The sequence below is a fragment of the Mesorhizobium hunchu genome, assembly GCF_040081975.1.
GTDB lineage: Bacteria > Pseudomonadota > Alphaproteobacteria > Rhizobiales > Rhizobiaceae > Mesorhizobium > Mesorhizobium hunchu.
Genome location: NZ_JBEBMG010000006.1, coordinates 53,627 through 167,018 on the forward strand (window position 1 = coordinate 53,627; position 113,392 = coordinate 167,018).

Here is a 113,392-nt window from a genome sequence, read left to right on the forward strand (position 1 = left end):
AGGCGGGTGTTCATCTCGATGAAATAGAACTCGCCGTCCTCGTAGAGGAACTCGATGGTGCCGGCGCCCGAATAGCCGAGATCGGCCACCGCCTTGGCACAGATGCCGCCGATCCTGGCGCGCTGGTCGGCATTGAGCGCCGGCGAGGTGGCCTCTTCCCACACTTTCTGGTGGCGGCGTTGCAGGGAGCAGTCGCGCTCGCCGAAATGCACGCCCTGGCCCATGCCGTCGCCGAACACCTGAAGCTCGATATGGCGCGGCTTCTCCAGATATTTTTCGATGTAGACGGCGTCGTCGCCGAAGGCCGCGCCCGCTTCCGAGCGCGCGGTGGCGAGCGCCACTTCGAGGTCGGCTTCCGAATGCGCCACTTTCATGCCGCGCCCGCCGCCGCCGGCGGAGGCCTTGATGATGACGGGATAACCGATGTCGGCGGCGATACGCTTGGCCTCGCTCTCTTCCGTCACTGCGCCGTCCGATCCCGGCACAACCGGGATGCCGAGGCGCTTGGCGGTGCGCTTGGCCTCGATCTTGTCACCCATGATGCGGATATGGTCGCCGGTCGGCCCGATGAAGGTGATGTTGTGCGCCGCGAGGATATCGGCGAACTTGGCGTTCTCCGACAGAAAGCCGTAGCCGGGATGCACGGCGTCTGCGCCGGTGATCTCGCAGGCGGCGACGATCTGGTGGATGTTGAGATAGCTGTCGCGCGACGGCGGCGGGCCGATGCACACGCTTTCGTCGGCGAGGCGCACATGCATGGCGTCGGCATCGGCGGTCGAATGCACCACGACGGTCTGGATGCCGAGTTCCTTGCAGGCGCGAAGCACCCTGAGCGCGATCTCGCCGCGATTGGCGATGAGGATCTTCTGGAACATTCTATTCGATTACCACCAGCGGCATGCCGTACTCGACCGGCTGCGCGTCCTCGATGAGAATGGCCGTCACGGTGCCGGAGCGCGGCGACGGAATCTGGTTCATGGTCTTCATGGCTTCGATGATGAGCAGCGTCTGGCCTTCCTTCACCGACTGGCCGACCTCGATGAAAGGCTTGGCGTCCGGCGACGGCGCCAGATAGGCGGTGCCGACCATCGGCGAGGGAACGGCGTTCTTGCCGGGATCGGCTGCGGCGGCCGGCTGGGCGGCGGGCGCTGCCGACGGCGCGGGCGCGGCGGCCGGTGCTGGAGCATAGGCAGGCGCGGCGGCAACCGCGTGAACGGCCGGTGCATGGCGCGAGACGCGCACCTTGAGATCGCCGAACTCGACCTCGATGTCGGTCAGGTTGGTGTCGTTCAGGATGCCCGCCAGGTCGCGGATCAGTTTCTGGTCTATGCCGTTCGTCGTCTTGGTCATCGATAAGCCTTTCTCCTGTCCCGGCCGTTTACCGGCGCGCCGCGAGGGCGCGCAAGGCCAGCACGTAGCCGAGCGGGCCGAAGCCGCAGATCATGCCCAGTGCATGAGGAGCGACCTTGGATATGTGGCGGAATGGTTCCCGCGCGTGAATGTTCGACAGATGCACCTCCACGACCGGCACCGGCGCGGCGGCGCGGATGGCGTCGTGGATGGCGATCGAGGTGTGGGTATAGGCGCCCGCGTTCAGCACGATACCGAGCGCCTGTTCCTCCGCTTCCTGGATCCAGGTGACGAGGTCGCCCTCATGGTTGGATTGCCGGAAGTCGATCTCGAGCCCGAGTTCTCCGGCAGCCTTGCGGCAGTCTGCGGCGATGTCGTCCAGCGTCTGGGTACCGTAGATAGACGGCTCACGCTTGCCGAGCATGTTGAGGTTGGGGCCGTTGAGAACGAATACCGGTTTCAAGAATGACGACCTTTTCCGGCGCTGATGCTGTTGTTCACGCGCCGAGTTCCAGGAGACAAGCGGGCTCTATAATGGGCTTAGTCCACCGGGAAAAGAGCGCAAGTGCCTTATTTGCCTGTCCACAACGGCAAAAGCCCGGTCTGCCCGGGCTTTTGCATATCGATCGGCATCAAAGCTGCGCCTTGGCGGCGGCGATCTTCTCGGCGAGCACGTCCTGGCCCAGCGCGCCGAAGATGACCTCGTTGCCGACCACGTAGGATGGCGTTCCGCTTATGGCGAGCTTGGTGGCCAGCTCGTAGGTCTTGGAAATGGCCTCGGGGATGTCGGGGTCCTTCATGTGCTCGCGCAGCTTGGCCTCATTGGCGCCCAGCGACAGGGCGATCTTGATCGCCTTGGCTTCCGTGGCGCGGCCTTCGCCACCGAGCAGAGCCGTGTGGAATTCGCCGTATTTCTGCGGCATCATCTTGTGGAAGGCCATGGAAACGATCGACGCCTTCTGGGAATCCGGCCCGAGGATGGGGAATTCCTTGAGCACGAAGCGCAGGTCGGAATCGCTCTTGGTCAGCGCCTGCATGTCCTCGATGGCCCGTTTGCAGAAGCCGCAATTGTAGTCGTAGAACTCGACGATGGTGACCTTGCCGTCGGGATTGCCGACGACGCCGTCGAAGGTCGAGTTGAAGATCTCGTTCTTCTGGCCCTTTATCACCCCTTCATGGGCGATCTTCTGTTCCTCGGCCTGCTTAGCCTCGAGCGCGCTCTGCACTTCGAGGAGGATTTCGGGATTCTTGAGCAGATAGTCGCGCACGATGCCTTCGACTTCCGCGCGATCGAGCTTGCCGCTCGTGGTGGCCGCCGTATCGGCCTGGGCGACCTGCACGGCGCTGTCCGCCCTTGCTGGCAGGGCGGTGCCCGCGGCAAAGCCGACAGCCAGCATGGCAAGGCCGGCGACGGCGCCGCTCGTGCCCAGAAGAAGTGCCTTGTTCATGAACCCGTTCCTCTTGCTTGTTGGGGCCGAGAGGCCGCCTATTTCTTCTTGCCCGATGGGCTGGAGCTAATGATGTCCTGCGCCTTGAGCCAATCGGGAGTGCCGCGCTTCAGTGTCTGCTGGGCCCGCATGGCGAAAATCTTGGCGTTTCGGTAGTCGCCGGAATAGTAGTAGCCGTCGGCGCTCGCCAGTTCCGCCTTGGCGACTTCGCCGAGCTGACCGTAGGCCTGCGCCAGGTAGCGATAGGCGATGCCGTTCTCCTTGTCGCGCGCCAGGCCGATCTGGATCTGCGCGATGGCCTTCTTCGCCGAATCCGGAGTACCCACCGCCAGCAGCGCCTGGCCATACGAGACGGGCAGGATTCCCGATTTCGCCGGATCGAGCGCGACCGCCTTGGCATAAGCCGACGCAGCATCCTTGGGATGGTTCGACTTCATCAGCACGTCGCCGCGCAGTTCATGGAAATAGGGGTTCTTCGGCTGCGTCCGGATCAGGGCGTCGGCTTTGCTCAGCGCCGAGTTCAGGTTGCCGAACAGATAGGCGGCCTGCGCTTCGCCGTATTTTTTCGCCAGCGTGTCCGAACTCTTGCGCAACAGACGCGCCATCGCCGCCTGGCCCTGCGTATAGACCGCGATCTTGACGCGCATCATGTCGTGGCGCTGCTGCAGCGAAGCCGAATCCTTGTTCTCGCGATAGGGGCTCTTCTCGACCAGCGACTGCAGGTTGGCGATGCGTTCCTGCGGCATCGGATGGCTGATGCGGTAAGGATCGACCTGCGCGCCCGACAGCGAAAGCGCCGTCTGGAAGCGCTGGAAGGTCTTCAGCATGCCCTCGCCGGACTGATGCGTGGCGTTGAGATAGGTGATGGCCGAGCGGTCGGCGGTGATTTCTTCGCCACGCTGGTATTGGAGCAGCACGCGCTGGGCGAATTCGCCGCCGCCCGCGGCAAGCCCCATGCCCGCCGTGGCGAGGCCGCGGCTGTTGCCGGTCGCGCCCGCCACCATCGCGCCGGCGCCGAGCAGGCCGGCGACGATGGCCATGGTCTTGACGTGCTCGAGCTGCTCGCGGAGCTTCTGTTCGTGGCCGCCGGCGATATGGCCGCATTCGTGCGCGATGACGCCGATGATCTCGTTCGGCGTCTCGGCCTGCATCAGCGCGCCGGTGTTGATGAACAGGCGTCGTCCCGCGACGAAGGCGTTGAAGGACGGATCGTTGACCAGCACGATGCGGATGCCGGCGCTGGAGAGGCCCGCCGCCTTGAAGATCGGCCGCGCGTAGTCGCGCACCAGCGCCTCGATCTCGGCGTCGCGCACCACCGGCACGCCCTGCGCAAGCACGGGGAGCGACTGCGTCAGGGTGACGGCGACGGCGACAAATGCGACCGTCGCGGCACGGGCCAGCCTGGTCAGCGTCGAAAAAGGTCTCGTCAGGGTCAGCATGGCCCTCACTGGTAGCCGAGGTGGCGGACGAAGAAAAGTCGCGGCCGGAATCTTCCCGCGCTTGTGATACCCAGACCAATCGGGCATTTGTGCGGCGCGGCGGCCGATCGGCCATAGAGACGGCGACGCTACGGAGACGAAGAATGGGTGTTTCGCTGTCGCGGCGCGGCGCTATCGAGCCGTTCCACGCCATGGATGTGCTGGCCGAGGCCAACCGGCTGATCGCCGGCGGCACCGACGTGGTGTCGATGGCGGTGGGCCAGCCCTCCGACCCCGCACCCGAGACCGTGCGCCGGGCGGCGAAGACGGCGCTGGAGCGCGGCAGGATCGGCTATACTGACGCGCTCGGCCTCGACGGCCTGCGCAGAGCGATCGCGACGCATTACGGCGAGCACTACGGCATCGAGGTCGCGCCTGCGCGCATCGCCGTCACTACCGGATCGTCCGCGGCCTTCAACCTGGCGTTCCTTGCCATGTTCGACGCCGGTGACCGGGTCGCGATCGCTGCTCCCGGATATCCCGCCTACCGCAACATCATGGCGGCGCTGGGCATCGAGGTGGTCGAGATCGAACTGGAGGGCGCGCCCTATCTCTCTGCCGACCATCTGACCGCCGCACATGAAGAAAAGCCGCTGAATGGCGTCCTCTTTGCCAGCCCGGCGAACCCGACAGGGGCCGTGATCCCTTACGCCGAACTGAAGCGTCTCGTAGAGACCGCCGAAGCGCTCGGCGTCAGCGTCATTTCGGACGAGATCTATCACCGGCTTGCCTATGACGCGCCCGACACCACCGCGCTCGCCCATGGCGCCAACGTCACCGTCATCAACTCCTTCTCGAAATACTATTGCATGACCGGCTGGCGCATAGGCTGGATGGTGCTGCCGGAGGAACTGGTGCGGCCGATCGAGCGCCTCGCCCAAAGCCTCTACATCTCCGCGCCCGAACTGTCGCAGGTGGCGGCCATCGAAGCGTTCAACGCGACGGCAGAACTGGAAGCGGTCAAGGCACGCTATGCCGCCAATCGAAAGCTGCTGGCGCGCCGCTTGCCGGAACTCGGCTTTCCGCTAGCGGCGCCGCTGGACGGTGCCTTCTATGCGTTCTGCGACGTCTCGCGCCTGACCAACGACAGCATGGAATTCGCACGCCGGATGTTGGCCGAGGCACATGTCGCGGCCACGCCCGGTCGTGACTTCGACCCGTTGCAGGGGCACAGGTATATGCGCTTTTCCTATGCCGGCAGCCATGCGGACATGGAAGAGGCGCTGTCGCGCATCGAACGCTGGCTGAACCCGCGGGGCGCATGATGGCGGACCTGGAGCAGGCGCTGGCCGAAGTCGCCGCCGAAATGGCCGTCAGCGAGGACCGTGGCGAGGTCGCGACCTATATTCCCCAGCTCGGCCGCGTCGATGCCAAAAAGTTCGGCATCGCGGTCGCCACCAATGACGGGCGGGTTCTGACCGCAGGCGACGCCGACGAGCCGTTTTCCATCCAGAGCATCTCCAAGGTGTTCACGCTGACGCTGGCGCTCGGCGAAAAGGGCGACGCGCTGTGGAAGCGGGTGGGGCGCGAGCCGTCCGGCAATCCGTTCAACTCGATCGTCCAGCTCGAGCACGAGAGCGGTATTCCGCGCAATCCGTTCATCAATGCGGGCGCGATCGTGGTGTCCGACATATTGCTCGCCGGGCACCAGCCACGCGAGACGATAGGCGAGATCGTGCATTTCCTGCGCTTTCTCGCCAATGACGAGGCGATCGTCGTCGATCGCGAGGTTGCCGCATCCGAGCAGGCTACCGGCTACCGCAATTTCGCGCTGGCCAACTACATGCGCTCCTTCGGCAACCTGACCCACGCGCCGGAACTGGCGCTCGGTGTCTATTTCCACCACTGCGCCATCGCCATGAGCTGCCGGCAGCTTGCGCTCGCCGGGCGCTTCCTCGCCAATGGCGGGCGCAATCCCGACACCGGACACTCGGTCGTGTCGCCCGAGCGGGCGCGGCGCATCAACGCGCTGATGCTGACCTGCGGCCATTACGACGGATCGGGCGACTTCGCATTCCGCGTCGGCATACCGGGAAAGAGCGGCGTCGGCGGCGGTATCCTCGCCAGCGTGCCGGGCGTCGCCTCACTGGCGGTCTGGTCGCCGGGCCTCAACGCCAACGGCAACTCCAAGCTCGGTTCGCTGGCACTGGAGAAGCTGGCGCGGATGATGAACTGGTCGGTCTTCGCGCCGCGCGGCTGACCGGGTCAATCGTGCGGGTCGGCGGGTGCCGTTACCCAAGGGTGCCTGTGGCGACCGTAGACCGCCTTGTCGGGGGCGGGAAAGCTCGGGTCGGCGAAGGCGCCGACCGCGACTGCAACATATTCGGGCTTGCGCTGCGGCTCCCAGAAAACCGTGCTGCCGCAATTCGGGCAGAAATGATGGTCGACTGCGAACCCGCTGTCGCTCGTCCTGCTGTAGAGCGAGGCGGCGCCGGACACGGCAACCGCCTCGCGCGGGAAGAACGCCGCGATACCGTAGGTGCTGCCGGTGCGGCGCTGGCATTCCAGACAATGGCACAGCGATACGAGAGCGGGATCGCCTTCGCAGGCGACCTGCAATCGTCCGCAGGCGCATTGGGCTTTTCGCGGCATCATGGGCCAGATCATATCAGCCGGACTATCCGATGGAACCGACAAGCTGCGCCAACATCTCGCCAGCCTGTCCAACTTGACCTATGTACGCCCCTGAACGGCCGTTGGCGCGGTTGACTTGCCAAACGCCTTTCGATTTACACCGTCCCCGATACCGCCTTCACGAAATCCCGAGATCCGGACCGCTCCCATGCTGGAAAAGACCTATGACGCGAAAAGCGTCGAGCCGAAGATCGCAAAGACCTGGGAGGAGGCCGACGCCTTCCGCGCCGGCGCAGGCTCGGAAGAGGCGGCGGAAGCGTTCACGATCGTCATTCCGCCGCCGAACGTCACCGGATCGCTGCATATGGGCCACGCGCTCAATAACACCCTGCAGGACGTCCTGGTCCGCTTTGAGCGGATGCGCGGCAAGAATGTCCTGTGGCAGCCGGGCATGGACCACGCGGGCATCGCCACGCAGATGGTTGTCGAGCGCCAGCTGATGGAAAAGCAAGTCCACCGCCGCGACCTCAGCCGCGAGCAGTTCGTCGAGAAGGTGTGGGAGTGGAAGGCCGAGTCCGGCGGCACGATCGTCAACCAGTTGAAGCGCCTCGGCGCTTCCTGCGACTGGAGCCGCGAGCGCTTCACCATGGACGAGGGGCTTTCGAAAGCCGTCATCGAGGTCTTCGTTACGCTCTACAAGCAGGGCCTGATCTACCGCGGCAAGCGGCTGGTCAACTGGGACCCGAAATTCGAGACCGCGATTTCCGACCTCGAGGTCGAGTCGAAGGAAGTCGACGGCCATATGTGGCACTTCAAGTACAGGCTGGCCGGCGGCGAGACCTACACCTATGTCGAGAAGGACAAGGACGGCAACGTCGTCTTCCAGGAGGAGCGCGACTACATCTCCATCGCCACGACCCGGCCCGAAACCATGCTGGGCGACGGCGCGGTGGCCGTTCATCCGTCCGACGAGCGCTATGCGCCGATCGTCGGCAAGCTCTGTGAAATTCCGGTCGGGCCGAAGGCGCATCGCCGCCTCATCCCCATCATCACCGACGAATATCCCGATCCGGAGTTCGGCTCGGGCGCGGTCAAGATCACCGGTGCGCACGATTTCAACGACTATCAGGTCGCGCGCCGTAACAGAATCCCGCTCTATCGCCTGATGAACACCGTCGCTGCCATGCGCGATGACGGCGAGCCCTATGCCGTCTGCGCGGCGCGCGCGGCCGAGATCGTCCGGTCCGGCGAATTGCCGGACGAGGCGGACGTGGACGCCATCAACCTCGTGCCGGACGAGTATCGCGGCCTCGACCGCTACGAGGCGCGCAAGCGTATCGTCGAGGCGATCAATGCCGAGGAACTTGCCGTCACCGTGAAGGACGGCGAGGGCAACGACATCCCCTATGTCGAGGCAAAGAAGATCATGCAGCCGTTCGGCGACCGCTCCGGCGTGGTCATCGAGCCGATGCTGACCGACCAGTGGTTCGCCGACGCCGAGACGCTGGCGAAGCCCGCCATCGCCTCCGTGCGCGAGGGCCGAACGAACTTCGTGCCGAAGAACTGGGAAAAGACCTATTTCGACTGGATGGAAAACATCGAGCCGTGGTGCATCTCGCGCCAGCTCTGGTGGGGCCATCAGATTCCCGCCTGGTACGGGCCGGACGGCTCGATCTTCGTCGAAAAGGACGAGGAGGCGGCGCTGGAGGCCGCGATCCAGCACTACATCGCGCATGAAGGGCCGTGGAAGGCTTGGGTCGAGGAGAAACTGGAAAATTTCCAGCCCGGCGAGATCCTGACCCGCGACGAGGACGTGCTCGATACATGGTTTTCGTCGGCGCTGTGGCCGTTCTCGACGCTCGGCTGGCCCGAGCAGACGGCGGAACTGAAGACCTACTACCCGACCTCGGTGTTGGTTACGGGCTTCGACATCATCTTCTTCTGGGTCGCTCGCATGATGATGATGGGCCTGCACTTCACCGAGGAGGAACCGTTCCACACCGTCTACGTGCACGCGCTGGTGCGCGACAAGAACGGCGCCAAGATGTCGAAGTCGAAGGGCAACGTCATCGACCCGCTGGACCTTATCGACGAATACGGCGCCGACGCGCTGCGCTTCACGCTGGCGATCATGGCCGCGCAGGGCAGGGACGTGAAGCTCGATCCGGCCCGCATCGCCGGCTATCGCAACTTTGGCACCAAGCTGTGGAACGCCACGCGCTTCGCCGAGATGAACGGTGTCGAGCGCAACGACGATGTCTGGCTGAACGACGCGAAGCTTCCCGTCAATCGCTGGATCCTCACCGAATTGACGCGCGCGGCGCGCGCCGTCACCGAGGGGATCACCTCCTATCGCTTCAACGAGGCGGCGGGCGCCGCATACCGCTTCGTCTGGAACCAGTTCTGCGACTGGTATCTCGAACTGCTCAAGCCCGTCTTCATAGGCGAGGACGAGGCGGCCAAGGCCGAGAGCCGCGCCACCGTCGCCTTCGTGCTGGACGAGATCTACAAGCTGCTGCACCCCTTCATGCCCTTCATGACGGAGGAACTGTGGGCCGAGACGGCGGGCGAGGGCAGGCAGCGTCCATCGCTTCTTTGTCATGCGTCCTGGCCGTCGCCGGATTTCGAGGATGACGAGGCCGCCGCCGACATCAACTGGCTGATCGACCTGGTCTCGGGCATCCGCTCGGTCCGTTCGGAGATGAACGTGCCGCCAGCCGCGATTGCGCCGCTGGTCGTGATCGGGGCGGGCGAAGAGACCCGTGCGCGGCTCGAGCGCCATGACAGCGCCATCAGGCGCCTGGCGCGCGTCGGCGAGGTCTCGCTAGCCGATGCAGCTCCGAGGGGCGCTGCCCAAATCGTCGCCGGGGAAGCGACTGTCTGCCTGCCCCTCGGCAGCCTCATCGACCTCAAGGCCGAGGCGGCGCGGTTGCAGAAGGAACTCGCCAAGGTCACCGAGGAGATCGCACGGCTGCACAAGAAGCTGTCGAACGAAAAGTTCGTCGCCAATGCGCCGGAGGAGGTCGTCGCGGCAGAGCGGGAGAAACTCGCGGAATACACCGAATCGCAATCGCGCCTGTCAACGGCGCTGGATCGGGTTCGTGATGCGGGGTGACGGAGGCAACTGCCCATCCGGGCGGCTTTGTGCCCGTTCGAGCAGCGTTCCGCAACGTCACAATTGACGTAAACGGAAGTTTTTGCCCCATTGTGGCCATAATGTAACAACCGGCGAGGGCGTTCCTTCTTTCGCCGACGCAAGCCTCTTTTGTTGTTGATTTTGTTTGATTATTTTCAACGGCCCGATTGATGGACCGGTCCTCTGAGGTTTAGTGCGAAGCCAGACTTCGAAGTACAGGCGGCTGCGGGTCGATATGTACTTGTACGGCCAAAAAATGGTTATTGCGCCGTTAACCCGTGTCCGCTCTAGCTTGGAGTTGTTGATTTCGGGGAGAGTATTTCATGAACAGTTTGCTGAAGGGGACGGTGGCGGCGGCCTGCCTTCTGGCTACGCTCGGAGGCGTGGCGCATGCCGGCGGTTTCTCGCGCGGATCAGCTGATACCGACATCCTGTTCGAAGACGGCAACTTCAACATGCGTGCCGGCGTGACCTATGTTTCACCGACGCGCAAGTTCAGCAGCGGCCTGCCGGGGGCCGAAGGGTTGGTCGGAACGTCCTACACCGACGACTATGCGATCCCATCGATGGCGATCAAATTGAACGTGTCCGATAATTTCCGCTGCGCCGGCACTATGGTCGACAACAACGGCGGTTCGGCCACTTATGCCGTGCCGAAGCCGAGCGGCAAGCTGGAAGAAGATTTCACCACCAACGAGAAGGCTCTTACCTGCGGCGTGAAGTTCGATGTCGGCAAGGGCAGCATCTGGCTTCTTGGCGGCGGCTACGTAGAGGATTTCGACTACAATCGTGTCAATGCGACGACCACTCCCGGAGTGATGGCGTATTTGAGGCTGAGCGGAGAGGAGTACGGTTATCGGATCGGCGCGGCCTATACGATCCCAGAGATCGCTTTCAGGGCGCAGGTCATGTATCGTTCGGGAACCTCTTACGGCGCGACCGGTACACTGTCGATCCCTGCAATAAGCACGACGGTTCCCGCCACTGGCACCGGTAATCTTCCCCAATCCGTCGAGGCAAAGGTGCAGTCGGGCATAGCTCCGGGCTGGCTTGCTTTTGGATCCGTCAAGTGGATGGACTGGAGCGTACAGAAGAATCTTCTTGTCGAGTCGCCGATCAAGGACAGCGACGATGTCTACAACTGGAAAGACGGCTGGACTGTCACGGGCGGTATCGGTCACGCTTTTACGGACCGTATTTCCGGCCTCGTCAGCTTGACCTGGGACAGCGGCGTCAACACTGGCTATGACCTCTCCAGCGATACTTATACACTGGGGGTGGGCGCTTCGCTGAAGGATAATCTCGGCGGTGAACTGCGAGCCGGCGTCGGGTACAGCTATCTCACGTCAGCCGAGGTGACGAAGGGTGATGACACGGGACTTGCGGTGAAGGCAGGTCATGCCTTCGCCTTTAACGTCGGTTACAATATCAAGTGGTAAACCACTGAATTAAAACCACATTTAAGGCTGGGATCAATCCCGGCCTTTTGCTTTTTATCCCGCCGCTTAACGTCTTCATGCCCCAATCCGCTTGTGCTGCATGCCGGCAACATCTGTGGCCGCGCGGCAACAGTTCCTTTGCCATCGCGTCATCTCGATCCTGCCGTTAAGGCGATCGCCCATTTCCCGCCATAAACCGGGGGCACCTCGATAACGTCCCGGGACAATCGCCATGAAGGCTGCGCGAAGGGACTGACCGCGCCTCGCGGTAAGGACGAGTATGGACGCCAGAGTAGTCTCCACTGTCAGGCTGCAGGAGCGCCGGGAGCGCAGTCCCTTCGGATTCGCCGCCATATCGTCGCGGGAACTCCCCACTTTGGCCGGAAACGGCCGCTACCGTCCCCTTGATCGAAAAACGACACTTCACGGCATTGTCGCGTACGCAAGGCGATCCTTCGGGTTTGCTGCGGTTGCCGTCGAGGAGGATGCCGCAAAAGTGGTTGCGAAAGGCACGGCAGCGCTGTTCAGGTCTTCGCTGATGGCGGCGCTCGTCGCCATTGTCTGTGTCGGTGCGTGCAGCCGCGCGCTGGCCTTCGACGACAAGGTGTTCGACGACAAGACCGGGGTGAAACCGCAATCGAGTCCCTGGGCGGTGTTCCAGTTCGGCTTCTCGGCCTACAAGAGCGGCCACAAGGACCAGGCCGTCGAGGCCTACAAATATGCGGCCGAAAATGGTCAGATCGGCGCCACCTGGAAGCTTGCGCGCATGTATGCCGAGGGCGACGGCGTGGCGCGGGACGATTATGAGGCCTACAAGTTCTTTTCCGAAATCGCCGATCAGGACGTCGAGCCCGGTTCTCCCGAAGAAAGCTATGTTTCGGATGCGCTGGTGGCGCTCGGCGATTATCTGAAGACCGGCATCCCGGGCACTCCGGTCGTGGCCGATGAGGTGCGGGCGCAGGAATATTTCATGCGCGCCGCCGCCAACTACCGCAACCCGACCGCTCAGTACGAGATGGGCAAGATGTTCCTCAAGGGCGAGGGCGGGGTGAAAAAGAGCATCAAGCAGGCCGGGCGCTGGCTGCAATTGGCTGCCGAGAAGGGCCATGCCGGCGCGCAGGCGACGCTCGGCAATCTCCTGTTCCAGAGCGGCAAGGTCGTGCGCGGCCTGACCATGATGACGGTGGCGCTGGCGCGGGCCACGCCTGTCGATCAGAGCTGGATTCGCGGGATGCAGGAAGAGGCCTTCGCCGTCGCCGGCGAGGCCGACCGCCGCACCGCGATCTCGCTGGCCGACGACATCATCGCCAAGGGGGCCAACGAATAGGCCCGATCCCTGCCGCCGGCGTTTACGCGGGCAGGCAAAATCGGTGGAGCGCCGGGCGGAACGACATCGATCAGGCGTACCGGTTCACAGCCGGTCCAGCAACGTGTTGAACAGCCGCTTCGGAACATCCAGCGTATTCCTCAGCCAATGCTCTTTTTCGGGCTTGGTGGCGATCCTGGGCAGGGGGCCGCCGGGGCAGCCGTCCTGCACGGTCGTCCAGGATGGGGTGTTGAGCACTTCGTCGCATCGCGCCAGGTGTTTCTGGCCGGATATGGTCAGGCAGGCGAAACCACCGGCCGGCACCTCGCGATAATTGGCGCGACAGCTAAAGCTATCGGCCGTTTCCTGCGGCTTGCCGCCTGGACAGTGGTCGAGCCGTGTTGTCCATGTCGGGGTATTGAGGTTCGTCTCGCAGCGGGCGAGGCGGTCCTGCTCGCCGGTCAGCAGGCAGGCATACTGGCCGATCTCGAAGCGCTTGCCGTTTCCCACGCATTGAAGATCCGCAGGCGACGCATGCGCGGGAGCTGCTACCATCAAGACTATGGGAAGAAACGCGGACTTCACGGCCGAGTCCTGAAACCTGTTGCCTGCCTGATCCGGCAGGTGGCCGATCCGACAATTCCAATGTGGCGATATGATGCCGGGCATCACGCCGCGGCCAGGTCGAGTTCTATCGCGACCGGCACATGGTCTGAAGGCTTTTCCCAGGCACGCACATGCTTTTCGATCGCGGCGGAGGAGAAGCGGTTCGCGGCCTCCGGCGAAAGCAGCAGATGGTCGATGCGGATGCCGTTGTTCTTCTGCCAGGCGCCGCCCTGGTAATCCCAGAAGGTGAAGGTGTCCGGCGCATCCGTCACCGCGCGCACCGCTTCGGTGAAGCCGAGGTTCTTCAGCCGCCGGAAGGCCTGTCGTGTCTCGGGCTGGAACAGCGCGTCGCCCAGCCAATTCTCCGGATGTCTTGCGTCGATCGGTTCGGGGATGACGTTGTAGTCGCCGGCGATGACCAGCGCCTCCTCCAGAAGCAGCCGCCCGGCCGCCCACTGCTCAAGCCGCGCCATCCAGGAAAGCTTATAGGGGAATTTTATTCCGTCATCGATCGGATTTCCGTTGGGCAGGTAGATCGATGCGACCCTGAGCGCGCCTTGGTCGGTCGAGAACACGCCCTCGATGAAGCGGGCCTGTTCGTCGCTCTCGTCGCCAGGCAGGCCGCGATTGACCTCGTCGAACGGGAGTTTCGACAGGATGGCGACGCCGTTGAAGCCTTTCTGGCCATGCGTCTCGACATTGTAGCCCAACGCCTCGATCTCGGCGCGCGGGAACTGCTCGTCGACCGTCTTGATCTCCTGCAGGCACACGATGTCCGGCTTCGATTCGCCCAGCCAATGCGTGAGGTTGCCGATGCGGGCGCGCACGCCGTTGATGTTCCACGTTACGATCTTCATGAAAATCTCGCGATGATTTCAAAATGTTCTTGATGGCGCCCGAGGCGATTACAGACGATCCTGCACCATCCTTCGGAGGAAGGGAACCGGCCCTCTTGGGCATTCTTCGGGCCGGTTCTGGGAGAGAGGAAAAAATGCCATGACATCAACCACGCATTCCGTGGACGAGGTGCTGCCTGCGCCGCGTCTGTTCGCGCTAGGCCTGCAGCATGTGCTGGTCATGTATGCCGGCGCCATTGCGGTGCCGCTCATCATTGGCCGTGCGCTGAAGCTGCCGCCGCAGGACGTCGCCTTCCTGATCTCGGCCGACCTGTTCGTCTGCGGCATCGCCTCGATCCTGCAGTCCTTCGGTGCGAGCCAATGGTTCGGCATCAAGCTGCCGGTGATGATGGGCGTCACCTTCGCCGCTGTCGGGCCGATGGTGTCGATGGCGATCGCCAATCCCGGCATAGACGGCGCGCGCACCATCTTCGGCGCCATCATCGGGGCGGGCGTCATCACGGTGCTCATTGCGTCCTTCGTTTCGAGGATGCTGCGCTTTTTTCCGCCCGTCGTCACCGGCACCATCATCCTCGTCATCGGCGTATCGCTGATGAAGATCGGCATTTCATGGATATTCGGTCTGCCGGTCGGTCCGACCGCGCCGAAGCTGGTCGACCCGGTGCATGCGGACTGGCTGAAGGAGGCGATCGGCGCGGTGAACGCCGGCGGCTCGGCTCTGCCGCCCGTGCCGCCCGGCATCGCGCTGGCGCCCAGCGTGCCGAACCCGGCCTATGCACCGGTCTCCAACATCGTGCTGTCGCTGGTGGTGCTGGCCATCGTCGTTGGCGTGGCACGCTTCACCAAGGGCTTCCTGTCCAACATCGCCGTGCTGATCGGCATCGTCGCCGGTGGCGTCATCGCGGCCGGATTGGGCCTGATGCATTTCGACAAGGTCGCGAGTGCCGCCTGGTTCGCGCCGATCATGCCCTTCCATTTCGGCATGCCGATCTTCTCGCCCGTCCTCATCCTGACGATGGTTCTGGTGATGATCGTCGTCATGATCGAATCGACCGGCATGTTCCTGGCGCTGGGCGAGATGACCGGCAAGCCGGTCACGCAGCCGATGCTGTCGTCGGGTCTCAGGATGGACGGCCTCGGCACCGTTCTCGGCGGCGTCTTCAACACCTTTCCCTATACGTCCTTCTCACAGAATGTCGGGCTGGTGGGTGTGACCGGCATCCGCAGCCGCTTCGTCTGCGTCGCCGGCGGCGTCATCATGGTGGTGCTCGGTCTGATCCCGAAGATGGGCGCGCTGGTCGAGGCGCTGCCGACGGTGGTGCTGGGCGGGGCAGGACTGGTCATGTTCGGCATGGTCGCCGCCACCGGCATCCGCATCCTCAGCGCCGTGGATTTCAAGACCAGCCGCAATAATCTCTTCGTCGTCGGCATCTCGGTCGGCTTCGGCATGATCCCGGTGGTCGCCCCCGACTTCCATATGTGGTTGCCCAAGGCGATCGGTCCGCTGGTCGATTCCGGCATCCTGCTAGCCTCCATTTCTTCGGTGGTACTGAACCTCGTCTTCAACGGCGCGACCGGCGATGCCGAAGGCCTGCGCGAGGCGGCTCTGGCGGCAGAGGCGTGAGATAGCTCGCCGTCCTCCCCTTGCGGAGGGCGGCAGATATCAGCCGGAGGGAGGGGACTTCGGATATGCCGGCATGGAAATGCCGGCGCTCTGCGGCTGGTCATCACGGCTTCTGCGCCGGGATCGTCGCGGGAAATGAAGGAACTGGCTTTGCGCCGCGATCGAAGGTGTTCAGCCGTCCTTCAGCACATCGGCGATGCGCCGCATCTGTTCGCCGATCAGGTCGCATTCCTGCGGCGTCGACTGGCTCATCGCCAGTTCGATCAGTGCCGTATGAACCCGCAGCGCCTTTGTCAGCAGGGTTTCGCCGGCGTCGGTCAGCGACAGGCGCAGGATGCGCTTGTCCTTCTCGTCGCCCTCGCGCCGCAACAGGCCGCGCGTCTCCAACTGCGGCAGCAGCATGGTGACGCTGGAGCGCCCGACCAGCAGCTTGCGGGCCAGGTCGTGCTGCGACATGCCGGGATGGCGGTGCAGGTTCATGAGCACGTCGAGTTGGGCCGGCTTCAGGTCGAGCGGCGCCAGCCTGGCGGCCAGCGTCCGTTCAAGCACATGGCAGGCGCGCGCCACCGCCACCCAGTTGCGGAAGCGCGGATTGTCCCAGGGCGGCTCGGATAGGGGCGGTTCGGCTGGCGGCGGCTCGGATGGAGACGGCTCCGCCGGCGGCGTCTTCGCCTGATTCGATCCGACCCGCAGCGGTTCGGTGCGGGCTTGGCCCTCGACCTGGTCTTGTAGTTTGTTCATGCTTGAACTACTATGTTCATGTTTGAACGAATTCGACGGATCCTCACTATGGCATCGTTCGGCCTCAAGGTCATCCGCGGCCTGTTCGGTCTCGGGGAAAGGCTCGCGCCGGGCGTTAGCGGGCGCATCGCCTTCGAACTGTTCTGCCGGACGCCGGACGCCAATCGCCCCACCGACGGCGAGCGGCGTGCGATAGAACGGGCGCGTGATTTCATGGCTGAAGCGCGCCATCATCGGCTCAAGACGCAAACGGGATGCGTTGCCGTACACGAATTCCGGCCGGAACCGGGCAGGGCGCGTGCCGGCACGGTTCTGGTCGTGCATGGCTGGCGCTCCCGTACGGAGTTCATGCGGGTATTGATCGAGGGCTTCCGCGAGGCCGGCTACAGGGTCGTGTCGCTCGACCTACCCGGCCACGGTCAGTCCACCGGCCGGCGGTTGCATCTTGTGCGTGCCGTGGAGGCGGTGCGGCTGACCGCCGACTGGTTCGGCCCGTTTGCCGCGGTCGTGGGACATTCCTTCGGCGGCGCGGTCGCTGCCAACGCGATCGCAGGATCGGTAAGGGCGACTGCGCCGGTTGCGGCCGACAGGCTCGTGCTCATCGCCGCACCCAGTTCGCTACAAATGGTTTTCGACGGCTTCAGCCGCGCGCTGAATGTCGGTCCGAGGTCCAGCCGGGAGATGGCGCGCAAGGTCGAGCGCATCGCGGGGCGGCCGCTCGGCGACTTCGTCGGCAGCCGCCAATTGCGGGAAGCGAAGGTCGCAACCCTGGTGATCCATGCCCGCGACGACAAGGAGGTGCCGACCGATCATGCCGAGGATTACGCCTCAGCCGGCGACCATGTGCATCTGCACTGGGCCGACGGATTGGGTCATCGCCGTATCCTGACCGATCGAGCTGTTGCCCGGCGCGCCGTCGCTTTCGTATCGGATGTTGCGTCGCCCTCGGCCGGGCTGCTTCGAGCCGCAGGCTGAAGGCGCCGGGCTCTATTTGGGATCGACGGGCTCCACCGGAAGGCCCGCCGCCTTCCAGGCGCCGAAGCCGCCGGTGATGTGCTTGACGGGCATGAGTCCCATGTCCTGTGCCGTCTTGGTCGCCAGCGCGGACCGCCAGCCACCGGCGCAGAAGAACACGAAGGTCTTGCCCGAGGCGAAATAGGATTTGTGATAGGGGCTTTCGGGATCGATCCAGAATTCCAGCATCCCCCGCGTGCAATGCCGTGCGCCGGGCATGTTGCCTTCGCGCTCGATCTCGCGCGGATCGCGCAGGTCCACGAAAATCGTGGCGTCGTCGCCGAGCAGTTCCGCGGCCTCAAGCGGCGAAAGTGCCTCGATTTCCGCGTTGGCTTCGTCCAGCAGCGCCCGGTAGCCTTTTTTCATGATCTCTCCTCGCTTCGGGGTGCAGTCTACACAGCGTCGGGAAGGGCGTCATCGACCTCTTTCGTCTGTCGAGTGTCGCGCGCTGTGAATCGTCACTCCTCCGTAATCCTGCCGTCATCCAGCCGTCATCGGCCTGGGTGAGAAGCGGTCATGTCCATTTTACATCTTTTCGAAACAGGCGAAGGACAATGATCATGACCATTCAATCGCGACACATGCTGATGGCGACCGTTGCTGCGGCCACCCTTATTGCCTGCGGTCCCGTCCTCGCGCAGGACGCCACGGCGGACGCCTATCTCAAGCGCGCCGCACAGGGCGATCTCAGCGCGCCCGGCGGCGCCCGCCGCCTCGCCGGCGACGCGACGGCTGCTTTCCAGGCTCAGCTTACCGACGGCCCGGTGAAGAACGTGATCCTGTTCATCGGCGACGGCATGGGGGATTCCGAGATCACCGTCGCGCGCAACTACGCCGAGGGCGCGGGCGGCTCCTTCAAGGGTATCGACGCCCTGCCGGTAACCGGCCAGTACACCCACTATTCGCTCGACAAGGAAACGGGCAAGCCTGACTACGTCACCGATTCGGCGGCGTCCGGAACAGCTTGGGCGACCGGCGTGAAGAGTTATAACGGCGCCATCGGCGTCGACGTCCACGGCAAGCCTCACAGCACGCTGATCGAGCTCGCCAAGGCCGCCGGTCTCGCCACGGGCGATGTCTCGACCGCCGAATTGCAGGATGCGACGCCCGCCGTGCTGCTTGCCCATGTGGCGCAGCGCAAGTGCTATGGTCCGGAAGCGACGACAGAGAAGTGCCCCGCTGATGCGCTGGAGAAGGGCGGACTCGGCTCAATCACCGAACAGCTTCTCAACACGCGTCCCGACGTGACGCTGGGCGGCGGCGCCAAGACCTTCGGGGAAGTGGCTAAGGCCGGCGACTGGAAGGACAAGACGTTGATGGACCAGGCCACGGAGCGCGGCTTCGTCGTCGTCAAGACGTTGGACGAGATGAACGCGGTGGGCGAGGCCAATGACGGCAAGCCGCTGCTCGGCCTTTTCGCCGAAGGCAACATGCCGGTGCGCTGGAAGGGGCCGAAAGCCGTCCACCACGGCAATATCGACCAGGCAGCCGTTACCTGCGAGCCCAACGCTGAACGGACGGCTTCCGTGCCGACGCTCGCCGACATGACCAAGAAGGCGATCGATCTCCTGAAGGGCAACGAGAAGGGCTTCTTCCTGCAGGTGGAAGGCGCTTCGATCGACAAGCAGGACCATGCCGCCAATCCCTGCGGCCAGATCGGCGAGACTGTCGATCTTGACGAGGCCGTGCAGGTAGGCCTCGAATTCGCCAAGGCCAACGGCAACACGCTGGTGATCGTCACCGCCGACCATGCCCATTCGAGCCAGATCATCCCGAATGAGACTAAGGCGCCGGGGCTGACGCAGGCCCTCAACACCAAGGACGGTTCGGTGATGACGGTCAGCTACGGCAATTCGGAAGAGGACGACCAGGAGCATACCGGCGCGCAACTGCGCGTCGCCGCCTTCGGCCCGCGCGCGGCGAATTTCGCCGGCCTGACCGACCAGACGGATATGTTCTACACGATCCGCGATGCACTCAATCTCGGACCCGACCAGCGCGCCGACGCACAGTAAGATACGCTTTCACGGAAGAAGGCCCCGGCCGCTGCGGCGCCGGGGCTTTTCTTTTGAAGGACGAAAAAGCGGCCGTCAGCCTTTCATTTTGCACAATCGTCGCGACAATGGCCGAAAATTCTGCGGAAGGATTCGCCATATGCGCGCCCGGGGGCTGCCACTTCTTCTGATTTCGACGATTCTGCTGGCTTTCGCGGCGATGACCGCCGGTCGTGCGGTGGCCGAGGAGAAAAAAGACGATCCCGGCCTCAGCGACGTGCTGACCGATCTTCTGCACGGTGTCGAAGGCGAGAACGCCACATCCGGTTCCGACCGGCGCGTGCCGTTCGGGCGCGAGGAGATCCAGCTTTCCTACGCACCTCTGGTGAAACAGACGGCGCCGGCTGTGGTCAACGTCTATGCCTCGCAGACGGCCCGCGTGATCTCGCCCTTCGACGGCGACCCGTTCTTCGAGCAGTTTTTCGGCCGCTCGCAGCCGCGCGCGCAGTCCTCGCTGGGTTCCGGCGTGCTGGTCGATCCGTCCGGTATCGTCGTCACCAATTTCCACGTCATCAAGGATGCCGACGAGGTGAAGGTCGCGACCTCGGACGGGCGGGAGTTCACGTCGAAGATCCTGCTCAAGGACGAGACGCTCGATCTGGCGGTGCTGAAGATCTCCTCCGACAAGCCGTTCCCGACCATCCCGATCGGCGATTCGGACGCGCTGGAGGTCGGCGATCTGGTGCTCGCGATAGGCAATCCGTTCGGTGTCGGCCAGACGACCACCAGCGGTATCGTCTCGGCGTTGGCGCGCAGCCATATCGGCATCTCGGATTCCGGCTATTTCATCCAGACGGACGCCGCCATCAACCCCGGCAATTCCGGCGGCGCGCTGATCAACATGGCCGGGCAGCTCATCGGCATCAACACGGCGATCTTCAGCCGCAGCGGCGGTTCGATCGGCATCGGCTTCGCCATTCCTTCCAACATGGTGCATGCCTTCGCGGATGCGGCGAAGTCCGGGTCCGACTTCTTCGAGCGGCCCTATATCGGCGCCGAGTTCGAGGCGGTCACGCCGCAGATCGCGGAATCGCTCGGGATGGATGCGCCGACGGGCGCGCTGGTCTCCTCCGTCGCGCCCGGCGGCCCCGCCGACAACGCCGGCCTCAAACCGGGCGACGTGGTGCTGAGCCTCAACGGCACGGCGGTCGAAAGCATCGAGGCGCTCGACTATCGCATGGCGACGCTGTCGATCGGTTCGACCGCGACGTTCGGTACGCTGAGCAAGGGCCAGCAGCAGACAGTCGACATCGCCCTCGAGCGTCCGCCAGAAGGCGCAACGACATCGCAGGTGTTGCTGCGCGGGCGCAGTCCCTTCGCCGGCGCGAAGGTCGCCGAGCTTTCGCCGCGGCTGGCGCAGCGGCTCGGCATGCGCACCGACGCCAGGGGCGTGGCCGTGGTGGATGTCAGCCGCGATTCACCCGCCGCCGATTTCGGCTTCCAGCCGGGCGACGTCGTGCGCGAGGTCAACGGGACGACGATCGACAGCGCCGAGAAACTGGCCCAGGTCTCGTTGCAGAACACGCGTTGGTGGCGCTTTACGGTCGTGCGCAACGGGCAGACCATGCGTCAGGTGCTGCGGTATTGAGCTTGAGCGATCGGCAGTCGGAAAATCCATTGGCAACTGCCTACTGCCAACCGCCGATTAGCTTATATACTTCACGTATGGCCGACCTCTTCAACATCGACGACAAGCCGAAGCCGGCGCCGCCCGGCCAGCCGCTCGCGGACCGGCTGCGGCCGAGGACGCTTGCCGAAGTGGTCGGACAGGAACACCTGACCGGTCCGGACGGAGCGCTCACGCGCCTCATCCAGTCCGGCTCGCTCGGCTCCATGATCTTCTGGGGGCCACCCGGCACCGGCAAGACAACGGTGGCGCGGCTGCTGGCCGGCGAGACCAGCCTCGCCTTCGAGCAGATATCGGCGATCTTCTCCGGAGTGGCTGACCTCAAGAAGGTTTTCGAGGCGGCACGGCTGCGGCGCGCGAACGGCCGCCAGACGCTGCTGTTCGTCGACGAGATCCATCGCTTCAACCGCGCGCAGCAGGATTCCTTCCTGCCGGTGATGGAAGACGGGACGGTCGTGCTGGTCGGCGCGACCACCGAAAATCCTTCGTTTGAATTGAACGCCGCGTTGCTGTCGCGGGCGCGGGTACTCGTGTTCCAGTCTCTCGGCGAGGAAAGCATAGAAAAGCTCCTGGAGCGTGCCGAGGCATTGCAGGGTAGTGCGCTGCCGCTCGACGGGGAGGCGAGGGTGGTTCTCAAGCGCATGGCTGACGGCGATGGACGCGCCTCGCTGACGCTGGCCGAGGAGGTGTGGCGCGCCGCCAAGCCCGGCGAGGTGTTCGACGCGGAAGGCCTGCAACGTATCGTCCAGCGCCGCGTGCCGATCTACGACAAGGGCCAGGACGGCCACTACAATCTGATCTCGGCGCTGCACAAATCGGTGCGCGGTTCCGATCCGGACGCGGCGCTCTACTACCTGTCGCGTATGTTCGACGCCGGCGAAGACCCGCTCTATCTCGGCCGCCGCCTCGTGCGCATGGCCGTCGAGGACATCGGCCTGGCCGATCCGCAGGCGTTGGTCGTCGCCAACGCGGCCAAGGACGCCTATGATTTCCTCGGCTCGCCGGAGGGCGAACTCGCCTTCGCGCAGGCCTGCGTCTATCTGGCCACCGCGCCGAAATCCAACGCCGTCTACACGGCCTTCAAGAGCGCCCGGCGGGCCGCGAAGGAAAACGGCTCGCTGCTGCCGCCCAAGCACATCCTCAACGCGCCGACCAAGCTGATGAAGGAAGAGGACTACGGCGCCGGCTATCGCTACGACCATGACGAGCCGGATGCCTTTTCCGGTCAGGATTACTTTCCGGAGAAGATGGGCCGCCAGACGTTCTACGATCCGCCGGACCGGGGCTTCGAACGGGATATCCGCAAGCGGCTGGACTACTGGGCCAAGCTGCGCCGCGAACGGGGCGGATAAGCCGGCCGCCGCGTATCAGTGTGCGGCCTGTCGGGCGTTTGCACTGCTGGGTTCATGGAAATCTTCATCCTGATCACTGGACGCCGCGCGAAATGGGCGTCATTAGCCAGTCATGGCAGGTGTTGAACAGATAAAGGTGGAAGCCGGCGAGGCGGGGATGCGGCTCGATCGCTGGTTCAAGAGCCACTATCCGGGGCTGGGCTTCGGCCATTTGCAGAAACTCCTGCGCTCCGGACAGGTGCGCGTCGACGGCGGCCGCGCCAAGACGGACACGCGCATCGAGCCGGGGCAGGTGATCCGCATTCCGCCGCTCGAGGTCGACAAGAAGGGCGATGCGAACCTGACCGGCCATTCCATCCGCAACCAGGGCGATGCGGATGTGCTGGCCAAGATGCTGCTGCATGAAGACGATAGGGTATTTGTCTTCAACAAGCCTGCGGGGCTGGCCGTGCAGGGCGGCTCGGGCGTCACCCGCAATGTCGACGACATGCTGGAAGCCTGGCGCAACAAGAAGGGCGAAAAGCCGCGCCTCGTCCACCGGCTCGACCGCGACACTTCCGGCGTGCTGGTGGTGGCGCGAACGCGGCTGGCGGCGATGAAGCTGTCGGAAGCGTTTCGCGCGCGGGAGACGAAGAAGACCTACTGGGCGCTGGTCAAGGGCGTGCCCGGCAAGCGCGAGGACAAGATCTCGACCTGGCTCGCCAAGGAGCAGACGCCGGACGGCGACCGTATGCGCGTGGTCAGGCATGGCGAGAAAGGGGCCGACCACGCCGTCTCCTATTATCGCGTTGTCGAACAGGCCGCGCAGTCGCTGGCATGGCTGGAAATGGAGCCCTATACCGGCCGCACCCACCAGCTCCGCGTCCATGCCGCCTATATCGGTCACCCGATCATCGGCGATCCGAAATATTTCGAGGCCGACACCAACTGGGATTTTCCCGGAGGGATGCAGAACCGCCTCCATCTCCATGCCCGGCGCATCGTCATTCCGCATCCCGCGCAAGGGTTGCTGGACGTGACGGCGCCGATGCCGCCGCATATGCGCCAGAGCTGGAACCTGCTCGGCTTCGAGGAAGACAGCGCGAGGGATACGGAGTGACCAACGCCGCCGTTCCTCTCGTGCGGCGCGATACGGTGGACGCGACGGCCGCGGGCCTGATGGTCCTGCTGACTTTCTCCTGGGGGCTGAACTACGTCGCCGCCAAGATTTCCTATGCGGGTTTCGATCCGGTCTTCCTGTCGGTGATCCGCTCGGTCATCGGCGGCTTCTTCGTATGGCTGTGGTGCCGCTGGCGCGGGATAAGGCTGTTCTCGCGCGACGGCACCCTTGGCGCGGGCGTTGCCGTCGGCATCCTGTTCGGGCTGGAGTTCCTGTGCCTCTACGTAGGGCTGGAGCACACGACCGTCGCGCGCAATACGCTGCTCGTCAATGCCATGCCGTTCTGGATGCTGATCGGCGCCCATTTCCTGCTCGGCGAGGCGATCAGCTCCCGCAAGTTCCTCGGGCTGGTTCTGGCGTTCGGCGGGTTGGTCCTCGTATTTTCCGATGGCCTGGGCGTCGCAAGGAAGGGCATGCTGGCGGGCGACCTGCTGAGCCTGGCCGCAGGCATCCTCTGGGCTTCGACGAACATCGTCATCAAGCGCTCGCGGCTGACGGAGGTCGCTGCCGAGAAACTGCTTCTCTATCAGCTCGCCGGTTCGGCCGTGGTTGGCCTTCTGGTGATGCCGTTCGCCGGGCCGCCCGTGCGCGAACTGGCGGTAGCGCCGACATTGGCGCTGCTTTTCCAAGCGGTCTACGTCGTCGCCTTCACCTATGTGCTGTGGTTCTGGATGCTCGGCCGCTACCCGGCCTCCGGGTTGTCGAGCTTCGCCTTCCTGACCCCGGTATTCGGCGTCCTGTGCGGCGGCCTGCTGCTTGGCGAGCCCGTTTCGCCGGCCGCATATGCGGCGCTGGTGTTGATTGTCGCGGGGCTGATCATTGTCAACCGGCCTGTAAAACGCCAGATAGTTCCCTGATGCGTGACCTCCTGAACGACCTCGAAGCCGGCAAGATGCTTTCCGACCCCGATCCAGTGCGCCGGGCGCAGGCGCTTGCCAGGACACCCTTGCCGAAGCGGTTCTACAAAGCGGTATCGGTCGAGCCGTTGGACGACGGATTTGCCGTGAAGCTCGACGGCCGGCCGGTGCGAACACCCGGCAAGGCGCTGCTGACGCTGCCCGCAGAGGCAGCGGCCCGGCTTGTTGCTGCCGAGTTCGACGCGCAGACCGAGACGATCGACCCTGTGAAAATGCCGGTGCTGCGGCTGGTCAACACCGCCATCGACGGCGTCTCGGCCGATCCGCAGGCGGTGCTGGAAGACATAGTGCGCTTCGCCTCGTCGGACCTGCTCTGCTACCGGGCGGACGGGCCGCAAGGGCTGGTCGAGCGCCAGAACGACCGCTGGGACCCGGTGCTCGACTGGGCGCGCTCGGCGCTCGGCGCCCGTTTCAATCTGGCCGAAGGTGTCATCCATGTCGAACAGCCGCGCGAGACCATCGCCGTGCTGGGCGCGCATCTGGCGCAACGCGCTGACCCCTTCAGGCTGGCAGCGCTACATGTGATGACCACGCTGACCGGGTCCGCCCTGCTGGCGCTCGGCGTCGAGGCCGGGGCGCTTGCGCCGCAAGAAGGGTGGTCCGCCGCCCATGTCGATGAGGACTGGCAGATCGAGCACTGGGGCCAGGACGCAGAGGCGGTCGCGCGTCGCACCCAACGCGAACGCGACTTCATGGCCTGCGTGACCTTATTGGGAGCGCTGAAAGACAGCGGTCGGCATTAAACGTCGGATATAAGCTGCAGGACCTTGCCGGGTCAGAACGTTCTGGCTTTCACAATTCGATTGCGGCCGATCAATTCCGAGGTTTGTTGGCCTCTTCCTCGATCGCGGCCTGATGATACCACCCGTCGATATCGACGTGCCGACCCTTCAAGGCGGCGAGCTCTGCTGCGAATTTCGCCTTGTTGCCTAAATTCAAGGCAGTGCGCCGCGCTGCCGTAGGGAAAGTCAGGATCGTAGCGGTTCGGCCCCTGAGATTGGTCTGCATTGCCAGCCTCCCTTTCCTTCGGACGGGCACAAGTGCAAATGGCTCCCAAAAATATAGGTCATGCGATTCATTTGAGCAATATGATTATGAAAAGAACAAATATTGCCTAAAATATAGGCAATGTTGCCGGGTTGCCCTCGATGAATACAGGCATCCGCAACAATTCGGGTTACGACACGTTGGCGGTCGATCTGTCGGTTTCCGTGTTTGGCACGCTGCTTGCTTTTCCTTTGCCGGAATGTCGATCCCGCAGGAGACTACGGGATCGAATGCAGAGAGAACCTTGCCGGTTCCGCAACATCGCAAGAGGCGTCAAATGACCAAATACAAGCTCGAGTATATCTGGCTCGACGGCTACACCCCGGCTCCGAACCTGCGCGGCAAGACGCAGGTCAAGGAGTTCGCCGAATTCCCGACACTCGACCAACTCCCGCTGTGGGGTTTCGACGGCTCCTCGACCCGGCAGGCCGAGGGACATTCGTCGGATTGTGTGCTGAAGCCCGTCGCGGTCTATCCTGACCCGGCCCGCACCAACGGCGTTCTGGTCATGTGCGAAGTCATGATGCCCGATGGCGTCACGCCGCACGCCTCCAACAAGCGCGCCGCCATCCTCGACGATCCTGACGCCTGGTTCGGCTTCGAGCAGGAGTATTTCTTCTACAGGGACGGCCGTCCACTGGGCTTCCCGGAGCATGGCTGGCCCGAACCGCAGGGTGGCTACTACACCGGCGTCGGCTACAAGAACGTCGGCGACGTCGCCCGCCAGATCGTCGAGGAGCATCTCGACCAGTGCCTCGCGGCCGGCATCAACCATGAAGGCATTAATGCCGAGGTGGCCAAGGGCCAGTGGGAGTTCCAGATTTTCGGCAAGGGCTCGAAGACCGCCGCCGACCAGATCTGGATGGCTCGCTACCTGCTGCTGCGCCTGACGGAAAAATACGGCGTCGACATCGAATTCCATTGCAAGCCGCTTGGCGACACCGATTGGAACGGTTCGGGCATGCACTGCAACTTCTCAACGAGATACATGCGCGAAGTGGGCGGTAAGGCCTATTTCGAGGCGCTCATGGCCGCCTTCGAGAAGAACCTCATGGATCACATCGCCGTTTACGGCCCCGACAACGACAAGCGCCTGACCGGCAAGCACGAGACGGCGCCGTGGAACAGGTTCTCCTACGGCGTCGCCGACCGCGGCGCCTCGATCCGCGTGCCGCATTCCTTCGTCAACAACGACTATAAGGGCTATCTGGAAGATCGCCGCCCCAACAGCCAGGGCGACCCCTACCAGATCGCTTCGCAAGTCCTGAAGACGATCGCGGAAGTTCCGACGGAAGGGGCGAAGAAGGCGGCAGCCTAAGTTTCGTCCTTCTCAAGCTGCATTGGGAAACCCGGCGGGAAACCGCCGGGTTTTGTCGTTCTGTGGATCTCAGTACCGCCCGCTGGCGCGCCTTTGCTGGATAGACCGGAAATGCCGGAAGCTTTCCGCTCCCGTCGGTCGGCCCACATAGTAGCCTTGCGCCCGGTCGATGCCGAAGCGCCTTGTCAGCGTCATCTGGTCCTCGCTTTCGACGCCTTCAATAAGGATTCTCGGGCCGCGGTTCCTGATCAGGCCGATGATGTCGCGCAGCATGGCCTCACCGCGCGGCGTGACGGAATCATGCAGGAAGGACCGGTCGATCTTGACCGTGTCGAAGTCGATCAGCCTGAGCCATGACAAACCGGCGAAGCCGGTGCCGAAATCGTCGAGCCAGATTTCGATGCCAAGAAGCTTCAGGTCGCCGATGCAGCGCAGCACATCGGCGTGCATCTCCATGTCGAGGCCTTCTGTTATCTCGAAAGCAAGGCGGTTGCCGGACACCCCGGTATCGCCCAGTATGGCGGCGACCGAAGCCGCGAATCCCGGTGCTTTGAGCTGGATGGGCGAAACGTTGACGCTGACGACCGGCGCGAGATCGTTGGCCAGTATTTCCAGGCACGCCGTCCTGATCGCCCAGCGCCCCAGGTCGACGATCGTGCCGTTTCGCTCGGCAAGGGGTATGAATAGGCTTGGTGGGACGGAAATGCCGTCTGGCATGTTGAGCCGCATCAGCGCTTCCAGTCCGCAGGTCCGCCTCGTCGCGACGTCCTGGATGGGCTGGTAGACGAGGCTGACCAGGTTCTTTTCGATCGCCGTCCCGAGCAGTCCGGCGATGTTCTCGCTTTCGTCATTGCTCTGCGGGTCGCCGGGGTCGAACAGTTTCGCGCAATTGCGTCCGCTGGCCTTGGCAAGATAGAGGGCGCGGTCGGCCTCGTGGATGATCTTCTCGAGCTTGCCTCCTCCGAGATGGCGGGTGAACGTGGCACCGACGGAAACGGTGACGGTGCGAAAGCCGTCGAGGCGCTGTTCGTGCCTGATGTTGAGATCTTCGACAACGCCGCGAATGTCTTCCGCCAGCGCCTTCAGTTCGTCCTCTCCGGAAAGCGGCGCCAGCGCGATGAATTCCTCTCCGCCGTAGCGCCCGATCGTGACGTCAGTGGCGTCGAAGGTCCGTCGTAGCGCCTCGGCGACGAATACCAGGCAACTGTCGCCCTCCTGGTGGCCGTAACAGTCGTTGAACCGCTTGAAGAAATCCACGTCGATCAGCATCACGCCGAAGGTCCGGCCGTGCTTTTGCCAGTCGTGCCAGAGATCGCGCAGCCGCTCGTCGACGGCCCGCCGGTTGTCCAGCCCCGTCAGCGGATCGGTCCTCGACAGCCTCAGCAAGGCCATGCCGCGCTCCGTCGCTTCCTTGTGCTGTCTTTTCGCCTCGACGGCGTTGAGAAAGACGTTGTAGCGCTCTTTGTTCAGCCGCCAATTCACGTAGGACGTGAAGATAAAGCAGGAAACATAGAATAGCCCGAAGGAAAGCTGGTACGTGCGATTGCCGGGCAGCGCATGGAAAAGCACGGCGATGGATGCCAGAAGCATGATGCCCGAAACGCTGACGGAGAACAGGAACCTGAAACTGAAGAACAGGTTGGCGCTCATCATGAAGATCGCGCCGAAGACCAGATAGTAGGAGATGGTTTCCGTGTAATGCGTATTGATGGCCGTGAAGAGCCATCCGCCATAGGCAAGCACCAGGGCGATCGCGCAGGTGACGTCCATGCGGTCGGCCGACGCGCCGGTGCGAAACTGCCACTCGACCGCGACCAGGGTTCCAAGCCCTACCAGGAAGCGTGCCGCGACGGTCAGATGGGCCACATCCGGAATCAGGATGATGTCTGTCAGTGAGAAAAGCAGATAGACCAGGACCGCAGCCCACAGCCCCCGGCGCGTTGCAATGCGCCGGCCCGGCCCGCCGTCACGGTGATAGAGCATCTGTAGATGCGTTGGCGACAGGTGCTGTGCCCAGCCCTCCGTGTCGCTATCAATCAGGCCGATTGTCGTTTCGGTCATGCGCTTTCCGTTGAAATGCGATGACACCTTGCCGGCGAACGGGATCGATAGTCAGACAAACCCTTATTGCCCCCGATCCCACTACGCGCCGAAGCCGTTAAGTTTCAGCCGATTTTCGCGCCGGGAGCAAAAGCTTCCGTTAAGCCGGCGCGTATTCCATTGGCAGGGTTAGCGAAGTCTAAACAAGATCGGTCAAATGATGCTCAGGCGCGCCGAAGCTTGTGTTCCACCTTCGCGTAGGCGACGCTATGGTTAACGGATTATTAACAGGGGTGTCGCAATTTTATGGAAAAGCCACGCATTCAGTTCGATCGGGAAAGCCTCATCACGCCCGAAGACATGGCAGCAAATATGGCGCTTGCGTCGATATCCGCGACGCAGGACGAGGCCACGCAAGCGGCGATGGCTGAACTGGGCCTGATCCTGCACAGCGCTGAACAGCGGTTCGAAGGCGACGGCACGCCCGAGCGGACCATGCGATGGACCGTCGAGGCGCTGCACAAGCTTCGGCGCAAGAGCGCGCCGTCGGTATGGCAGGCGCTGACGCCCGTCGCGCAATCGCATCCGGTGGCGCGCTATTTTCATCAGGACCCCTTCACCCGGTGGTCTTTCGAAAAGCCGCGCGGTTATTCCGGCGATGCCAGGCTTCTCGACTTCATCTATCAGCACGACACCATCAGGGAGGACGTGAATGAAGCCTCGCCGATCGGCAAGGCCCTCTACGCCTACAGCAAATATTATCCGTCCTGCATCGCCGTCAGGGAGCGGCGCGATCTTCTCGCGCAGCGGGTGGATAAGATCGCCGAGGCGAGGGAAGGCGGAACGGAGGTTCTGGCTATCGCGGCCGGCCATCTTCGTGAGGCCGAACGGTCCCAGGCGCTGGCGCAGGGGCGCATAAAGCGGTGGGTCGCGCTTGATCAGGATCCGCTGAGCGTCGGAGCCGTCGCGCGCGATTATGCGGGGACGGTGGTCGAGGCTCAAGACGGATCCGTGCGCGGCCTGCTGACCGACGCCTACAAGCTGGGCTCGTTCGATTTCGTCTATTCCGCGGGGCTCTACGACTATCTGACGGACGCCGTCGCCATCAGGCTCAACAAGCGCTGCATGCGTATGCTCAAGCCGGGCGGTACGTTGCTGTTCGCGAACTTCTCGCCCGAACTCACCGACGACGGCTACATGGAAACATTCATGAACTGGACGCTGCTTCTGCGCGGCGAAGACGACATGTGGAACATCATCAACCGAAGCGTCGACCGCAATACGGTCGAGGCCGACGTCTTCTTCGGCGAAAACCGCAATATCGTCTATGGCGTGATCCGCAAGCTCGATTGAGCGGAGCTTTTCCGGGCGAAACGGACAGATAAGCAAAAACCCCGGCGCCGGCGCCGGGGTTTTTGTTTTTCAACGGGCAAGGCGGCCTCAGACCAAGTAATACATATCGAATTCGACCGGATACGGCGTCAGCTCGAAGCACACGACCTCGGCCATCCTGAGTTCGACGCAGCAATAACCCCGGTCGTCGTCGAAGACGCCGCCGGCCATTTGACGTCACGATCGCCGGTGCTCCGCCGTCTCCCGAAACAGCCAGTCGGCAAAAGCCTGCATGGCGCCGCTAGGGCGCTTGGTTTGCAGCCGGGTCAGCCAGTAGCTGCCGGTCAGGATCGAGACCGGGAATGGCTGGACGATTTCGCCGGTGGTGAGCAACCGCTGGAACATCAGCGGCGGCGCAAGTGCTACGCCAGTCCCCTGCAAGGCCGCTTCCATCATGGCAAGCGAGGAATCGAACATTATCCCACGCAATGGGGCAGGAGGACGTTTCAGCCCCGCGGCGGCAAACCAGGTCGGCCATTCGTCGCTGCGATAGGATCGCAGCAGCGCGTGACGGAAGACGTCATCGGGTGACGACAGTCCTGCTGCAAGTTCGGCCGTACATAAGGCCGACAACGGCGCGGCGAACAGTTCGGTGCTGTCGAGTCCGTGCCAGGCTCCGGTACCGAAGCGGATGGCGTAATCGAGGCCTTCGGCGGCGATATCGACCCGGTTGTTGTTCGTCGAGAGCCTGAGATCGACATAGGGCGCCTCGTTGCGGAATCCCTCCAGCCGCGGCAGCAGCCAGCCGACGGCGAAGGTCCCGACCGCGCCGATGGTGAGAACCTCGCGCAGATGGCCGCCTTCGAAACGCTCTAGCGCGTCGCCGATACGGTCGAAAGACTCGCGGACGACAGGAAGTAATGAAAGTCCTTCTTCGGTGACCATCAGGCCGCGCGGCAGCCGGCGAAACAGCGTGATTTGCAACGTTTTTTCAAGCTGCTTGACCTGATGACTCACGGCCGCCTGCGTGACGCAAAGTTCGATCGCGGCACGGGTGAAGCTGAGGTGCCTGGCGGCCGCCTCGAAGGCCCGCAATGCGTTGAGCGGAAGGCGCGGACGTTCCATGGAAACCCAAGATTTTCTAATGGGTGCGGCGAGATATCATCATTTGTCGTCTCTGTATATGGCGAATAAGTGTCGATTCCGGGTTTTGCGGCGGGGCGGTGATGTACAGGAAGATCATGGACATGAAAAAAATTCTGAGCCTGCTGGCTTTGCTGACCGCGGTCGCTTGCGTGTCTGCCGCCATGGCGCAACCAGCCGCCTGGAGCCAGCCGACCAAGCCGTTCAGGATCGTCGACAACATCTACTATGTCGGCACGAAGGGTCTGGCGTCCTACCTCATCGTATCAGATGGCAAGGCGATCCTGCTCGACGGGACGCTGGCCGGGAATGCCGGTTTGATCGAGAAGAACATTCGGGCTCTTGGCTTCCGGCTTTCGGACGTCAGGATCATCCTGAATAGCCACGCGCATTACGACCACGCTGCCGGCATCGCCAAGCTGAAGCAGGACAGCGGCGCGGAGGTCATGGCCATGGAGCAGGACAAATCCGCGCTGGAGCACGGCAGGCAGGAAGGCGACACCACCTATGGGGGCGCCCGCTTCCCGGCGGTCAAAGTGGATCGCACGTTGCATGACGGTTCTGTCGTAACGCTTGGCGATGTGCAGATGATCGCGATGTTGACGCCCGGCCATACCAAGGGCTGTACCACCTGGAGGATGACGGCAACGGACAAAGGCGTGCCCCGTCAGGTCGTGTTTCCGTGCAGCATCACCGTGGCGGGCAACATCCTGGTTGGCAACAAGAGCTATCCGGGCATCGTCGGGGATTTCCGCAATAGTTTCGATCGGCTGGGAGCGATGAGGGCCGACATCGTTCTGCCGGCCCATCCCGAATTCGCCGATGTCTTCATGCGCAAGGCCCGGCGCGACGCCGGCGACGAGGGCGCGTTCATCGACAAGGATCTGCTGCACCGGATGGTCGAAAAGGCGCGTATCGCCTTCGACAAGGAACTCGCGGCCGCGCAGAAATAGCGGGAAGCACTGTCTCACGACAAAAACCCCGGCATTTCTGCCGGGGTTTTTGCATTCCATGAGGAAAACGGCGTAACGGCTCGCTTTACACCGAATAGTACATGTCGAATTCGACCGGATGCGGCGTCATCTCGAAGCGCATGACCTCGGCCATCTTCAGTTCGATGTAGGAATCGATCTGGTCGTCATCGAAGACGCCGCCGGCCTTGAGGAAGGCGCGATCCTTGTCCAGGCTCATCAGCGCCTCGCGCAGCGAACCGCACACGGTCGGGATCTTCTTCAATTCCTTCGGCGGCAGGTCGTAGAGGTCCTTGTCCATCGGCTGGCCGGGATGGATCTTGTTCTTGATGCCGTCGAGGCCGGCCATCAAAAGGGCCGCGAAGGCCAGGTAGGGGTTCGCGCCCGGATCGGGGAAGCGCACTTCCAGCCGCTTGGACTTCGGCGATGAGCCGAACGGAATGCGACAGGACGCCGAACGGTTGCGCGCCGAATAGGCGAGCAGCACCGGAGCTTCGTAGCCCGGCACCAGCCGCTTGTAGGAATTGGTCAGCGGGTTGGTGAAGGCGTTGATCGCCTTGGCGTGCTTGATGACGCCGCCGATGAAATAGAGGCAGCTTTCCGACAGGCCGGCATATTCATTGCCCGCGAAAGTCGGCTTGCCGCCCTTCCAGATCGACATATGGACGTGCATGCCCGAGCCGTTGTCGCCGAAGACGGGCTTCGGCATGAAGGTGGCCGTCTTGCCGTAGGCATTGGCGACCTGGTGCACGACATATTTGAAGACCTGCGTCTTGTCGGCGTTGCGCACCAGCGTGTCGAACTTGACGCCCAGTTCGTGCTGGGCCGAGGCGACCTCGTGATGGTGTTTTTCCACCACCACGCCCATCTCGGACAGCACGGTCAGCATCTCGGAGCGCATGTCTTGCAGCGCGTCGATCGGTGGCACGGGGAAATAGCCGCCCTTGACGCGGGGACGATGGCCGAGATTGCCGGTCTCGTAATCGGTGTCGTCGTTCGACGGCAGCTCGGTCGAATCCAGCTTGAAGCCGGTATTGAACGGGTCGGCCTTATACTTCACGTCGTCGAACACGAAGAATTCGGGCTCCGGGCCGATATAGACAGTATCGCCGATGCCTTCGGCTTTCAGGTAAGCCTCCGCCTTCTTGGCGGTGCCGCGCGGATCGCGGTTGTAGGCCTCGCCCGAGATCGGATCGAGGATGTCGCACACGATGACCATCGTGGATTGCGCGAAGAACGGGTCCATATGGGCGGTTTCGGTGTCCGGCATCAGCACCATGTCGGACTCGTTGATCGCCTTCCAGCCGGCGATCGAGGAGCCGTCGAACATGACGCCGTCGGCGAACATGTCCTCGTCGACGGCCACGACATCCATCGTCACATGCTGCAATTTGCCCCGCGGGTCGGTGAAGCGCAGATCGACGAATTTCACGTCGTTGTCCTTGATCTGCTTCATGATGTCGGATGCTGTGGTCATGGGCTGTTTCCCTGTGTGGGTTCGACTTGTTGTGTTGGATGAGACGTCAGATCGCGTCGAGGCCGGTCTCGCCGGTGCGGATGCGGACGACTTCCTCGATGTTGGAGACGAAGATCTTGCCGTCGCCGATGCGTCCGGTCTGCGCCGCCTTGCGGATCGCTTCGATGGCGCTTTCGACCGCCTCGTCGCCGAGTACGACTTCGATCTTCACCTTGGGCAGGAAATCCACGACGTATTCGGCCCCGCGATAAAGCTCGGTGTGGCCCTTCTGCCGTCCGAACCCCTTCGCTTCGGTCACGGTGATGCCTTGCAGGCCGGCATCCTGCAGAGCCTCCTTCACCTCGTCCAGCTTGAACGGTTTGATGATCGCTTCGATCTTCTTCATGAAAACTCGGCCTCCGATGCGGGAAGTTGGTTCTGGCCCGCTTGCTCCTCCGTCTAGCAGGAAACATGCCAATCCCGCCTGCGGACCCGAAAGCGCGGGAAAACGTCGATATGCTGATCGAACAGGCAAAAATCCCCGATTTCGATCACTTGGCATGGATCGTCACGTCCGAAAACGCGTCATGAGTGAATTGAGGAGGCCTATTTCTTAGGCATCATGCCCATTTTATCGGCAGAATGGCGCTGGCCTTCTAATTTTCTGCATCTCGTGAAAATCCATCGGCGCATGTTTGCGCGCAGATGGAAACTGGTCAATCCTGCGGCAGCAACAGGACGTGACCACGTGAACATCGACCTTTTGACCCCGGCCGAGATGGCCCAAGCCGACCGTCGCGCTATAGAAGCCGGGCCGCTGGACGGCATCGGTCTCATGCGCAACGCCGGGCAAGCGGTCGCGGCGATCGTTCTGTCCCGCTTCGCGGGCGCGCGGCGCGTCCATGTGCTTTGCGGTTCCGGCAACAATGGCGGGGACGGCTATGTCGTCGCCACGATTTTGGCAGAAAGCGGAGTTGCCGTTTCGCTGTGGGCGTCGGGAGCGCCGCGCGGCGGCGGCGATGCGGCGCTGGCCGCCGCCGAGTGCCCGTTGCCAGCCCATCCATTGGCGGACTTCGCGGCGGAGCGGGGCGACGCCGTGGTCGATGCGCTCTACGGGGCCGGCTTGTCGAAGCCACTCGCCGGAGCCGATGCCGCCGCGGTCGTCAAGGCCGCGGCGCTGCGGCTGCTTGTCGTCGCCATAGATCTTCCGTCCGGCGTGTCGGGGACCGGCGGGGCGGTGCTTGGCAGGGCGTTCCGCGCCGACGTGACGGTGACGTTCGTGCGCAGGAAGCCAGGCCATCTTCTGCTGCCCGGCCGCGAATTGTGCGGCGAGGTGATTGTCGCGGACATCGGAATTGGCGACAGCGTCATCGCGTCGCTCGGCATACGGACCTTTGCCAACGAACCGGCGCTGTGGCGGGACCGATTGCCGAGGCCCGCCGTGGATGCCCATAAATACAAACGCGGCCATGTCGGCGTCTTCTCGGGCGGACCGCATGCGACCGGGGCGGCACGGCTGTCGGCCCTCGGCGCGGCACGCTGCGGGGCAGGGGCCGTGACGGTGCTTTCTCCGGGCAGCGCCATGCAGGTCAACGCGGCGCATCTGACCGCCATTATGCTGCGCCGGGTCGATGACATTGCCGACCTTGCCGGCTTCCTCGACGACCGCCGCCCGTCGGCCTTCGTGCTCGGACCGGGATTCGGCGTCGGAGAGAAGGCCCGGGAATTCGCGCTGGCGGTGCTCCGTGCCGGCAAGTCGGAACATGACGGCGACAAGTCTGCGCCTCACGGCCTCGTTTGCGACGCCGACGCCATCACGTCCTTTCGCGGCGATCCCGAAGACATTTTCGCCGCGGCAGCGGAGAGCGCCACGGCCCTGGTCCTTACGCCGCATGAAGGCGAGTTCGCGCGTCTGTTCCCCGATCTTTCGGCGGACGCGTCGCTTTCCAAGCTGGACAAAGCGCGGCAGGCGGCCGCCCGGTCGAGCGCCGTGGTCGTCTACAAGGGGCCGGATACGGTGATCGCAGCGCCGGACGGTCGCGCGGCAATCAACTCCAACGGGGCATCCTGGCTGGCGACGGCCGGTTCGGGCGACGTGCTAGCCGGCATCGTGGCAGGGTTTCTGGCGCAGGCCATGCCGGCGTTCGAGGCGGCGTGCGCCGCAGTCTGGATCCACGCCGAAGCGGGAAGCCGCTTCGGTCCGGGTCTCGTCGCGGAGGACCTGCCGCAGGCGCTGCCGCCGATCCTGCGCGAATTGCTTGGGCCGTAGACGGCTCAGGCGGCGGCGATTTCCTCAGGCTTCGGGGCCTTTCGCTTGAGGTTCAGCATGTTGCCGGCGAGGATCAGCGCGGCGCCGACGGCGACGTAGATGTCGATTTGTTCGCTGTAGAGCAGCCAGCCGATCAGCGCGGAAAGCGGCACCCGCAAAAAGTCCATCGGCGCGATCAGGGTCGCCTCCGCATAGACAAGCGCTCGCGCCAGGCACAGATGCGACGACATGCCGGTGAAGGCGATCACGACGATCCACGGCCACAGGTCGAGCGGCGGATTGCGCCATTCGTAGAGCGCCGGGACGAGGCCGAGCGCCGACTGGACGATCAGCATCCAGAAGATGATGCGGATCGTGCTTTCCGTGCGGGTCAGCGACTTGACCATGACCATGGAGATGCCGAAGCACACGGCTGCGCCCAGCACCATCAAATGGCCGGGATTGACCGAGCCGGCGCTCGGCCTGACGATGACGATCACGCCGATCAGCCCGAGCACGATGGAGGCGATGCGTGCCCTGGTCATCCGCTCGCCGAGGAAGGATACCGCGAGGATCGCCGTCCAGATGGGCGTGGTGAACTCGACCGAGATCAGCTCCGCCAGCGGAATGAGCGTCAGCGCGTAGAGCCACGCGCCTTGCCCGACATAGTGGACGACGTTGCGCGCCACATGCAGCTTCATCCGGCTGGACCGCATTGCGGTGAAGCCGCCGCTGGCCATCACGACCGGAAGGATGATGAACCAGCCGATGACGGACCGCAGTTCCAGGACCTGGAACACGTTGAGCACGCTCGTCGTCTCGCGTCCCGCCACCGACATGGTAAGGAACGACGCGATCGACAGCGCCATCCAGAAGGCGGCCTTGAGGAGCGAGGGTTGCGCGGTCATGGGAGGCTATCTGGCAGAGGTTGCGCCCGCCAACAATCGCTAGGATCATTCTTTGGGTGGGCCAGCCGTTGTTCACGAAGAGAGGGAAGAGACGTCACAAAAGGAACCGTGTTCGGTGCATAACGCTCACTATCGCCGGGAGATTGGATTCGCAGGACAGGAGACGGGGTTGAGGAAGATGGCAAGGATGACGGTTGCGGCAGCCTGCCTGATGGCGGGGCTGGCGCATGCCAATGCCGACGAAACTGGTTTTCTCCGGTCACTGGAAGGCAGTTGGGCGGGAAAAGGCGCGGTGAAGATTCGCGTCACGTCGCCGACCATTCATGTCTCCTGCAAATTCAAGTCCACGACTTCGGCCAACTCCCTTCTGCTCGACGGCGATTGTCGTGGCCTCCTGGTGTTCACACGGCACTTCAGCGCCAGCCTGAAGGCCGACGGCGCGACCTATTCAGGCTCCTACACCGGGTCGGCAACAGGCCCGGCGGGCCTGAAGGGGGTGCGCGAAGGAAGCATGATCAACCTCGGCATCACCTGGGCCAAGCCTGTGAACGGCGACCGCAAGGCGATCATGACCGTCCAGAAAAACGGCACGGACGGAATGACGCTGACCACCACGGACGTCGATCCCAGAACCGGCAAGAGCGTCGTGACCAGCAGGATCGATCTGACGCGGATGTAGTTTTGGCTCTATAGTGTCGTCGTGGCCGGCGCCCTAAACGACTGCCCGCGAAATCTAGATCCTCTCCCACGGGTGCCGCACTCCCTCCCGGTCGTCGTCCTCGTCCAGGCGGGCCGGACGTCCGCGATGGCCCTTGCCGAACGTGTAGCCGGTTTGCACGGCCTTGCCGCCGAACTTGTCGCGCAGGGTATCGATCGCGCCTTCGGCCATGGCGCGCTTGCGTGCCTGCACGTCGACGAGGTCCGGCGGGTCGGCCTTGCCGTCGTCGGACAGGTCGCTGACGCCGATGCCGAGAAGGCGGTATCTCGTGCCGTCGGCCTCCCGCCGCAGCAGTTCGAGGCCGGTCGAGAAGATGCGATCGGCGAGGCGGGTGGGGTCGCCGAGCTGGCGGTTGCGGGTGCGGATCCTGAAATCGGCGGATTTCAGCTTCAACACTACCGTGCGCCCCGCGATGCCGGCGCGCTTGAGACGGGCCGAGACTTTTTCCGACAGCGCGCGCAGCACCGGCACGAGGTCGTCGAGGCTGGCAAGGTCGCTGTCGAAGGTGGTTTCGGCCGACACGCTCTTGGCGTCGCGGTCCGGATGCACCTGGCGCTCGTCCTGCCCGAGCGAGAGACGATGGAGCCGGTCGCCCATGGCTCCGTAACGGCGCAGCAGGTCGCTGCGATCCATTGTCTGCAATTGCCCGATGGTGCGGATGCCGTCCTGCTCCAGCGTGGTGGCGAACGACTTGCCGACGCCCCAGATCAGCGAGACCGGTTGAACGCCCAGGAAATCCTTCGCTTCGGCTTCGCCGATCACGGAGAAGCCGCGCGGCTTGCGAAAATCGGACGCGATCTTGGCGAGGAACTTGCAGTAGGAGAGACCGGCAGAGACGGTGATGCCGATCTCCTTTTCCACCTCGCGCGCGAACCGCGCCAGCACCAGCGCCGGCGCAAGGCCGTGCAGCTTCTGCGTGCCGGCGAGGTCGAGAAAGGCCTCGTCGATGGAGATCGGCTCGACCAGCGGGGTGAGCGCCTGCATCATGCCGCGGATTTCGCGGCCGACGCGGACGTATTTTTCCATGTCCGGCTTGATGACGACAGCTTCCGGGCAGGCCTCCAGCGCCTTGAACATCGGCATGGCCGAGCGCACGCCCTGGATACGGGCGATGTAGCAGGCGGTCGACACGACGCCGCGCTTGCCGCCGCCGATGATGACCGGCCTGTCGCGCAGCGCAGGATTGTCGCGTTTCTCCACCGCTGCGTAGAAGGCGTCGCAGTCTATATGGGCGAGATGCAGGCGATAGAGCTCGGGATGGCGCACGATGCGAGGGCCTCCGCAGCGCTCGCACCGCCGCGTCGTGCTGCCCTGCAAAGTGAGGCAGTCACGGCAAAAGCCGTGGTCCGGGTCGTTGACAGTATCGGCCATCACTGCGAACATAAAGAGAACGAAAGGCATCTTAAGCCAGCGGCGGATCGCCAGCAAGGCGGCGGGACCGGAGGAGCGCATGGAAGCGGATATTCGACCGGTCACGGCGGCGCTGTGGCCGGCCTTCGAGGATCTTTTCGGCAGGCAGGGCGCCTGCTACGGCTGCTGGTGCACGCATTACCGGAATGCTCCGTCGGTACGGCGCGAGAACAACCGACAGCGCAACAAGGACCAGATCCGCGAGCGGATCGAAGCCGGTCCGCCGCCCGGACTGCTGGCCTTCGAGGACGGTCTGGCTATTGGCTGGATGCAGGTCGGCCCGCGCGCCGACATTCCCGAATGGAACAATCCGGGTCGCGGGTCGGCGCCGCTCGATCCAGCGGACGCCGCCGATCCTGCCGTCTGGGCGATCTCGTGCTTTTTCATCCGCAACAAGGCGCGGGGCAGGGGGTTGACGCATCGGCTCGTGTCGAGCGGCATCGATTTCGCCCGGCAGAACGGCGCGCGCTTTCTGGAAGCGTGCCCGATGGATCTGTCCCGTGATTCGCGTTCGGTCGGTCTGTACGTCGGGTCCTCGCGCGTCTTCGAAAAGGCCGGCTTCGAACGGGTGGCGGAGCGCAAGGCTGGCAGGCCGCTGATGCGGCTCGCGTTGTAAGCCCGGCTTAAACGTCAGACGCCGAGAGCTGCGGCGATTTTCGGTCGGGCCTCGCGCCAGTCATGCACGGGCGTGATGGCGTCAGGCAGCGGCGGCAGGAAGTCCCTCAGCGAATTGTCCGCCATCAGATGGAAGAGGTGCGCCTCGGGTACTGCCTGCGCGGCGGACATCAGGTTGTTAGGCTGGTCGTCGACGAACGCCACCGGCCGGCCCTTGCCGCCGCGCAACCGCGCCACCGCAGGGCCTTTCGCCATCTCGGTGGTCAGCAGCGGATAGGTCAGGCCGAGCGCGTCCAGATGCGCGCGGCGGGCGGCGCGATGCCGGTGGAACATCGCCGTCAGCAGGACGATTTCGACTCGGTCGTGGAACGACGCCAGCGCCTCGGCCGCGCCTTCGGTGACGCTTTGCCAATCCGCCTGGCCGTGGAAGAACTCATCGAGCAGCGCGGTGACTTCATCCTGATCGACAACGCGCCCGCTCGCCTTCTCGGCGACGTTTCCGGTCAATCTGAAGGACGCCAGGGTGAGGCCAAGGCCCTTTGTTTCGAGGAATTTCGGGAAGGGCCGGATGAATTCCAGAAGCACGTCGTCCACGTCGAGCACCAGAAGCGGCCTGTCATCGGACGCCAGTTCGGCGATTTGGCGCAATGTTTCCGGATCGTCGCTCATATGGACCTGTCGTAGCTGTCGTCGCCCTGCGGAAGGGCTTTCATCGCCTGGCCGACATCGGCTGGTGGGGTTGCGGTTTCCTCGCAGAAACGCATCAGCGTCGGCTCGTGCGCCAGGACGAATTGCAACACGCCCGCCAGGAAGCCGGGTTCGGCGGCGGCCCTGCGAACGGCACTCGCCTCGATACCGGTGATGGCCAGGAAGCGCGGCAGCAGGTCCGGATCGGCGGCAATGAAGCCGAGCGCGCGAACGGCAACGGCTTCAGCCTGCTCGCGCATTGACGATGCGTTGGCCATCACTACCTTTCGGGATGCGGCGATTGAGTCTGCGATTCTTCACCTATCCGCTGCCTGCCGCGGGGGCAAGCTTCGGAGAGGAAGGTCACGCCGATTGTCCGTGTACGGAGAAAGGTCATGTTTTCCATGCCCGGTTTCCGTTTCGTCAATGATCTCAGTGTAGAGTTGAACAGGGTTTGATGCGCTTTCTTCACGGAAACGCATGACGGCATTCAAGAGATACTTGCTGCCGGGACGGGACATCGATGCCTAAGAAAGTCATGATCGTCGAGGACAACGAGCTCAACATGAAGCTCTTCCGCGACCTCATCGAGGCGAGCGGTTACGAGACCGTGCGCACGCGCAACGGGCTGGAAGCGCTTGATCTGGCGCGCACGCACAGGCCCGACCTCATATTGATGGACATCCAGCTTCCGGAAGTTTCCGGCCTGGAAGTGACCAAATGGCTGAAGGAGGACGACGACCTCCATGTCATACCGGTCATTGCCGTGACGGCTTTCGCCATGAAGGGCGACGAGGAGCGCATTCGTCAGGGCGGCTGCGAAGCTTACATTTCCAAGCCGATTTCGGTGCCGCGCTTCATCGAGACGATCAAATCCTATCTGGGCGACGCCTGACATGACAGCACGCATCCTCGTCGTCGACGACATTCCGGCCAATGTGAAGCTTCTCGAAGTCCGGCTGCTGGCCGAATATTTCGAGGTGCTGACGGCGACGAACGGACCGGAGGCCATCGAGACCTGCGAGAACGGCAAGGTCGACGTCGTCCTTCTCGACGTGATGATGCCGGACATGGACGGATTCGAGGTTTGCCGGCGCCTGAAGAGCGATCCCGCGACCTCGCATATCCCTGTGGTGATGATTACCGCGCTCGACCAGACGACCGATCGCGTTCGCGGGCTGGAGGCCGGCGCGGACGATTTTCTGACCAAGCCGGTCAACGACCTCCAGTTGATGACGCGGGTGAAGAGCCTTGTCCGTCTCAAGACGCTGACCGACGAGTTGCGTCTGCGCGCGTCCACGACGCGCAACATCGGCATAGAAGAACTGCTGAACCGTTCGCTGGCGGAAGCCGACGGGCTGCCGAAGGTTCTGCTGGTCGACGAGCGGTCCTCGTCCGCCGCCCGCGTGGTCAAGATGCTGGCGGGCGCCGCCGAAGTCGATGTCGCGGCGGACCCGCATGCCGGTTTTTTCCAGGCCGCCGAGAATGCCTATGAATGCATCCTGGTCTCCACCGGCTTCGTCGATTTCGACCCGCTGAGGCTGTGCTCGCAACTGCGCTCGCTGGATCGCACGCGCTTCCTGCCGATTATCCTGCTGGCGGAGCAGGGGGAGGACAGCCGCATCATCCGGGCGCTGGAACTGGGTGTGAACGACTACCTGATCCGCCCGATCGACCAGCATGAGCTGACGGCCCGGCTGCGTACCCAGGTGCGTCGCAAACGCTACAACGACAGGCTCCGCGCCAGCGTCACCCAGACCATCGAGATGGCGGTTACCGACGGGCTGACCGGCCTGCATAACCGCCGCTACCTCGACAGCCATCTCCAGACGCTGTTCGACCGTGCCGTCACGCGGCGCCGGCCCTTGTCGGTCATGATAACGGATCTCGACCGCTTCAAGTCGATCAACGACACGCATGGCCATGACGGCGGCGACGACGTGCTGCGCGAATTCGCCAGCCGGCTGCGCAGGAACGTGCGCGGCATCGACCTTGCCTGCCGTTTCGGCGGCGAGGAGTTCGTGGTGGTGATGCCCGATACGGACGGGGCCATCGCAGAACGGGTGGCCGAGCGCATCCGCGCCGAAATCGCGACAATGCCGTTCCCCATCGGCCGTGACGGAAAGGCCGTCGAGGTCACCATCAGCATCGGCGTTTCGTCGATCCTCAAGGGACAGGACACCGTCGAGGCGATGATGAAGCGAGCGGACCTGGCCCTCTACGAGGCCAAGAACGGCGGCCGCAACCGGGTGGTGGCCAAGGCTGCCTGACAGCCGTCCGCAACTTCAAAGGGTTAGCAATTTACCTTAATGCGAGCGAGTCGGTCGCTTGGTTAAGAAAGTATTGATTTTTTCAAGAGCTTGCGCGACTGTGCGGGCATTGAAGAGCGGTTGCAGGCGCGGGGAATTCTGCCGGTGGCGCTCGAACGATACCCCATGATGCTCAGGTCCGCCGCATCTCCTGGGTCCGTGGGGTCGGCCGGTCGGCGCTGGCGCAAGTGGCCTCCTCGTACCGCTGTCAGACTGCCGACCGGCCCCCTTCCATCCGACTGATAAACAGAGTTTTTCGGGGCAAAGGTGTCCGGCCGGGAAGCGTGTGTCTGGCTGCTTCGCTCGCGCAACAAAAAACCGCCCCGTAGGGCGGCTTCGATTTTCCGTTCGGGAAACCGAGATCTACTTGATCTTGGTTTCCTTGAATTCGACATGCTTCTTCGCAACCGGATCGTACTTGCGAAAGGACAGCTTGTCCGTCTTGGTGCGGCTGTTCTTGCTCGTCACGTAGAAGAAACCGGTATCGGCGGTCGAAAGAAGCTTGATCTTGATATTCGCGGCTTTGGCCATGGTCGTATCCGTTGATTTTCTGGAGTTCTAGCCGCAGCAGCCCGGGGCGGACGCCCGTGCGCGGAAAACTTGCGCGGACACATAAAGATTGCGGCCGGAAAGTCAAGCCGTGTCCGGTTGCGTTGTCTGGCGGGCGCGTCATCCGCCAACCGGCCTTGCCTTGAGCCATTGCCACGCAGCAGCTTCATCGGCGGCTTCGAAATGCCTGATCTCGACCGGGAGCGTCGGCTCGAACCAACCCTGGGCGCTCGTCGTCCAGTCGGGATCGCCGATCGAGGCGCAGCGAGCGATATGCTGCAGGGCGTCCGCCTTGCCCTGTTTGAGCGTGGCCTCGGATATCTCCGGCCAATCGATACCGTCATGGTCGACCAGGCGCACAAGGACGTCGATCCTGGGGTGCAGGGCGTAGGCCGCCTCCAGCAGGCCAAAGAGATTTTCAGCATCAGCGGCGGTCACGTGCCCGACGATATCGACGGCGAGCAGGTCTGTCCGGTCGGTCTCGATCTTTCGAACGGCAGGCACTTCTTCCAGGAAATTCATCGGCGGCTCCGATTGCAGGTGATGCTCTGGAACACATAAATCCGCTGTCTGTTCCCCGCGAAGCCGCTATAGATGCCCACCCGCACCGAACCGCGTACCCCGTAACGGGAAATCGACTATGCCCGCAAAGCTGTCCGTCAACGTCAACGCCATCGCCATGCTGCGCAACAGGCGCGACCTGCCGTGGCCGAGCGTGACCGGACTGGGCAGGATCGCGCTCGCCGCCGGCGCGCACGGGCTGACCGTGCATCCCAGGCCCGACCAGCGTCATGTCCGCTTTTCCGACCTTCCCGAGATCCGCGCCTTGATCGACGACGAGTTTCCGGGTGCGGAATTCAATATCGAGGGCTATCCCACGGAGGAGTTCCTCGCGCTCGTCGAGAGACACCAGCCCGAACAGGTGACGCTGGTGCCCGACGACCCGTCGCAGGCGACTTCGGACCACGGGTGGAACTTTGTCGCGCAGGCGGCGTTCCTTGGGCCGATCGTAGCGCGGTTGAAGAAAGGCGGTTTGCGCGTGTCCCTCTTTTCAGACCCGGACCCTTCCGGCATGGCGGCCGCGCGCGACCTCGGCGCCGACAGGATCGAGCTTTATACGGGGCCGTACGGCGCCTGCCATGATGACCCGGCGCGCGCCGAAGGCGAGTTGTCGCGGCTTGGCGAGGCCGCCGACGCGGCCTTCGCGGCGGGTCTGGACGTCAATGCCGGCCATGACCTCGTTGTGGACAATCTGCCGCCGCTGGTGCGGCGCGTGCCGCGTCTTGCCGAGGTCTCGATAGGGCACGGGTTGACAGCGGACGCGCTGGAGTATGGCATGGCGACGACGGTCGGGCGTTTTCTGAAGGCATGCGGCTGGTGATGCTCGCGCTGCGACACTCATCATGACGTTGCGACACTTGATATTGCGCTGCAGCGAGGGTACAGCACCGCGCCCATGAGCAAGACGAGGCCAGCCTTGACCCCTCTGCCAGTCCGATCCGCCTTGCGTCAAAGGCTTCGGCCTGAATCGGCCCGCTCTGCCGAACGCTTCGGCACATCGTTGCATTCATCCTTTGAAGACGCTGCCCGGACCGGTTCCGCCGGCTTCTGACGGAGAGAACGTCGATGGCACTTGCCAACAACGATGCCGAACCGGAGCAGGTCGATCCGTCGTCGGTCCAGGAGCCGGAAAGCCACAGCACGCAGGTGCTGATGCTCGGCGCGCTGGGCGTCGTCTACGGCGATATCGGCACGAGCCCGATCTACGCGTTCCGCGAGGCCCTGCACGCATCCGACGGCGTTGTCGGCCGCGGCGAGGTGCTGGGCGTCTTGTCGCTGATCGTGTGGGCGCTGACGATCATCGTCACGATCAAATACGTCATTTTCGTTCTGCGCGCCGACAACAAGGGCGAGGGCGGCACGCTGTCGCTGATGGCGCTGGCGCGCAGTTCCTATCCTGCCGGTTCGAAGCTGATCCTCGTCATCGGCCTGTGCGGCGCGTCGCTGTTCTTCGGCGATTCGGTCATCACGCCGGCCATTTCCGTGCTGTCGGCGGTAGAAGGTCTCGAGGTGGTGACGCCTGCCTTCGATTCCTACGTTGTGCCGATCACGCTGGTCATCCTGGCCATGCTGTTCGCCGTGCAGCGCTTCGGCACCGGTAAGGTCGCGGCGGTGTTCGGCCCCGTCATGGCGGTATGGTTCGTGTGCCTGGGCGTGTCCGGACTCTACCACCTGATGGACGACCCGTCGGTCCTGCTCGCGGTCAATCCCTATTACGCTTTCGCCTACCTGGTCCACACGCCGGAGGGCGCGTTCGTCACCGTGGGCGCGGTCTTCTTGGCGGTGACCGGCGCCGAAGCGCTCTACGTGGACCTTGGCCATTTCGGCCGCCGGCCGATCGTGCTCACCTGGCTGTCGATCGTGTTTCCGTGCCTGCTGCTCAACTATTTCGGGCAGGGCGCCTTCGTCATCTCCAACGGCGGCAAGCCGCACAATCCGTTCTTCCAGATGCTGCCGGAATGGTCGCTCGTGCCGATGGTCCTCCTGGCCACCGCCGCCACCGTCATCGCTAGCCAGGCCGTGATCTCGGGCGCCTTCTCGCTCACGCGCCAGGCGGTCCAGCTCAACCTCCTGCCGCGTATCGAGGTGCAGCACACCTCTGAGATGCAGTCCGGCCAGATCTATATGCCGCGCGTCAACCTGCTGATCGCATTGGCGGTCATGATCCTCGTCGTCGGGTTCGAGGATTCAAGCTCGCTCGCATCCGCCTACGGCATCTCCGTGACCGGCGAGATGCTGATGACGACGATCCTGCTGTTCATCGTCATGCGCTACATGTGGAACTGGACGCTCGCTCCCGCCCTTGCCCTGACGGTGCTGTTCGCCGTCATCGACGTCGGCTTCTTCTCGGCGAACGTGGTCAAGGTGCTGGAAGGCGGCTGGGTTTCGATCAGTGTCGCCTGCGTTATGGGCCTCATCATGGCGACATGGATCAGGGGCAGCCGCTACCTGTTCGACAAGACACGGCGCAACGAGGTTCCGCTCGATTTCCTGGCGGCGAACCTTTTGAAGAAGAAACCGAAGCTGGTTCCCGGCACTGCCGTGTTCCTGACCAGCGATCCGCTCAGCGCGCCGACCGCGCTGATGCACAGCCTGAAGCACTACAAGGTGCTGCATGAGCAGAACGTCATCCTGTCCGTGGTGACCGCGCCGCAGCCGATCGTGCCGGACAACGAACGGGTGAAGATGGAGAACATCAACGACCTGTTCATGCGCGTGAAGCTGACGTTCGGATATATGGAGCAGCCGAACATCCCGCGCGCGCTGGCGATCTGCCGCAAGCAGGGCTGGAAGTTCGACATCATGACCACGTCGTTCTTCCTGTCGCGGCGCTCGCTGAAGGCGTCGCCCAATTCGGGGATGCCGCTGTGGCAGGACAAGCTGTTCATCGGCCTGGCGCGCACGGCCGCAGACGCGACGGAATACTTCCAGATCCCGACGGGGCGCGTGGTGGAGATCGGCACCCAGGTCGCGATTTGAGCGCCTGCCGGGATCGCCTGCGGAGCGGCCCTTCTTTACGCACAATCTCCCTTGCCCAATGCGGTCGCATGCCATAAAGGACAGAACCGTAACGTACGGTACGGAGTTTGACCGACCGTCCGGGAGGCGCGAGTGCAGCAGGGTGGCACGACCGAAACAGGCGAGGAATTGACGCCGCGGCAGCGCGACGTCCTCGACGCCGTGTTGCGCCTTCTGGTCGAGGAAGGCGATCACCTGACCATGGCTTCCGTTGCCCGCCGTGCGAGTTGTTCCAAGGAAACGCTCTATAAGTGGTTCGGCGACCGCGACGGTCTCCTGACGGCCACGGTGCGCTGGCAGGCGTCGAAAGTGCGCGTTGCGCCGGTCGACCAGACCCGGCTGGATCTGCCCTCGCTGACCGAAAGCCTGGAAGGGTACGCCTGCGACTGGCTGAAGGTGATCTCCAGCGACACGTCCATAGCGCTGAACCGGGTCGCCATCGGCCATGCGGGGTCGGGCAAGGACAATCTCGGCGCGATCGTGCTGGAGAACGGACGATTTGCGATGGCCAAGCGCCTCAAGCCGGTTCTGGAGGCCGGCAGACGCGTCGGCCTGCTGGCCTTCGAGGATACGGAAACCGCGTTTCGCGTCTTTTTCGGCCTGGTTGGCCGCGATATCCAGATCCGGCTTCTGCTGGGTGACTGGCCGGGGCTCACGGAAGCCGCCATCGCCGACGACGCCGCGCGCGCCACAAAACAGTTTCTCGCTCTTTATGGGGCAAGGAAGAATCCATAACGGTCACGTATCAACACGGGAAGGAAGAACCATGCGTGTCTATTACGATCGCGACGCCGATCTCAATCTCATCAAGGGCAAGAAGGTGGCCGTCATCGGCTACGGCTCGCAGGGGCGGGCACATGCGCTCAACCTCAAGGATTCCGGCGTCAAGGATATCGCCATCGGCCTGAAGCCGGGTTCGGCGACCGCCAAGAAGGTCGAGGCCGACGGGCTCAAGGTGATGACAGTCGCCGAGGTGGCGAAATGGGCCGACCTGATGATGATGGCGACGCCCGACGAGCTTCAGGCCGATATCTACAAGAACGAGATCGCTCCCAATATCCGTGACGGCGCGGCGATCGCCTTCGCCCACGGTCTCAACGTGCATTTCGGCTTGATCGAGCCGAAGTCGACGGTCGACGTGCTGATGATCGCGCCAAAGGGGCCCGGCCACACCGTCCGCGGCGAATATCAGAAGGGCGGCGGCGTGCCGTGCCTGATCGCGGTGCACCAGGACGCCTCCGGCAACGCGCACGATCTCGGCCTGTCCTATGCCTGCGGCGTCGGCGGCGGCCGTTCCGGCATCATCGAGACCAACTTCAAGGAAGAGTGCGAGACCGACCTGTTCGGCGAGCAGGTGGTGCTGTGCGGCGGCCTGGTCGAACTGATCCGCGCCGGCTTCGAAACGCTGGTGGAAGCCGGCTATGCGCCGGAAATGGCCTATTTCGAGTGCCTGCACGAGGTGAAGCTGATCGTCGACCTGATCTACGAGGGCGGCATCGCCAACATGAACTACTCGATCTCGAACACGGCCGAGTGGGGCGAGTACGTGTCCGGCCCGCGCATCATAACCGCCGAGACCAAGGCCGAGATGAAGCGCGTTCTGGACGACATCCAGACCGGCAAGTTCACCTCTGAATGGATGCAGGAATATCGGTCCGGCATGGCCCGCTTCAAGGGCATCCGCCGCCGCAACGACTCGCATCAGATCGAGGAAGTCGGCGAGAAGCTGCGCGGCATGATGCCGTGGATCGCCAAGAACAAGCTGGTGGACAAGGCCAAGAACTGAGTTTCCGGTAATCTACAGCCGGAAAATGCAGGCCCGGACGAATAGCCCGGGCGAACGATGGCCTCCCAAGGCTGGCGGCGACGGACCGAAAGGTCCGCCGCCGCTTTTTCATTTCAACGGTTCCGTTCCTGCCATCGAAATGCTAGAAAAGAACAAATAGGGAACTATGCAATGAAATGAGCCGGAAGCGCCGACCTGCCGCTGCATGGCGGCCGGGTGCCGAAGTGGCTGGGCGAACGCATGGCGAAGCTGGGCGCCGTCATCTGCGAGGCGATCGTCGTGGAATATGGTCGCGACGAACTGTTGCGGCGTCTCGCGCATCCGTTCTGGTTCCAGTCCTTCGGCTGCGTCATGGGCATGGACTGGCATTCGTCCGGCATCACCACCAGCGTCGTCGGTGCGCTGAAGCGGGGCCTGAACCCGATGTCGAAGGACCTCGGGCTCCATGTCTGGCGGGCGTGGCGCGCATTCGCGCAAGACGCCGGGCGAGCTTCTCGCGGTCGGCGAACGCGTCGGGCTCGACGGAGACGCGCTGGGTCTGGCGAGCAGGCTTGTGGCGAAGGTGGACAGCGCCGCCGTTCAGGACGGCTTCGATCTCTACCTGCACGGCTTCATCGTCGCCGACGATGGTCGCTGGGTCGTGGTGCAGCAGGGCATGAACGGCGACAGCCGGACCGCGCGGCGCTATCACTGGCTCTCGGAAGGGCTGTCCAGCTTCGTCGACCAGCCGCATGCGGCCATCGAGGGCGAGGGGCAGGGCAACATCGTCAATCTGACCGACCGGCGCGCGGCCCGTTCGCGCGAGGGGCAACTCGACCTCCTGCGAATGATCGGACCGGGCGGCGTGGCGCGTGAATTCGCTGCGGCCGAAGGGCGCAGGGCCTATGCTCCGCCGCTGCAACCGACGCTACCGCATCTGGTCATGCCGGCCCGCCACGACGTGCGCGAGGAAGACGTCGTCCTGCGTCGCCTGCATGGCGCCCTGGCTGCCGCCGCGGACCGCGGGCCGCAGGATTATGCCGATCTGCTGACGGTGCCCGGTGTTGGCGCGCGGACCGTGCGGGCGCTGGCCATGGTGGCCGAGGTGGTCCACGGCGCGCCCTGTCGCTTCGCCGACCCGGCGCGATTTTCGCTGGCGCATGGCGGCAAGGACCGGCATCCGTTTCCGGTGCCGCTCAAGGTCTACGACGAAACGATCGGCGTCATGAAGTCGGCCGTATGCAAGGCAAAGCTGGGCCGCTCCGAAGAGCTTGCCGCCCTGTCGCGGCTGGATGACCAGACGCGGCGCATGGAACGCTATGCCACCGGCCCGAGCCTGAAGGAATTCGTCGCCGGCGAATTCGACCGGTCGCATCGGTTCGGCGGCCGCAGCGTTTTCGGTTGGGAACCGCCGCCTGAGGTCAAAAGCCCCGGAACGATCGGTTCGTTGCAGGAGACGGTGCCGTCAAGCAGGTAGCGTGGTCGGCCGCTGCTCGTTTCATTCCGGCACAAATTTCGCTGGCACGCTTTTCGCTCCCGGCATAGCGGAGCAAGGGAGTTCGGGCATGGATGACGATCTCGAAATATCGGACAGGACGGGCAGCGAGCCGTTGGAGGATCGTCGCGCCTTCGCGCGCAGGCGCGTTTTCAAGGGTGCGACCCTGTCGTTCAACAAGGGCTATGGTGCGCTGGAATGCGTGGTGCGCAACGAGTCCGATAAGGGCGCTCTACTGAACTTTGGCGAGACATCGGCTGTGCCACCCGCCTTCGGCCTGACCGTCAGGGGCGGCGATACGGTGCGACACGCCAGGGTGCGCTGGCGAACGTTGTCCGTGGTCGGCGTCGAATTCGTATGAGATGCCGGCAGAACGAAACGGCGCCAGGGCGCGGCGCCGTCCGCGGTTTCTAGCGGCCTAGTACGGCGAGCGGCACTGGCGGCGCGGGCCGTGATAGGGCTGATAGGTATTGTCCCACGCCCGATACGAACGGTAGCGGTTATAGCACCAGCGGACATGGGCCGAGCCCGACCGATAAGTGTGTCGTGTGCCGTAATAATAGCCCGGCACCACTCCGAGGCCGAAATAAAGGCCCGAACCGCGATAGTGGTTGCGATGGTGCCGGTAACGCCAGTAGCGATCCCCGCGCCAATGGTGCCTGTTTCCTCGCCAATGGCGCTGATCGCCACGCCAATGCCGTTGGTTGCCGCGCCAATGGCTGCCGTGGTTACGGCGCCAGATCATTTGGTTCATGCTGGTGCCGCCGCCGGCCGTGCTGTCGCGCACCTGAAGCAGGGCGTTTTCAGACGCAGGAGCGATTGGACCGGGCTGCGGCATTGGGCCCGCGATCAGAGGCGTGGCCAGACCGACGATAAGTCCCGCCGCAATCAGGCCGGATCGCAGAGGTTTTGCAAAGAGCTTGTTCATCGCACACTCCAAAGGTTGACCCCAAGCCTGGACCCGTAGGCCAAGCATGGGTTTCCTACAATGAACGGGCGATGAACGGAGAAGTTGCACGAGCACCGGCATGATCTTGCCGTTCCGGACTTGTCTTGACGCCGCCGAGCGGGCAATGGTCGCCATCATGTCTCTTCGTCTGGCCACGTTCAACGTCGAGAACCTGATGAACAGGTTCGACTTTTCCGGTTTCCGCAATCAATTGAACGAGGACCGGACGCTCGCCCTGTTCGATATCCGGACGGAGGCAGAATACCGCTATCTCGAACAGGCACGCACCATCGCCCATTCGGACGACACGCGGCAACTGACGGCGCTGGCCATTGCTGCGGCCCGGGCGGATGTCATCTGCCTGCAGGAGGTCGACAATATCGAGGCGTTGAAGGCGTTCGAATACGGCTATCTCTTCAAGATGATCGGCGAGGGCTACCGCCAGAAATACACCACCTCCGGCAACGATTCGCGGGGCATCGACGTGGCGCTGATGATGCGCGCCGAGACGGCCGACGGGCAGCCGATCGAGTTTGTGCGCATGACAAGCCATGCCTATGTGACATTCGAGGAGTTCGGCCTGTTCACCCCCGAACTGGCGGCATCGGGCCATGAGCCGACCGAACGCATCTTCCGGCGCGATTGCCTCGAGGTCGACCTTACGGTCGGTGGCAAGCCGTTCACGCTTTATCTCGTCCATTTCAAGTCGATGGGGCCTCCGCGCAACGGCTTGAACGGGCGTGAAGCGACCATGCCGGTCCGGGTCGCCGAGGCCAAAGCCGTTCGCCGCATCATCGAGCAGCGGTTCGGCAAGGATCATGCCGCAGACAAGCGCTGGGCGATCTGCGGCGATTTCAACGACTATCGTCAGCGTGCGGTCATCGACGGCGACGGCTATTCGGGGTATCGGTTCGAGGTCGTCGATGAACCGCTTTCGTGCCTGGACGTGCTCCTGGCAGACGGGTTCAGTGAAAACGTTGTCGAGCGGAGGCCGCAGATGGATCGCTGGACCCTCTACCATACGCGTGGGCCGCAGGAGCGCCATCTGTGCCAGCTCGATTACATCCTGCTTTCGTCGGCGCTTGCACGGCGAAACGCGAAGTCGGTTCCCGATATCGTGCGTCAGGGGCAGCCCTACCGCACGCCGTTTCCGGCAGGGCAGGAGGTCGAACGATTCCCGCGCGTCGGCTGGGATCGGCCCAAGGCCTCGGACCACTGTCCCGTCGCCATCACCCTCGATATCGCCTGAAGAAAGTCACGCATGAGCTTCGACCTGCCCCAGAATGTCATCCTGCCCGTCGATGAGATCGATGTGAGGCTGGATCCCGCCCCGCATCCTTTCGAACGCGACAATTTGCCGGCCATCGACAAGAACTGGCTGCACGAAACCGCGATCAACCCGCATATCTTCGACGGGGCGGTGGCGCTCCTGTCGGAGCTTTCCTATCGCGACCGGCGCCTGACGGGACGCTGCCATATCGTGCGCTACGCGACGTTCATGTACTGGCGGCGCAACCGCCTGACGCCGAACGCCGGCCATGCCTTCGCGCACGCCATGCTGGTCGCCGGCGACGGCGCGCTGGTCGCCATCCGCATGGGGCCGAAAACGGTCAATGCCGGGCGGGTCTATTTCGCCGCCGGTTCCTTCGAGCTGGAGGATTTCCGCGACGGGCAGGTGGACGTGGCCTATAACATGCGCCGCGAGGTCATGGAGGAAATCGGCATCGACCTCGCCGAGGCCGACAGCCAGCCCGGCCAGCGGCACTATCTTCTGGCGACCGGCAGCGGCACGGTCATCTTCCGCCGTTACCGGATGCAGGCGAACGCGAACCAGCTCATCAACCGGATTAACGCCTTCGTGGCGACCCAGGAGGAACCGGAGATCGCCGGGCCGGTCATCATCCACAGCGCCAACGACCTGCCGGACGATATCGCGCCGCACATGAAGCCGCTCGTCGAATGGCATTTTTCAAACCCGGCATGACGGGCTGATTTCGTCGCGGCCCTGTGGCGGACGTTTATTCGTGTCTGAGCGCGTCGATCGGGTCGAGCCTTGCGCCGCGCAGCGCCGGGAAGAAGCCGAAGACCATGCCGATCAGGGCGGAAAAGCCGACGGCGAGCAGGATGACGGCGGGCGAGGGCGCGAAGGGGATCGTCAGCGTCAGTGACGCCAGGCCGGCCAAAGACAGGCCGATCAGGATGCCGATGATGCCGCCGAGCAGCGAAAGCACCGTCGCCTCGACCAGGAACTGGATGAGGATGTGCTTCTCATGCGCGCCTATCGCGAGGCGGATGCCGATCTCGCGGGTGCGTTCGGTCACCGACACCAGCATGATGTTCATGATGCCGATGCCGCCGACCAGCAGGGACACCGCCGCGACGGCGGACAGCATGCCGGTCATCGTCGTGGTCGCCGAGGCCATCGTGTCGGCGATCTGCGTCATGTCGCGGATATCGAAATCGTCGTCACCGCCGATCGGAATCCTGCGCACGTCGCGCAGGATATTTTCCACGCGCGGCAACAGTTCGGTCGTGGGCGTGCTGTCGTCGGCGGAAACGTAGATATTGTCGATGTCGCGATTGCCGGCGATGCGGCGCTGATAGGCGGCGAGCGGCATCATCACGACATTGTCCTGGTCTTGCCCGAAGCCCGTATAGCCCTTGGATGCGAGCAGGCCGATCACCTTGCAGGACGAGCGGTTGACGCGGACGGTCTCGCCGTCCGGATCGCCGTCGCCGAAGAACTGCTGGCGCACGGTTTCGCCGATCAGGCAAACGCCCGCGCCGGACCGCACTTCGGAATCCGAAAACGGACGGCCGGAGGCGAGCGTCCAGTCGCGCGCTGTCAGAAAGTCGCTGTCGGTGCCCGTCACGCCTGCGGTGATGTTCTGCGTGCCGTAGATGACCCGCACCTGTTTTTGCGCGGCGGGTGCGATCGCGCGCGCGCCGGTGAGATGCGCCCTGAGCGCTGCCAGTTCCTTGTCCCCCAGCTTGCGCACCTGCTGTTCAGGCCCGCCGGGGCCGCCGCGCCCGGCCGGGCGTCCGGCGCGCACCACCAGAAGGTTGGAGCCGAGCTTGGCAATGTCCGTCTTCACCTTCTCCGTCGTGCCGGCGCCGATGGTCAGCATGGCGATGACGGCGGCCACCCCGATGACGATGCCCAACAGCGTCAGGAACGAGCGCAGCGCATTGCGGCGAACGGAGCGGAGCGCCAGGCGGACGGTTTCCCAGATCATCACGCCACCTCGACATTCATCATGTCGGACGCGACATGACCGTCGAGGAATCGGATCGTGCGCTGGGCGTATTCGGCCACGTCGGCCTCATGCGTGACCATGACGACGGTCAGGCCCAATTCCCGGTTGAGGCGCGTCAGCAGATCCATGATCTCATGCGTGCGCGCCGTGTCGAGGTTGCCTGTCGGCTCGTCGGCCACCAGCAGGGTAGGGCGTGTGACGATGGCGCGCGCGATCGCCACCCGCTGCTGCTGGCCGCCGGAAAGCTCTGCCGGCGTATGATGCTCGCGCCCGGTCAGGCCGACTTCGGCCAGCGCGCGCATGGCGAGATCCCGACGCTCGGCGCTCGCCACGCCGCGATAGATCAGCGGAAGCTCGACATTCTCGGCCGCCGTCGTGCGCGGCAGGAGATTATAGCCTTGGAACACGAAGCCGATATAGAGATTGCGCAGCATGGCGCGACGGTTGCGATCCAGCCGCCCGGCATCGACGCCCATGAAGCTGTAGGTGCCGGCACTCGGCGTGTCGAGGCAGCCGATGATGTTCATCGACGTGGATTTGCCGGAGCCGGACGGCCCCATGATGGCGACGAACTCGCCTTGTCGAATGGCGAGATCGACGCCCGCCAGGGCGTGGACCTGAGCCTCGCCCTGACCGTAGGTCTTCCAGACGCGGTCGAAGGTGATGAGCGCGGCCATCGGATCAGCTCCGCTGCCGGGAGTCGGTGATGACCTTGTCGCCCTCCTCGAGGCCGGAGAGCACCTGCGTGCGGTCGCCGTCGCTCGCGCCGATCTTGACGTCGACGCGCTTCGGATGGCCGTCCGCCAGTACATAAAGGGTGCGGAAGCCTTCCGCGGGTTTTTCCTGCTGCCCGTCGCGCCAGCGGCCACGGCCGCCGCGCCCGGTGAACATGCTGAAGAAGCTGAAGCCGCGGTCGCGCGACAGCGAGGGACGGTAGCGGAACGCGGCGGAAGGAACCGTCAGCACGCCGTTCGCCTGTTCCGTCACGATCGAGACGGTCGCCGTCATGCCCGGCCGCAGCAGCATCTGCCCGTTGTCGACATCCAGCCGGGCGTCATAAGTCACGACGCCGTCGGTGGTCACCGATGCATAGGCGATATCGCGGATCGTCGCGTCGAACGGCCGTTCGGGAAAGGCGTCGACGGTGAAGCGGGCCTTCTGGCCGGGTTTCACGGTGCCGATATCGGCCTCGTCCACGGCCGCCTTCAATTCCATCTTCCGAAGATCGGCAGCGATGACGAACAGCACCGGCGCCTGCAGCGAAGACGCGACTGTCTGGCCCGGATCGACCGAGCGGGTCAGCACGATGCCGTCGATCGGCGCGTAGATGGTGCTCTTGGCAAGGTCGGCCTGCTGGGTCTTGAGGTCGGCATTGGCGATGGCGAGATTGGCTTGCGCGCTGTCGAGCGAGGCCTTGGCGCGGTCACGCTCGGCGGTTGCGGATTCCAGCGCCTGCTGGGTCGCCATGCCCTTCCGCGTCAGTTCGCTGGCCCGCGCCAGCGCCTGCTCGTTTTCCTTGAGCGTGATCTGGGCGGTTTCGACGGCGGCCGCGGCGGCCTTGGACGAGGCCTCGGCGCGTTCGATCTGCGCTTCGAGCTTGGATGTATCGAGCTTGGCCAGCACGTCGCCCTGCTTGACCTGTTGGTTTTCATCCACCGCGACGGACCGCACCACGCCAGACAATTCGCTGGAGATGTCGACCTGGGTGAGCGGCTGAAGCGTTCCGGTCGCCGAAACTTCGACGGTCAGGTCGCCGACCGTCGCGGGCGCCGTCGTGTAGTCGACGGCGGGCGAGGAGCCGGAACGGGACTGATAGACGACCACGGCAGCGGCCGCGACCATGATCGCGGCGAGCACATACCACCAGCCGCGCCGGCGGCGCTTCTTCTGTCCCTTGCCGTCGAGCCCGAGGGCCGTCTCGATTGCCGGAGCGGAATCAGCGTCCGGCCGATTGACAATCTGGTCCAAGGCGGACCCCTATGCTGTCGAACGTCCCTATGGTTGGACACATCGGGCCTTATGGTCCTGAATTCAAGTTAAATTTCGCTCATGTTCGCAACGGGGCAAGCCATGAAGAACCGCAGATACCTCGTCTACGACGTCTTTACCGACCGCGCGTTGGCCGGCAATCCGCTGGCGATCGTGCTCGACTGCGAGGGCCTCGACACCAAGGCGATGCAGGCTGTCGCGCGCGAGTTCAACCTGTCGGAATCGGTCTTCGTTCTGCCGCCTGAGGATTCCAGGCACAGGGCGCGGCTCCGCATCTTCACGCCGGACTACGAAATGCCCTTCGCGGGCCACCCCACGGTCGGCTCGGCCGTGGCGCTTGCGGAACTGGAGGAGAACGGCGGCTCCGACGCCATCTTCGTGCTGGAGGAGAACATCGGTCCCGTTCGCTGTGCCGTGCGGCGCGGACAGGGCGCGACATTCGCCGAGTTCGACCTGGCGAAGCTGCCGGAGCAACTGGAGCTTTCCGCCGACCCGGAAGCGATCGGTGCTGCGCTCGGTCTCGGCCCGCACGAGATCGGCTTCGAGAATCACCGGGTCTCGTTCTTTTCGGCCGGCGTGCCCTATGTCGCCATTCCGGTCGCCAATCTCGCGGCGGCCGGCAGGGCGCGCCTCGACAATGCCGCATGGTCCGAACTCGCGCCGCGAAAGAGCGAATGGGCCTTTGCCAGCCCCTATATCTATTGCAGGGAGACGGTGGATCACGCGAGCGCCTTCCATGCGCGCATGATCGTGCCGGGCAGTCCCTCTTACGAGGACCCGGCGACGGGTTCGGCCGCCGCCGCCTTCGCCGGCGCCGTCATGCAGTTCGATCGCCCGGGCGATGGCACCTCGCGCTATTGGATCGAGCAGGGGCTGGAGATGGGGCGGCCGTCCCGAATCCGGCTGGAACTGGAAGTCGAAGGCGGCAGGCTGACCGCCGGCCGCATCGGCGGGCAGGCCGTAAAGGTGGCGGAGGGAACCTTATTTGCATGATTTCCGGCGCGGTTGCAGCCGAGCGAAAAAGCCGCGAGAAGACTTTGCGGCGGAATTGCAGGGAAATGGCCGAACAGGGCTGGACATGCCGAAACGCGGCGGCTATATGCCCGCCCAAGCTGGCTTCGCCGGCCGTGTGGGTGTGTAGCTCAGTTGGTAGAGCAGCTGACTCTTAATCAGCGGGTCCACAGTTCGATCCTGTGCACACCCACCACTTAAATCCCTTGGAAATGCTGTATTTTTTGGCTTCCAAGGGGTGCCCTGAGCCCTCGGTATCTGACGGCGCATCGGCTACCGGGCCTTCCGGTCGAAGATCACGTAATTGTCCAACCCGATATCTTCGAAAGCTCCGCTGTTTCCTTGTAGCTCTCGCTCAGGTCCATGTTTTAGGCGCTTTTGAAGTTCGTCGGCGTTGCCCAATGCGGACCAGCGTCAGCCCGCCATCAGTCCGGCCGCTCCGCGGCGCCAATAGGCGGCGGCGAGCGTCTGGTCTCGGCCGAGCCCCATTGCGCCGCGCCAATGGTCGCGCACGGTTTTGGCAGGGGTGGCTTCCGCTGCGAACCAGCCGAATGTGGAACCGTCTCGCGGCCATTGCACGGACAGCACCTCGCCGGCCAATCGCCCGTCCATAGCCGCCGCCTTGCCGTTCCGCTCCAGCCAGTGCAATTCGATCTGTGTGGCATTGCCGATCGCCTGCCGCTCGTTTCGGTCTGCGATTTCGATGAAAGCGACGCCTTTCGTGAAAGCGGGCAAGGTTTCGAGCAGGCGCCCGATCGCGGGCAGGGCGGTTTCGTCGCCGCCGAGCACATACCAGTCCGCCGGCCGCACAGGGCGGCCGACCGGCCCCATGATGCCGACCTTCTGGCCCGGTTTGGCCTGGAGCGCCCACGCCGAGCCGACGCTTTCGCCCTCATGGACGAGGAAATCGACGTCCATGAAGCCGGCGTCGATGTCGAGCGCGCGGATGGTGTAGACCCGCGCCGCCGGTCGCCGCTCGTCTGACGGCCAAATGGGCAATCCGTTGCTGCCGAGGGTCGGCCAGATCGGATCCGGAACCGTCCTGGTGGGAAACAGGACGCGAACGTGCATGCCGCCGAACTTGCCGAAGCGCTGGAGGTCTTCGCCCGTGAGCCGGATCCGCCGCATATGCGGTGTCAGGTCGCAGACGGAGGCGACTGTCATCTCGCGAAACTGCGCAAGCCGCGTGTCCCCTGCGAGATCGCCGCTCCAGATGATCTCCGGCCCGTCTTCCTTGGCATAGACCTGCACGGCCGTGGCGAGCAGGTCCTTGATACGGGCAAGCCCGTCTCGGTCGTCCGCCTCGGCGCGCATGACCAGAAGGCCCGGCTTCATGTCAAAGGAAGCCCGCCCGAAGGCGAAGCGGAAGCCGACCCTTTGCGCCTCCTGGCGGACATCGGCATCGAAGCTCTGCAACCGGTCGACGATGAGGCCGATGTAGCTCGGCAGATTCGGCAGGCGCAGTCGCGCTTCGCAGTTCAGGCTGGTCATGTCTGACATCCCGGATTATCCACCGATGCGTCCGGTCAGGGCGATCTTGAAGGTCTGCCTGCGCCCTGTACGGTCGCCGCCGGGTTAGTCGACCAACCCGGCAAGTGTTTGCAATGGCTGGATATTAAAACATGATGCCATGAGTCAACTTTATTTCTGCGGGCTGATCGGAATGTCGGTGGAGACAGGAAGGGTGGCGGTCGTGATCTGGTCCGGGCGGCCGACATATCCGATCGCCCGAGGCCGCCGCTGTGCTGACCTCGCTGGCGGTGCTGATCGTTTTCATTTCCAAGGACAATTCGCGCGAAGGAATTCAGGACTGGATCGATCTGATGTACGGCTGGAAACGGCATTGTTGCGAGGCATGGCGGGCCGTCATCCACACAATCGCGATCTTTCTGAGACCCTAAATATTGACGGAACATGCAATTGGCGATCTATATGTAGACGTCATGGTTCTCCGTAGCGATTCTTGCTTCGGAGCTAAGAGGGAAGCCGGTGCCCCGATTCCGGGAATGCCGGCGCTGCCCCCGCAACTGTAAGCAGCGAGCCTGCGTCGATGAATGCCACTGATGCCGCGAGGTATCGGGAAGGCCGACAAGGGCGATGACCTGCGAGCCAGGAGACCTGCCGTGACAGCATGAAACGTCCACGGGCGGGGTGTCCCGGAGGTGCGCTTGCGGCGGCTTGGGCATCTGTCCACCTGTCGACATGCGTCCGCTTCACGCCCCGTCCACAACGCCACGGGGAAACAGATGCCGGCGACCACGACACTCCACACCGAAGCGACCGACAAGGCTCCGATCCTTTCCAGCGACAGCGGGCATACGCCGGCGGAGCCGGGTTACCGCGTCATCCGCCGCAACGGCGCGGTGACGCCATTCGATCCGATGAAGATCACGGTCGCGCTGACCAAGGCCTTCCTGGCAGTGGAGGGATCGACGGCGGCAGGCTCCAGGCGCGTGCACGATGTGGTCGCCGATCTCACCGATCAGGTGGCTTCCGCGCTGACACGGCGCGTCGGCGAAGGCCGCACCTTCCACATCGAGGACGTGCAGGACCAGGTCGAACTGGCACTGATGCGCGGCGAGCACCATAAGGTGGCGCGCGCCTATGTTCTCTATCGCGAAGAGCGGGCGCGCGAACGTGCCGCCGAAAAGGCGTCGGTGGCGGCAAGTTCCGCGTCGTCGCTGCACGTCAAGACGGAGGATGGATCGCTCAAGCCGCTCGACGAGGAGCGTCTGGCCCGTATCGTCGAAGAAGCCTGCGACGGGCTGGATACCGTGTCCGCCGCGCCGATCCTGAGCGAGGCCAAACGCAACCTCTATGACGGCCTTTCGCTGGACGAACTGTCGCTGGCGCCGATCCTGGCCGCCCGCACGCTGGTCGAGCAGGAACCCAATTACGCCTTCGTCTCCGCGCGGCTGCTGCTCGACCGCCTGCGCCGGGAGGCGCTCACCTTCGTATCTGGGCGCCCGGAGCAGGCGACGCAGGCCGAGATGGCAACGCGCTACGCCAGCTATTTCCCGGAATTCCTGCGTGTCGGCATTGAGGCCGAACTGATCGATCCCGAACTTGGACGCTTCGATCTGGCGCGATTGGGCGCGGCGCTGAGGCCGGAACGCGACCTGAACTTCCAGTATCTCGGCCTGCAGACGCTCTACGACCGCTATTTCCTGCACACGCGTGGAAAAAGGTTCGAACTGCCGCAGGCCTTTTTCATGCGCGTCGCGATGGGCCTTGCCGTGCGCGAGATCGACCGCGAGGGCAGGGCTATCGAATTCTACGACCTCCTGTCATCCTTCGATTTCATGGCCTCGACACCGACGCTGTTCAATTCAGGAACGCTGCGCCCGCAGCTTTCCTCCTGCTTCCTGACCACGGTCGCCGACGACCTCGACGGCATCTTCAAGGCGGTCAAGGACAACGCGCTGCTGGCGAAATATTCCGGCGGCCTCGGTAACGACTGGACCCTGGTGCGCGGCCTCGGCGCCCACATCAAGGGCACCAACGGCGAGAGCCAGGGCGTCGTGCCGTTCCTGAAAGTCGCCAACGACACCGCCATCGCGGTAAACCAGGGCGGCAAGCGCAAGGGCGCTGTCTGCGCCTATCTGGAGACATGGCACGTCGACGTCGAGGAGTTTCTCGACCTCAGGAAGAACACCGGCGACGACCGTCGCCGCACGCACGACATGAACACGGCCAACTGGGTGCCGGACCTGTTCATGCAACGCGTCGAGGCGGACGGCGAATGGACGCTGTTCTCGCCCGATGAGGTGTCGGACCTGCACGACCTCTATGGCACGGCGTTCAAGGCCGCCTATGAGACATACGAGGCGAAGGCTGCCACCGGCGGCATAAAGGTGTTCCGTAAGGTCCGCGCGCTCGACCTGTGGCGCAAGATTCTGACCATGCTGTTCGAGACCGGGCATCCATGGGTCACTTTCAAGGACCCTTGCAACATTCGCTCGCCCCAATGCCACGTCGGCGTCGTGCACTCATCTAATCTCTGCACCGAGATCACGCTGAACACCTCGAAGGACGAGGTGGCTGTGTGCAACCTCGGCTCGGTCAACCTTGTCAATCATGTCATCGAAAAAGGCCTCGACCTCGACCGGCTGGCCAAGACAGTCGGCACGGCGATGCGCATGCTCGACAACGTCATCGATATAAACTTCTACACGATCCCCGAGGCGCGGCGCTCGAACCTGCGTCACCGCCCGGTCGGGCTCGGCCTGATGGGCTTCCAGGATGCGATCCAGAAGCTGCGTATCCCTTATGTCTCCGACGCTGCCGTCGCTTTCGCCGACGAGAGCATGGAGGCGATCAGCTATCATGCGATTTCCGCCTCGGTGGACCTCGCCGCCGAGCGGGGTCGCTATCCGAGCTTCAACGGCTCGCTGTGGTCGAAGGGCATCCTACCAATCGACTCCATCCGTCTGCTGGAAGAAGCACGTCCCGGCGTAGAAATGGACAGCGGTTCGACCCTCGACTGGGAGAGCCTCCGCAAACGGGTCAAAAAGACTGGCATGCGCAATTCCAACTGCATGGCGATCGCGCCGACGGCGACCATCTCCAATATCTGCGGCGTGTCGCAGTCGATCGAGCCGGCCTACCAGAACCTGTTCGTCAAATCGAACATGAGCGGCGACTTCACCGTCGTGAACGCCCAGCTTGTCCATGACCTGAAGGCGAGGGGCCTGTGGGACGAGGTGATGGTCTCGGACCTCAAATACTTCGACGGGTCCGTGGGGCAGATCGACCGCATCCCGGACGACCTCAAGGCGCTCTACGCCACCGCCTTCGAGATCGAGTCCTCGTGGCTGATCGAAGCGGCATCTCGCCGTCAGAAGTGGATCGACCAGGCGCAGTCGCTCAATCTCTACATCGCCAATCCGAGCGGCCGGAAGCTGGACGAGCTTTACCGGCTGGCGTGGCGCAAGGGCTTGAAGACGACCTATTACCTGCGCTCCCGCTCGGCCACCCATGTCGAGAAATCGACGCTGAAGGGCACCGACGGCAAGCTGAACGCGGTGTCGGCAGCACCCGCGCCAGCCGCGGCAATCGAGATCAAGGCATCGGAGGCATGGGGCAAGGCCTGCGCCATCGACGATCCCGACTGCGAGGCCTGCCAGTAGGCGGCCTCTCCACCGTCATCCCGGAAGCCGCAGCGAAGCCGAGGCTATCCGGGTTCCAGTCCGGAACGGTCACGGAATGGATCCCGGCTCGCGGTCGCGGAGCCTATCCTCGGGCCAGCCAAAGGCTGGGCCCGGGGGCTCCCCTGGCCGGGATGACGCTTCTTCATTCTTTCAATTCAGGAGGATATCTCCAATGCTCGACTGGTCAGAACCCAAATCCGCTCCATCCGTCGCACCGCACGGCGCGCCCGCTTCCGAAGCCGACGCCACAGGCCTCGGCGTCATCGACCGGGGCGCTGCACGCGTCTCGGTGGACGACAAGCGCATGATCAACGCCCGCGCCGACGTCAACCAGCTCTTGCCGCTGAAATACCGCTGGGCCTGGGAAAAATATCTGTCCGGCTGCAACAACCACTGGATGCCGACGGAAGTCTCCATGCAGGCCGACATTGCGCTGTGGAAGTCGAAGGACGGGCTCACCGACGACGAGCGGCGCATGCTCAAGCGCAACCTCGGCTTCTTCGCCGCCTCGGAGAGCCTTGTGGCGAACAACATCGTGCTCGCCATCTACCGCCATCTCACCAATCCCGAATGCCGGCAATATTTGCTCAGGCAGGCGTTCGAGGAAGCGATTCACACGCACACCTTCCAGTACATCGTGGAAAGCCTCGCGCTGGACGAGGGCGAGCTGTTCAACATGTACCGCGAGGTGCCCTCGATCACCGACAAGGCGGCGTGGGCGCTCAAGCACACGCAGCATCTGGACGATCCGGACTTCAAGACCGGCACGCCGGAAGCCGACCAGGCCTTCCTGCGCGACCTCGTCGCCTTCTACGTCATCTTCGAGGGCATGTGGTTCTACACCGGCTTCGCGCAGATCCTGTCGCTCGGCCGGCGCAACAAGATGGTCGGCATCGCCGAGCAGTACCAGTACATCCTGCGCGACGAATCCATCCATCTGAACTTCGGCATCGACGTCATCAACCAGATCAAGCTGGAAAACCCGCACCTTTGGACCAAAGCGTTCCAGGACGAAGTGCGCGGCATGATCGCCGATGCCGCCGAACTCGAAGCCGCCTATGGCCGCGATACCATGCCGCGCGGCTTCCTCGGGCTCAACGCGGCGCTGTGCGAGCAATACATGCACTTCATCGCCAACCGCCGCTGTGCCCAGCTCGGCCTCACGCCGGTCTTCGCCGAGACGGAGAATCCATTCCCGTGGATGTCGGAGGCGATGGACCTGAAGAAGGAGAAGAACTTCTTCGAGACCCGCGTCATCGAATACCAGAATGGTGGGGCGCTCTCATGGGATTGAGTTCGGCCATGCCTTCGCCCGCACATTCCGGGTTCGGCTCCCTGGACCGGGTGCGGTGCGAGCGGTAGCTCAGCCGATTATGGACTGGGCAGTCGCATCGCTCTGTACGGAGAACCGACGATGCCGGTTCTCCGTGCACTGCTCCGCTATCGGCTGTGCTCACGCCGCCTGGACTTCCCAACTCGGGAACGGGTCGGGCAGGTTGCGCCAGCGCCCCGGCATGAAATCAATTTCGGCGACGAGGCATTCGTCCAGTCTTCGCCGTATGTCCGATTCGTCCATCGGGTCGCAGCCGATGAAGACGATCTCCTGCCGCCTGTCGCCCCAGACCGGGTCGATATAGGGCTTCATTGCCGCGCGCCATTCCGGGTGGTCGGGCCACTGGTGCTTCGGCACCGAGGCCCACCATAGGCCGCGCCTGTTGGTGCGGATCAGCGCGCCGGCCTGGCTGATCTCGCCGACGTGGTGCGGCCGTGTCGCCAACCAGAAGAATCCCTTGGCGCGCACGACGCCCGGCCACGATCTGTCGATAAACGCCTTCAGCTTCTCCGGATCGAAGGGCCGTCGCTGGCGATAGACGAAGGAGCGGATGCCGTATTCCTCGGTTTCGGGAACGTGGTCGGTGAAGCCGTTCAGTTCCTTGAACCAGAGCGGGTGCGTCTGTGCCTTCTCGAAGTCAAACCGCGCGGTGTCCAGAACCCTATCCAACGGCACTTGCGCGAAATCCGTCTCGACCAGATCGGCGTCGGGGTTGAGCGCGCGCACGATCTTCCTCGCCAGATCGAGGTTTTGGGCGGGCGCGTCCGAAACCTTGTTGAGCACCACGACATCCGCGAACTCGATCTGCTCGACCAGCAGATCGACCAGCGCACGCTCGTCGCCGTCGCCCGCCGTCTCGCCGCGCTCGTGGAGGAAATCGCGCGAGGAATAATCCTTCAGCAGGTTGGCCGCATCGACAACGGTGACCATGGTGTCGAGCCGGGCGACGTCCGACAGGCTTTCGCCGTCCTCGTCGCGGAAATCGAAGGTGGCGGCGATGGGGAGTGGCTCGGCGATGCCGGTGCCTTCGATCAGCAGATAGTCGAAGCGGCCTTCCCGCGACAGCCGGCGCACTTCCAGCAAAAGGTCGTCGCGCAGCGTGCAGCAGATGCAGCCATTGGTCATTTCCACCAATTGCTCGTCGGTGCGCGACAGGTTCGCCCCGCCGTCGCGCACGAGCGAGGCGTCTATGTTCACCTCGCTCATATCGTTGACGATGACGGCGACGCGGCGGCCTTCGCGATTGTTGAGGATATGGTTCAGCAGCGTGGTCTTGCCTGCGCCGAGAAAGCCGGAAAGCACGGTGACGGGTAGTCGGTGATTGGACATCGTTTCGCCTGTCAGATGGTTGGGCGATGACTAATATCTGTAATATTATAACATATCAACCAGAGTTATGTGGTTGTCGCCTTCGCGCTTTGCCGATGTCGCTTTCATGGCTTCGCTTGGGGTCGCTTCGTGGTCTGATCGAGATGTTCAAGGTGCCCGTCAGCGGAAACGACGGCGGGATAATTGGGAAGCCGGTGCCTCTTTCAGAGGGAATGCCGGCGCTGCCCCCGCAACGGTAGCGGAGCTGAACCCCGACTGAAACCACTGGGCGGAAAGCCCGGGAAGGTGTCGGGACGGCCTGACAAGGCCAGCTTCGGAGCCCGGAAACCAGCCTCGGACATAACCTGACTGATCGCGGTGGGCGGTCAAGAGGCAGAGCGCTTCGGGCGATGCTTGCCTGCGGCCATCTACCCCTCAATCACCACCAGTTCAGTCCTTGTGCGAATGCGAGGACGGACATGGATACACGCAACGAGATGCTGAGGCTGATCCGCGAGCGGCGCGACGGCTTTTCCCTTCAGCAGCCCTTCTACATCGATCCGGATTTCTTCCGGCTGGATATGGAACTGATCTGGTATCGCGACTGGCTGTTCGTCGGGCATGACTGCGAGATCGCCAAGCCAGGCGCCTTCTTCACCGTACAGGTTGGCGACTATCCGGTGGTGATCGTGCGCGGCCGCGACGGCCGGATTCGCGCCTTTCACAACTCCTGCCGTCACCGCGGCAGCCGGGTGTGCAACACCGAGCGCGGCACCGCCGCGCGGCTGGTCTGCCCCTATCACCAGTGGACCTACGACCTCGACGGTTCGCTCGTCTTCGCGCGCCAGATGGCGGACGGCTTCTGCAAGGAGGAGTTCGGCCTCAAGCCCGTCGCCTGCGAGAGCGTCGCCGGCTACATCTTCATCTGCCTCGCGGATCAGCCGGCCGATTTCGCGCCGTTCCGCGCGCTGATGGAGCCGTTCTTCGCGCCGCATGACCTCATCGACGCCAAGGTCGCCTACGAATCGACCATCATCGAAAAGGGCAACTGGAAGCTCGTGTGGGAGAACAATCGCGAGTGCTATCACTGCGCCGCCAATCATCCCGAGCTCTGCAAGACGTTCCCCGAAGCGCCGACCATCACGGCCACGAACGCCGCAGAGAAAGATCCGGAGATCCTGGCCCATTGGCAGCGGTGTGAATCCCACGGACTGCCGTCGCGCTTCCGCATCGATGACGCCGGCCAATACCGGGCGACACGTGTCCCGCTGCTGCGTGACGCCGTGTCCTACACCATGACCGGCAAGCGCGCGGTGAGCAAAAATCTGTCGGATAACGTGTCTGCGGAGAAGATCGGCGCGCTGCTGCTGTATCACTATCCGACCACGTGGAACCACGTTCTCGGAGACCATGCCGTCACCTTCCGCGTACTGCCGATCAGCGCCACCGAGACCGCGGTGACGACCAAGTGGCTGGTGCATAAGGATGCCGTCGAGGGAGTCGATTACGATCTCCAGAACCTCATCCATGTCTGGACCGAGACCAATGACGAGGACCGCCGTATCGTCGAGGAGAACGCCTTCGGCATCAAGTCGCCCGCCTACGAGCCCGGCCCTTACTCAGAGATGCATGAAGGCGGGGTAATCCAGTTCGTCGATTGGTATGCCGGGTTCATCGAGCCGCGCCTTGCTGAAGACGACAGGCCCGCGCTGCGCAGCGTGGCGTGAGGAGGCCGGCGTGAACGCGATGACTGATCTCGCTCTCTACCGCCACCTCGATGAGATGGCGCCCTGGAACGACCGGCTGCAGGTGTTGGAGGTGATCGGCGTCTCGGACGAGGCGCCGGACGTCAGGACCTTCACCTTCCGCTCCGATGCGCAAACCTGGTTCCGCTACAAGCCCGGCCAGTTCGTGACGCTGGAACTGCCGGCGGCTGACGGGCCGTTGATGCGCACCTACACCCTGTCGTCGTCACCGTCGCGGCCGTTCTCCATCGCCGTCACCGTCAAGGCACAGCCAGGCAGCATCGGCACGCGCTGGATGTTCGACAATCTCGGCGTGGGGACGCGCATCAGGGCATTCGGACCGGCCGGTGATTTCACCCATCACAACCACCCGGCCGCCAAATACCTGTTCGTCTCGGCGGGTTCAGGCATCACGCCGATGATGTCGATGCTGCGGTGGTTGAACGACTGCGCGCCGTGGACGGACGTTTCCTTTGTCAATTGCGCGCGGCGGCCGGAGGAGATCATCTTCCGCAAGGAACTGGAACTGCTCGGCGCGCACATGCCGGGCCTTTCGCTCGGCTTCCTGATCGAGGAACGGTCGAGCCGGGAAAGCTGGTTCGGTCATATGGGTCGCATCGATGCCGTGCGGCTGCCGCTGCTGTCGCCCGACTTCCGTGAGCGCGAGGCTTTCTGCTGCGGGCCGGAACCGTTCATGCGCGCCGTGCGCGAGATGCTGGCGGCTGCCGGCTTCGACATGGCGCGCTATCATCAGGAAAGTTTTGCTGCGCCGGTGGTCGAGGAAATTCCCGCACCATTCTCGGGCGGCGATGCCGGCGAGCAGGCTGAGACTATTCCGGTCCAGTTCGCCGTTTCCGGCGTCGAGGGCCAATGCCAGCCGGGCCAGACGGTGCTTCAGACAGCACGCGCGTCTGGCGTGCGCATTTCGGCCGCCTGTGAGTTCGGCCTATGCGGCACCTGCAAGGTGAAGAAGCTCTCCGGCGAAGTCGAGATGAGTCACAACGGCGGCATCCTCGACGACGAGATCGCCGAAGGCTTCATCCTTGCCTGCTGCTCGAAACCGCTGTCGCCGCTGGAGATCGAAGCATGACGGCTCGCGACGACGACGACACGATCGCGGCGAGACGCCCGTTCAATGCCGAGGCGATGCGGGCGGTGTCGCCCCTGCCGCCGCCGGAAGAGGTGTTCGCAGACTGGCTGATGTCGGTGCCGCACGGCGCCGACCTCGCGGCTGCGGCGCGCAGGCAGATCGCTCTCATCGACCGGCGCATGTTATTCCATCCCGACGTCCAGTGCCTGCGGATGCTGCTGGTCGCCGTTGCCGGCAACGGCAGTTGGCCGAAACGTCCTTGCGGCTGCTGAGGAGCGGTTCGACGGCTCGAGCGAGAACGGCGAGACGGCCGCTTCCGAAACAAGCGAAGCGGCCGGGCAGGTTCAAGCTGCCTTCGCGACCTTCCTCAGTTCGCGTGCCGCCGCGACCATGTTGACGAGAGCAGGGCGGACTTCCTCCCATTTCCTCGTCTTCAGGCCGCAGTCCGGATTGACCCAGAGCTGGTCGTCGTCGATGCGTTGACGGGCGAGCGACAGCAGATCGGTCATTTCGGCGACGTCCGGCACGCGCGGCGAATGGATGTCATAGACGCCCGGGCCGATTTCATTGGGGTATTTGAAGCTCCTGAAGGCATCCAGAAGCTCCATCTTCGAGCGCGATGTCTCGATGGAGATCACATCCGCGTCCATGGCGGCGATCGCATCGATGATGTCGTTGAACTCGGAGTAGCACATATGGGTGTGGATCTGGGTGGCGTCCGCCACGCCGCTCGAGCACAGGCGAAAGCATTCCACGGCCCAGGCCAGATAGGTGCTCCAGTCCGATTTGCGCAGCGGCAATCCTTCGCGCAGGGCAGCCTCGTCGATCTGGATCATTTTGGCTCCTGCCTTCTCGAGGTCCGCCACCTCGTCGCGGATCGCCAGCGCGATCTGCCGGCATACCGTGCTGCGAGGAAGATCATCGCGCACGAACGACCAGTTGAGGATGGTCACCGGTCCCGTCAGCATGCCTTTCACCGGCCGACCGGTCAGCGACTGGGCATATCGCCACCAGCGCACTGTCATCGGGTTGGGGCGTGAAACGTCACCGTAGATGATGGGCGGCCGAACGTAGCGCGAGCCATAGCTCTGCACCCAGGCGTGCTGCGTGAAGGCGAAGCCGGATAGCTGCTCGCCGAAATACTGCACCATGTCGTTGCGCTCGAACTCTCCATGCACGAGCACGTCGAGGCCGATTTCCTCCTGCCAGCGGATAGCTTCGGCGGTTTGGCTTTTGAGGAAAGCCTCGTAGTCGACATAGCTCATCTCTCCCTTGACGTGGCGGGAACGCGCCTTGCGAACATCGGCCGTCTGTGGAAACGATCCGATCGTGGTCGTCGGAAAGGCTGGCAAATCGAGCTGTCGCGCCTGCAGCTTGCGCCGTGCCGCGAAAGGCCCTGTTCGCCGCAGCATGGCGTCTTCGATATTTGCCAGCCGACCGCCGACCAGGGGATCGTGAACCCTGAGCGAGGATCGGCGCGAAGCGGCAGCGTAGGATGCTGCCTTTATAGCATCGGAGACGGAATCCCGCCCCTCGGTCAGCGCCCTCGACAAGGCGGCCAACTCGTCCATCTTCTGAGCGGAGAAGGCGAGCCACGATTTCAGTTCGGGATCGAGCCCGGTCTCCAGTTCGACGTCGACCGGGACGTGCAACAGCGAGCAGGACGACGCGATCTCTATGCGATCCGAAGGCCAGCCGGCGACAACAGGCTTGACCTGCTCGAGAACTGCGTTGAGGTCTGTCCTCCAGACGTTGCGTCCGTCGACAAGGCCCAGGGACAGCACAAGATCGCTGCTGGCAAAGCGAGCCACCCTTCCCAATTGCTCCGGAGCGCGAACCAGATCGATATGCAGGCCCGCGACGGGCAGCGCCAGCGCCGCCTCCAGATTCTCTCCGAGCGCACCGAAATAGGTCGCCAACATGATCTTGAGGCCGGGGACGGAGGTCTCGAACCGGCTGTATGCCAGTTCCAGCGCCGTGCGCTCGGTGGCCTCCAGGTCAAGCACCAGACAGGGTTCGTCGATCTGCACCCAGTCGGCGCCCGCCTCGCTGAGTTGCTTGAGGAGCTTCACATAGACCGGCAGGATCTTCGGCAGCAGGGACATCAGGCCGAAGGCCCCGGTCCGCGCCTTGGCAAGCTTCAGGAACGTCACCGGACCAAGGATGACGGGGCGTGTGTGGATGCCCAGCGCCCTGGCTTCGAGGAAGTGGTCGAGCGGTTTCGTGGAAGCCAGTTGGAAGCTTTGGTCTTCGGCGAGTTCCGGCACCATGTAATGATAATTGGTGTCGAACCATTTGGTCATCTCAAGCGCCGAGACGCCATGCGCGTGACCGGGATTGCCGCATCCGCAATCGGCGTTCTGGTCTCCGCGCGCCATGGCGAAATAAGTATCGAGCGGGACGTCGCCCCCGTTCCAGCCGTAAGACGGCGGAATGGCGCCGACCATCACGGCGGTGTCGAGCACGTGGTCGTAGAGCGAGAAATCGTTCGACGGAATCTTCGTGACGCCGCGATCGCGCTGTTCGATCCAACTCGCGGCGCGAAGCTTCCTGGCTGTCTCCAGGATTTCGCTTTCGGAGGACTTTCCCGACCAATAGCTTTCGAGGGCGATTTTGAGTTCGCGATGACGGCCGATGCGTGGCACGCCGAGGGTGGCGACAGGGACTTTCAAAGAGGACATTTCATACCCCATTGGTTGGGGGCATGGTGCGAGCGGACGCAAGCAAGCCTTGAACCGGGTTCTGGCCTGCCACGACCCACCGGGACACCCCGCCCGTGGACGATCATTTCGCCATGGCAGGTTTCCTGGCTCGCGGGTCGTCACCTTGGCCCGTCTTCCCAAGGCATACGCCTCAGTGACTCGAATGGGCTTCGGCTCGCCGCTTACAGTTGCGGGGGCAGCGCCGGCATCGCTCTCGCTTACCGGCTTCCCTCTTAGCCCTTGGGCTTGACGCTCAAGGGTACCATGACAATGCCATCGTCCGTCATGTCGCGACGGTTGTCAATATCATATAAAGAGATGTTTATGTCTTTAATTGTTTTTGCCGTCTCATCTATGCGAACCCGCTGCGGTTCCTGCCGGCTGACAGGTATGGATTCTCATATGGCTGGCCATTTCTCGAGGAGATAAAGATGCAGCAGGTGAACCGCGACGAAGACCGCTGCAACGACGGTCAGGGTCCAGAACTGGAGTGGCGGATCGCTTGCGAGCTGGTTAGCGATGAGAGCCATGACCACCGCGGCCAGAAGCGGCGTGAACGCCAGCGCCAGGTGGCGGGGAGCTGACCAGTTCACCTTCCGGTCGAACGACCAATGCATCGGCAGCCTGGCCCTGTCGCGGAACTTCCGATTGGCGCCTATCGACATGATGACAAGGATCAGGACACCAGTCGCCGCAACCGCATAACCCGCCATGTCGGAAGCACCTTTTCAGCCTAACGAAAGCGTTTCAGGGCAAGCTTCATAAGATAACTGGAGTTGTCAACTATATGCCTCGGCGAAGGATCGAGCGACCATCCCTGATGAAAACGATACGGCCCGCCGACTGTGAACGAACCGGATAGGCCGTCTCAACCGGCTCTTGCCGTTCGCCGGAAGGACTGCCGTCGAGCGCCTTACGCCCGTTCCGGGACGATATGTTCAAGATCGCGACACCGGGGCGGCCGGCAGGCGTGAAGGGGCATGTCGTTACGAGACGGTGTCTCAATTCGGGATAGGCCGTGGCAGGGCGGAACGCGCGCAGATCAAAAGCGTTCTCCGTCGGAAGGAGGACTCCCGATGACCTGCGCAGGCAAGCCTGGCCCGGTGCCACCGCCGTTTCCCGATCCGCAACCCGATCCCGAGCCGCCGCCGGCGCCACCGCCGAACCCCATCCCTGTTCCGCCGGTGCGCCGGCGCAGCCGTTAACCCGTGGTTAAGTACGGCCGCCGGATTTCGTTCGCCGCCGTCTCGCACCGCTGCCGCCGGCCCGCTCCTTGCTCCGTCGTATGGCGGCGGAAGATGAGATGCGGATGTTTCACAGCGATTCGGACAGGCGCGAGGGCCCGGGATCCATAGCCGGCCGCACCGGCAGGCTGCTCGCGGCATGGCTGCACTTTTGCGGCTGGCGGCTGGCGACGATCGCCGGGGAGGCTCTCTCTCTGAAAACGGCGAGGCGCTGGTTTCTTTCACGCGCGGGACAACCTGACTTGTCGGCTGGACGCACGCGCAGGCGCGGCAGGCCGGAAGCCTGAATCGGGTCGCGCTGGCCCTCAGTCTTCCTTTCCCGATACACCTGCCTCGGCAAAGCTCGCCATGTGGGCATGGCAGGCCAATGCGGCGCGCACGATGTTGAGTGCGACCGCCGCCCCCGAACCTTCGCCCAGCCGCATGTTGAGGTCGAGGAGGGGGGCAAGTTCCAGCGCCTCCAGCAGGCGGCGATGGCCGGACTCGGCCGAAACGTGGCCGGCCAGCGTATGCGCGAGCCCCTGCGGATGCAGGCGGGCCAGCGGCGCGGCCGCGGCGGTGCAGACGAATCCGTCGAGCAGAACCGGGACGTTGTGGCGACGCGCGGCGAGCACGGCGCCGAAAATGGCGGCGAGTTCCCGCCCGCCGAGTGCCGCCGCGACCGCAAGCGGGTCGGACAGGGCGGTGGCATGCCGTTTCAGCCCCGCCTCGATGGCCTTGACCTTACGCAGGAGGCCGGCATCGTCGACGCCTGTGCCCCTGCCGGTCCACGCCTGCGCGCCGCCGCCGAAGAGCGCGGCGGAGATCGCCGCGGCAGGGGTGGTGTTGCCGATGCCCATTTCGCCGAGGCACAGAAGATCGAGATCGTTCCCGACGGCGTCGTAGCCGGTCGACACGGCATCCAGGAACGCCGCTTCATCCATCGCTTCGGTCTCGGTGAAATCGCCGGTCGGTCGGTCGAGATCGAGAGGGATGACGTCCAGTTCGGCGCCGGCGAGGCGGGCGAGTTGGTTGATGGCCGCGCCGCCATGGGCGAAATTCGCGACCATCTGCACGGTCACCTCCGCCGGAAAGGCCGATACGCCCTGCGCGGTGACGCCGTGGTTGCCGGCGAAGACGATGATCTTCGTCCTGTCCAGCCTGGGCATCTCCCGTCCCTGCCAGCGTGCCAGCCATATGGCGACGGCTTCCATGCGTCCGAGACTGCCCTGCGGCTTGGTCAGCGTGTCCTGGCGCGCGGCGGCGGCCTTGGCGGCGTCGTCGTCGCCGGCAGGCAGGTCAAGACAGGCAGAGCGCAATTCATCGACTGTTTTGAACGGCATGGGGCAGGAATCTCCAAGAAAAGGTCAGGCAGAGGATGCGGAAGCGACCAGCAGGATGACAATCGCCGCGAGCTGCTGCAGCGCGCCGACGGTGTCGCCGGTCTGGCCGCCGATGCGGCTAAGGCAGAGCACTCTGAAAGCGAGGAAGAGCGCGGCAAGCAGCACCAGCGCTGCAAGCGCGGCGGGCAGGCCAAGGGTCAGCAGCGCGCCGGCGCCAATCGCCGCGCCCAGGGTCGCGGTCTCCCGCGTCACGCTGCCGGCACCAGCGGAGAGGCCGTCGCTGCGGGCCGGCGGCAACGCGTGCATCAGCAGGCCGGCGAGGCCGCGGGAGCCCGCCTCCGCGGCAATGAGAGCAAGGAACAGGTGCCAGGCGCCGTGCAGACCGGCCAGAACGGTCCACCGGACCAGCAGCGACAACACCAGCGCTGCCGCGCCGTAGGCACCGATGCGGCTGTCGCGCATGATCTCCAGCCGGCGTTCGCGCGTCTGCCCGCCGCCGAAACCGTCGGCCACGTCGGCAAGGCCGTCCTCGTGCAGCGCGCCGGTGACGAACAGCGTCGCCGTCAACACCAGCGCCGCCGACGGGCCTGCGGCGAGGCCCAGCCGTTCGGCAGTCGCAGAAACGATACCCCCGACAAGTGCGACCACGAGACCCGCCAGCGGCGCTGCCCAGATCGCGTCTGCGAGGCGACGGTCGCCGAAATCGAAGTGCGGCAATGGCAGCCGGGTGAAGAAGACGAGGCAGAGCGCACTGTCGAGGCCGGCCTGGCGGGGCGAGGAGGGCAGGCTCATGCGCTCCTCGCGATCGCATGGAAGAACGTGCCGCTGACGTTCCCGCGCCGCAGGCCCGAGGGTCCGAGCGGGCGGCCCTCGCCGTCGGCGAGTTCGGCCAGCGGCGCATCGCTGCCGGTCGCCGTGATGCGCGCATAGTGGAATTCATGGCCACGCACCCGCGTGCCGGCCGGCCCGAGCGGGCAATCGGCCAGAAGGGTCGCCTGCCGGTAGCCGAGGTTCATCTTGCGCCTGGCGAAGGAGGTCGCATGGCCGAGCAGGCCGAGCATCCGATGGGTCCGGCCGTCGGCGTCCTCCAGCATCTCGCCCAGAACCATGAAGCCGCCGCATTCGCCGTGGACCGGTTTCGTCGCGGCAAACTCCGCCATGCCTGCCCGGAAAGTTCCGGCGGTCGCCAGCCGGCCGGCATGGAGTTCGGGATAGCCGCCCGGCAGCCAGCAGACGTCGCAGTCCGCCGGCGGCGGCTCGTCGGCGAGCGGCGAGAACGGCACGATCTCGGCGCCGGCCATGCGCCAGCGGGCGGCGACATGCGGATAGACGAAGGTGAAAGCGGCGTCCCGCGCCAGCGCGATTCGCTGTCCGGGCGGGGAAAGCGCGTCTTCAAAGCCGTGTGCATCCGCCGGGGGACGCGCCAGAGAGGTCGCCAACGCCATCACCGCGTCGAGGTCGAGCGAGCGCTCGACCATGTCGGCCATCCTGTCGATGAAGGCGGCGAGGTTCGCATGTTCGGAGGCCTGCACCAGGCCGAGATGGCGCTCCGGCATGGTCATCTCGGGATCGCGCAGGATTGCGCCGACGACCGGCAGGCCGAGCGCCTCGACCGCCTCCGCGCACAGCCGGCGGTGCCGCTCGCTGCCCAGACGGTTGAGCACGACGCCGGCGATGCGCACCGCCGGATCGTAAGTCGCGAATCCCTTGGCGACGGCGGCGGCCGTGGTCGATTGGCCGGATACGTCGAGCACCAGCAGGGACGGGATTCCGTAGAGCCGCGCCAGATCGGCGCCCGAGCCGGTGCGGCCCGCGCCCGCCGGGATGCCGTCGAACAGGCCCATCGCGCTTTCGATGACGACGATCTCGGCATCGGCGGCCGCTTCCGATGCTAGGCCATTCAGCAGCGCCGGCGACATCGCCCAGGAGTCCAGATTGACCCCAGGCAGGCCGGTCGCGGCCTCGTGGAAGCCGGGATCGATATAGTCGGGACCGGATTTCGCCCCCCGCACGCGTACGCCGCGCCGGGCCAGCGCGCGCAATATGCCGATGGTGACGCTGGTCTTGCCGGAGCCGGAGCGCGGCGCGCCGATCAGGATCGCGCGGGCGCTCATGCGGAGCCGGCCATCGCTTCGCGCAGGGCGACGATGCCGCCGACGACGATCAGGGCAGGGGAGGCGACCTGCTCACGCGCGGCAGCTTCCGCCAGCGTTCCGAGCGTGGCGACCACCACTCGCTCCTCGGGCAACGTGGCGTTTTCCACCAGCGCGGCCGGCGTCTCGGGCGGCAGGCCGCCCGCGCGCAGGTCGGCGACGGTCTCTTTCATATGGGTCAGGCCCATATAGATCACGAGCGGCTGGCCGGTGCGGGCGAGCGTCGCCCAGTCCGGCCGGTCGTCGGAGACGGCCGCGAAGCCGGTTGCGAGGATGACGGCGCCGTTGACGCCGCGCATGGTCACGGGGATGCCGGCCGACGCCAGCCCGCCAAAGGCGGAGGTGACACCGGGCAGGATGCGATAGGGAATGCCGTTCTCGACCAGCGCCAGCGCCTCCTCGCCGCCACGCGCGAACACGGTCGGGTGTCCGCCCTTGAGCCGCACCACTTTGCGCCCTTCCTTCGCAAGCCTCACCAGCAGGGCGTTGATCTCGCCTTGCGGAATGGACAGCCGGCCGCCGCGCTTGCCGACGAAGAATTTTTCCGCCTGCCCGGCGACCTCGATGATTTCCGGCGACACCAGTGCGTCGTGAACCAGCGCGTCGGTTTCCTGCAGGGCGGCGAGCACTTCGAGCGTCAGCAGGCCCGGATCACCAGGGCCGGCGCCCGCCAGCCAGACATGGCCGGCTTCGAGGCGCGGCTTGTGGGCGGTGAGTTTCGTCGCGATGTCGGACAGGCTCATTGCCGCCCCCTGAAGCGTCGCTGGTAATACGGATCGTAAAGCGAGCTCTCGGTAAAATCCTCGGCGGCCAGCGAGCGGCCGACGAAGATGATGGCGCTGCGCTCGACCGGTTCCGCCGCGAACTGCTCCGAAATGGTCGCCAGCGTTCCCCGCAGGATCCGCTCCTCGGGCCACGAGGCGCGGAAGACGACGGCCACCGGGCAGTCCGATCCGTAATGCGGCAGAAGCTCCGCCACCACCTGATCCAGCGCGTGGATGGCGAGATGGACGGCGAGCGTCGCGCCGGTGCGGCCGAAATTCGTCAGTGTCTCGCCGGGCGGCATTTTCGAGGCGCGGCCGGACACGCGGGTCAGCACGAGGCTCTGCGCCAGTTCGGGAACGGTCAACTCACGAGCGAGCGCCGAGGCAGCGGCGGCGAAGGCGGGGACGCCCGGCGTGAGCGTATAGGCGATGCCGTGCCGCTCCAGCCGGCGAATCTGCTCGGCCACCGCGCTCCATACCGAAAGGTCTCCCGAATGCAGGCGCGCCACGTCCTGCCCTGCTTCGTGCGCGGCGACATATTCGGCCTCGATTTCGTCCAGCGACAGCGGCGCGGTGTCGACCAGGCGCGTTCCGGGTGGGCAATGCGACAGCAGGTCCGGAGCGACGATCGAGCCGGCATAGAGACAGACCGGGCAGGAAGCCAGGAGCCTCGCGCCGCGCAAAGTGATGAGGTCGGCCGCGCCGGGGCCGGCGCCGATGAAATGGACGGTCATGACGAGGCCTCCGCGATGGCGCAGGTGACGGGGCCGACAACGGTTCGCGGTCCGAGCAGCCGCGCGAATTGTCCTGCGGCGGCGAGCGCGGCCGTCTCGGAGACGGAAGGCGTTCCGGTTGCCGCCATCGAGAAGCTGGAATCAGTCAGCGCGCGAAACGAAACGGCCCGAAGCGCGGCGTCGTCGACGAGTAGAACCGGCAGGCTCAGCGTCTTTCCGGTGGCGAAGATGGCTTCCTCGGCCTGCTTGTGTCCGGCCGTGGCCAGGGCCGAAAGCGACGAGACGGCGAGACCGTAGGCGCCGAGCGCCGTTTCGATCGCGGCCATCACCTGCTGCTCGGCGACGCCCTTTCGGCAGCCTATCCCGGCGACGATCATGACTTCGTCCAACTCCATTGGGTGACGGGCATGGCCGTGCGCCAGCCCGTCATCGTGCCGATCGGACTTGCGCGGGAAACCGCGATGCGGATCAGGTCTCCTCCGAGCGTGGCATGTCTGCCGAGCAGCAGCGCCTCCATTTCCAGCGTCACGGCATTGGCGACTAGCCGGCCGGCCGGAGGCAGGGCGTTGATCGCGGCTTCCAGAACACCGGCGTCCGAGCCGCCGCCGCCGATGAAGACGGCATCCGGCCGCTCCAGTCCGTGCAAGGCCTGCGGCGCAGTTCCTTCGACCACCGTGAGCCCCGGCACGCCGCAGGCGGCAGCGTTGCGCCGGATACGGGCGACGCGCTCGCCGTCCGCCTCGACCGCGATCGCGCGCATCGAGGGGTGCGCCAGCATCCATTCGATGGAGATGGACCCGGACCCCGCGCCAATGTCCCACAACAATTCGCCGCGACGGGGCGCGAGCGCCGACAGCGTCGCGGCCCGAATCTCGCGCTTGGTGATCTGCCCGTCATGCTCGAACAGCGCTTCCGTCATGCCCGCCGCCAGAGGCAGGATGCGGGCCTGCAGCTCCGCTCGAACGTCGATGACCAAAACGTTGAGCGGACTGATGTTTTCGATATCGAAAGCTTCGGCGCGCGTCGACCTGATGCGCTCGTCCGGCCCGCCCAGCGCTTCCAGCAAGGTCAGACCCGACGGGCCGAATCCGGTCCGCGTCAGCAGCCGTGCGATTTCGACCGGTGCCTCGCCATCGGAAGTCAAAGCGAGGATACGAGCGCCCGGATGCAGCAGGGGCCGCAGGAGATCGATCGGCCGTCCATGCAGCGAGACGGTTTCGACATCCTGCAAGGCCCAGCCGAGCCGGGACGCGGCGAGCGACAGGGAAGACGGAGCCGGCAGGACGCGCATCTCCGCCGGCGGAACCTGCCGCGCCAGCGTGACGCCGACGCCGTGGAAGAACGGATCGCCCGACGCCAGCACGCAGACCTTGCGGCCGCGCAGCGCCAGCACGTCGCGCATGGCGCTGTCGAAGGGCGTCGGCCACGGCCGCTTCTCGCCTGTGACGATCGCGCCGGCCAGCGCGAGATGGCGGGCGCCGCCGAATACGAAATCGGCGTCGGCGATGCGCCGCTTGGCCTCGTCGCCGAGACCGGCTAAACCGTCCTCGCCGACGCCGACGACGGTGAGCCAGCGGTTTTCGGCCGGAAACTCAGCAGGCATCATGACCCACCAGATCCTGATATTGGGCGGAACGGCGGAGGCGCGGCAGATAGCTACGGCCCTTGCCGGGCGTGGAGATTGCGCGGTCACCCTGTCTCTTGCCGGACGAACGCAAAATCCCGCCGGGCAAGGCGTTCCGGTGCGGATCGGCGGCTTTGGCGGCGCAGGCGGACTGGCGGATTATCTTAGGCAATATGACGTAGAATTGCTGATCGACGCCACGCACCCCTACGCCGCGCGCATCTCCGCCAACGCGGCGGAGGCGGCGACGCGTGCCGGCGTGCCTATCCTCGCCCTGCGACGGCCCGGCTGGCAGCGGACGGAAGGCGACCGCTGGACGGAGGTCGCCGATGTCGACGCGGCAGTGACGACGCTCGGGGCCGCTCCGCGCCATGCCTTCCTCGCGCTCGGCCGGCAGGAGGTCCATGCGTTCGAGGCCGCGCCGCAGCACCGCTATGTCGTGCGCAGCGTCGATCCCGTCGAGCCGCCGCTCGCCTTGCCATATGTCGAGACGATCCTCGCGCGGGGACCGTTCGAGACGGCCGACGAACTGGCGCTGCTGGAGCGCCATCGCATCGACGCCGTCGTGTCGAAGAACAGCGGCGGTTCCGCGACCTACGGCAAGATCGTCGCCGCGCGGGCACTGGGCATCGAGGTGGTGATGGTGCGCCGCCCGCCGCTGCCCGGCGTCCCGTCCACGCCGACCGTCCACGAACTGGTCGCCATGATCGCTCATCGGCTGGGTCCCGTCGCGGATCGCGGCGTGTAGACCAGCGGCGGCTTTCCATCTCTGGGAATCGTGCGGGTTTCGGGCGAGCCGATGATGACGCAGGTCGCCATGTCGGCCATGTCCGCCCTTGCCTCGGCGAGAGGGACGATGCGGATGCGCTCGTCGGGCCGGCCTGCGGCGCGGCCGAAGATGACGGGCGTCGTGCCGGGCAGGACCGCCGACAGGCCTTCGAAGGCCCGCCCCAGTTGCCAGGGCCGGGATTTCGAGATCGGATTGTAGAGCGCGATGACGAAGCCGGCGCCGGCCGCCGCCAGCAGGCGCAACTCGATCAGGTCCCAGGGCTTGAGGTTGTCCGACAGGGAAACGGCGCAGAAATCATGTCCCAGCGGCGCGCCGATGCGCGCGGCGACGGCCAGCATGGCGGTGATGCCCGGTACCACGGTCAGGTCGATATCGCGCCATTCCGGCGGCCCGGCCTCGATCGCTTCGCAGACGGCGGCGGCCATCGCGAACACGCCTGCATCGCCGCCGGAAACGACCGCGACGCTCTCGCCTTTCATCGCCTTTTCGATGGCTTCCCTGGCGCGCGCCAGTTCCTCACGGTTGTCGGAGGCGATCGCCTGCTGGTCCGGGCGGAGATCCAGCCGGTCGATGTAAGGCTTATAACCGTAGAAGAAACGCGCCTCCGCTACGGCCCGGATAGCTTCCGGCGTGACCTGTCCGGCATTGCCGGGGCCGAGCCCGATGACGGCGAGCCGGCCGCTCACAGAACAGCTCCCGAGGCGGACGCTGAGCCCGGTCGGCCCAGCCAACCCGGCACCAGCACGATGGAGAAATAGGGCGCGCGGTCGTCAGCCTTGTCGGCGAGCCTCACCGATGCGCCGTTGGCCATCGTGCCGCGCTCGACATAGACGGCGCGCCCGATCCTGCCCGTCGCCTCCAGCGCGCGTCGTATCTTCGGCAGGTTGCGGCCGACCTTCATGATGACGGCCGCGTCGGTGTCCGAAAGCCGCCGGGTCAGTTCGTCTTCCGGCATGGTGCCAGGCAGCACGGTCAACACGTCGTCGCCCTGCACGATGGGATTGCCCGTCTGCGACCAGCAACCCGACATGGCGGTCACGCCGGGGACGACCTCGGTGGGGAAGCGATGGGCCAAGCGGACGTGCAGGTGCATGTAGGAGCCGTAGAAGAGCGGGTCGCCTTCGGAAAGAATGGCCACGCAGCGCCCGGCGTCGAGATGCGCGGCGACGCGCTCGGCGGATTCTTCATAGAAGGCGAGAATCTGTGCCTTGTAGTCGGCATGGTTCTTGTCGATTTCGACCGTCACCGGATAGTGCATCGGCAGTTCGATCACGCCGGGCTTCATGTGCGCGGCGACGATCGCGCGAGCATTGCCGTTGCCGTCGCGCTTGGCGAAATGGGCGACGACGTCCGCCTCGCTCAGCGCACGGACGGCTTTCAGGGTAAGAAGCTCGGGGTCGCCCGGTCCGGTGCCGACGCCGATCAGGCGGCCTTTGTTGGCTGGAGCGTTCACAGGCCCGGCCTCGCCAGTGCGTTGAGGGCGGCGGCCGTCATCGCCGAGCCGCCCAGGCGGCCGCGCACGATCGCCCACGGCACGCCGTAGGAATTCTCCGCCAGCGCATCCTTGGACTCGGCCGCGCCGACGAAGCCGACCGGCATACCGATGATGACCGCAGGTTTCGGTGCGCCGTCGCGCAGTTTTTCCAGAAGATAGAAAAGCGCCGTCGGCGCATTGCCGATGGCGACGACGGCGCCCTGCATGCGCTCGCCCCACAGGTCGATGGCGGCGGCCGAGCGTGTGTTGCCGATCCTGTCCGCGATCTCGGCGGTACGGGGGTCGCGCAGGGTGCAGACCACTTCGTTGCCGGCAGGCAGTCGGGCGCGCGTCACGCCATGCGCCACCATCGCGGCGTCGCAGAAGATCGGCGCGCCGCCCGCCAGCGCCTTGCGCGCGGCGGCGACGAAATCCGGCGAGAAGGCGAAGCTCCTGGCCGCCTCTACCTGCCCACAGGCATGGATCATGCGCACGGCGACATCCGCTTCGGTCTCCGAGAATCGCGACAGGTCGGCCTCGTCACGGATGATCGCAAAGGACCGTTCGTAGATCGCGTTGCCGTCGCGAATGTAGTCGTAGGCGATCATGTCGGTTCCCGGTGGCCTGCTTGTTCCGAAACTGCCTGCGCCAAACGCGAACGCCCCAGACGAGCGAGGCAGGCGGCCGCGGTTTCGCCCGAAGCGCGCTCTTTTGCAACAAGAGATGCGATCGCATCGAGCGCACTGGCGGCCCGTCGTTCCGGGACGTAGCCGAATGGCGCGCTTCCCGCCGTTCCACCGGCGACAAGCGCGACACCGTTTTCGCCACCGGTCAGCGTCAGCGCCGACGCGCCGGGATGGGCGCAGCCTTTCGCGCAGCCCGAGACATGCAGCGTGAACGAACCGTCGAGCATGTCGTCGTTCCGAGCTGCGATCGTCTCGGCAAGCGCGCGCGTCGCGATCCGGCCGGAGGCGCAGGCCGGCGCGCCGGGGCAGGCCGCGATCCGCAGGCGCCGGTCGTCGGCGGCGGTGACAAAGCTAAGCGTGGCGGCTTTCGCCTGGAGACTTGCGGCAGGTTCGGCTGAAAGGCCGGGCACAAGCAGCATCCGCCCCGGCGCCGGACGGATTTCGGTCGCTCCGAGATCGGCGGCGGCTTCGGCCAAGCCAGCAAGTTTCTCTGCCTGTATCGAGCCGAAGGGTAGGGCGACGCCGAGGCAGAGAGTGGAATCGGACAGGGGGAAGATGCCCGGCGACAGGAGCGACTTAGGCGCGGACGGTCGCGCACCCCCACCCCTAGCCCCTCCCCACAAGGGGGAGGGGGATTCGCTTGCCTCGTCGTTTTTCTCAGATGCCTGATCACTTGAATCGGGATGGCCATCGCAAGTTTCCCCTCCCCCCTGTGGGGAAGGGTCAGGGGTGGGGGGGCGCGGCGCCACGATTTCCCTCCCGCGACCCTGCAAGCCGAGGTCGGCGATGGCTTCCAGAATCCCGATTGTTCTTTCGCAAGCATCTGCTTCGGCAAACAGACCGACCGTCCGCGCCGTGGCTGCCGTGCCGCCGACCGCGAAATGCCAGGCTGTCCCTGCGTCCCGCTCGACAGCCGTCAGTCGCACATCCGCCAGAAGCCCGTCCATCGAGACGCGCCCGCCGCCGTCGACGATCACCGAGACCTTGGGGCCAAGCCGGCAGGACAGGGCGACCGTTTCGATCGCGGTGCGGATTGCTTCCGCGAGCGGTCGCGGGTCGGCCGTCTCCGCGGGGTCGAGACCGGCGAGCGGGCCGGTTTCGACGGGTACGCCGGTCCGCACCGCAATGCCCAGCGCGTCGACCTCCACGGCGAGGCTACGCGCGCTTGGCGGCGTCAGGCCGCGGATCTGGATCGAGCCGCGCTGGGTCACTTCCATAAGGCCGTTGCCGCTTCGCGCCGCCGCCTCGCAGAGCCCGACCAGCGCCTCGGTGCTCAAGCCTCCTGAAAGGGGATTGAGGCGCACGAGCAGGCCGTCGCCTGTCAGCATGGGCGCGGAAAGCGCCGGACAGACGCCACGTCGCGCAACGGCGTTCATTCGGCCGCCTCCGATGGCTTTTCGGAAGTATCCCCACCTCTAGCTCCTCCCTTCGAGGGGGAGGGGAAGCTACCGCGCCTTTCCTCCTCACTCTTGAAGGGAGGGGTTAGGGGTGGAGATGATTTCGCTGCCTGTCGCGCCTCCGCCTCCGCGATCAGCGCCGCCAGATCGTCGTCGATGGAGTTGCGCAGCGGATGCCAGAGGCCGCGCCGGCGCGCCGACAGGAAGCGCTCGGCGATCACTCCCGCGGCCGCCGGGTTTTCGCGCAGCAGGAAGGCGCGGACCTCGGCGTCGCCGACATAGGCGTCGTGGACCGCCTCGATCAGATTGCCGGGGATGGCGTGCGTGGTCTCTGCGAAGCCCACGAGGCGGTCCACCGTTTCGGCGAATTCCGATGCGCCGCGCGGTCCGTGGCGCATCTGGCCGTCGATGAACCGGCGGTTGACGGCGCGCGCCCGCACGACGCGGCCGACGGCTTCGGCGACGGAACGCGGCTTCGGCTTTTGCGGGTCGGTGGTGTCGAGCACGATGACGTCGGCCTTGCCGCCGAGCGCCGCCACCGCCGCCGAAAAGCCGCCGATGAAGGCGACATCGGCGGACCCTTCGAGAATGTCGCGGCCCGGATCGTCGCCGGTGTGGACGAGGAGGTCGGCTTCCGCGAGGCGGGAGGCGAAACCGTCCGGAACCGCTTCACCTTCACCCGCCGCGCCGCCATAGGCATGGGAGGCGGCGTCGAGATAGGCGCGGCCGAGGTCCTCGCGCCGCTCCCAGTCGCCGCTCGAAAGCAGGTTTTCCAGCCCCGCGCCGTAGGTGCCGGGCGACGAACCGAAGATGCGTGGCGCGACCTTGCCGGCGGCGCGGCGTTCTGCGGCAAGCGGGTTTTCGTCGTCGTCCTCGTCGCGATTTGCGACCGCGCGCGCAGCGGCGTCGATCAGCGCGATCTGCACCGGGAACATGTCCCTGAACAGGCCGGAGATGCGCCAGGTCACATCGATGCGCGGACGCCCCAACGCAGCCGGCGGCAATACCTCGATGCCGGTGACGCGGCCGGTCGCGGCGTCCCATTGCGGGCGGCAGCCCATCAGCGCCAGCCCTTGCGCGATCTCCTCGCCGCCGGTGCGCAGTGACGCCGAACCCCAGAGGTCGATGATCAACGCGCGCGGCCAGTCGCCATGCGCTTGCAGATACGAAGTCACGATCTCGTCGGCGGCGACCTTGCCGAGGTCGTAGGCGGTCGGCGTCGGCATGGTGCGCGGGTCGGCGGTGAAAAGGTTGCGGCCGGTCGGAAGAACGTCGGTACGGCCCCGCGCCGGCGCGCCGGACGGGCCGGCGGCGACGTGGCGGCCGTCGAGTGCGGCCAGCAGGCTCGTTTTCTCAGCTTCGGCGCTGGCCAGCCGCAGCGGATCGACTTCGCCTTCGGCTGGGCGGCCGTAGACGTGCAGCCCGTCCTTGATGGCGAAATCCTTCAGGTCGCACAGCCAGGCGTCGATGCGGCGCAGCGCCTCGTCCGGCGCGTCGGTTTTCGCCACGCCGGCATCGGCTGAAAGGCTGGTGGCCTCGGCCGCTTCGACAATCAGCCTGGCCAGCCGGTCGCGGCGGCGGCGGTCGAGGCCATCGGCTTGCGCGTATTCGTCCACCAGCCGCTCCAGCTTCTGCTGGTTTTCATCCAACCCGGCGGATGCGAGCGGCGGCGGCAGGTGGCCGAGCGTCACGGCGGATATGCGTCGCTTGGCCTGCGCGGCCTCGCCGGGGTTCGAGACGATGAAGGGATAGACGACCGGCAGCGAACCGGTGACGATCTCCGGAAAGCAGTTTTCGCTCAACGCCACGGTCTTGCCGGGCAGCCATTCCAGCGTGCCATGCGCGCCGACATGGACGATGGCGTGGACATCGATAGCCTTTTGCAACCACAGGCCGAAGGCGACGAGTTCGTGTCGGGGCGGCAATGTCGGGTCATGGTAGTCAGCGCGGCGATCTTCCGAACGGCCGCGATCCGGCGTCAGCGCGACGGTGACATTGCCGAAAGTGGCCGCCCGGACGGGGACCGTGCTTCCGGGGGCGGTCTGCCCGTAAGCGTCGCCGCCCATGTTGCCCCACGCTGTAGTCATGCTTTCTCGTGCGGCAACAGGCAGGTCGGAGAAATGACGCCGGTATTCCTCCTTGCCCAATCCGTCGTCGCCATGCTCCAGCGCGTCCAGAAGTTGGCGTGGCGATTCCGGAATGCCTTCAACGGCATAGCCTGCATCCCTCAGATCGTGCAGCATGGCGAGCACGCTGGAAGGGACGTCGAGCCCGACCGCGTAGCCGGTGCGGCCGGGGGCGCTCGGATAGTCGGGGATCAGGATCGCCACGCGGCGATCTCCCGCTGGCGTTTGCCGCAGCCGCAGGACATTGGCGATGCGTCTCGCGACCTGCTCGATGCGGTCCGGCTCCGGACGATTGGAAAGTGCGCGGAAGCCGAGTTCGGCATCCGCCTCGCCCTGTGCCTTGAAGGAGACCGCGCCGGCGAGGATACGTCCGTCCAGTTCCGGCAGCACGACGTGCATGGCGAGGTCCGCCGGCGCGAGGCCACGCTGGTTGGTTTCCCACGCATTACGCCGGGTCGTGGCGACGATCACCTGGAAGACAGGCACCCCGGCCCGGTCGAACAGGGTCTCGACGCCAGGCTCCGCGCTGGAAGCGAAGGCCGTGGCCGTGACGACGGCCGACGGCCGGAGGGACTTGAAGGCAGCCTCCACGAAGGCAAGCGATTCCTTGTCCTTCAGGCTGGAGACGAAGATCGGGACGGCCGTGATGCCTTTCGCCCGCAGCGCCGCCGTCAGCGCATCGATCGGCGCAGCATCAGCCGCCAGAAGCATCGAGCGATAGAAGAGGATGGGAACGACGGGGGTGGCTTTTGCCTCCATTTCGGCGTCGTGCACCCCCACCCCTAACCCCTCCCCGCAAGGGGGAGGGGGACTTTGCAGCGATGCCGCAATCCGGTCGCCCAGGCGATTTGCCGGATCGGCGGCGCCGGCGTCTCCCTCCCCCTTGCGGGGAGGGGACAGGGGTGGGGGTGAGCCATCGTGCGCGATCGATCTCCCTCCATGCGAAAGGTCCACCACGCCCATGCCCGGTTCGTAGTACCCGGCCTTCGGCACCTCGACCGGCCGGGCGGTATCGATGTCGCGCCCGGCAAGACCGGCCAGACGGCGAACCAGCGCGCGCATGTTGTCCGGTCCGCCGGCCCGGAAGTAGCCGAGCAGCGCGGCAAGCTCGTCCTGAGGCAGCGTCGAGGCCTCGGCCAGTCGCGGCTCTGCGTCGCGGTCCTCGCCCGGCAGCAGGGCGAGCTTGATTCCACGTTCGCGCGCCAGCGCGGACAGGCGGTCGCAGCCGTAGCGCCACCAGTCGTAGCCGCCGAGAAGGCGCACGAGGATGACCTTGGCGTGGCTGGCAACGCCGTCCATCCACAGATCCACCGACATGGGATGGCGCAGGTCGCGCAGGGCCGCGAGCCGCATCGACGGCAGCGCGCCGCGCTCTTCCTTCCAGGCAGAAGCCAGACCTGCCAGATCGCTGTCTGTGAAGGACAGCGCCAGAATGTCGGCCGGCTGCTGCCTCAAGTCGATCGGCTCGGCGATATCGTCGAGCGACGCCGAAGTGGTGGTCAGGATGTGCATGACCTGACTCTTCCGGCTTTTCCGTTCAGCCCGCCAGTATTTTTTCGATCGCCGGCCTGTCCAGGCCTTTCAGGCCGATCACCACCAGCTTCGAGCGGCGCTCGTCCCCGGCCGTCCAGGCCCGGTCGTAATAGTGGTTCACGCGCGGGCCGACCGCCTGCAGCAGAAGCCGCATCGGCTTGCCGCCGACCTCGACGAATCCCTTGACGCGCAGCACGTTCTCTTCTTCCGCCGCCTTCGCCACGCGGGCGGCAAGGTCCTGCGGGTCCGCCACCGTCGGAATCTCGACGACGAACGTATCGAAATCGTCGTGCTCGTGGTCGGCCATGCCGTCATGATGGCTCTTGCGGTTCTCGATGTCGTCCTCGACGGCGAGGCCGAGGCCGAGCAGCACCGAAGGGTCCACCTTGCCCTGGGTGGTCGGCACCACCTTGACGGCCCGCGCGACGTGCTCGTTCAAAAGGGCGTTGGCCTTGGCGGAGGCGTCCGCGTCCATCAGGTCGCTTTTCGACAGGATGATGAGGTCGGCGCAGCCGACCTGATCCTCGAAGACCTCCTCGATCGGATTATCATGGTCGAGTGCATCGTCGGCGGCGCGCTGGGCGGCGAGCGCATCCATGTCTGCGGCGACGCGGCCGTCCGCCAGCGCCGGCCCGTCCACCACCGCCACGACGCCGTCGACGGTGACGCGGCTCTTGACACTCGGCCACTGAAAGGCCTGCACCAGCGGCTTAGGCAAGGCGAGGCCGGAAGTCTCGATCAGGATGTGATCGACCTTCGGCGTGCGCGACAGGATCTGGTCCAGCGCCGGCACGAAGTCGTCGGCGACGGTGCAGCAGATACAGCCGTTGGCCAGCTCGACGATGTTCTCCTCCGGGCAGGTATCGACGCCGCAGCCTTTCAGGATCTCGCCGTCGACGCCGACGTCTCCGAACTCGTTGACGATGAGGGCCAGCCGCTTGTCGCCGGCGTTTTCAAGTATGTGGCGGATCAGCGTCGTCTTGCCGGCGCCGAGGAAGCCGGTGACGACGGTGCAGGGAACGCGGGAAGCGGAAGCGGTCATGGAATGTCCTTCAGCATGTCGAGGGGAGGGATGCGCGCGACAAGGCCGCGCTTGAGGCAATCGGGGCGGCCGCGCCAGGGGATCAGGCCGTCCGCGGATTCTGAAAGAAGCCGGGCGCCGGTCACGAGGTCGGCGCCGCTGGCGGTCGTCAAATCGCCGAAGATATAGCTCCAGCCACCCTTGCGCAGAAGCGCTGCCGAGAGCCGGCGCTTGCAGTTGCCGAGGCAGTCCACCGTGCGGACGGCAACGGTGCCGCCGGCGGCGCGGCGGGCGTCTCCCGCGAGAACGGTGCCGGCGCGCGGATGCGCGTCCGAGCCGCTTTCGTCGCGGCAGGTGGCGCAGACCACGATCGTAACGTCGGCACCGTTGGTCGCGCCATGCGATGGGTCGCCGGCTGCAACGTCGGTCAGGTCGGGGAAAACATCGTCGCGGTTCAAAATGCGGCTCCTTGTCCGGGACACCCGCCGGACGATCGGAATTCTGTGTTCGACGGCAGGTCTCCTGGCTCGCGGTTCTTCGCCGTGTCGCCGCCTTCCCGGATATCCAGTGGCCTTCGGCTTCGGCTCGTCGCTTACAGTTGCGGGGACAGCCGCGGATTCGGAAAATCTCCTACACCGCATTCCCTCTTAGCTTCTCCTTCTCGGGAGAAGACCGTCACGCGGGATTTAGGCTGCCGGCAAGGACACTGTCAATGACGGCGCGCGCTGCACGGTGTCGGTTTCCGGACAGGACGGTCCGCCGGGGACCACCGGCAGCTATCGGACCGGCAGTCCCCTCCGCTGCCATTCGTCGGGCGGGATCGGGTCGCCGACGCGGAAGGCGAAGGACAGAACTTTCGTGGCGTCGGCATCGACTTCGCAACGGTAGGCCAGGTCGCGCCATTTCCCGCCGACCCGAAAAGCCGCGCGCGGCACGTCGATGACGTTTCCATCCTTCAGCGGATAGGAGGGCAGCAGGTCCGCGAAATAGGGCGGATCGGCATGGGTGAGCTGTGCGCTGAGTTCGCTGACGCAAAGCGTGCCGCCCCGCGCGCTGCGCGGCATCCCCGCCATCGCCGTGACTGCAAGCGCGTCGCCGGTGGACGATCTCGAAAACAGCGATCTGACATTCTTCAGTTTTTTCGTCTTTCCTCTTTTCGGTGTCTCGGCTTTCTCCGCCTTCGGCTTGGCTTCGTCGTGTTTTGGCGGTGCCTGGGTGCTTCCGCCCGGCGAAGCCATGATCTCGGGGGCGGAGGCCTCCTGTCGCTTCGTTTCCTCCCGCCGGTCGGCTTCGGCGGCTCCGCCGGCTTCCGCGCTATCTCCCTGCAAGGATTTGCGAGGGCCGGTATCCTTTCGTCCATATTGCACGACCGGATTCAGGCGTGGGATAGGCTGGCTGGCAGGCGTTTGCTTCGGCGGCGTCTTGGCGGCCTCCGCTTGCTTTTTGGGTGGTTCCGGCGGTTTTTGCGGGGCAGGGGGAGCTTTCGGTTTTGGCTGCTCTATGGGAGGCGCAACGAGCTTGACTGCCACCGCGTCTTCTTTTTGCGGTGTCTCGAGTGAGTTCGGCAGCCCGAAGATCAGCAGCGCCGCGATGGCGGCATGCAGGCCGACGGAGACCGGCAAAGCCAGTCTCAGCGTTCGGTTCGGCTCCCTGGTTTCATCCTGCATCATCACCAGCGTGCAACGGCATGGCGGCGATATCATGCCGCTCGACAGTTTGCGGGTACAGGTCGCGGCCGCCGCTTGCAACCTGAGCGGTATCAGCCGCTGGCTGCGACGTCCGGCCCGGCCGCGGCCAGCAAAGCGGGTCCAAGGTCTCCCGCCGGGGTGATCTCCATGCGCTCCAGCCCGAGCCAGCCCTGGAGATGCTTCAGCTCTTCCGTCAGGTAGGCGGCGGTTTCCGGCGGTGCGCCGGACTCGGCGAACGCCGCGTGGACGCGCAGGACGCCGGTCGGGCGGTCGGCCTTCAGGTCGACGCGCGCGACGATCGTATCGCCGAGCAGGAACGGCAGCACATAATAGCCGAACTGGCGCTTTTCGGCGGGCGTGTAGATTTCGATGCGGTAGCGGAAACCGTAGAGCGTCTCCGCGCGGGTGCGTTCGAACACGACGGGGTCGAAGGGGGCGAGCAACGCGCGCGCCTCGATGCGGCGCGGCATGCGGGCGTCCTTGTAGAGCCAAGCCGGTCGGTTCCAGCCCTCGACGGTGACCGGAAGCAGCGCGCCTTCCTCCACCAGTTCCTCGATTCCTTTCTTGGTGTCGTCGGGCGAAAGGCGAAAATAGTCGCGCAGGTCCGCATAGGTGGCCACGCCGTGCGCGCGAGCAGATATGCGCAGAAGTTCGCGGTGCGCGTCTGCGGCGGACGGCTCGGGCAGATCGAGGACCGAGGCGGGCAGCGCGCGCTCCGGCAGGTCGTAGAACCGCTCGAAGCCGCGCCGCGAATGGGTAGTGATCAGCCCGGCCCAGAACAGCCACTCGAAGGCGTGCTTGGCGTCGCTCCAGCCCCACCAGCCGCCTTTGCCCTTATGGCCTTCGATATCGGATGCCGCAAGCGGGCCTCGGCTCCTGACCTCCTGCAGGATTTCGTCGATGAAAGTCTTCTTGTCCTCGGCCCAGACAGCGAGCCCTTTATATATCTCGCTTGCGTCGTTGGCGCGTGCCCGCCGCATGCGCCATTGCATGAGCGGCCAGAGCTCGAGCGGCAGCAGCGAAGCTTCGTGCGCCCAGTATTCGAACAGCAGCCGCTTGCGGCCGGCCATCGCACCGTCCAGCAAGGCCATCGGGTAGGAACCGAGCCGCGAATAAAGCGGCATGTAATGCGCGCGCACCACTGCCGACACGGAATCGATTTGGAACAGGCCGACCCGCGACAGCACGCGTTGCAGGTGCCGCCGGTCGATCGTTCCTGCCGGCGCGGGATCGGCGAAGCCCTGCGCCGCAAGCGCGATGCGGCGGGCCAGGGGCAGCGAAATCTTCTCTTTCATGAGTTCCGTTTCTGCTTCGTCAGGATGCCGCTGCGACACCCGATTCCAGCTACCCTAGCAAGGAAGCGGCGGTTTTGCTGTCAGGAGAAAAAGTGGAGTAAAAAGCGAAGGAAATCAAACAGGAGCGGATAAGGCCAGTTTTGCACCGGTTGCCCGCCAGAAGCCGATTTTGGCGAATGTTTGACTTGCTTCACAAGAACCGCTGCGCTAACCCTCGCCGCGTTGCAGCATATGGGCCGTTCAATCGGTTCAGCAGGCAAACTGTCACGCTTCCGCAATACGGTCCCGTGCTGTAAGTCTGGCCGGAAGGCCGCAAACGGAAAGTCGCAGCATGAACGCACTTCTCGGTTCGTATCTGCCGATCGTGATCTTCATCGGCGTGGCGCTGGTCGTCGGTCTGGCGCTGATCACCGCGCCCTACATCGTGGCCTATCGAAATCCCGATCCGGAAAAGCTTTCCGCCTATGAATGCGGCTTCAATTCGTTCGACGATGCCCGCATGAAATTCGACATCCGCTTCTATCTGGTGTCGATCCTGTTCATCATCTTCGATCTTGAGGTGGCGTTCCTGTTTCCGTGGGCCGTTTCCTTCTCGAAGATCGGCATGCTCGGCTTCTGGTCGATGATGGTTTTCCTCGGCGTGCTGACGATCGGCTTCGCCTATGAGTGGAAGAAGGGAGCGCTGGAATGGGATTGAGCGCCACTCCGGTGAGAAGCGGGGGCACGCTTGTCGCCCCGCAGCCCAAGGGTATCCTGGATCCGGCCACAGGCAAGCCGGTCGGCTCGACCGATCCGTTCTTCGCCGGCATCAACAATGAACTGGCCGACAAGGGCTTTCTCGTCACCTCGGCCGACGCGCTGATCACCTGGGCGCGCTCCGGCTCGCTGATGTTCATGACCTTCGGCCTGGCCTGCTGCGCCGTCGAGATGATCCATACGTCGATGCCGCGCTATGACTCGGAACGCTTCGGCGTCGCGCCGCGCGCCTCACCGCGCCAGTCGGACGTGATGATCGTCGCCGGCACGCTCACCAACAAGATGGCGCCGGCGCTGCGCAAGGTCTACGACCAGATGCCGGAGCCGCGCTACGTCATCTCGATGGGCTCGTGCGCCAATGGCGGCGGCTACTATCACTATTCCTATTCGGTGGTGCGCGGCTGCGACCGCATCGTGCCCGTCGACATCTACGTGCCCGGCTGCCCGCCGAGCGCCGAGGCGCTGCTCTACGGCATCCTTCTCCTGCAGAAGAAGATCCGCCGCACCGGCACGATCGAACGGTGACCTGACATGAGCGAAGCTCTCAGCGATCTTGCCGCCCACATCCGCGAAAAGCTCGGCGACACCGTGCTGGACAGCGTGCTCGCCTATGGCGAGTTGACGGTGGTCGTGGCGCCCGAAAGCGTGGTCGCCGCGGCGACCTTCCTGCGCGACGACGCGCGCTGCCGGTTCGTCTCCATCATCGATATTTCCGGCGCCGACTATCCGGCACGCGAAAAGCGCTTCGATGTGGCCTATCATCTGCTTTCGCCGAAGCAGAACCTTCGCATCCGCCTGAAGGTGTGGGCCGACGAGGAGACGATCGTCCCGTCCGTCACCGGTGTGTGGCCGGGCGCCGACTGGTACGAGCGCGAGACCTACGATCTCTACGGCGTGCTGTTCTCCGGCCACCCGGACCTGCGCCGTATCCTCACCGACTACGGCTTCGAGGGTCATCCGCTGCGCAAGGACTTCCCGCTGACGGGCTTCTACGAGGTCCGCTACGACGACGAGGCCAAGCGCGTGATCTACGAGCCGGTCGAGCTCAAGCAGGAATTCCGCAATTTCGACTTTCTGTCCCCGTGGGAAGGCACCGAATACGTGCTGCCGGGAGACGAGAAGGCGAAGGCGAACTGAGGCGCATCCATGGCCGAGACGTCTGTCCGCAACTTCAACATCAATTTCGGCCCGCAGCATCCGGCCGCGCACGGCGTGCTGCGCCTCGTGCTGGAACTGGATGGCGAGGTGGTCGACCGCGTCGATCCGCATATCGGGCTGCTGCACCGCGGCACCGAGAAGTTGATGGAGCACAAGACCTATCTGCAGGCCGTGCCCTATCTCGACCGCCTCGACTATTGCGCGCCGATGAACCAGGAGCATGCCTTCGCGCTTGCCGCCGAGCGGCTGCTCGGCATCGAGGTGCCGAAGCGCGGGCAGCTGATCCGGGTTCTCTATTCCGAGATCGGCCGCATCATGTCGCACATCTTGAACGTGACGACGCAGGCCATGGACGTCGGTGCGCTGACGCCGCCGCTGTGGGGCTTCGTCGATCGCGAGAAGCTGATGGTGTTCTACGAGCGGGCCTCGGGTTCGCGCATGCATGCGGCCTATTTCCGGCCGGGCGGCGTCCACCAGGACCTGCCTAAGCAGTTGATCGAGGACATCGGCCGCTGGATTGATCCGTTCCTGAAGAACCTCGACGATCTCGATGATCTCCTGACGCCCAACCGCATCTTCAAGCAGCGCAACGCCGATATCGGCGTGGTGTCGCTGGAAGACGCATGGGCCTGGGGTTTTTCCGGTGTCATGGTGCGCGGCTCAGGTGCCGCCTGGGACCTGCGCAAGTCGCAGCCCTACGAATGCTATGCCGAGATGGATTTCGACATTCCGGTCGGCAAGAACGGCGACTGCTACGACCGCTATCTCATCCGCATGGAGGAGATGCGCCAGTCGGCGAAGATCATGCGCCAGTGCATCGACCTTCTGCTTGGCAAGGAATCGACCGGTCCGGTCTCCAATCTCGACGGCAAGGTGGTGCCGCCCAAGCGCGGAGCCATGAAGCGCTCGATGGAATCGCTGATCCATCACTTCAAATTGTACACCGAAGGCTACCATGTGCCCGCCGGCGAAGTGTATGCAGCCGTGGAAGCGCCCAAGGGCGAGTTCGGCGTCTACCTCGTGTCGGACGGCACCAACAAGCCCTATCGCTGCAAGCTGCGCGCGCCGGGGTTCGCGCATCTTCAGGCCATGGATTTCCTGTGCCGCGGTCATCTTCTGGCTGACGTCACCGCCGTCCTCGGCTCCCTCGACATCGTCTTTGGTGAGGTCGATCGCTAATTATGTCCGTACGTCGTCTCGCAGAGCCAGCCGCCCAGCCAGCGTCCTTCGCCTTCAACAAGGCGAATACGGCGGCGGCCAGGAAGTGGATCGCCAAATATCCAAAGGGCCGGCAGCAGTCGGCGATCATCCCGCTGCTGATGCTGGCGCAGGAGCAGGAAGGCTGGGTCACCCAAAAGGCGATCGAAGCCGTCTGCGACATGCTCGAAATGCCCTATATCCGCGGGTTGGAGGTCGCGACCTTCTACACGCAGTACCAGCTCAAGCCCGTTGGCACGCGCGCCCATATCCAGGTCTGCGGCACCACGCCCTGCATGCTGCGCGGCGCCGGCGAACTGATGGATGTCTGCCGCTCGAAGATCCACCACGAGCAGTTCCATACCAATGCGGCGGGTACGTTGTCGTGGGAGGAGGTCGAGTGCCTCGGCGCCTGCGTCAACGCGCCGATGGTGATGGTGTTCAAGGACACCTACGAGGACCTGACGCCGGAGCGGCTGGAAGAGATCATCGACGCCTTCGAGGCGGGCAAGGGGAGCGACATCAAGCCCGGCCCGCAGATCGACCGTTTCTATTCCGCGCCGGAAGGCGGGTTTACGGCGCTGGCCGACGAGAAGGCGGTGCTGAAGTCCACGCGCGACAAAACGGGCAAGGCTGCCAAGGCGGCGGAAATCCCGCCGTCCAACGCCGCCAAGGCGGCAACGGACGCCCCCGAAACCGATCCGTCGCAGAAGGCGCCGAAGAAAAAGGCGCCGAAGGCGGCGCCCGCCGCCGAGACCGCTTCGCCGGCCCCGAAGTTCGACAAGAAGAAGGCTGATCTGGCCGAGCCGGCCGTCGAAGAGGTCAAGGGCAAGAAGCGCACCCGTCCGATCCCGCCGCAGGGGGCTGCGAGCGCCTACAAGGCGCCCGAGATGCTGAAGGGCGACCCGATCGGCGCGGCGGCGAAGAAGACGACCGCGAAGGCGGACAAACCGTCGCTCGATCACAAGGACCGGCCCAAGGGCATCGAGAAGCCGGCGGCGGTCGACGATCTCAAGCTGATCTCCGGCGTGGGGCCGAAGAACGAGGCGACCCTGCATTCGCTCGGCATCTATACCTTCGCGCAAGTCGCTTCGTGGAAGAAGGCCGAGCGCGCCTGGGTCGACGGTTACCTGAATTTCCACGGCCGCATCGAGCGCGAGGACTGGGTCAGGCAAGCCAAGGCACTCGCCAAGGGCGGGGTAGCCGAATACATCCGCGTCTTCGGCAAGAAGCCGGTCTGAGGAGTAGAACATGCTTCAGGACAAAGACCGCATCTTCACCAATATCTATGGCCGCTTCGACAAGTCGCTGCAGGGCGCCATGTCGCGCGGCATCTGGGACGACACCAAGGGCCTCATCGACAAGGGCCGTGACTGGATCATCAACGAGATGAAGGCGTCCGGGCTGCGCGGGCGCGGCGGTGCCGGCTTCCCCACTGGCCTGAAATGGTCGTTCATGCCCAAGCAGAGCGACGGCCGGCCGAGCTATCTCGTCGTCAACGCCGACGAGTCCGAGCCCGGCACCTGCAAGGATCGTGACATCATGCGCCATGACCCGCACACGCTGGTCGAGGGCTGCCTGGTGGCCGGCTTCGCGATGGGCGCGGTGGCGGCCTACATCTATGTGCGCGGCGAGTTCATTCGTGAGCGCTCGGCGCTGCAGCGTGCCATCGACGAAGCCTATGACGCGAAGCTGATCGGCAAGAACAACAAGAACGGCTACGACTTCGACATCTATGTCCACCATGGCGCCGGCGCCTATATCTGCGGCGAGGAGACGGCGCTGCTGGAAAGCCTGGAAGGCAAGAAGGGCCAGCCGCGCCTGAAGCCGCCGTTCCCGGCCAATGTCGGCCTCTACGGCTGCCCGACCACGGTCAACAATGTCGAGTCGATCGCCGTCGCGCCGACCATCCTGCGCCGCGGCGCCGCCTGGTTCTCGGCCATCGGCCGGCCGAACAACGTCGGCACGAAACTGTACATGCTGGTCGGCCACGTCAATACGCCCTGCGTCGTCGAAGAGGCGATGGGAACCACCTTCCGCGAGATCGTGGAGAAGCATGGCGGCGGCGTGCGCGGCGGCTGGGACAATCTGCTTGCCGTCATCCCCGGCGGCGCGTCCTGCCCGGTGGTCAAGGGCGAGGATATTCTCGACGCCCCGATGGATTTCGACGGCATGCGCGAGTTGAAGTCGTCCTTCGGCACGGCGGCGATGATCATCATGGACAAGTCCACCGACATCGTGAAGGCGATCGCGCGGCTGTCCTACTTCTTCAAGCACGAAAGCTGCGGCCAGTGCACGCCGTGCCGCGAGGGCACCGGCTGGATGTGGCGCGTCATGGAGCGGCTGGTGCGCGGCGAGGCGCAGAAGCGCGAGATCGACATGCTGCTCGACGTCACCAAGCAGATCGAAGGCCACACGATCTGCGCGCTGGGCGATGCGGCGGCCTGGCCGATCCAGGGCCTGATCCGCAACTTCCGCCCTGAGATCGAGAGGCGCATCGACGAGTTCACCCGCAATGCGCACCGGGCCGAGCCCGTGCTGGTGGCTGCGGAGTAGGCGCTTTGAGCAAGCGGGGCGAAATCGAGATGCCGAAGGAACTGGCCGGCGCGGCCAATCTGATGGCGCATCCGCTGGCCGGTGCGGCGGCCCTGTCGGCGCTCGGCGTCGGGCTGGCCAGCCAGGCTTTCGGCGCTTGGATGGGCGCCCTGACCGGCGCGGCGGAAATTTCGCAGAGGCTTTTTCAGCGGGTCGATGTCGCGCCGGACGGCGACGATGCCTTCATCGAGCATCCGAGGCATTCCGCGATCCGCGACGAAGCCGCTGAACGGCGGGCGCTGATCGACAAGACGAAGGCCCTGGCCGCGAGGAAGGCGGAGGCTTCGTCCGCGCGCGGGCTGGGCACGACGGCAGCCGCTGCGGACGGAAAGGTGCAGGCAGCGCGGGTTGCGGCCGTGGCGGGTACTGCCGCGACATCGGCTGCCGAAGTTCCTATGACCGCCGGCAATGGCCGCCAGCCGAAGACGCTCGCGCGTCCCGCTGCGCCCGACGACCTGAAGGCGATAGCGGGAATAGGACCGAAGCTGGAGCAGGTGCTGAACGGTCTCGGCGTATGGACCTATGACCAGATTTCGGCTTGGACGGCTGAGGAAGTTGCCTGGATGGAAGACCATCTCGGCTTTGCGGGACGCATCGGCCGGGACGGCTGGCAGGAGCAGGCGGCGACGCTTGCCGTTCATACCGGAACGGCGGGGTAGGGGCCGTGAGCATGAAACCGGACGCGATGCCGGGCACGGTGATGATCGACGGCGTGCAGGTCGGCGACCTGTTCAAGGCATATGAGGCGGCACAGGCCGCCGGAGACAGATGATGGCTAAGCTCAAGGTCGACGGGAAAGAGATCGAGGTACCCGACCACTACACGCTGCTGCAGGCGGCCGAGGCGGCCGGCGCGGAAGTGCCGCGCTTCTGCTTCCACGAGCGGCTGTCGATCGCCGGTAACTGCCGCATGTGTCTGGTCGAGGTAAAGGGCGGCCCGCCCAAGCCGCAGGCGTCCTGCGCCATGGGCGTGCGCGATTTGCGCCCCGGCCCGAACGGCGAGGCGCCCGAAATGTTCACCAACACGCCGATGGTGAAGAAGGCGCGCGAAGGGGTGATGGAGTTCCTGCTCATCAACCATCCGCTCGATTGCCCGATCTGCGACCAGGGCGGCGAGTGCGACCTACAGGACCAGGCGATGGCCTTCGGCGTCGATTCCTCGCGCTACAAGGAAAACAAGCGCGCGGTCGAGGACAAGTATATCGGCCCGCTGGTCAAGACGGTGATGAACCGCTGCATCCACTGCACGCGCTGCGTCCGCTTCACCACCGAGGTTGCCGGCATCTCCGAGCTTGGCCTGATCGGCCGCGGCGAGGATGCCGAGATCACCACCTATCTCGAACGCGCGATGACGTCAGAGTTGCAGGGCAACGTCGTCGACCTTTGCCCGGTCGGCGCGCTGACGTCGAAACCCTTTGCCTTCACGGCGCGGCCGTGGGAGCTGAACAAGACCGAATCCATCGACGTGATGGACGCGGTCGGCTCGTCGATCCGCGTGGATTCGCGCGGCCGTGAGGTGATGCGCATCATGCCGCGCGAGAACGACCAGGTGAACGAGGAGTGGATATCCGACAAGAGCCGCTTCATCTGGGACGGGCTGCGCACCCAGCGTCTCGACCGGCCCTATGTGCGCAAGGACGGCAGGCTCGTCGCCGCGTCATGGGGCGAAGCGTTCGCCGCCATCAAGGATGCCGTTGCCAAGACCTCGCCCGAGAAGATCGGCGCGATCGCCGGGGATCTCGCGGCGGTGGAGGAAATGTACGCTCTCAAGCTGCTGATGCAGTCGCTCGGCTCCGCCAATATCGACTGCCGGCAGGACGGCGCGGCGCTCGACCCAGCGCTTGGCCGCGGCAGCTACATCTTCAACCCGACCATCGAGGGCATCGAGGACGCCGATGCCGTCCTGATCATCGGCGCCAATCCGCGCTTCGAGGCGTCGGTGCTCAATACCCGCATCCGCAAGCGCTGGCGCGGCGACACCGTGCTGCCGGTCGGCGTCATCGGCGATGTCGGCGACCTGCGCTACGATTATGAACAGCTTGGCGCGGGAACCGAAACGCTGAAGGACCTCGCCGACGGCAACGGCAAGTTCTTCCAGACGTTGAAGAAAGCGTCAAAACCCCTTGTCATCGTGGGGCAGGGCGCGCTTGCCCGCGCTGATGGCGCAGCCGTTCTGGGCCTTGCCGCCAAGCTCGCCACGGCTGTTGGCGCCGTCACGCCCGATTGGAACGGTCTGGCCGTTCTGCACAACGCGGCTGCACGCGTCGGCGGCCTCGACATCGGTTTCGTGCCGGGCGAGGGCGGCAAGGACGTCGCCGGCATGCTGGGTGACAGCGAAGTTCTGTTCCTGCTCGGTGCCGACGAATTGGATATGGGCCAGACCGGTGGCGCTTTCGTCGTCTATATCGGCACACATGGCGATGCCGGCGCACACCGCGCCAACGTCATCCTGCCGGCATCGGCCTACACCGAGAAGTCCGGCACCTACGTCAACACGGAAGGCCGTGTGCAGATGACCAACCGCGCCGGCTTCGCGCCTGGCGAGGCCAAGGAAGACTGGGCGATCCTCAGGGCGCTGTCGGACGTGCTCGGCAGGAAGCTGCCGTTCGATTCGCTGGCGCAGCTTCGCGCCAGGCTCTATGGCGAGTATCCGCACCTGGCACGCATCGACCAGATCGCGCCCGGCAGTACGGACGACATTGCTCGCGCAGCCAAGCTCGGCGGCCGGCTGGGCAAGGGTGCGTTCACCTCGCCGGTGATCGATTTCTACCTCACCAACCCGATTGCGCGAGCCTCGGCCGTCATGGCCGAATGCTCGGCGCTGGCGAAAAACGGTTTCCAGCAGGCGGCAGAGTAGACATGGATTCCTTCTTCTCCTTCTACGTCCTGCCGGCGCTGATCATCCTGCTGAAGTCGGTCGTGCTGATCGTCGTCCTGCTCGTCATCATCGCCTTCCTGCTCTACGGCGACCGCAAGATCTGGGCGGCGGTGCAGTTGCGGCGCGGTCCGAACGTGGTTGGTCCCTTCGGCCTGCTGCAGTCCTTTGCGGACCTTTTGAAGTTCGTCTTCAAGGAGCCGATCATTCCGTCCGGCGCCAACAAGGGCGTGTTCCTGCTGGCGCCGCTGGTCTCCGCGGTGCTGGCGATCGCGGCATGGGCGGTCATCCCTGTCAACGACGGCTGGGCGGTTGCCAACATCAATGTCGGCATCCTCTACGTCTTCGCGATCTCCTCGCTGGAAGTCTATGGCGTCATCATGGGCGGTTGGGCGTCGAATTCGAAATACCCGTTCCTCGGCGCCCTGCGTTCGGCCGCGCAGATGGTGTCCTACGAGGTGTCCATCGGCTTCGTGATCGTGACCGTGCTCCTGTGCGTCGGCTCGCTCAACATGACCGACATCGTGCTGTCGCAGCAGGACGGGCTGGGCACTCATCTCGGCGTGCCGGTCAACACTTTCCTCGACTGGCACTGGCTCGGCCTGCTGCCGATGTTCGTGATTTTCATGATCTCGGCGCTGGCCGAGACCAACCGGCCGCCCTTCGATCTGGTGGAGGCCGAATCCGAGCTCGTTGCCGGTCACATGGTCGAATATTCCTCGACGCCGTTCCTGCTGTTCTTCCTCGGCGAATACGTCGCGGTGGTGCTGATGTGCGCGCTGACCACGATCCTGTTCCTCGGCGGCTGGCTGCCTCCGGTGGACGTCGCGCCCTTCACATGGGTTCCGGGCGTGATCTGGTTCGTGCTCAAGGTCTGCTTCGTCTTTTTCATCTTCTCCATGGCGAAGGCGGTATTGCCCCGCTATCGCTACGACCAGTTGATGCGGCTCGGCTGGAAGGTGTTCCTGCCGATCTCGCTGGCGATGGTCGTGCTCACCGCCGCTTTCCTCAAGATCACGGGACTTGCCTGATGGGTGCCCTCTCACAAGCCGCCAAGAGCCTGCTGCTCAAGGACATCGTCGGCGGATATCTGCTCGGCCTGCGCCAGTTCGTGGCGCCCAAGGAAACCATCAACTATCCGCACGAGAAGGGGCCGACTTCTCCGCGCTTCCGTGGCGAGCACGCGCTGCGCCGCTATCCGAACGGCGAGGAACGCTGCATCGCCTGCAAACTGTGCGAGGCGATCTGCCCGGCGCAGGCCATCACCATCGAGGCCGGCCCGCGCCGCAACGACGGCACGCGCCGCACCGTGCGCTACGACATCGACATGGTGAAGTGCATTTATTGCGGCTTCTGCCAGGAAGCCTGTCCGGTCGACGCGATCGTCGAGGGGCCGAATTTCGAGTTCGCGACGGAGACGCGCGAGGAACTCTACTACGACAAGGACAAGCTGCTGGCCAACGGTGACCGGTGGGAGCGCGAACTGGCGCGCAACATCGCACTGGACGCGCCTTACAGGTGAGACCGGCACTCCTCTCTCCATTCACGGGGAGAGACCGAAGACAGGAAACATGGACGTGCCGGCAAGGCTCGTCTAAGGAACACGCGATTTCGCGACCCGGAGGCGGGGCGGAGTCGGGAACAGGAACCCGGGGGAACCCATGCTCAACGGCCTAGAGGCGATCTTCTTCTATTTCTTCGCCTTCATCGCGGTGGCGTCGGCTTTCATGGTCATCGCCGCGCGCAATCCCGTCCATTCCGTGCTGTTCCTGATCCTCACCTTCTTCAATGCGGCGGGGCTGTTCTTGCTGACGGGCGCCGAGTTCCTGGCGATGATCCTGCTTGTCGTCTATGTCGGCGCGGTGATGGTGCTGTTCCTGTTCGTCGTCATGATGCTCGACGTGGATTTCGCCGAACTGAAGAGCGGCGCCCTGCAATACGCGCCGATCGGCGCGCTGGTGGGCATCATCCTTGCAATCGAGCTGATCGTCGTCCTCGGCGGCTATACTTTCGCGCCGCAGCTTGCCTCGACGGTGGCGCAACCGATCCCCGACCTGGCGGCACGGTCCAACACGGCTGCGCTCGGCGACGTGCTCTATACGGACTACCTCTATTACTTCCAGATCGCCGGCCTGGTGCTTCTGGTCGCGATGATCGGCGCGATCGTCTTGACGCTGCGCCACAAGCCGAACGTCAAGCGCCAGTCGATCGCCGAGCAGGTGGCGCGCACGCCGGCAACGGCCATCGAGATCAAGAAGGTCGAGACGGGGAAGGGCATCTGAGATGACTGTCACAATCGCGCACTACCTCACCGTCTCGGCGATCCTGTTCACGCTCGGCGTGTTCGGCATTTTCCTGAACCGCAAGAACGTCATCGTCATCCTGATGTCGATCGAGCTCATCCTGCTTTCGGTCAACATCAACTTCGTCGCCTTCTCGGCGTCGCTGGGCGATCTGGTCGGCCAGGTGTTCGCGCTGTTCGTGCTGACGGTGGCGGCGGCCGAAGCCGCTATCGGGCTTGCCATTCTCGTGGTTTTCTTCCGCAACCGCGGCACCATCGCGGTCGAAGACGTGAATATGATGAAGGGCTGAGGAATGTATCAGGCCATCGTTTTTCTGCCCCTCATCGGGTTCCTGGTCGTCGGGTTGTTCGGCAATTCGCTGGGCGCCAAGGCTTCCGAATACATCACGTCCGGCCTGCTGGTGATTGCGGCCGTGCTGTCCTGGATCGCCTTCTTCACCGTGGCCTTCGGCGACGGCGAGGTGTTCACGGTGCCGCTGCTGCGCTGGATCCAGTCGGGCGGCGTCGATACGGCGTGGTCGCTGCGCATCGACACGTTGACCGTGGTCATGCTGATCGTGGTCAACACCGTGTCGTCGCTGGTACACATCTATTCGATCGGCTACATGCACCACGACCCGCACCGGCCGCGCTTCTTCGCCTATCTGTCGCTGTTTACCTTCGCCATGCTGATGCTGGTAACGGCCGACAATCTGATCCAGATGTTCTTCGGCTGGGAAGGCGTGGGTCTCGCCTCCTACCTGCTGATCGGTTTCTGGTACAAGAAGCCGTCGGCCAACGCAGCCGCCATGAAGGCCTTCATCGTCAACCGCGTCGGCGATTTCGGCTTCGCGCTCGGCATCTTCGGCGTGTTCGTGCTGTTCGGATCCCTCAATCTCGGCACCATCTTCGCCAACGCGGCCTCGTTCATTCCCGCCGAAGGCGGCGAGGCGGCCGCGCAGGGCGGTGCGGTGCTGACCTTCCTTGGCCATGCGCTGGACAAGCAGGCAGCGATGACGGTGGTTTGCCTGCTGCTGTTCATGGGCGCGATGGGTAAGTCGGCGCAGGTGCCACTGCACACCTGGCTTCCCGATGCGATGGAAGGCCCGACGCCGGTCTCCGCCCTGATCCACGCCGCCACCATGGTGACGGCCGGCGTGTTCATGCTGGCGCGCCTGTCGCCGCTGTTCGAGCTGTCGCATACGGCGCTCACAGTGGTGACCTTCATCGGCGCCATCACCGCCTTCTTTGCGGCGACCGTCGGTCTGGTGCAGAACGACATCAAGCGCGTGATCGCCTATTCGACTTGTTCGCAGCTGGGCTACATGTTCGTGGCGCTGGGCGTCGGCGCCTACGGGGCGGCGATCTTCCACCTGTTCACGCATGCCTTCTTCAAGGCGCTACTGTTCCTCGGCTCGGGTTCGGTCATCCACGCCATGTCGGACGAGCAGGACATGCGCAAGATGGGCGGCATCCGCAAACTCATCCCCATCACCTACTGGATGATGGTGATCGGAACGCTGGCCCTGACGGGCGTCGGCATCCCGATGACCTGGATCGGCTTCGCCGGCTTCTTCTCCAAGGACGCCATCATCGAGGCCTCCTTCGTCGGCGAGAACGCGATGGCCACCTTCGCCTACGTCCTGCTGGTGATCGGCGCCGGCTTCACGTCGTTCTATTCCTGGCGGCTGATCTTCATGACCTTCCACGGTGAGCCGCGCGCCGATCACGAGACGATGCATCATGTGCATGAATCGCCTCTGGTGATGCTGGTGCCGCTGTTCGTGCTGGCGGCTGGCGCTGTGTTCGCCGGCGCGCTGTTCTCGAACTATTTCGTCGGCGAGGGCTATGCCCACTTCTGGAAAGCGGCACTGTTCACGCTGCCGGATAATCATGTGCTGCACGAAATGGAAGAAGTGCCGTTGTGGGTGAAGCTCGCCCCCATCGTCGTCACCATTTTCGGCTTCCTGGTCGCCTGGCAGTTCTACATCCGCAATCCGCGCGCGCCGAGGGAACTGGCCGAGCGTCACCGCGGCCTCTACGCCTTTCTGCTCAACAAATGGTATTTCGACGAGCTCTACGACTTCCTGTTCGTGCGGCCGGCGAAATGGCTGGGCTACACGCTCTGGAAGAAGGGTGACGGTGCGATCATCGACGGTTTCGGACCGGACGGCGTTTCCGCCTGGGTGGTCGATGTCACCAACCGCGTGGTCAAGCTGCAGACCGGCTACCTCTACCACTACGCCTTCGCCATGCTGATCGGCGTTGCCGCTCTCGTCACCTGGATGATGCTCTGATGTCCGACTGGCCCATTCTCTCCACGGTCACATTCCTGCCGCTGGTGGGCGTGCTGCTCATCCTGTTCGTGCAGGGCGAGGGTGCGGCGGCGGTGCGCAACATCCGCATGATCGCGCTGTGGACGACGATCGTCACCTTCATCGTCTCGATCTTCATCTGGACCGGGTTCGACACGTCCAATCCCGGCTTCCAGTTCGTCGAGAAGCACGGCTGGCTCGATTCGGGCATCTCCTACCACATGGGCGTGGACGGCATCTCGATGCTGTTCGTCATCCTGACCACCTTCCTGATGCCGTTCTGCATCCTGGCCTCATGGGAAGCGATCGACAAGCGCGTCAAGGCCTACATGGTCGCCTTCCTGCTGCTCGAGACGCTGATGGTCGGCGTGTTCTGCGCGCTCGACATCGTGCTGTTCTACGTCTTCTTCGAGGCGGGCCTGATCCCGATGTTCATCATCATCGGCGTATGGGGCGGCAAGCGGCGCGTCTATGCCTCGTTCAAGTTCTTCCTCTACACGCTGCTCGGCTCGGTGCTGATGCTGCTCGCCATCATGGCGATGTTCTTCCAGGCGCACACCACCGACATCACCGAGCTTCTGCGGCACGATTTCCCGGTCTCGATGCAGACCTGGCTATGGCTGGCCTTCTTCGCCTCCTTCGCGGTGAAGATGCCGATGTGGCCGGTCCACACCTGGCTGCCGGACGCGCACGTCGAGGCACCGACGGCTGGCTCCGTCATCCTGGCCGGCATCCTGTTGAAGATGGGCGGCTACGGCTTCCTGCGCTTCTCGCTGCCGATGTTCCCCGAGGCGTCGGCCTACTTCGCGCCCTTCGTCTTCACCCTGTCGGTCGTCGCCATCATCTACACCTCGCTGGTGGCGCTGATGCAGGAGGACATGAAGAAGCTGATCGCCTATTCCTCCGTCGCCCATATGGGTTTCGTGACGATGGGCATCTTCGCCATCAACCAGGAAGGCATCCAGGGCGCGCTGTTTCAGATGCTGTCGCACGGTCTGGTCTCGGGCGCGCTGTTCCTGTGCGTCGGCGTCATCTACGACCGCATGCATACACGCGAGATCGCCGCCTATGGCGGGCTGGTCAACAACATGCCGAAATACGCCGTGGCCTTCCTGATCTTCACCATGGCCAATGTCGGCTTGCCGGGCACCAGCGGCTTCATCGGCGAGTTCCTGACGATGCTGGGCGTCTTCCGGGTCAACACCTGGGTGGCGTTCTTCGCCGCCACCGGCGTCATCCTGTCGGCGGCCTACGCGCTGTGGCTCTACCGCCGCATCATCTTCGGCGCGCTGACCAAGGACAGCCTGAAGACGCTGCTCGACCTGTCGCCGCGCGAGAAGACGATCCTCTATCCGCTGATCGTGCTGGTGATCTTCTTCGGTGTCTATCCGGCGCCGGTCTTCGACGCGACGGCGCAATCGGTCAAGGCGCTCGTCACCGACGTCACCGCATCGCTGAACGCCGCGCAGACGGCGTCGGCCAACTGAGAGAGCAATCGATGTCACTGGACCTCCTTTCCAGCCTTTCGCTCTCGACGCCGGAACTGATCCTGGCGGTCGGCGCGCTCGCCCTGCTGATGGCGGGCGCCTATGCGCGCGAAAACACCAGCGGACTGGTCAACGGCCTCGCTGTCTGTGTCATCGCCGTCGCCGGTCTCTGGATGTGGCTTGCCGGCGGGCAGGGTACCGCCTTCGACGGTGCCTTCAAGCAGGACGATTTCGCCCGGTTCATGAAGCTGGTGACGCTGCTCGGCTCCGCGGTGACGCTGGTGATGTCGATCGGTTATGCGCGAGCGCAACGCTACGACAATTACGAATATCCCGTGCTGGTCATGCTTTCGACGCTGGGCATGATGCTGATGATCTCGGCCAACAGCATGATTTCGCTCTATCTCGGCTTCGAACTGCAATCGCTGGCTCTCTATGTCGTTGCCGCAATCAATCGCGAGAATGCCCGCTCCAGCGAGGCCGGCCTGAAATACTTCGTGCTCGGCGCGCTCGGCACCGGCATGATGCTCTACGGCATCTCGCTGACCTATGGCTTCACCGGCAGCGTCGATTTTGGCCGGATCGCGGAGGCCGTCAGCGGTTCCGGTCGCCAGGTCGGCGTGCTGTTCGGCCTCGTCTTCATTCTTGCCGGCCTGACCTTCAAGATATCGGCGGTGCCGTTCCACATGTGGACGCCGGACGTCTACGAGGGCGCGCCGACCCCGGTGACGGCCTTTTTCGCTGTGGCGCCGAAAGTGGCGACGATGGCGCTGATCCTGCGGGTGACGATGGAGGCCTTCAAGCCGGTCTCCGCCGACTGGCAGCAGATCTTCGTCTTCATTTCCATCGCCTCGATGGCACTGGGCTCCTTCGCGGCGATCGGCCAGAAGAACTTCAAGCGGCTGATGGCCTATTCTTCGATCGGCCATATGGGCTTCTGCCTTGTCGGTCTCGCCGCCAACAGCCAGGCCGGCGTGCGCGGCGTCATTCTCTACATGCTGATCTACGTCGCCATGACGCTCGGCACCTTCGCCTTCATCATCGCCATGCGCCGCAACGACACCCAGGTCGAAAGCATCGACGATCTGGCCGGCATATCGAGCACCAATCCAGTGATGGCCACCGTCCTGACCATCCTGCTGTTCTCGCTGGCCGGCATTCCTCCGCTCGCGGGCTTCTGGGCGAAGTGGTACGTGTTCCTGGCGGCGATCAATGCCGGACTCTATCCGCTCGCCGTGATCGGCGTGGTGACCTCGGTGGTGGCGGCTTTCTATTACCTGCGCATCATCAAGATCATGTGGTTCGACGAGTCGGTCGGCGCGTTTCAACCGATGGCGGGCGAACTGCGCGTCGTGCTCGGCCTGTCCGGCGCTTTCGTGCTGTTCTACGTGCTGATCGGCGGGCCGATCGCCGCCTATGCCGAGGCAGCGGCGAAGTCGTTCTTCTAGAGCGAATGACCGGTTTTCGTCTCGCGCCCACAGCGGAATCCGAAGGCTACCGCCTCGAAGCGCACGACGTCGTCGGTTCCACCAACGTGCTGGCGCTCGACCATGCGCGGGCCGGTGATCCGGGAAAACTCTGGATCGTTTCGAAGAAGCAGGAGAGCGGACGGGGACGGCGCGGCCGCGCCTGGGCGACGCCGGAAGGCAACCTTGCCGCGACGCTGCTTCTCGTTGCCGGACGCGATCTGAAACAGGCCGCCACGTTGGGGTTTGTCGCCGGGCTGTCGCTGGCCGATGCGCTCGATGCGGCGGTGCCGTCGGCGCGGCTGGCTATCGGGATCGACGGCGCGCAACGCGGCCGCGATCGCTTCGAGTTGAAATGGCCGAACGACGTTCTGGCTTCGGGCGCCAAGCTCGCCGGCATCCTGCTGGAATCGACGCAGCTTGCGAGCGGCCTGTTCGCTGTTGCCGTCGGCATCGGCGTCAACGTCGTGGCCTATCCGGATGACCTGCCGTATCCCGCCACATCGCTGAAGGCCCTGGGCTCGGCCTGCGACGCCGAAACCCTGTTCCTGGCGCTGTCCGACGCCTGGGGCGCGAACGCGCGCTTGTGGAACGAGGGGCGGGGCCTCGCCGCCATCCGCGACCGCTGGCTGGAGCGCGCGGCGGGGCTGGGCAGCGAGGTTGCTGTCAGGATTGACGGGAGTGTCGTGCGTGGCACCTTCGAGACTATTGACGCGGACTGCCGGTTCGTGATCCGCGACAGGAACGGCAACAGGCAGACCATCGCCGCCGGCGATGTCCATTTCGGCGCGGTGGCTTCGGCCGGCGCGGCCTGACAGGAAAGGATGCTCATGGCGAACGAGAACAGCACGGATCTCGTCTTTGCGCCGCTCGGCGGCGTCGGCGAGATCGGCATGAATTTCGCCCTCTACGGATATGGCCCGCCGGACGATCGCGAGTGGCTCGTGGTCGACGTCGGCGTCACCTTTCCGGACGCCGCGCATCCCGGCGTCGACCTTATCCTGCCCGACACGCGCTTCATCGAGGAACGGCTCGACCGTCTGCGCGGCATCGTCATCACGCATGCGCATGAAGATCACTATGGCGCGCTGCACGAGATCTGGCCGAGGTTGAAGGCGCCGGTCTGGATGAGCCCGTTCAGTGCCGGTATGCTGGAAGCCAAGCGACAGGGTGAGCAGGGCGCGCCGAAAATTCCGGTGACGGTCTTCCGGGCAGGCGAGAAATTCACGGTCGGACCGTTCGAGATCGAGCCGATCCCGGTCTCTCACTCCATTCCCGAGCCGTTTTCGTTGGCGATCACGACGCCAGCCGGCACGGTCGTCCATACCGGCGACTGGAAGATCGACCTCGCGCCCGCCATTGGCCCCAAGACGGACGAGGCGCGTTTTCGCGCTTATGGCGACAAGGGCGTGCTGGCGCTGGTCTGCGATTCCACCAACGCGCTCAGGGAAGGGCAATCTCCCACCGAGCAGGCGGTCGGCGCGAGCCTTAAGGAGATCATCAGCCGTGCCGACGGCAGGGTGGCCGTCACCACCTTCTCCTCCAATGTCGGGCGCATCCGTTCCATCGCCGAAGCCGCGCGCGACGCCGGACGGCAATGCCTGCTGCTCGGCCGCTCGCTCAAACGCGTCGTCGACGTGGCGGGCGAGCTCGGCTACATGGACGGGCTGCCCGAGTTCATCTCGGAAGAGGACTACGGCTTCATTCCGCGCGAGAACCTCGTCATCATCTGCACCGGCAGCCAGGGCGAGCCGCTGGCAGCACTTGCCAAGCTGTCGCGCGACGAGATGAAGGCGGTGGCGCTGACGGCGGGCGACACGGTCATCTTTTCCTCGCGCACCATTCCCGGCAACGAGAAGGCGATCCTGGAGATCAAGAACCGCCTGATCGACCTCGGCATGAAGATCATCGAGGACGGAGATGCGCTCGTCCATGTGTCGGGCCATCCGCGGCGCAGCGAACTCAGGCAGATGTACGAATGGGTGCGGCCGAAGATCGGCGTGCCGGTTCACGGCGAAGCGGCGCATCTCGTGGCGCAGGGTTCGCTGATGGCGACCTCCGGCATCGGCCAGGTGGCGCAGGTGCGCGACGGCGACATGCTGAGGCTGTGGCCGGGCGCGGCCACCATCATCGACCGGATTCCGTTCGGCCGCGTCTACAAGGACGGCAAGTTGGTCGGAACCGACGAGGCGATGGGCATCCGCGACCGCAGGAAGCTGTCCTACGCCGGCCATGTGGCCGTGAATGTCGTTCTGGACGAGCGCTACGAGCTTGCCGGCGACCCCGACCTCGTCTCGATCGGCGTTGCCGGCGTCGACGCCAGGGGCGAGGACATGGAAGAATTGATGCTCGATGCGGCAATCGGCGCGGTGGACTCCATCCCCCGCCAGCGCCGAAAAGATTTGGACCTCGTGCAGGAATCCGTGCGCCGCGCTGTGCGCGCCGCCGCCAACGAAGCTTGGGGCAAGAAGCCGCTGGTCACGGTGTTCGTGACGCGGTGATCCGATAGTCGGCAATAGGCAGTCGGCAATCGGGTTGGGTGGTAGAGCGGAGTTTTGAGTGGGGCGCGGTGCCGCGAGCCTTCAGATTTCCGACTGCCTATTGCCTATTGCCGACTGCCTCGGAGGCATTGATGCTTGGCCGCTTGAATCATGTCGCCATCGCCGTTCCGGACATCGCCGCCGCCAGCGCGACCTATCGCGACACGCTGGGCGCTGTGGTGACCGAGCCGCAGGCACTTCCCGATCACGGCGTCACGGTCGTCTTCATCGATCTCGGCAACACCAAGGTCGAATTGCTGGAACCGCTTGGCGCAGGCTCTCCGATCGCCGCCTTTCTGGAGAAGAACCCGTCCGGCGGCATGCACCATGTCTGCTACGAAGTGGACGACATCGTCGCTGCGCGAGACCGCCTCAAGGCAGCCGGCGCGCGCGTGCTGGGCGATGGCGAGCCGAAAGTCGGCGCGCACGGCAAGCCCGTGCTGTTCCTTCATCCGAAGGATTTTTCCGGTACGCTGGTGGAATTGGAGCAGGCATGAACTGGCTCGTCTATGTCGCCACTTTCTTCATATCGTGGTGGTTCTTCCTTTTCATGGTGCTGCCTTTCGGGCTGAAGACCCAGGACGAGGAAGACGACGTGACGCTGGGCACTGTCGCCAGCGCTCCGCGCGGACCGCATATGCTTCGCGCGGTGCTGTGGACCACGCTGATTACCCTGCTTTTTGTAGCGGCCATGTATTGGTTGTTCGAGGTGTACGGCTTTGCCTTCGATGACCTGCCGCGGATCGTGCCGGACTGACGCCGGCCAGATTCGTATCAGCTTCGCGTGTTGCGCAAACCGGCAGCGCGAACGTGATGATTGCACAAAAAAAATGCAAGGCACGAGGCCTTGCAATTTAACGCGTCCGATCTGCTTTCCGGTATCCGGCGGCAGCGAGTGACCGCGCCTAGATCGCATCCTCCCAAGACTTTGACCGCGTAGGAGTACGGATGTTTTTCCGTTCTCTCGATTATCAAGAAACCCTAGACCAAGCGCGCTCGCATTGTCACGAAAAATTTTATTCGGAAACAGCTCTTTCGATGCTGCGATGCACAATAAGAAGGCAAGAGGTGCCCGCATATAGCCCATGCCGTCGGTGCCCGCTCAACGCGTGTCGGCGGGTTTCCATTCCGCCATGAAATGGCTATGAAGCCCTGCAATCAGCAAGTTGCGCGCCGATTCCTGCGCGCCGTCTTTTTCACGGATTCCTGCATGCGTCTTTCGCGCTACTTCCTGCCCATCCTGAAAGAAAATCCGCGCGAGGCCGAGATCGTCTCTCACCGGCTCATGCTGCGGGCGGGAATGATCCGTCAGCAGGCCGCCGGTTCCTTTTCGTGGCTGCCGCTTGGCAAGCGCGTTCTCGACAAGGTCTGCCATATCATCCGCGAGGAGCAGAACCGGGCAGGCGCGCTGGAGATCATCATGCCGACCATCCAGTCGGCCGATCTGTGGCGCGAGAGCGGCCGCTACGAGGACTACGGCAAGGAGATGCTACGCATCAAGGACCGGCATGAGCGCGACATGCTCTACGGCCCGACCAACGAGGAAATGGTCACCGAGATCTTCCGTTCCTACGTGAAGTCCTACAAGGACCTGCCGCTCAATCTCTACCATATCCAGTGGAAGTTCCGCGACGAGGTAAGGCCGCGCTTCGGCGTCATGCGCAGCAGAGAATTCCTGATGAAGGACGCCTATTCCTTCGATCTCGATTTCGAAGGGGCGAGGGCGGCGTATAACCGCATGTTCGTCGCCTACCTACGCACTTTCACGCGCATGGGCCTCCAGGCGATACCGATGCGCGCCGACACCGGCCCGATCGGCGGCGATCTCAGCCATGAGTTCATCATCCTGGCCGACACCGGCGAGAGTCAGGTCTATTGCGACCGGCACTACCTCACGCTCGACGTGCCGGGCGCAGACACCGATTTCGGCAACGACGCCGAGATCGCCGGCATCGTCAAGACATGGACGACGCCTTATGCGGCAACCGACGAGATGCACGACGATGCGGCCTGGAACAAGGTGCCGGATGCCGAGCGCCTGTCGGCGCGCGGTATCGAGGTCGGCCACATCTTCCATTTCGGCGAGAAGTATTCCAAGCCGATGGGCGCCAAGGTGACCGGGCCTGACGGCAAGGGTCATTTCGTCTCGGGCGGTTCCTACGGCATCGGTCCTTCGCGGCTGGTGGCGGCCATCATCGAGGCGAGTCACGACGAGAGCGGCATCATCTGGCCGGAGGCGATCGCACCTTTCCATGTCGCGCTCATCAATATGAAGCCGGGCGACGCAGCTTGCGACGCGCTGTGCGAAAAAATTCAGGCGGCCTACGAGAAGGCCGGCCGCGACGTGCTCTATGACGACACCGACCAGAGGGCGGGCGCCAAGTTCGCCACCGCCGACCTGATCGGCCTTCCCTGGCAGGTGATCGTCGGCCCGCGCGGCGCTGCCGAAGGTACGGTCGAGGTCAAGAACCGCAGGACGGGCGAGCGCGACGTAAAGAGGATCGACGACCTGATGACGATGGTGGAGAAGGCCGCGTGAGCAACGCCGCGGCCGCGACGGCCAAACCGGCAAAAAGCCAAGAGGCGGGTGCCGGCCCGTTTTCCGGCTTCGAGCGCATGGTCGCTTGGCGCTATCTGCGCTCGCGGCGCAAGGAGACGGTGATCTCGGTCATCGCCTCGATCTCGTTCCTCGGCATCATGCTGGGCGTCGCTACGCTGATCGTCGTCATGGCCGTCATGAACGGGTTCCGCGCGGAACTTCTCACCCGCATCCTCGGCATCAACGGGCATCTGATCATCACGCCGATCGACATGCCGCTGGAGGACTATGCGGCCATCGCCGACCGCATCAACAAGGTGCAGGGCGTCAAATACGCGGTGCCGCTGATCGACGGACAGGTACTGGCGCAAGGCTCGGTCGGGTCGGGCACAGGCGCGCTGGTGCGCGGCATCCGCGGCGAGGATCTGGCGAAGATCACGCTGGTCGCCAACAACATCAAGCAGGGCTCGCTGGTCGGCTTCGACAAGGGCGAAGGCGTCGCCATCGGCACGCGCATGGCCGAAAATCTCGGGCTGGCGCTCGGCGATTCCATCAACCTGATCTCGCCAGACGGAGATGCGACGCCCTTCGGCACCACGCCGCGGATGAAAGCCTATCCGGTGACCGCGATCTTCGAGGTCGGCATGTCGGAATATGACAGCTCGATTGTCTACATGCCCTTTTCGGAAGCGCAGCTTTATTTCAACCAAGAAGGCAAGGCGCAGAGCATCGAGGTCTATGTCGACGATCCCGACAACGTCGATGCGCTGAAACCGAAGATCGAGGCGGCGGCGCAGCGCCAGATCCTGATGACCGACTGGCGCGACCGCAACAAGACGTTCTTCGACGCCTTGCAGGTCGAGCGCAACGTCATGTTCATGATCCTGACGCTGATCGTTCTGGTCGCGGCGCTCAACATCATTTCCGGCCTCGTCATGCTGGTGAAGGACAAGGGACACGACATCGCCATCCTGCGCACCATGGGCGCGACGCGAGGCGCCATCCTGCGCATCTTCCTGATGACGGGCGCGGCGATCGGCGTGATGGGGACGCTGGCCGGGGTCGTGCTGGGTGTCGTCATCTGTCTTAACATCGAGCGCATCCGCGAGTTCTTCTCCTGGCTGTCTGGCGAGGTGCTGTTCAATCCCGAGCTCTACTTCCTCAGCCAATTGCCGGCCCGGATGGACCTTGGCGAGACCCTCTCGGTCATCGCCATGGCGCTGATATTGTCGTTCCTCGCGACGCTTTTCCCGGCATGGCGCGCGGCGAGGCTCGAACCGGTCGAGGCGCTGAGATACGAATGAAGCGCGAGATCGTCATCGAACTGAAGGACGTTGCCCGCCACTATGTCCAGGGCGCGCGCAAGCTGACCATCCTGAACGGCGCGAATTTCTCCCTGCATCGCGGCGAGATGGTCGCGCTGGTGGCGCCGTCCGGCACCGGCAAATCCACCCTGTTGCACACGGCCGGCCTGCTCGAAAAACCCGACGCCGGCGACGTTGTCCTGTCCGGGCGCACCTGCGGGCG

Annotated in this window: 103 protein-coding genes, 1 tRNA gene, 1 pseudogene and 4 riboswitches (2 of these 109 cut by a window edge); of the genes and pseudogenes, 59 read left to right on the top strand and 46 right to left on the bottom strand. The window is 64.4% G+C overall.

All coding sequences use genetic code 11. From position 1 onward, the window contains the following. From accC to ABMA46_RS12415, 5 genes are all read right to left on the bottom strand, one after another. Positions 1-875, bottom strand: the 5' portion of a protein-coding gene (accC, locus tag ABMA46_RS12395; protein WP_348999740.1) for an acetyl-CoA carboxylase biotin carboxylase subunit. 478 nt of this gene lie to the left of the window's left edge; the window shows 875 of its 1,353 coding nt (coding positions 1-875); its start codon is at positions 873-875; its stop codon lies off the left edge, out of view. Between the two features lies 1 nt (position 876). Then, complete coding sequence (gene accB, locus ABMA46_RS12400) at positions 877-1,350, bottom strand: acetyl-CoA carboxylase biotin carboxyl carrier protein (protein WP_348999742.1); 474 nt, start codon at positions 1,348-1,350, stop codon at positions 877-879. A 28-nt stretch (positions 1,351-1,378) separates the two neighbouring features. Beyond that, positions 1,379-1,813: a type II 3-dehydroquinate dehydratase gene (gene aroQ, locus ABMA46_RS12405; protein ID WP_348999743.1), complete on the bottom strand. Its 435-nt coding sequence runs from the start codon at positions 1,811-1,813 to the stop codon at positions 1,379-1,381. A 169-nt stretch (positions 1,814-1,982) separates the two neighbouring features. Beyond that, a complete protein-coding gene (locus ABMA46_RS12410) occupies positions 1,983-2,798 on the bottom strand; it encodes a DsbA family protein (protein WP_348999744.1) in 816 nt (271 codons plus the stop codon). A 38-nt stretch (positions 2,799-2,836) separates the two neighbouring features. Continuing rightward, positions 2,837-4,237 carry a M48 family metalloprotease gene (locus tag ABMA46_RS12415; protein WP_348999745.1) on the bottom strand — a complete coding sequence of 467 codons (1,401 nt, stop codon included), beginning with the start codon at positions 4,235-4,237 and terminating at the stop codon, positions 2,837-2,839. A 143-nt stretch (positions 4,238-4,380) separates the two neighbouring features. Here ABMA46_RS12415 and ABMA46_RS12420 point away from each other — a divergent pair, with 143 nt between their 5' ends. Next, positions 4,381-5,541: a pyridoxal phosphate-dependent aminotransferase gene (locus ABMA46_RS12420; protein ID WP_348999746.1), complete on the top strand. Its 1,161-nt coding sequence runs from the start codon at positions 4,381-4,383 to the stop codon at positions 5,539-5,541. Then, positions 5,541-6,476, top strand: a complete 936-nt coding sequence (locus ABMA46_RS12425) for a glutaminase (protein ID WP_349000130.1) — start codon at positions 5,541-5,543, stop codon at positions 6,474-6,476. Before ABMA46_RS12420 ends, ABMA46_RS12425 begins: the two co-directional genes overlap by 1 nt. A gap of 5 nt (positions 6,477-6,481) precedes the next feature. Here the strand turns inward: ABMA46_RS12425 and ABMA46_RS12430 are convergent, their stop codons facing one another. After that, positions 6,482-6,871 (bottom strand): GFA family protein, encoded by a 390-nt coding sequence (locus ABMA46_RS12430; protein ID WP_348999747.1) that lies wholly within the window; start codon positions 6,869-6,871, stop codon positions 6,482-6,484. Between the two features lie 187 nt (positions 6,872-7,058). Between ABMA46_RS12430 and ABMA46_RS12435 the strand changes: the two genes are divergently transcribed. From ABMA46_RS12435 to ABMA46_RS12445, 3 genes are all read left to right on the top strand, one after another. Further along, entirely contained in the window at positions 7,059-9,965 is a 2,907-nt protein-coding gene (locus tag ABMA46_RS12435) for a valine--tRNA ligase (protein WP_348999749.1), read from the top strand. Between the two features lie 344 nt (positions 9,966-10,309). Further along, entirely contained in the window at positions 10,310-11,425 is a 1,116-nt protein-coding gene (locus ABMA46_RS12440; protein ID WP_348999751.1) for an outer membrane protein transport protein, read from the top strand. A 538-nt stretch (positions 11,426-11,963) separates the two neighbouring features. After that, a complete protein-coding gene (locus ABMA46_RS12445; RefSeq protein WP_349000132.1) occupies positions 11,964-12,752 on the top strand; it encodes a tetratricopeptide repeat protein in 789 nt (262 codons plus the stop codon). Positions 12,753-12,836: 84 nt separating this feature from the next. Here ABMA46_RS12445 and ABMA46_RS12450 read toward each other — a convergent pair whose 3' ends face one another. Both ABMA46_RS12450 and xth read right to left on the bottom strand, forming a co-directional pair. Further along, positions 12,837-13,316, bottom strand: a complete 480-nt coding sequence (locus ABMA46_RS12450) for a hypothetical protein (protein ID WP_348999753.1) — start codon at positions 13,314-13,316, stop codon at positions 12,837-12,839. An 83-nt stretch (positions 13,317-13,399) separates the two neighbouring features. Beyond that, the gene (gene xth / locus ABMA46_RS12455) at positions 13,400-14,194 is read right to left on the bottom strand and encodes an exodeoxyribonuclease III (RefSeq protein WP_348999755.1); all 795 of its coding nucleotides are present in this window, start codon (positions 14,192-14,194) and stop codon (positions 13,400-13,402) included. Between the two features lie 139 nt (positions 14,195-14,333). On the opposite strand from xth, the gene ABMA46_RS12460 reads away from it, so the two are divergent. Continuing rightward, the gene (locus ABMA46_RS12460; protein ID WP_348999757.1) at positions 14,334-15,818 is read left to right on the top strand and encodes a nucleobase:cation symporter-2 family protein; all 1,485 of its coding nucleotides are present in this window, start codon (positions 14,334-14,336) and stop codon (positions 15,816-15,818) included. Between the two features lie 171 nt (positions 15,819-15,989). Here ABMA46_RS12460 and ABMA46_RS12465 read toward each other — a convergent pair whose 3' ends face one another. Then, entirely contained in the window at positions 15,990-16,391 is a 402-nt protein-coding gene (locus tag ABMA46_RS12465) for a MarR family winged helix-turn-helix transcriptional regulator (protein WP_349000134.1), read from the bottom strand. Positions 16,392-16,607: 216 nt separating this feature from the next. Here ABMA46_RS12465 and ABMA46_RS12470 point away from each other — a divergent pair, with 216 nt between their 5' ends. After that, a complete protein-coding gene (locus ABMA46_RS12470) occupies positions 16,608-17,534 on the top strand; it encodes an alpha/beta hydrolase (protein WP_348999759.1) in 927 nt (308 codons plus the stop codon). Positions 17,535-17,546: 12 nt separating this feature from the next. On the opposite strand, the gene ABMA46_RS12475 is transcribed toward ABMA46_RS12470, so the two are convergent. Next, positions 17,547-17,939 (bottom strand): rhodanese-like domain-containing protein, encoded by a 393-nt coding sequence (locus ABMA46_RS12475; protein WP_348999761.1) that lies wholly within the window; start codon positions 17,937-17,939, stop codon positions 17,547-17,549. A 215-nt stretch (positions 17,940-18,154) separates the two neighbouring features. On the opposite strand from ABMA46_RS12475, the gene phoA reads away from it, so the two are divergent. The 6 genes from phoA (at position 18,155) to ABMA46_RS12505 (ending at position 25,425) form a co-directional block, all read left to right on the top strand. Further along, positions 18,155-19,588 carry an alkaline phosphatase gene (gene phoA / locus ABMA46_RS12480; protein ID WP_349000135.1) on the top strand — a complete coding sequence of 478 codons (1,434 nt, stop codon included), beginning with the start codon at positions 18,155-18,157 and terminating at the stop codon, positions 19,586-19,588. 199 nt (positions 19,589-19,787) lie between these two features. After that, positions 19,788-21,215 (top strand): DegQ family serine endoprotease, encoded by a 1,428-nt coding sequence (locus ABMA46_RS12485; protein WP_425475741.1) that lies wholly within the window; start codon positions 19,788-19,790, stop codon positions 21,213-21,215. Between the two features lie 77 nt (positions 21,216-21,292). After that, on the top strand, positions 21,293-22,606 hold the full coding sequence (locus ABMA46_RS12490; RefSeq protein WP_348999763.1) for a replication-associated recombination protein A: 1,314 nt from the start codon (positions 21,293-21,295) through the stop codon (positions 22,604-22,606). 112 nt (positions 22,607-22,718) lie between these two features. Then, positions 22,719-23,705, top strand: a complete 987-nt coding sequence (locus ABMA46_RS12495; RefSeq protein WP_348999764.1) for an RluA family pseudouridine synthase — start codon at positions 22,719-22,721, stop codon at positions 23,703-23,705. 59 nt (positions 23,706-23,764) lie between these two features. After that, complete coding sequence (locus ABMA46_RS12500; protein ID WP_349000137.1) at positions 23,765-24,622, top strand: DMT family transporter; 858 nt, start codon at positions 23,765-23,767, stop codon at positions 24,620-24,622. Then, on the top strand, positions 24,622-25,425 hold the full coding sequence (locus ABMA46_RS12505) for an ATP12 family chaperone protein (RefSeq protein ID WP_348999765.1): 804 nt from the start codon (positions 24,622-24,624) through the stop codon (positions 25,423-25,425). Before ABMA46_RS12500 ends, ABMA46_RS12505 begins: the two co-directional genes overlap by 1 nt. Positions 25,426-25,495: 70 nt before the next feature. On the opposite strand, the gene ABMA46_RS12510 is transcribed toward ABMA46_RS12505, so the two are convergent. Next, positions 25,496-25,690 (bottom strand): DUF2735 domain-containing protein, encoded by a 195-nt coding sequence (locus ABMA46_RS12510; RefSeq protein WP_348999767.1) that lies wholly within the window; start codon positions 25,688-25,690, stop codon positions 25,496-25,498. A gap of 316 nt (positions 25,691-26,006) precedes the next feature. On the opposite strand from ABMA46_RS12510, the gene ABMA46_RS12515 reads away from it, so the two are divergent. Beyond that, on the top strand, positions 26,007-27,047 hold the full coding sequence (locus ABMA46_RS12515; protein WP_348999769.1) for a glutamine synthetase beta-grasp domain-containing protein: 1,041 nt from the start codon (positions 26,007-26,009) through the stop codon (positions 27,045-27,047). A gap of 69 nt (positions 27,048-27,116) precedes the next feature. Here ABMA46_RS12515 and ABMA46_RS12520 read toward each other — a convergent pair whose 3' ends face one another. Continuing rightward, positions 27,117-29,108, bottom strand: a complete 1,992-nt coding sequence (locus tag ABMA46_RS12520; protein ID WP_348999770.1) for a putative bifunctional diguanylate cyclase/phosphodiesterase — start codon at positions 29,106-29,108, stop codon at positions 27,117-27,119. A 285-nt stretch (positions 29,109-29,393) separates the two neighbouring features. Here ABMA46_RS12520 and ABMA46_RS12525 point away from each other — a divergent pair, with 285 nt between their 5' ends. Beyond that, complete coding sequence (locus ABMA46_RS12525; RefSeq protein ID WP_348999772.1) at positions 29,394-30,440, top strand: class I SAM-dependent methyltransferase; 1,047 nt, start codon at positions 29,394-29,396, stop codon at positions 30,438-30,440. A gap of 216 nt (positions 30,441-30,656) precedes the next feature. Here ABMA46_RS12525 and ABMA46_RS12530 read toward each other — a convergent pair whose 3' ends face one another. Next, positions 30,657-31,544, bottom strand: coding sequence for a LysR family transcriptional regulator (locus tag ABMA46_RS12530; protein ID WP_348999773.1), 888 nt, complete (start codon positions 31,542-31,544; stop codon positions 30,657-30,659). 122 nt (positions 31,545-31,666) lie between these two features. On the opposite strand from ABMA46_RS12530, the gene bla reads away from it, so the two are divergent. Next, on the top strand, positions 31,667-32,515 hold the full coding sequence (bla, locus tag ABMA46_RS12535) for a subclass B3 metallo-beta-lactamase (protein ID WP_348999774.1): 849 nt from the start codon (positions 31,667-31,669) through the stop codon (positions 32,513-32,515). Positions 32,516-32,600: 85 nt separating this feature from the next. On the opposite strand, the gene glnA is transcribed toward bla, so the two are convergent. Both glnA and ABMA46_RS12545 read right to left on the bottom strand, forming a co-directional pair. Then, positions 32,601-34,010, bottom strand: coding sequence for a type I glutamate--ammonia ligase (glnA, locus tag ABMA46_RS12540; protein WP_348999775.1), 1,410 nt, complete (start codon positions 34,008-34,010; stop codon positions 32,601-32,603). Between the two features lie 46 nt (positions 34,011-34,056). After that, the gene (locus ABMA46_RS12545) at positions 34,057-34,395 is read right to left on the bottom strand and encodes a P-II family nitrogen regulator (protein WP_348999776.1); all 339 of its coding nucleotides are present in this window, start codon (positions 34,393-34,395) and stop codon (positions 34,057-34,059) included. Positions 34,396-34,737: 342 nt separating this feature from the next. Here ABMA46_RS12545 and ABMA46_RS12550 point away from each other — a divergent pair, with 342 nt between their 5' ends. Further along, a complete protein-coding gene (locus ABMA46_RS12550) occupies positions 34,738-36,258 on the top strand; it encodes an NAD(P)H-hydrate dehydratase (RefSeq protein ID WP_348999777.1) in 1,521 nt (506 codons plus the stop codon). A 5-nt stretch (positions 36,259-36,263) separates the two neighbouring features. On the opposite strand, the gene ABMA46_RS12555 is transcribed toward ABMA46_RS12550, so the two are convergent. Beyond that, the gene (locus ABMA46_RS12555) at positions 36,264-37,145 is read right to left on the bottom strand and encodes a DMT family transporter (RefSeq protein WP_348999778.1); all 882 of its coding nucleotides are present in this window, start codon (positions 37,143-37,145) and stop codon (positions 36,264-36,266) included. Positions 37,146-37,356: 211 nt separating this feature from the next. Between ABMA46_RS12555 and ABMA46_RS12560 the strand changes: the two genes are divergently transcribed. Then, positions 37,357-37,824, top strand: a complete 468-nt coding sequence (locus tag ABMA46_RS12560; RefSeq protein ID WP_348999780.1) for a hypothetical protein — start codon at positions 37,357-37,359, stop codon at positions 37,822-37,824. 54 nt (positions 37,825-37,878) lie between these two features. Here ABMA46_RS12560 and ABMA46_RS12565 read toward each other — a convergent pair whose 3' ends face one another. Continuing rightward, positions 37,879-39,246: a DNA polymerase IV gene (locus tag ABMA46_RS12565; protein WP_349000139.1), complete on the bottom strand. Its 1,368-nt coding sequence runs from the start codon at positions 39,244-39,246 to the stop codon at positions 37,879-37,881. Between the two features lie 67 nt (positions 39,247-39,313). On the opposite strand from ABMA46_RS12565, the gene ABMA46_RS12570 reads away from it, so the two are divergent. After that, entirely contained in the window at positions 39,314-39,889 is a 576-nt protein-coding gene (locus ABMA46_RS12570) for a GNAT family N-acetyltransferase (protein WP_348999782.1), read from the top strand. A gap of 14 nt (positions 39,890-39,903) precedes the next feature. On the opposite strand, the gene ABMA46_RS12575 is transcribed toward ABMA46_RS12570, so the two are convergent. Both ABMA46_RS12575 and ABMA46_RS12580 read right to left on the bottom strand, forming a co-directional pair. Then, a complete protein-coding gene (locus ABMA46_RS12575; RefSeq protein WP_348999784.1) occupies positions 39,904-40,557 on the bottom strand; it encodes a hypothetical protein in 654 nt (217 codons plus the stop codon). Beyond that, the gene (locus tag ABMA46_RS12580; protein ID WP_348999786.1) at positions 40,554-40,853 is read right to left on the bottom strand and encodes a DUF3572 domain-containing protein; all 300 of its coding nucleotides are present in this window, start codon (positions 40,851-40,853) and stop codon (positions 40,554-40,556) included. Before ABMA46_RS12580 ends, ABMA46_RS12575 begins: the two co-directional genes overlap by 4 nt. A gap of 260 nt (positions 40,854-41,113) precedes the next feature. Here ABMA46_RS12580 and ABMA46_RS12585 point away from each other — a divergent pair, with 260 nt between their 5' ends. Together ABMA46_RS12585 and ABMA46_RS12590 are read left to right on the top strand one after the other, a co-directional pair. Further along, positions 41,114-41,470: a response regulator gene (locus ABMA46_RS12585; RefSeq protein WP_082549853.1), complete on the top strand. Its 357-nt coding sequence runs from the start codon at positions 41,114-41,116 to the stop codon at positions 41,468-41,470. Position 41,471: 1 nt separating this feature from the next. Continuing rightward, a complete protein-coding gene (locus tag ABMA46_RS12590; protein ID WP_348999787.1) occupies positions 41,472-42,845 on the top strand; it encodes a PleD family two-component system response regulator in 1,374 nt (457 codons plus the stop codon). 402 nt (positions 42,846-43,247) lie between these two features. Here the strand turns inward: ABMA46_RS12590 and rpmG are convergent, their stop codons facing one another. Then, positions 43,248-43,415 (bottom strand): 50S ribosomal protein L33, encoded by a 168-nt coding sequence (rpmG, locus tag ABMA46_RS12595; RefSeq protein ID WP_006201775.1) that lies wholly within the window; start codon positions 43,413-43,415, stop codon positions 43,248-43,250. Between the two features lie 138 nt (positions 43,416-43,553). Beyond that, positions 43,554-43,955 (bottom strand): SpoIIAA family protein, encoded by a 402-nt coding sequence (locus tag ABMA46_RS12600; protein WP_348999789.1) that lies wholly within the window; start codon positions 43,953-43,955, stop codon positions 43,554-43,556. Positions 43,956-44,073: 118 nt separating this feature from the next. Between ABMA46_RS12600 and ABMA46_RS12605 the strand changes: the two genes are divergently transcribed. The 4 genes from ABMA46_RS12605 to ilvC all read left to right on the top strand — a co-directional run bounded on the left by ABMA46_RS12605 (position 44,074) and on the right by ilvC (position 48,798). Beyond that, entirely contained in the window at positions 44,074-44,814 is a 741-nt protein-coding gene (locus ABMA46_RS12605; protein WP_348999791.1) for a pyridoxine 5'-phosphate synthase, read from the top strand. A gap of 245 nt (positions 44,815-45,059) precedes the next feature. After that, positions 45,060-46,973 (top strand): potassium transporter Kup, encoded by a 1,914-nt coding sequence (locus ABMA46_RS12610; RefSeq protein ID WP_348999793.1) that lies wholly within the window; start codon positions 45,060-45,062, stop codon positions 46,971-46,973. A gap of 132 nt (positions 46,974-47,105) precedes the next feature. After that, positions 47,106-47,747: a TetR/AcrR family transcriptional regulator gene (locus ABMA46_RS12615; protein WP_348999794.1), complete on the top strand. Its 642-nt coding sequence runs from the start codon at positions 47,106-47,108 to the stop codon at positions 47,745-47,747. 31 nt (positions 47,748-47,778) lie between these two features. Beyond that, positions 47,779-48,798: a ketol-acid reductoisomerase gene (gene ilvC, locus ABMA46_RS12620; protein ID WP_348999796.1), complete on the top strand. Its 1,020-nt coding sequence runs from the start codon at positions 47,779-47,781 to the stop codon at positions 48,796-48,798. A gap of 108 nt (positions 48,799-48,906) precedes the next feature. On the opposite strand, the gene ABMA46_RS12625 is transcribed toward ilvC, so the two are convergent. Next, complete coding sequence (locus tag ABMA46_RS12625) at positions 48,907-49,119, bottom strand: hypothetical protein (protein WP_349000165.1); 213 nt, start codon at positions 49,117-49,119, stop codon at positions 48,907-48,909. Here ABMA46_RS12625 and ABMA46_RS12630 point away from each other — a divergent pair. Beyond that, positions 49,027-50,254, top strand: a pseudogene (locus tag ABMA46_RS12630) (DUF763 domain-containing protein). The gene ABMA46_RS12625 and the pseudogene ABMA46_RS12630 overlap by 93 nt on opposite strands. Positions 50,255-50,342: 88 nt before the next feature. Continuing rightward, on the top strand, positions 50,343-50,633 hold the full coding sequence (locus ABMA46_RS12635) for a PilZ domain-containing protein (RefSeq protein WP_348999798.1): 291 nt from the start codon (positions 50,343-50,345) through the stop codon (positions 50,631-50,633). A gap of 57 nt (positions 50,634-50,690) precedes the next feature. On the opposite strand, the gene ABMA46_RS12640 is transcribed toward ABMA46_RS12635, so the two are convergent. Then, a complete protein-coding gene (locus ABMA46_RS12640; RefSeq protein WP_348999799.1) occupies positions 50,691-51,200 on the bottom strand; it encodes a BA14K family protein in 510 nt (169 codons plus the stop codon). Positions 51,201-51,357: 157 nt separating this feature from the next. On the opposite strand from ABMA46_RS12640, the gene ABMA46_RS12645 reads away from it, so the two are divergent. Together ABMA46_RS12645 and ABMA46_RS12650 are read left to right on the top strand one after the other, a co-directional pair. After that, positions 51,358-52,470, top strand: coding sequence for an endonuclease/exonuclease/phosphatase family protein (locus tag ABMA46_RS12645; protein ID WP_349000140.1), 1,113 nt, complete (start codon positions 51,358-51,360; stop codon positions 52,468-52,470). Positions 52,471-52,482: 12 nt separating this feature from the next. Beyond that, on the top strand, positions 52,483-53,205 hold the full coding sequence (locus ABMA46_RS12650; RefSeq protein WP_348999800.1) for a hypothetical protein: 723 nt from the start codon (positions 52,483-52,485) through the stop codon (positions 53,203-53,205). Positions 53,206-53,239: 34 nt separating this feature from the next. On the opposite strand, the gene ABMA46_RS12655 is transcribed toward ABMA46_RS12650, so the two are convergent. Genes ABMA46_RS12655 through ABMA46_RS12665 form a run of 3 tightly spaced genes read right to left on the bottom strand, consistent with a single transcriptional unit; the run spans position 53,240 to position 56,446 of the window. Beyond that, on the bottom strand, positions 53,240-54,457 hold the full coding sequence (locus ABMA46_RS12655) for an ABC transporter permease (RefSeq protein ID WP_348999802.1): 1,218 nt from the start codon (positions 54,455-54,457) through the stop codon (positions 53,240-53,242). After that, a complete protein-coding gene (locus ABMA46_RS12660; protein WP_348999803.1) occupies positions 54,457-55,155 on the bottom strand; it encodes an ABC transporter ATP-binding protein in 699 nt (232 codons plus the stop codon). Before ABMA46_RS12660 ends, ABMA46_RS12655 begins: the two co-directional genes overlap by 1 nt. A 4-nt stretch (positions 55,156-55,159) precedes the next feature. Next, positions 55,160-56,446, bottom strand: coding sequence for an efflux RND transporter periplasmic adaptor subunit (locus ABMA46_RS12665; protein ID WP_348999804.1), 1,287 nt, complete (start codon positions 56,444-56,446; stop codon positions 55,160-55,162). Positions 56,447-56,548: 102 nt separating this feature from the next. Between ABMA46_RS12665 and ABMA46_RS12670 the strand changes: the two genes are divergently transcribed. Next, positions 56,549-57,460, top strand: a complete 912-nt coding sequence (locus ABMA46_RS12670; RefSeq protein WP_348999805.1) for a PhzF family phenazine biosynthesis protein — start codon at positions 56,549-56,551, stop codon at positions 57,458-57,460. A gap of 138 nt (positions 57,461-57,598) precedes the next feature. Beyond that, positions 57,599-57,674: transfer RNA gene (locus tag ABMA46_RS12675), tRNA-Lys, on the top strand. Between the two features lie 218 nt (positions 57,675-57,892). On the opposite strand, the gene ABMA46_RS12680 is transcribed toward ABMA46_RS12675, so the two are convergent. Next, the gene (locus tag ABMA46_RS12680) at positions 57,893-58,969 is read right to left on the bottom strand and encodes a DUF2218 domain-containing protein (RefSeq protein ID WP_348999807.1); all 1,077 of its coding nucleotides are present in this window, start codon (positions 58,967-58,969) and stop codon (positions 57,893-57,895) included. A gap of 436 nt (positions 58,970-59,405) precedes the next feature. Beyond that, positions 59,406-59,618, top strand: a riboswitch (cobalamin riboswitch). A gap of 106 nt (positions 59,619-59,724) precedes the next feature. On the opposite strand from ABMA46_RS12680, the gene ABMA46_RS12685 reads away from it, so the two are divergent. Continuing rightward, positions 59,725-62,607, top strand: coding sequence for a ribonucleoside-diphosphate reductase subunit alpha (locus tag ABMA46_RS12685; RefSeq protein WP_348999809.1), 2,883 nt, complete (start codon positions 59,725-59,727; stop codon positions 62,605-62,607). A 193-nt stretch (positions 62,608-62,800) separates the two neighbouring features. Continuing rightward, positions 62,801-63,922 (top strand): ribonucleotide-diphosphate reductase subunit beta, encoded by a 1,122-nt coding sequence (locus ABMA46_RS12690; RefSeq protein ID WP_348999810.1) that lies wholly within the window; start codon positions 62,801-62,803, stop codon positions 63,920-63,922. Positions 63,923-64,081: 159 nt separating this feature from the next. Here the strand turns inward: ABMA46_RS12690 and zigA are convergent, their stop codons facing one another. Further along, positions 64,082-65,290: a zinc metallochaperone GTPase ZigA gene (zigA, locus tag ABMA46_RS12695; RefSeq protein WP_348999812.1), complete on the bottom strand. Its 1,209-nt coding sequence runs from the start codon at positions 65,288-65,290 to the stop codon at positions 64,082-64,084. Between the two features lie 133 nt (positions 65,291-65,423). After that, positions 65,424-65,640: riboswitch (cobalamin riboswitch) on the top strand. 108 nt (positions 65,641-65,748) lie between these two features. Here zigA and ABMA46_RS12700 point away from each other — a divergent pair. From ABMA46_RS12700 to ABMA46_RS12710, 3 genes are read left to right on the top strand one after another with little or no spacing between them, the layout of a single operon-like run. After that, positions 65,749-66,996, top strand: coding sequence for an aromatic ring-hydroxylating oxygenase subunit alpha (locus ABMA46_RS12700; RefSeq protein ID WP_348999813.1), 1,248 nt, complete (start codon positions 65,749-65,751; stop codon positions 66,994-66,996). Between the two features lie 19 nt (positions 66,997-67,015). After that, on the top strand, positions 67,016-68,104 hold the full coding sequence (locus ABMA46_RS12705; RefSeq protein ID WP_349000141.1) for an FAD-binding oxidoreductase: 1,089 nt from the start codon (positions 67,016-67,018) through the stop codon (positions 68,102-68,104). Next, a complete protein-coding gene (locus ABMA46_RS12710) occupies positions 68,101-68,376 on the top strand; it encodes a hypothetical protein (protein WP_348999814.1) in 276 nt (91 codons plus the stop codon). Before ABMA46_RS12705 ends, ABMA46_RS12710 begins: the two co-directional genes overlap by 4 nt. Before the next feature lie 72 nt (positions 68,377-68,448). Here the strand turns inward: ABMA46_RS12710 and metE are convergent, their stop codons facing one another. The 9 genes from metE to cbiE form a co-directional block, all read right to left on the bottom strand. Then, positions 68,449-70,785 carry a 5-methyltetrahydropteroyltriglutamate--homocysteine S-methyltransferase gene (gene metE, locus ABMA46_RS12715; RefSeq protein WP_348999815.1) on the bottom strand — a complete coding sequence of 779 codons (2,337 nt, stop codon included), beginning with the start codon at positions 70,783-70,785 and terminating at the stop codon, positions 68,449-68,451. Positions 70,786-70,883: 98 nt separating this feature from the next. Beyond that, a riboswitch (cobalamin riboswitch) is annotated at positions 70,884-71,088 on the bottom strand. Between the two features lie 116 nt (positions 71,089-71,204). Beyond that, entirely contained in the window at positions 71,205-71,519 is a 315-nt protein-coding gene (locus ABMA46_RS12720) for a hypothetical protein (protein ID WP_348999817.1), read from the bottom strand. A gap of 836 nt (positions 71,520-72,355) precedes the next feature. Beyond that, positions 72,356-73,372 carry a nicotinate-nucleotide--dimethylbenzimidazole phosphoribosyltransferase gene (gene cobT, locus ABMA46_RS12725; protein ID WP_348999819.1) on the bottom strand — a complete coding sequence of 339 codons (1,017 nt, stop codon included), beginning with the start codon at positions 73,370-73,372 and terminating at the stop codon, positions 72,356-72,358. Positions 73,373-73,396: 24 nt separating this feature from the next. Next, entirely contained in the window at positions 73,397-74,164 is a 768-nt protein-coding gene (gene cobS / locus ABMA46_RS12730) for an adenosylcobinamide-GDP ribazoletransferase (RefSeq protein WP_348999821.1), read from the bottom strand. Next, on the bottom strand, positions 74,161-75,486 hold the full coding sequence (locus ABMA46_RS12735; RefSeq protein WP_348999823.1) for a cobyrinic acid a,c-diamide synthase CobB: 1,326 nt from the start codon (positions 75,484-75,486) through the stop codon (positions 74,161-74,163). Before ABMA46_RS12735 ends, cobS begins: the two co-directional genes overlap by 4 nt. Beyond that, positions 75,483-76,268, bottom strand: a complete 786-nt coding sequence (gene cobA, locus ABMA46_RS12740) for a uroporphyrinogen-III C-methyltransferase (protein ID WP_348999825.1) — start codon at positions 76,266-76,268, stop codon at positions 75,483-75,485. The genes ABMA46_RS12735 and cobA overlap by 4 nt, the downstream gene beginning before the upstream one ends. After that, positions 76,265-77,023 carry a precorrin-4 C(11)-methyltransferase gene (gene cobM, locus ABMA46_RS12745; RefSeq protein ID WP_348999826.1) on the bottom strand — a complete coding sequence of 253 codons (759 nt, stop codon included), beginning with the start codon at positions 77,021-77,023 and terminating at the stop codon, positions 76,265-76,267. The genes cobA and cobM overlap by 4 nt, the downstream gene beginning before the upstream one ends. Continuing rightward, a complete protein-coding gene (locus ABMA46_RS12750; RefSeq protein WP_348999828.1) occupies positions 77,020-77,400 on the bottom strand; it encodes a cobalamin biosynthesis protein in 381 nt (126 codons plus the stop codon). Before ABMA46_RS12750 ends, cobM begins: the two co-directional genes overlap by 4 nt. After that, on the bottom strand, positions 77,397-78,626 hold the full coding sequence (gene cbiE, locus ABMA46_RS12755; RefSeq protein WP_349000142.1) for a precorrin-6y C5,15-methyltransferase (decarboxylating) subunit CbiE: 1,230 nt from the start codon (positions 78,624-78,626) through the stop codon (positions 77,397-77,399). The genes ABMA46_RS12750 and cbiE overlap by 4 nt, the downstream gene beginning before the upstream one ends. A gap of 1 nt (position 78,627) precedes the next feature. Here cbiE and ABMA46_RS12760 point away from each other — a divergent pair, with 1 nt between their 5' ends. Beyond that, positions 78,628-79,395 carry a cobalt-precorrin-6A reductase gene (locus ABMA46_RS12760; protein ID WP_348999829.1) on the top strand — a complete coding sequence of 256 codons (768 nt, stop codon included), beginning with the start codon at positions 78,628-78,630 and terminating at the stop codon, positions 79,393-79,395. Here ABMA46_RS12760 and ABMA46_RS12765 read toward each other — a convergent pair. The 9 genes from ABMA46_RS12765 to ABMA46_RS12805 form a co-directional block, all read right to left on the bottom strand. Further along, positions 79,359-80,123, bottom strand: coding sequence for a precorrin-3B C(17)-methyltransferase (locus tag ABMA46_RS12765; RefSeq protein ID WP_348999830.1), 765 nt, complete (start codon positions 80,121-80,123; stop codon positions 79,359-79,361). The genes ABMA46_RS12760 and ABMA46_RS12765 overlap by 37 nt on opposite strands. Then, a complete protein-coding gene (locus ABMA46_RS12770; protein ID WP_348999831.1) occupies positions 80,120-80,890 on the bottom strand; it encodes a precorrin-2 C(20)-methyltransferase in 771 nt (256 codons plus the stop codon). The genes ABMA46_RS12765 and ABMA46_RS12770 overlap by 4 nt, the downstream gene beginning before the upstream one ends. Further along, positions 80,887-81,519, bottom strand: coding sequence for a precorrin-8X methylmutase (locus ABMA46_RS12775; RefSeq protein WP_348999833.1), 633 nt, complete (start codon positions 81,517-81,519; stop codon positions 80,887-80,889). Before ABMA46_RS12775 ends, ABMA46_RS12770 begins: the two co-directional genes overlap by 4 nt. Further along, a complete protein-coding gene (gene cobG / locus ABMA46_RS12780) occupies positions 81,516-82,925 on the bottom strand; it encodes a precorrin-3B synthase (protein ID WP_348999835.1) in 1,410 nt (469 codons plus the stop codon). Before cobG ends, ABMA46_RS12775 begins: the two co-directional genes overlap by 4 nt. A gap of 44 nt (positions 82,926-82,969) precedes the next feature. Further along, positions 82,970-86,632, bottom strand: a complete 3,663-nt coding sequence (gene cobN, locus ABMA46_RS12785; protein ID WP_348999837.1) for a cobaltochelatase subunit CobN — start codon at positions 86,630-86,632, stop codon at positions 82,970-82,972. A gap of 25 nt (positions 86,633-86,657) precedes the next feature. Beyond that, positions 86,658-87,695, bottom strand: coding sequence for a cobalamin biosynthesis protein CobW (gene cobW, locus ABMA46_RS12790; protein WP_348999839.1), 1,038 nt, complete (start codon positions 87,693-87,695; stop codon positions 86,658-86,660). After that, entirely contained in the window at positions 87,692-88,132 is a 441-nt protein-coding gene (locus ABMA46_RS12795; RefSeq protein WP_425475736.1) for a DUF1636 family protein, read from the bottom strand. The genes cobW and ABMA46_RS12795 overlap by 4 nt, the downstream gene beginning before the upstream one ends. A gap of 37 nt (positions 88,133-88,169) precedes the next feature. Next, positions 88,170-88,366, bottom strand: a riboswitch (cobalamin riboswitch). Positions 88,367-88,450: 84 nt separating this feature from the next. Then, a complete protein-coding gene (locus ABMA46_RS12800; protein ID WP_348999840.1) occupies positions 88,451-89,344 on the bottom strand; it encodes a DUF930 domain-containing protein in 894 nt (297 codons plus the stop codon). 89 nt (positions 89,345-89,433) lie between these two features. Then, positions 89,434-90,657: a winged helix-turn-helix domain-containing protein gene (locus ABMA46_RS12805; RefSeq protein ID WP_348999842.1), complete on the bottom strand. Its 1,224-nt coding sequence runs from the start codon at positions 90,655-90,657 to the stop codon at positions 89,434-89,436. Between the two features lie 331 nt (positions 90,658-90,988). Between ABMA46_RS12805 and ABMA46_RS12810 the strand changes: the two genes are divergently transcribed. The 22 genes from ABMA46_RS12810 to ABMA46_RS12915 all read left to right on the top strand — a co-directional run. Beyond that, on the top strand, positions 90,989-91,354 hold the full coding sequence (locus ABMA46_RS12810) for an NADH-quinone oxidoreductase subunit A (RefSeq protein WP_348999843.1): 366 nt from the start codon (positions 90,989-90,991) through the stop codon (positions 91,352-91,354). Next, positions 91,345-91,938 (top strand): NuoB/complex I 20 kDa subunit family protein, encoded by a 594-nt coding sequence (locus tag ABMA46_RS12815; RefSeq protein ID WP_348999845.1) that lies wholly within the window; start codon positions 91,345-91,347, stop codon positions 91,936-91,938. Before ABMA46_RS12810 ends, ABMA46_RS12815 begins: the two co-directional genes overlap by 10 nt. Before the next feature lie 6 nt (positions 91,939-91,944). Beyond that, positions 91,945-92,550 (top strand): NADH-quinone oxidoreductase subunit C, encoded by a 606-nt coding sequence (locus tag ABMA46_RS12820; RefSeq protein ID WP_348999847.1) that lies wholly within the window; start codon positions 91,945-91,947, stop codon positions 92,548-92,550. Between the two features lie 9 nt (positions 92,551-92,559). After that, entirely contained in the window at positions 92,560-93,750 is a 1,191-nt protein-coding gene (locus ABMA46_RS12825; RefSeq protein ID WP_348999849.1) for an NADH-quinone oxidoreductase subunit D, read from the top strand. Positions 93,751-93,752: 2 nt separating this feature from the next. After that, positions 93,753-95,009, top strand: a complete 1,257-nt coding sequence (locus tag ABMA46_RS12830; RefSeq protein ID WP_348999850.1) for an NADH-quinone oxidoreductase subunit E — start codon at positions 93,753-93,755, stop codon at positions 95,007-95,009. 10 nt (positions 95,010-95,019) lie between these two features. Continuing rightward, complete coding sequence (gene nuoF / locus ABMA46_RS12835; protein WP_348999852.1) at positions 95,020-96,324, top strand: NADH-quinone oxidoreductase subunit NuoF; 1,305 nt, start codon at positions 95,020-95,022, stop codon at positions 96,322-96,324. 5 nt (positions 96,325-96,329) lie between these two features. Continuing rightward, on the top strand, positions 96,330-97,022 hold the full coding sequence (locus tag ABMA46_RS12840) for an NADH-quinone oxidoreductase subunit E (RefSeq protein ID WP_348999853.1): 693 nt from the start codon (positions 96,330-96,332) through the stop codon (positions 97,020-97,022). 112 nt (positions 97,023-97,134) lie between these two features. Then, positions 97,135-99,219, top strand: a complete 2,085-nt coding sequence (gene nuoG / locus ABMA46_RS12845) for an NADH-quinone oxidoreductase subunit NuoG (protein ID WP_348999854.1) — start codon at positions 97,135-97,137, stop codon at positions 99,217-99,219. Between the two features lie 2 nt (positions 99,220-99,221). Beyond that, positions 99,222-100,268: an NADH-quinone oxidoreductase subunit NuoH gene (nuoH, locus tag ABMA46_RS12850; RefSeq protein ID WP_348999856.1), complete on the top strand. Its 1,047-nt coding sequence runs from the start codon at positions 99,222-99,224 to the stop codon at positions 100,266-100,268. Beyond that, on the top strand, positions 100,268-100,759 hold the full coding sequence (nuoI, locus tag ABMA46_RS12855; protein ID WP_348999857.1) for an NADH-quinone oxidoreductase subunit NuoI: 492 nt from the start codon (positions 100,268-100,270) through the stop codon (positions 100,757-100,759). Before nuoH ends, nuoI begins: the two co-directional genes overlap by 1 nt. A gap of 139 nt (positions 100,760-100,898) precedes the next feature. After that, the gene (locus tag ABMA46_RS12860; RefSeq protein ID WP_348999858.1) at positions 100,899-101,519 is read left to right on the top strand and encodes an NADH-quinone oxidoreductase subunit J; all 621 of its coding nucleotides are present in this window, start codon (positions 100,899-100,901) and stop codon (positions 101,517-101,519) included. Between the two features lies 1 nt (position 101,520). Beyond that, complete coding sequence (nuoK, locus tag ABMA46_RS12865; RefSeq protein ID WP_348999860.1) at positions 101,521-101,829, top strand: NADH-quinone oxidoreductase subunit NuoK; 309 nt, start codon at positions 101,521-101,523, stop codon at positions 101,827-101,829. A 3-nt stretch (positions 101,830-101,832) separates the two neighbouring features. Beyond that, positions 101,833-103,815 (top strand): NADH-quinone oxidoreductase subunit L, encoded by a 1,983-nt coding sequence (nuoL, locus tag ABMA46_RS12870; RefSeq protein ID WP_348999862.1) that lies wholly within the window; start codon positions 101,833-101,835, stop codon positions 103,813-103,815. Beyond that, complete coding sequence (locus tag ABMA46_RS12875; RefSeq protein ID WP_348999864.1) at positions 103,815-105,320, top strand: NADH-quinone oxidoreductase subunit M; 1,506 nt, start codon at positions 103,815-103,817, stop codon at positions 105,318-105,320. The genes nuoL and ABMA46_RS12875 overlap by 1 nt, the downstream gene beginning before the upstream one ends. A gap of 11 nt (positions 105,321-105,331) precedes the next feature. After that, positions 105,332-106,768, top strand: a complete 1,437-nt coding sequence (nuoN, locus tag ABMA46_RS12880) for an NADH-quinone oxidoreductase subunit NuoN (protein WP_348999866.1) — start codon at positions 105,332-105,334, stop codon at positions 106,766-106,768. A 5-nt stretch (positions 106,769-106,773) separates the two neighbouring features. Beyond that, positions 106,774-107,601 (top strand): biotin--[acetyl-CoA-carboxylase] ligase, encoded by an 828-nt coding sequence (locus tag ABMA46_RS12885; protein ID WP_348999868.1) that lies wholly within the window; start codon positions 106,774-106,776, stop codon positions 107,599-107,601. 15 nt (positions 107,602-107,616) lie between these two features. After that, positions 107,617-109,287: a ribonuclease J gene (locus ABMA46_RS12890; protein ID WP_348999870.1), complete on the top strand. Its 1,671-nt coding sequence runs from the start codon at positions 107,617-107,619 to the stop codon at positions 109,285-109,287. Positions 109,288-109,418: 131 nt separating this feature from the next. Then, on the top strand, positions 109,419-109,823 hold the full coding sequence (gene mce / locus ABMA46_RS12895) for a methylmalonyl-CoA epimerase (RefSeq protein WP_348999872.1): 405 nt from the start codon (positions 109,419-109,421) through the stop codon (positions 109,821-109,823). Continuing rightward, the gene (locus tag ABMA46_RS12900; RefSeq protein ID WP_348999873.1) at positions 109,820-110,083 is read left to right on the top strand and encodes a DUF1467 family protein; all 264 of its coding nucleotides are present in this window, start codon (positions 109,820-109,822) and stop codon (positions 110,081-110,083) included. Before mce ends, ABMA46_RS12900 begins: the two co-directional genes overlap by 4 nt. A 453-nt stretch (positions 110,084-110,536) precedes the next feature. Continuing rightward, the gene (proS, locus tag ABMA46_RS12905) at positions 110,537-111,865 is read left to right on the top strand and encodes a proline--tRNA ligase (RefSeq protein ID WP_348999874.1); all 1,329 of its coding nucleotides are present in this window, start codon (positions 110,537-110,539) and stop codon (positions 111,863-111,865) included. Further along, a complete protein-coding gene (locus ABMA46_RS12910; RefSeq protein ID WP_348999876.1) occupies positions 111,862-113,169 on the top strand; it encodes a lipoprotein-releasing ABC transporter permease subunit in 1,308 nt (435 codons plus the stop codon). The genes proS and ABMA46_RS12910 overlap by 4 nt, the downstream gene beginning before the upstream one ends. Beyond that, positions 113,166-113,392 carry the 5' end (the start) of an ABC transporter ATP-binding protein gene (locus ABMA46_RS12915; protein ID WP_348999878.1) on the top strand. The gene runs 457 nt beyond the window's last position, so the window shows 227 of its 684 coding nt (coding positions 1-227); it begins with the start codon at positions 113,166-113,168; its stop codon lies beyond the right edge, outside the window. Before ABMA46_RS12910 ends, ABMA46_RS12915 begins: the two co-directional genes overlap by 4 nt.

Bases quoted from the DNA above. Each gene is read 5' to 3' on its own strand.
- accB (WP_348999742.1), bottom strand. From the start codon at position 1,350: ATGACCAAGACGACGAACGGCATAGACCAGAAACTGATCCGCGACCTG.
- ABMA46_RS12410 (WP_348999744.1), bottom strand. From the start codon at position 2,798: ATGAACAAGGCACTTCTTCTGGGCACGAGCGGCGCCGTCGCCGGCCTT.
- ABMA46_RS12415 (WP_348999745.1), bottom strand. From the start codon at position 4,237: ATGCTGACCCTGACGAGACCTTTTTCGACGCTGACCAGGCTGGCCCGT.
- ABMA46_RS12420 (WP_348999746.1), top strand. From the start codon at position 4,381: ATGGGTGTTTCGCTGTCGCGGCGCGGCGCTATCGAGCCGTTCCACGCC.
- ABMA46_RS12425 (WP_349000130.1), top strand. From the start codon at position 5,541: ATGGCGGACCTGGAGCAGGCGCTGGCCGAAGTCGCCGCCGAAATGGCC.
- ABMA46_RS12430 (WP_348999747.1), bottom strand. From the start codon at position 6,871: ATGATGCCGCGAAAAGCCCAATGCGCCTGCGGACGATTGCAGGTCGCC.
- ABMA46_RS12435 (WP_348999749.1), top strand. From the start codon at position 7,059: ATGCTGGAAAAGACCTATGACGCGAAAAGCGTCGAGCCGAAGATCGCA.
- ABMA46_RS12440 (WP_348999751.1), top strand. From the start codon at position 10,310: ATGAACAGTTTGCTGAAGGGGACGGTGGCGGCGGCCTGCCTTCTGGCT.
- ABMA46_RS12445 (WP_349000132.1), top strand. From the start codon at position 11,964: ATGGCGGCGCTCGTCGCCATTGTCTGTGTCGGTGCGTGCAGCCGCGCG.
- xth (WP_348999755.1), bottom strand. From the start codon at position 14,194: ATGAAGATCGTAACGTGGAACATCAACGGCGTGCGCGCCCGCATCGGC.
- ABMA46_RS12460 (WP_348999757.1), top strand. From the start codon at position 14,334: ATGACATCAACCACGCATTCCGTGGACGAGGTGCTGCCTGCGCCGCGT.
- ABMA46_RS12470 (WP_348999759.1), top strand. From the start codon at position 16,608: ATGGCATCGTTCGGCCTCAAGGTCATCCGCGGCCTGTTCGGTCTCGGG.
- ABMA46_RS12475 (WP_348999761.1), bottom strand. From the start codon at position 17,939: ATGAAAAAAGGCTACCGGGCGCTGCTGGACGAAGCCAACGCGGAAATC.
- phoA (WP_349000135.1), top strand. From the start codon at position 18,155: ATGCTGATGGCGACCGTTGCTGCGGCCACCCTTATTGCCTGCGGTCCC.
- ABMA46_RS12485 (WP_425475741.1), top strand. From the start codon at position 19,788: ATGACCGCCGGTCGTGCGGTGGCCGAGGAGAAAAAAGACGATCCCGGC.
- ABMA46_RS12490 (WP_348999763.1), top strand. From the start codon at position 21,293: ATGGCCGACCTCTTCAACATCGACGACAAGCCGAAGCCGGCGCCGCCC.
- ABMA46_RS12495 (WP_348999764.1), top strand. From the start codon at position 22,719: ATGGCAGGTGTTGAACAGATAAAGGTGGAAGCCGGCGAGGCGGGGATG.
- ABMA46_RS12500 (WP_349000137.1), top strand. From the start codon at position 23,765: ATGGTCCTGCTGACTTTCTCCTGGGGGCTGAACTACGTCGCCGCCAAG.
- ABMA46_RS12505 (WP_348999765.1), top strand. From the start codon at position 24,622: ATGCGTGACCTCCTGAACGACCTCGAAGCCGGCAAGATGCTTTCCGAC.
- ABMA46_RS12510 (WP_348999767.1), bottom strand. From the start codon at position 25,690: ATGCAGACCAATCTCAGGGGCCGAACCGCTACGATCCTGACTTTCCCT.
- ABMA46_RS12515 (WP_348999769.1), top strand. From the start codon at position 26,007: ATGACCAAATACAAGCTCGAGTATATCTGGCTCGACGGCTACACCCCG.
- ABMA46_RS12520 (WP_348999770.1), bottom strand. From the start codon at position 29,108: ATGACCGAAACGACAATCGGCCTGATTGATAGCGACACGGAGGGCTGG.
- ABMA46_RS12525 (WP_348999772.1), top strand. From the start codon at position 29,394: ATGGAAAAGCCACGCATTCAGTTCGATCGGGAAAGCCTCATCACGCCC.
- ABMA46_RS12530 (WP_348999773.1), bottom strand. From the start codon at position 31,544: ATGGAACGTCCGCGCCTTCCGCTCAACGCATTGCGGGCCTTCGAGGCG.
- bla (WP_348999774.1), top strand. From the start codon at position 31,667: ATGAAAAAAATTCTGAGCCTGCTGGCTTTGCTGACCGCGGTCGCTTGC.
- glnA (WP_348999775.1), bottom strand. From the start codon at position 34,010: ATGACCACAGCATCCGACATCATGAAGCAGATCAAGGACAACGACGTG.
- ABMA46_RS12545 (WP_348999776.1), bottom strand. From the start codon at position 34,395: ATGAAGAAGATCGAAGCGATCATCAAACCGTTCAAGCTGGACGAGGTG.
- ABMA46_RS12555 (WP_348999778.1), bottom strand. From the start codon at position 37,145: ATGACCGCGCAACCCTCGCTCCTCAAGGCCGCCTTCTGGATGGCGCTG.
- ABMA46_RS12560 (WP_348999780.1), top strand. From the start codon at position 37,357: ATGGCGGGGCTGGCGCATGCCAATGCCGACGAAACTGGTTTTCTCCGG.
- ABMA46_RS12565 (WP_349000139.1), bottom strand. From the start codon at position 39,246: ATGTTCGCAGTGATGGCCGATACTGTCAACGACCCGGACCACGGCTTT.
- ABMA46_RS12570 (WP_348999782.1), top strand. From the start codon at position 39,314: ATGGAAGCGGATATTCGACCGGTCACGGCGGCGCTGTGGCCGGCCTTC.
- ABMA46_RS12575 (WP_348999784.1), bottom strand. From the start codon at position 40,557: ATGAGCGACGATCCGGAAACATTGCGCCAAATCGCCGAACTGGCGTCC.
- ABMA46_RS12580 (WP_348999786.1), bottom strand. From the start codon at position 40,853: ATGGCCAACGCATCGTCAATGCGCGAGCAGGCTGAAGCCGTTGCCGTT.
- ABMA46_RS12585 (WP_082549853.1), top strand. From the start codon at position 41,114: ATGATCGTCGAGGACAACGAGCTCAACATGAAGCTCTTCCGCGACCTC.
- ABMA46_RS12590 (WP_348999787.1), top strand. From the start codon at position 41,472: ATGACAGCACGCATCCTCGTCGTCGACGACATTCCGGCCAATGTGAAG.
- rpmG (WP_006201775.1), bottom strand. From the start codon at position 43,415: ATGGCCAAAGCCGCGAATATCAAGATCAAGCTTCTTTCGACCGCCGAT.
- ABMA46_RS12600 (WP_348999789.1), bottom strand. From the start codon at position 43,955: ATGAATTTCCTGGAAGAAGTGCCTGCCGTTCGAAAGATCGAGACCGAC.
- ABMA46_RS12605 (WP_348999791.1), top strand. From the start codon at position 44,074: ATGCCCGCAAAGCTGTCCGTCAACGTCAACGCCATCGCCATGCTGCGC.
- ABMA46_RS12610 (WP_348999793.1), top strand. From the start codon at position 45,060: ATGGCACTTGCCAACAACGATGCCGAACCGGAGCAGGTCGATCCGTCG.
- ilvC (WP_348999796.1), top strand. From the start codon at position 47,779: ATGCGTGTCTATTACGATCGCGACGCCGATCTCAATCTCATCAAGGGC.
- ABMA46_RS12625 (WP_349000165.1), bottom strand. From the start codon at position 49,119: ATGCGCGAGACGCCGCAACAGTTCGTCGCGACCATATTCCACGACGAT.
- ABMA46_RS12635 (WP_348999798.1), top strand. From the start codon at position 50,343: ATGGATGACGATCTCGAAATATCGGACAGGACGGGCAGCGAGCCGTTG.
- ABMA46_RS12640 (WP_348999799.1), bottom strand. From the start codon at position 51,200: ATGAACAAGCTCTTTGCAAAACCTCTGCGATCCGGCCTGATTGCGGCG.
- ABMA46_RS12645 (WP_349000140.1), top strand. From the start codon at position 51,358: ATGTCTCTTCGTCTGGCCACGTTCAACGTCGAGAACCTGATGAACAGG.
- ABMA46_RS12650 (WP_348999800.1), top strand. From the start codon at position 52,483: ATGAGCTTCGACCTGCCCCAGAATGTCATCCTGCCCGTCGATGAGATC.
- ABMA46_RS12655 (WP_348999802.1), bottom strand. From the start codon at position 54,457: ATGATCTGGGAAACCGTCCGCCTGGCGCTCCGCTCCGTTCGCCGCAAT.
- ABMA46_RS12660 (WP_348999803.1), bottom strand. From the start codon at position 55,155: ATGGCCGCGCTCATCACCTTCGACCGCGTCTGGAAGACCTACGGTCAG.
- ABMA46_RS12670 (WP_348999805.1), top strand. From the start codon at position 56,549: ATGAAGAACCGCAGATACCTCGTCTACGACGTCTTTACCGACCGCGCG.
- ABMA46_RS12680 (WP_348999807.1), bottom strand. From the start codon at position 58,969: ATGACCAGCCTGAACTGCGAAGCGCGACTGCGCCTGCCGAATCTGCCG.
- ABMA46_RS12685 (WP_348999809.1), top strand. From the start codon at position 59,725: ATGCCGGCGACCACGACACTCCACACCGAAGCGACCGACAAGGCTCCG.
- ABMA46_RS12690 (WP_348999810.1), top strand. From the start codon at position 62,801: ATGCTCGACTGGTCAGAACCCAAATCCGCTCCATCCGTCGCACCGCAC.
- zigA (WP_348999812.1), bottom strand. From the start codon at position 65,290: ATGTCCAATCACCGACTACCCGTCACCGTGCTTTCCGGCTTTCTCGGC.
- ABMA46_RS12700 (WP_348999813.1), top strand. From the start codon at position 65,749: ATGGATACACGCAACGAGATGCTGAGGCTGATCCGCGAGCGGCGCGAC.
- ABMA46_RS12705 (WP_349000141.1), top strand. From the start codon at position 67,016: ATGACTGATCTCGCTCTCTACCGCCACCTCGATGAGATGGCGCCCTGG.
- ABMA46_RS12710 (WP_348999814.1), top strand. From the start codon at position 68,101: ATGACGGCTCGCGACGACGACGACACGATCGCGGCGAGACGCCCGTTC.
- metE (WP_348999815.1), bottom strand. From the start codon at position 70,785: ATGTCCTCTTTGAAAGTCCCTGTCGCCACCCTCGGCGTGCCACGCATC.
- ABMA46_RS12720 (WP_348999817.1), bottom strand. From the start codon at position 71,519: ATGGCGGGTTATGCGGTTGCGGCGACTGGTGTCCTGATCCTTGTCATC.
- cobT (WP_348999819.1), bottom strand. From the start codon at position 73,372: ATGCCGTTCAAAACAGTCGATGAATTGCGCTCTGCCTGTCTTGACCTG.
- cobS (WP_348999821.1), bottom strand. From the start codon at position 74,164: ATGAGCCTGCCCTCCTCGCCCCGCCAGGCCGGCCTCGACAGTGCGCTC.
- ABMA46_RS12735 (WP_348999823.1), bottom strand. From the start codon at position 75,486: ATGAGCGCCCGCGCGATCCTGATCGGCGCGCCGCGCTCCGGCTCCGGC.
- cobA (WP_348999825.1), bottom strand. From the start codon at position 76,268: ATGAGCCTGTCCGACATCGCGACGAAACTCACCGCCCACAAGCCGCGC.
- cobM (WP_348999826.1), bottom strand. From the start codon at position 77,023: ATGACCGTCCATTTCATCGGCGCCGGCCCCGGCGCGGCCGACCTCATC.
- ABMA46_RS12750 (WP_348999828.1), bottom strand. From the start codon at position 77,400: ATGATCGTCGCCGGGATAGGCTGCCGAAAGGGCGTCGCCGAGCAGCAG.
- cbiE (WP_349000142.1), bottom strand. From the start codon at position 78,626: ATGCCTGCTGAGTTTCCGGCCGAAAACCGCTGGCTCACCGTCGTCGGC.
- ABMA46_RS12760 (WP_348999829.1), top strand. From the start codon at position 78,628: ATGACCCACCAGATCCTGATATTGGGCGGAACGGCGGAGGCGCGGCAG.
- ABMA46_RS12775 (WP_348999833.1), bottom strand. From the start codon at position 81,519: ATGATCGCCTACGACTACATTCGCGACGGCAACGCGATCTACGAACGG.
- cobG (WP_348999835.1), bottom strand. From the start codon at position 82,925: ATGCTGACAGGCGACGGCCTGCTCGTGCGCCTCAATCCCCTTTCAGGA.
- cobN (WP_348999837.1), bottom strand. From the start codon at position 86,632: ATGCACATCCTGACCACCACTTCGGCGTCGCTCGACGATATCGCCGAG.
- cobW (WP_348999839.1), bottom strand. From the start codon at position 87,695: ATGACCGCTTCCGCTTCCCGCGTTCCCTGCACCGTCGTCACCGGCTTC.
- ABMA46_RS12800 (WP_348999840.1), bottom strand. From the start codon at position 89,344: ATGATGCAGGATGAAACCAGGGAGCCGAACCGAACGCTGAGACTGGCT.
- ABMA46_RS12805 (WP_348999842.1), bottom strand. From the start codon at position 90,657: ATGAAAGAGAAGATTTCGCTGCCCCTGGCCCGCCGCATCGCGCTTGCG.
- ABMA46_RS12810 (WP_348999843.1), top strand. From the start codon at position 90,989: ATGAACGCACTTCTCGGTTCGTATCTGCCGATCGTGATCTTCATCGGC.
- ABMA46_RS12815 (WP_348999845.1), top strand. From the start codon at position 91,345: ATGGGATTGAGCGCCACTCCGGTGAGAAGCGGGGGCACGCTTGTCGCC.
- ABMA46_RS12820 (WP_348999847.1), top strand. From the start codon at position 91,945: ATGAGCGAAGCTCTCAGCGATCTTGCCGCCCACATCCGCGAAAAGCTC.
- ABMA46_RS12825 (WP_348999849.1), top strand. From the start codon at position 92,560: ATGGCCGAGACGTCTGTCCGCAACTTCAACATCAATTTCGGCCCGCAG.
- ABMA46_RS12830 (WP_348999850.1), top strand. From the start codon at position 93,753: ATGTCCGTACGTCGTCTCGCAGAGCCAGCCGCCCAGCCAGCGTCCTTC.
- nuoF (WP_348999852.1), top strand. From the start codon at position 95,020: ATGCTTCAGGACAAAGACCGCATCTTCACCAATATCTATGGCCGCTTC.
- nuoG (WP_348999854.1), top strand. From the start codon at position 97,135: ATGGCTAAGCTCAAGGTCGACGGGAAAGAGATCGAGGTACCCGACCAC.
- nuoH (WP_348999856.1), top strand. From the start codon at position 99,222: ATGGATTCCTTCTTCTCCTTCTACGTCCTGCCGGCGCTGATCATCCTG.
- nuoI (WP_348999857.1), top strand. From the start codon at position 100,268: ATGGGTGCCCTCTCACAAGCCGCCAAGAGCCTGCTGCTCAAGGACATC.
- ABMA46_RS12860 (WP_348999858.1), top strand. From the start codon at position 100,899: ATGCTCAACGGCCTAGAGGCGATCTTCTTCTATTTCTTCGCCTTCATC.
- nuoK (WP_348999860.1), top strand. From the start codon at position 101,521: ATGACTGTCACAATCGCGCACTACCTCACCGTCTCGGCGATCCTGTTC.
- nuoL (WP_348999862.1), top strand. From the start codon at position 101,833: ATGTATCAGGCCATCGTTTTTCTGCCCCTCATCGGGTTCCTGGTCGTC.
- ABMA46_RS12875 (WP_348999864.1), top strand. From the start codon at position 103,815: ATGTCCGACTGGCCCATTCTCTCCACGGTCACATTCCTGCCGCTGGTG.
- nuoN (WP_348999866.1), top strand. From the start codon at position 105,332: ATGTCACTGGACCTCCTTTCCAGCCTTTCGCTCTCGACGCCGGAACTG.
- ABMA46_RS12885 (WP_348999868.1), top strand. From the start codon at position 106,774: ATGACCGGTTTTCGTCTCGCGCCCACAGCGGAATCCGAAGGCTACCGC.
- ABMA46_RS12890 (WP_348999870.1), top strand. From the start codon at position 107,617: ATGGCGAACGAGAACAGCACGGATCTCGTCTTTGCGCCGCTCGGCGGC.
- mce (WP_348999872.1), top strand. From the start codon at position 109,419: ATGCTTGGCCGCTTGAATCATGTCGCCATCGCCGTTCCGGACATCGCC.
- ABMA46_RS12900 (WP_348999873.1), top strand. From the start codon at position 109,820: ATGAACTGGCTCGTCTATGTCGCCACTTTCTTCATATCGTGGTGGTTC.
- proS (WP_348999874.1), top strand. From the start codon at position 110,537: ATGCGTCTTTCGCGCTACTTCCTGCCCATCCTGAAAGAAAATCCGCGC.